At 34.7% G+C, this 115343-nt stretch carries 84 protein-coding genes and 2 tRNA genes (1 of these 86 only partly in view); 35 read left to right on the top strand and 51 right to left on the bottom strand.

From position 1 onward, the window contains the following. A protein-coding gene (locus HOO91_00635; GenBank protein NOU16050.1) for a hypothetical protein crosses the window boundary here: on the bottom strand, positions 1 to 2738 show its 5' portion. Its footprint begins 1234 nt before the window's first position; only the first 2738 of its 3972 coding nucleotides appear in the window; the start codon lies at positions 2736 to 2738; its stop codon lies beyond the left edge, outside the window. A 682-nt stretch (positions 2739 to 3420) separates the two neighbouring features. Between HOO91_00635 and HOO91_00630 the strand changes: the two genes are divergently transcribed. Then, complete coding sequence (locus HOO91_00630) at positions 3421 to 4638, top strand: methyltransferase (protein ID NOU16049.1); 1218 nt, start codon at positions 3421 to 3423, stop codon at positions 4636 to 4638. Between the two features lie 557 nt (positions 4639 to 5195). Here the strand turns inward: HOO91_00630 and HOO91_00625 are convergent. After that, complete coding sequence (locus HOO91_00625; protein NOU16048.1) at positions 5196 to 7445, bottom strand: TonB-dependent receptor; 2250 nt, start codon at positions 7443 to 7445, stop codon at positions 5196 to 5198. Positions 7446 to 7504: 59 nt separating this feature from the next. Further along, positions 7505 to 7819 (bottom strand): hypothetical protein, encoded by a 315-nt coding sequence (locus HOO91_00620; GenBank protein NOU16047.1) that lies wholly within the window; start codon positions 7817 to 7819, stop codon positions 7505 to 7507. Between the two features lie 389 nt (positions 7820 to 8208). On the opposite strand from HOO91_00620, the gene HOO91_00615 reads away from it, so the two are divergent. Further along, positions 8209 to 9147, top strand: coding sequence for a hypothetical protein (locus tag HOO91_00615; protein ID NOU16046.1), 939 nt, complete (start codon positions 8209 to 8211; stop codon positions 9145 to 9147). Positions 9148 to 9323: 176 nt separating this feature from the next. Continuing rightward, the gene (locus HOO91_00610) at positions 9324 to 10250 is read left to right on the top strand and encodes a hypothetical protein (protein NOU16045.1); all 927 of its coding nucleotides are present in this window, start codon (positions 9324 to 9326) and stop codon (positions 10248 to 10250) included. A 645-nt stretch (positions 10251 to 10895) separates the two neighbouring features. On the opposite strand, the gene HOO91_00605 is transcribed toward HOO91_00610, so the two are convergent. Then, entirely contained in the window at positions 10896 to 13040 is a 2145-nt protein-coding gene (locus HOO91_00605; GenBank protein ID NOU16044.1) for a S9 family peptidase, read from the bottom strand. Between the two features lie 629 nt (positions 13041 to 13669). Between HOO91_00605 and HOO91_00600 the strand changes: the two genes are divergently transcribed. The 3 genes from HOO91_00600 to HOO91_00590 are packed head-to-tail and all read left to right on the top strand — an operon-like array spanning position 13670 to position 18162. Beyond that, positions 13670 to 14584: a hypothetical protein gene (locus HOO91_00600; protein ID NOU16043.1), complete on the top strand. Its 915-nt coding sequence runs from the start codon at positions 13670 to 13672 to the stop codon at positions 14582 to 14584. A gap of 18 nt (positions 14585 to 14602) precedes the next feature. Next, positions 14603 to 15031 (top strand): hypothetical protein, encoded by a 429-nt coding sequence (locus tag HOO91_00595; protein ID NOU16042.1) that lies wholly within the window; start codon positions 14603 to 14605, stop codon positions 15029 to 15031. Positions 15032 to 15069: 38 nt separating this feature from the next. Then, a complete protein-coding gene (locus HOO91_00590) occupies positions 15070 to 18162 on the top strand; it encodes an ATP-binding cassette domain-containing protein (GenBank protein ID NOU16041.1) in 3093 nt (1030 codons plus the stop codon). Between the two features lie 191 nt (positions 18163 to 18353). Here HOO91_00590 and HOO91_00585 read toward each other — a convergent pair whose 3' ends face one another. The 6 genes from HOO91_00585 to guaA all read right to left on the bottom strand — a co-directional run bounded on the left by HOO91_00585 (position 18354) and on the right by guaA (position 25525). Further along, positions 18354 to 18734 (bottom strand): DUF1987 domain-containing protein, encoded by a 381-nt coding sequence (locus tag HOO91_00585; protein NOU16040.1) that lies wholly within the window; start codon positions 18732 to 18734, stop codon positions 18354 to 18356. 19 nt (positions 18735 to 18753) lie between these two features. After that, positions 18754 to 19299, bottom strand: coding sequence for a hypothetical protein (locus HOO91_00580; protein ID NOU16039.1), 546 nt, complete (start codon positions 19297 to 19299; stop codon positions 18754 to 18756). Positions 19300 to 19460: 161 nt separating this feature from the next. Continuing rightward, positions 19461 to 20627 (bottom strand): RNA methyltransferase, encoded by a 1167-nt coding sequence (locus tag HOO91_00575; protein NOU16038.1) that lies wholly within the window; start codon positions 20625 to 20627, stop codon positions 19461 to 19463. A gap of 58 nt (positions 20628 to 20685) precedes the next feature. After that, the gene (locus tag HOO91_00570) at positions 20686 to 22260 is read right to left on the bottom strand and encodes a DEAD/DEAH box helicase (protein NOU16037.1); all 1575 of its coding nucleotides are present in this window, start codon (positions 22258 to 22260) and stop codon (positions 20686 to 20688) included. A 66-nt stretch (positions 22261 to 22326) separates the two neighbouring features. Continuing rightward, the gene (locus tag HOO91_00565) at positions 22327 to 23922 is read right to left on the bottom strand and encodes a S41 family peptidase (protein NOU16036.1); all 1596 of its coding nucleotides are present in this window, start codon (positions 23920 to 23922) and stop codon (positions 22327 to 22329) included. Positions 23923 to 23995: 73 nt separating this feature from the next. After that, on the bottom strand, positions 23996 to 25525 hold the full coding sequence (gene guaA / locus HOO91_00560; protein NOU16035.1) for a glutamine-hydrolyzing GMP synthase: 1530 nt from the start codon (positions 25523 to 25525) through the stop codon (positions 23996 to 23998). 340 nt (positions 25526 to 25865) lie between these two features. Here guaA and HOO91_00555 point away from each other — a divergent pair, with 340 nt between their 5' ends. Beyond that, positions 25866 to 29009: a TonB-dependent receptor gene (locus tag HOO91_00555; protein ID NOU16034.1), complete on the top strand. Its 3144-nt coding sequence runs from the start codon at positions 25866 to 25868 to the stop codon at positions 29007 to 29009. Between the two features lie 426 nt (positions 29010 to 29435). On the opposite strand, the gene HOO91_00550 is transcribed toward HOO91_00555, so the two are convergent. Together HOO91_00550 and rpsA are read right to left on the bottom strand one after the other, a co-directional pair. Next, complete coding sequence (locus HOO91_00550) at positions 29436 to 29798, bottom strand: STAS domain-containing protein (GenBank protein NOU16033.1); 363 nt, start codon at positions 29796 to 29798, stop codon at positions 29436 to 29438. Positions 29799 to 29833: 35 nt separating this feature from the next. Continuing rightward, positions 29834 to 31699, bottom strand: coding sequence for a 30S ribosomal protein S1 (gene rpsA / locus HOO91_00545; GenBank protein ID NOU16032.1), 1866 nt, complete (start codon positions 31697 to 31699; stop codon positions 29834 to 29836). A gap of 286 nt (positions 31700 to 31985) precedes the next feature. Here rpsA and HOO91_00540 point away from each other — a divergent pair, with 286 nt between their 5' ends. The 8 genes from HOO91_00540 to HOO91_00505 all read left to right on the top strand — a co-directional run bounded on the left by HOO91_00540 (position 31986) and on the right by HOO91_00505 (position 40060). Continuing rightward, positions 31986 to 33314 (top strand): UDP-glucose/GDP-mannose dehydrogenase family protein, encoded by a 1329-nt coding sequence (locus HOO91_00540; GenBank protein ID NOU16031.1) that lies wholly within the window; start codon positions 31986 to 31988, stop codon positions 33312 to 33314. Between the two features lie 10 nt (positions 33315 to 33324). Continuing rightward, positions 33325 to 34266: an SDR family oxidoreductase gene (locus HOO91_00535; protein ID NOU16030.1), complete on the top strand. Its 942-nt coding sequence runs from the start codon at positions 33325 to 33327 to the stop codon at positions 34264 to 34266. Positions 34267 to 34270: 4 nt separating this feature from the next. Next, a complete protein-coding gene (gene rfbA, locus HOO91_00530) occupies positions 34271 to 35143 on the top strand; it encodes a glucose-1-phosphate thymidylyltransferase RfbA (protein ID NOU16029.1) in 873 nt (290 codons plus the stop codon). Continuing rightward, the gene (gene rfbC / locus HOO91_00525; GenBank protein NOU16028.1) at positions 35143 to 35706 is read left to right on the top strand and encodes a dTDP-4-dehydrorhamnose 3,5-epimerase; all 564 of its coding nucleotides are present in this window, start codon (positions 35143 to 35145) and stop codon (positions 35704 to 35706) included. The genes rfbA and rfbC overlap by 1 nt, the downstream gene beginning before the upstream one ends. Then, positions 35693 to 36580 (top strand): dTDP-4-dehydrorhamnose reductase, encoded by an 888-nt coding sequence (gene rfbD / locus HOO91_00520; protein ID NOU16027.1) that lies wholly within the window; start codon positions 35693 to 35695, stop codon positions 36578 to 36580. The genes rfbC and rfbD overlap by 14 nt, the downstream gene beginning before the upstream one ends. A 4-nt stretch (positions 36581 to 36584) precedes the next feature. Further along, positions 36585 to 38330 (top strand): phospho-sugar mutase, encoded by a 1746-nt coding sequence (locus tag HOO91_00515; GenBank protein NOU16026.1) that lies wholly within the window; start codon positions 36585 to 36587, stop codon positions 38328 to 38330. Positions 38331 to 38773: 443 nt separating this feature from the next. Further along, positions 38774 to 39283, top strand: coding sequence for a hypothetical protein (locus HOO91_00510; protein NOU16025.1), 510 nt, complete (start codon positions 38774 to 38776; stop codon positions 39281 to 39283). 360 nt (positions 39284 to 39643) lie between these two features. Beyond that, positions 39644 to 40060, top strand: a complete 417-nt coding sequence (locus HOO91_00505) for a YjbQ family protein (protein ID NOU16024.1) — start codon at positions 39644 to 39646, stop codon at positions 40058 to 40060. Positions 40061 to 40082: 22 nt separating this feature from the next. Here the strand turns inward: HOO91_00505 and HOO91_00500 are convergent, their stop codons facing one another. Together HOO91_00500 and HOO91_00495 are read right to left on the bottom strand one after the other, a co-directional pair. Next, complete coding sequence (locus HOO91_00500; GenBank protein ID NOU16023.1) at positions 40083 to 40670, bottom strand: hypothetical protein; 588 nt, start codon at positions 40668 to 40670, stop codon at positions 40083 to 40085. A 90-nt stretch (positions 40671 to 40760) separates the two neighbouring features. Then, positions 40761 to 42179 (bottom strand): AAA family ATPase, encoded by a 1419-nt coding sequence (locus HOO91_00495; GenBank protein NOU16022.1) that lies wholly within the window; start codon positions 42177 to 42179, stop codon positions 40761 to 40763. A gap of 600 nt (positions 42180 to 42779) precedes the next feature. Here HOO91_00495 and HOO91_00490 point away from each other — a divergent pair. The 3 genes from HOO91_00490 to HOO91_00480 all read left to right on the top strand — a co-directional run bounded on the left by HOO91_00490 (position 42780) and on the right by HOO91_00480 (position 44545). Next, the gene (locus HOO91_00490) at positions 42780 to 43631 is read left to right on the top strand and encodes a DUF3822 family protein (GenBank protein NOU16021.1); all 852 of its coding nucleotides are present in this window, start codon (positions 42780 to 42782) and stop codon (positions 43629 to 43631) included. Continuing rightward, a complete protein-coding gene (locus HOO91_00485; protein NOU16020.1) occupies positions 43622 to 44173 on the top strand; it encodes a methyltransferase in 552 nt (183 codons plus the stop codon). Before HOO91_00490 ends, HOO91_00485 begins: the two co-directional genes overlap by 10 nt. Positions 44174 to 44471: 298 nt before the next feature. Continuing rightward, positions 44472 to 44545, top strand: a tRNA-Asp gene (locus HOO91_00480). Positions 44546 to 45532: 987 nt separating this feature from the next. Here the strand turns inward: HOO91_00480 and HOO91_00475 are convergent. Next, the gene (locus tag HOO91_00475; GenBank protein NOU16019.1) at positions 45533 to 45910 is read right to left on the bottom strand and encodes a hypothetical protein; all 378 of its coding nucleotides are present in this window, start codon (positions 45908 to 45910) and stop codon (positions 45533 to 45535) included. 1034 nt (positions 45911 to 46944) lie between these two features. Here HOO91_00475 and HOO91_00470 point away from each other — a divergent pair. From HOO91_00470 to HOO91_00460, 3 genes are read left to right on the top strand one after another with little or no spacing between them, the layout of a single operon-like run. Then, complete coding sequence (locus tag HOO91_00470) at positions 46945 to 47538, top strand: molecular chaperone Tir (GenBank protein ID NOU16018.1); 594 nt, start codon at positions 46945 to 46947, stop codon at positions 47536 to 47538. Between the two features lie 13 nt (positions 47539 to 47551). Beyond that, the gene (locus HOO91_00465) at positions 47552 to 48067 is read left to right on the top strand and encodes a hypothetical protein (GenBank protein NOU16017.1); all 516 of its coding nucleotides are present in this window, start codon (positions 47552 to 47554) and stop codon (positions 48065 to 48067) included. Between the two features lie 3 nt (positions 48068 to 48070). Beyond that, entirely contained in the window at positions 48071 to 48520 is a 450-nt protein-coding gene (locus HOO91_00460; GenBank protein NOU16016.1) for a DUF4231 domain-containing protein, read from the top strand. A 430-nt stretch (positions 48521 to 48950) separates the two neighbouring features. On the opposite strand, the gene HOO91_00455 is transcribed toward HOO91_00460, so the two are convergent. Together HOO91_00455 and HOO91_00450 are read right to left on the bottom strand one after the other, a co-directional pair. Then, positions 48951 to 49346 carry a HEPN domain-containing protein gene (locus tag HOO91_00455; GenBank protein NOU16015.1) on the bottom strand — a complete coding sequence of 132 codons (396 nt, stop codon included), beginning with the start codon at positions 49344 to 49346 and terminating at the stop codon, positions 48951 to 48953. Continuing rightward, on the bottom strand, positions 49330 to 49650 hold the full coding sequence (locus HOO91_00450; GenBank protein NOU16014.1) for a nucleotidyltransferase domain-containing protein: 321 nt from the start codon (positions 49648 to 49650) through the stop codon (positions 49330 to 49332). The genes HOO91_00455 and HOO91_00450 overlap by 17 nt, the downstream gene beginning before the upstream one ends. A gap of 534 nt (positions 49651 to 50184) precedes the next feature. Between HOO91_00450 and HOO91_00445 the strand changes: the two genes are divergently transcribed. Beyond that, on the top strand, positions 50185 to 50892 hold the full coding sequence (locus HOO91_00445; protein NOU16013.1) for a DNA alkylation repair protein: 708 nt from the start codon (positions 50185 to 50187) through the stop codon (positions 50890 to 50892). A gap of 148 nt (positions 50893 to 51040) precedes the next feature. Here the strand turns inward: HOO91_00445 and HOO91_00440 are convergent, their stop codons facing one another. The 4 genes from HOO91_00440 to HOO91_00425 all read right to left on the bottom strand — a co-directional run bounded on the left by HOO91_00440 (position 51041) and on the right by HOO91_00425 (position 55665). Next, positions 51041 to 51556, bottom strand: coding sequence for a hypothetical protein (locus HOO91_00440; protein ID NOU16012.1), 516 nt, complete (start codon positions 51554 to 51556; stop codon positions 51041 to 51043). Positions 51557 to 51657: 101 nt separating this feature from the next. After that, positions 51658 to 53034: a dipeptidase gene (locus HOO91_00435; GenBank protein ID NOU16011.1), complete on the bottom strand. Its 1377-nt coding sequence runs from the start codon at positions 53032 to 53034 to the stop codon at positions 51658 to 51660. A gap of 507 nt (positions 53035 to 53541) precedes the next feature. Then, positions 53542 to 54123: a DUF3109 family protein gene (locus HOO91_00430; protein ID NOU16010.1), complete on the bottom strand. Its 582-nt coding sequence runs from the start codon at positions 54121 to 54123 to the stop codon at positions 53542 to 53544. Positions 54124 to 54138: 15 nt separating this feature from the next. Further along, on the bottom strand, positions 54139 to 55665 hold the full coding sequence (locus HOO91_00425; GenBank protein ID NOU16009.1) for a 2,3-bisphosphoglycerate-independent phosphoglycerate mutase: 1527 nt from the start codon (positions 55663 to 55665) through the stop codon (positions 54139 to 54141). 385 nt (positions 55666 to 56050) lie between these two features. Here HOO91_00425 and HOO91_00420 point away from each other — a divergent pair, with 385 nt between their 5' ends. From HOO91_00420 to pyrF, 6 genes are all read left to right on the top strand, one after another. Next, positions 56051 to 58246, top strand: a complete 2196-nt coding sequence (locus tag HOO91_00420) for a glutamine synthetase type III (protein ID NOU16008.1) — start codon at positions 56051 to 56053, stop codon at positions 58244 to 58246. A gap of 197 nt (positions 58247 to 58443) precedes the next feature. Then, positions 58444 to 60432 carry an OmpA family protein gene (locus tag HOO91_00415; protein ID NOU16007.1) on the top strand — a complete coding sequence of 663 codons (1989 nt, stop codon included), beginning with the start codon at positions 58444 to 58446 and terminating at the stop codon, positions 60430 to 60432. Between the two features lie 69 nt (positions 60433 to 60501). Continuing rightward, positions 60502 to 60843, top strand: a complete 342-nt coding sequence (locus HOO91_00410; GenBank protein ID NOU16006.1) for a hypothetical protein — start codon at positions 60502 to 60504, stop codon at positions 60841 to 60843. Positions 60844 to 61126: 283 nt separating this feature from the next. After that, positions 61127 to 62296, top strand: coding sequence for a phosphoribosylformylglycinamidine cyclo-ligase (locus HOO91_00405; GenBank protein ID NOU16005.1), 1170 nt, complete (start codon positions 61127 to 61129; stop codon positions 62294 to 62296). 50 nt (positions 62297 to 62346) lie between these two features. Beyond that, positions 62347 to 63435 carry a peptide chain release factor 1 gene (gene prfA / locus HOO91_00400; GenBank protein NOU16004.1) on the top strand — a complete coding sequence of 363 codons (1089 nt, stop codon included), beginning with the start codon at positions 62347 to 62349 and terminating at the stop codon, positions 63433 to 63435. A 9-nt stretch (positions 63436 to 63444) separates the two neighbouring features. Beyond that, positions 63445 to 64278: an orotidine-5'-phosphate decarboxylase gene (gene pyrF / locus HOO91_00395; protein NOU16003.1), complete on the top strand. Its 834-nt coding sequence runs from the start codon at positions 63445 to 63447 to the stop codon at positions 64276 to 64278. A gap of 68 nt (positions 64279 to 64346) precedes the next feature. Here pyrF and HOO91_00390 read toward each other — a convergent pair whose 3' ends face one another. Continuing rightward, positions 64347 to 65768 (bottom strand): MATE family efflux transporter, encoded by a 1422-nt coding sequence (locus HOO91_00390; protein NOU16002.1) that lies wholly within the window; start codon positions 65766 to 65768, stop codon positions 64347 to 64349. Between the two features lie 662 nt (positions 65769 to 66430). Here HOO91_00390 and HOO91_00385 point away from each other — a divergent pair. Together HOO91_00385 and HOO91_00380 are read left to right on the top strand one after the other, a co-directional pair. Next, entirely contained in the window at positions 66431 to 66853 is a 423-nt protein-coding gene (locus tag HOO91_00385) for a pyridoxamine 5'-phosphate oxidase (protein NOU16001.1), read from the top strand. A 64-nt stretch (positions 66854 to 66917) separates the two neighbouring features. Continuing rightward, on the top strand, positions 66918 to 67349 hold the full coding sequence (locus HOO91_00380; GenBank protein ID NOU16000.1) for a TerB family tellurite resistance protein: 432 nt from the start codon (positions 66918 to 66920) through the stop codon (positions 67347 to 67349). Between the two features lie 21 nt (positions 67350 to 67370). On the opposite strand, the gene HOO91_00375 is transcribed toward HOO91_00380, so the two are convergent. The 14 genes from HOO91_00375 to HOO91_00310 all read right to left on the bottom strand — a co-directional run bounded on the left by HOO91_00375 (position 67371) and on the right by HOO91_00310 (position 91695). Further along, complete coding sequence (locus HOO91_00375; GenBank protein NOU15999.1) at positions 67371 to 68474, bottom strand: C26 family cysteine hydrolase domain-containing family; 1104 nt, start codon at positions 68472 to 68474, stop codon at positions 67371 to 67373. Between the two features lie 352 nt (positions 68475 to 68826). Continuing rightward, positions 68827 to 71334, bottom strand: a complete 2508-nt coding sequence (locus HOO91_00370) for a PAS domain S-box protein (GenBank protein ID NOU15998.1) — start codon at positions 71332 to 71334, stop codon at positions 68827 to 68829. Between the two features lie 271 nt (positions 71335 to 71605). Continuing rightward, positions 71606 to 73162, bottom strand: coding sequence for a PAS domain S-box protein (locus tag HOO91_00365; GenBank protein NOU15997.1), 1557 nt, complete (start codon positions 73160 to 73162; stop codon positions 71606 to 71608). 29 nt (positions 73163 to 73191) lie between these two features. Next, the gene (locus HOO91_00360) at positions 73192 to 75264 is read right to left on the bottom strand and encodes a response regulator (GenBank protein NOU15996.1); all 2073 of its coding nucleotides are present in this window, start codon (positions 75262 to 75264) and stop codon (positions 73192 to 73194) included. Continuing rightward, entirely contained in the window at positions 75254 to 78226 is a 2973-nt protein-coding gene (locus tag HOO91_00355; protein NOU15995.1) for a response regulator, read from the bottom strand. The genes HOO91_00360 and HOO91_00355 overlap by 11 nt, the downstream gene beginning before the upstream one ends. Before the next feature lie 216 nt (positions 78227 to 78442). Continuing rightward, positions 78443 to 79276, bottom strand: a complete 834-nt coding sequence (locus HOO91_00350; protein NOU15994.1) for a protein-glutamate O-methyltransferase CheR — start codon at positions 79274 to 79276, stop codon at positions 78443 to 78445. A gap of 129 nt (positions 79277 to 79405) precedes the next feature. Continuing rightward, the gene (locus HOO91_00345; GenBank protein ID NOU15993.1) at positions 79406 to 79969 is read right to left on the bottom strand and encodes a response regulator; all 564 of its coding nucleotides are present in this window, start codon (positions 79967 to 79969) and stop codon (positions 79406 to 79408) included. Then, entirely contained in the window at positions 79962 to 80417 is a 456-nt protein-coding gene (locus HOO91_00340; protein ID NOU15992.1) for a response regulator, read from the bottom strand. Before HOO91_00340 ends, HOO91_00345 begins: the two co-directional genes overlap by 8 nt. A 453-nt stretch (positions 80418 to 80870) precedes the next feature. Further along, positions 80871 to 85037, bottom strand: a complete 4167-nt coding sequence (locus HOO91_00335; GenBank protein ID NOU15991.1) for a PAS domain S-box protein — start codon at positions 85035 to 85037, stop codon at positions 80871 to 80873. 57 nt (positions 85038 to 85094) lie between these two features. Then, the gene (locus HOO91_00330; protein ID NOU15990.1) at positions 85095 to 86837 is read right to left on the bottom strand and encodes a PAS domain S-box protein; all 1743 of its coding nucleotides are present in this window, start codon (positions 86835 to 86837) and stop codon (positions 85095 to 85097) included. Positions 86838 to 86849: 12 nt separating this feature from the next. Further along, complete coding sequence (locus HOO91_00325; protein NOU15989.1) at positions 86850 to 89432, bottom strand: PAS domain S-box protein; 2583 nt, start codon at positions 89430 to 89432, stop codon at positions 86850 to 86852. A 650-nt stretch (positions 89433 to 90082) separates the two neighbouring features. After that, on the bottom strand, positions 90083 to 90295 hold the full coding sequence (locus HOO91_00320) for a hypothetical protein (GenBank protein ID NOU15988.1): 213 nt from the start codon (positions 90293 to 90295) through the stop codon (positions 90083 to 90085). 17 nt (positions 90296 to 90312) lie between these two features. Further along, entirely contained in the window at positions 90313 to 90657 is a 345-nt protein-coding gene (locus tag HOO91_00315; protein ID NOU15987.1) for a hypothetical protein, read from the bottom strand. 771 nt (positions 90658 to 91428) lie between these two features. Continuing rightward, positions 91429 to 91695: a hypothetical protein gene (locus tag HOO91_00310; GenBank protein ID NOU15986.1), complete on the bottom strand. Its 267-nt coding sequence runs from the start codon at positions 91693 to 91695 to the stop codon at positions 91429 to 91431. Between the two features lie 258 nt (positions 91696 to 91953). On the opposite strand from HOO91_00310, the gene HOO91_00305 reads away from it, so the two are divergent. Next, a complete protein-coding gene (locus HOO91_00305) occupies positions 91954 to 92349 on the top strand; it encodes a helix-turn-helix transcriptional regulator (protein NOU15985.1) in 396 nt (131 codons plus the stop codon). A gap of 490 nt (positions 92350 to 92839) precedes the next feature. Here HOO91_00305 and HOO91_00300 read toward each other — a convergent pair whose 3' ends face one another. Continuing rightward, positions 92840 to 95659, bottom strand: coding sequence for a PAS domain-containing sensor histidine kinase (locus tag HOO91_00300; protein NOU15984.1), 2820 nt, complete (start codon positions 95657 to 95659; stop codon positions 92840 to 92842). 443 nt (positions 95660 to 96102) lie between these two features. Further along, positions 96103 to 96175: transfer RNA gene (locus HOO91_00295), tRNA-Phe, on the bottom strand. A 233-nt stretch (positions 96176 to 96408) separates the two neighbouring features. On the opposite strand from HOO91_00295, the gene HOO91_00290 reads away from it, so the two are divergent. The 4 genes from HOO91_00290 to HOO91_00275 all read left to right on the top strand — a co-directional run bounded on the left by HOO91_00290 (position 96409) and on the right by HOO91_00275 (position 100337). After that, positions 96409 to 97629 carry an insulinase family protein gene (locus HOO91_00290; GenBank protein ID NOU15983.1) on the top strand — a complete coding sequence of 407 codons (1221 nt, stop codon included), beginning with the start codon at positions 96409 to 96411 and terminating at the stop codon, positions 97627 to 97629. Positions 97630 to 97632: 3 nt separating this feature from the next. Next, positions 97633 to 98277, top strand: coding sequence for a methyltransferase (locus tag HOO91_00285; protein NOU15982.1), 645 nt, complete (start codon positions 97633 to 97635; stop codon positions 98275 to 98277). A gap of 149 nt (positions 98278 to 98426) precedes the next feature. Further along, complete coding sequence (locus HOO91_00280; GenBank protein ID NOU15981.1) at positions 98427 to 99317, top strand: MerR family transcriptional regulator; 891 nt, start codon at positions 98427 to 98429, stop codon at positions 99315 to 99317. Positions 99318 to 99839: 522 nt separating this feature from the next. Beyond that, complete coding sequence (locus tag HOO91_00275) at positions 99840 to 100337, top strand: RNA polymerase sigma factor (protein ID NOU15980.1); 498 nt, start codon at positions 99840 to 99842, stop codon at positions 100335 to 100337. A gap of 470 nt (positions 100338 to 100807) precedes the next feature. Here HOO91_00275 and HOO91_00270 read toward each other — a convergent pair whose 3' ends face one another. From HOO91_00270 to HOO91_00210, 13 genes are all read right to left on the bottom strand, one after another. Next, positions 100808 to 101497 carry a 4'-phosphopantetheinyl transferase superfamily protein gene (locus HOO91_00270; GenBank protein NOU15979.1) on the bottom strand — a complete coding sequence of 230 codons (690 nt, stop codon included), beginning with the start codon at positions 101495 to 101497 and terminating at the stop codon, positions 100808 to 100810. 19 nt (positions 101498 to 101516) lie between these two features. Further along, entirely contained in the window at positions 101517 to 102248 is a 732-nt protein-coding gene (locus tag HOO91_00265; protein NOU15978.1) for a thioesterase, read from the bottom strand. Between the two features lie 13 nt (positions 102249 to 102261). After that, positions 102262 to 102933, bottom strand: a complete 672-nt coding sequence (locus tag HOO91_00260) for a metal-dependent hydrolase (protein ID NOU15977.1) — start codon at positions 102931 to 102933, stop codon at positions 102262 to 102264. A 77-nt stretch (positions 102934 to 103010) separates the two neighbouring features. Further along, positions 103011 to 103457 (bottom strand): hypothetical protein, encoded by a 447-nt coding sequence (locus HOO91_00255; GenBank protein ID NOU15976.1) that lies wholly within the window; start codon positions 103455 to 103457, stop codon positions 103011 to 103013. Positions 103458 to 103486: 29 nt separating this feature from the next. Continuing rightward, positions 103487 to 103849: an MbtH domain protein gene (locus tag HOO91_00250; GenBank protein NOU15975.1), complete on the bottom strand. Its 363-nt coding sequence runs from the start codon at positions 103847 to 103849 to the stop codon at positions 103487 to 103489. Between the two features lie 24 nt (positions 103850 to 103873). Further along, a complete protein-coding gene (locus HOO91_00245) occupies positions 103874 to 104155 on the bottom strand; it encodes a hypothetical protein (GenBank protein NOU15974.1) in 282 nt (93 codons plus the stop codon). Positions 104156 to 104246: 91 nt separating this feature from the next. Continuing rightward, on the bottom strand, positions 104247 to 106217 hold the full coding sequence (gene htpG, locus HOO91_00240; protein NOU15973.1) for a molecular chaperone HtpG: 1971 nt from the start codon (positions 106215 to 106217) through the stop codon (positions 104247 to 104249). A gap of 323 nt (positions 106218 to 106540) precedes the next feature. Then, on the bottom strand, positions 106541 to 107350 hold the full coding sequence (locus HOO91_00235) for a metallophosphoesterase (GenBank protein ID NOU15972.1): 810 nt from the start codon (positions 107348 to 107350) through the stop codon (positions 106541 to 106543). A 39-nt stretch (positions 107351 to 107389) separates the two neighbouring features. Beyond that, positions 107390 to 108094 carry a type 1 glutamine amidotransferase-like domain-containing protein gene (locus HOO91_00230; protein ID NOU15971.1) on the bottom strand — a complete coding sequence of 235 codons (705 nt, stop codon included), beginning with the start codon at positions 108092 to 108094 and terminating at the stop codon, positions 107390 to 107392. A 38-nt stretch (positions 108095 to 108132) separates the two neighbouring features. Continuing rightward, entirely contained in the window at positions 108133 to 111207 is a 3075-nt protein-coding gene (locus HOO91_00225; GenBank protein NOU15970.1) for a cyclic peptide export ABC transporter, read from the bottom strand. A gap of 788 nt (positions 111208 to 111995) precedes the next feature. After that, the gene (locus HOO91_00220; protein ID NOU15969.1) at positions 111996 to 112388 is read right to left on the bottom strand and encodes a hypothetical protein; all 393 of its coding nucleotides are present in this window, start codon (positions 112386 to 112388) and stop codon (positions 111996 to 111998) included. A 656-nt stretch (positions 112389 to 113044) separates the two neighbouring features. Then, the gene (locus HOO91_00215) at positions 113045 to 114067 is read right to left on the bottom strand and encodes an LLM class flavin-dependent oxidoreductase (protein NOU15968.1); all 1023 of its coding nucleotides are present in this window, start codon (positions 114065 to 114067) and stop codon (positions 113045 to 113047) included. Between the two features lie 48 nt (positions 114068 to 114115). Beyond that, positions 114116 to 115264 carry a radical SAM protein gene (locus HOO91_00210; GenBank protein ID NOU15967.1) on the bottom strand — a complete coding sequence of 383 codons (1149 nt, stop codon included), beginning with the start codon at positions 115262 to 115264 and terminating at the stop codon, positions 114116 to 114118. Between the last annotated feature and the right edge of the window lie 79 nt (positions 115265 to 115343).

Here is a 115343-nt window from a genome sequence, read left to right as displayed (position 1 = left end):
CCGAAAATCTTTTCGGTCCAACTCACTCTCCTAACATCGTTTGCACCAATATTCATCAATAGCGATATTTCTTCGCCCATTTCAGTGGCTCCAGCAGTATCTCCAAGCCAACGAGCAGTGCTGTTGGAAATATTCATAAGACCTTCGTTCAACACTTCGGTTTCGCCCTTGAAAGCTATCTTGGAAATTGCTCCAATCCTTTGCATAGCCGTCATACCGTCGATTGTGAAAATAGAACAGATACGGACACTCCTTTTTACTATGGCGGAAACTACTTGTAGCCCCAATTGAACCGTTGCATAGACTATTTCAGACTTCTCCTCATCTGAAAGATCATCCCAATTCTTATAGGATTTAATTAGGTTGAACATCGCAAGACCGCCTAATGCGCTTATGAAAAGCCCCGAAAAAACCTTTCCTGTTTTATAAAACTTAGGATAGCTTGTTTCAAACCAAGTAAAGAATTTTTCCGATACGTATGGCAGCGACATTGTTTCTTGGATTGTAGCGGCAATTGCATCAATTGTTTCAATTGAGGCTTGAAGCATTTCTTCGAATTCCTCATCCTGCATCATCTGGTTTATTTCAGCGGCAGCTTTGGCTATGGCTTCATCAGCGTTGTCAAGGTTATTATCAACAAAAACCTTGAAATAGTCATAGATAATATCGAAGTTTTCGGCATCGCCAGTAAACCCGTACATACTCGGAAGAATATTTGTAGCAAGGAATGTATTTAACGTGCTATTATATTGTCTTGCAAAAAATCCCGAAGGATCAAGGGCTGTAAGCAAAGTAATATTAGTTTGCAAAAGCCTTGACAATGCCGTTCCATCCGTTGAACCTGTAGTAATATTGAGCTGAATAGCGATATTAGCCAGAATAGCTGGTGAGGTATTGTATACATAAAATGCAAACGCCCAATAGAGGTTGTTGTTTAGCGCATAATCGGCGGCATCGTTTACCTCATCAATCAAACCTTGCTTTAGATCCTGTGGCGAATTATTATCAGCTATAACGTTTTCATTGATATCCTCAATTGCATCGTTCCTTTTGTCGTTAATCTGAGGCCGATAGCTAGCTGCGTTTATGATTTGGTCGTTCAAGAAATCATTTGTTTCTGAGTACAGTTCGCCCCATTCATACTGGAATAGTTCCTGCCCATGCGTATGGTAAACAGGTGAATTTGCTACCTCCTGTTTCAGCCACGCAACTGCCCTTGGGCCATTGAGTTTTTGGCAGTTTTTATCAGTACCACTGGCAATTTGCTGAGTAAGAACTGCCGTTCCAAGCGATTGATACCATGCCGTTGGATCATCAACTCCGGGAACGGGTGAGTTTGCTACCTCTGAAAGTTCATTGGTTAAAACCGGCTTTGGAGTATTAGGGAAAACAAGATCCCACTGGTCATCAGGAATCAAACTACTCATGATTGTGTAAAAATCCTTCATTACACTGGCTTGTACAACATCTTCCCAATTCCCTTCCGAATCTTTCCGGTATGGAGTCATGCTTGTAAGCGTGGTTATGCTCAGGGAGTTTGTAGCCAGATATTGAGACAAAGATTCTGATTTTGTGTAGATATCCTCATGCAATTCACGGTTAGTGCTAATCGCTTCTATTGATGAGTGGGCTGATAGACGGTTTATTCTAAGTTTATTTTTACTGTCTACAGCAACGTTACCATCTCTCCTAAACACTAAGCACCCTTTTGCAGGCAATCCCGTTTTTTCCTGATGTGCAGGGTCGAGTTTATCCCAGCATAGTTTCTTACCATGCATAAATGAGTTAGCCACACGGTTCCCGTTTATTACCATCTGCCCATCAAATATTCCAAAAGGAGCAGATTGAGCGGAAGCCCTATAATAACCAGTAGCCTGAGACATAGCACGCAAACCATCTATTCCAACCAATGTACCATTGGGAGCAGGGTCATCGATTTCCATAACTCCGTTTATGGAATATGCCGCGCTATCTTCTACTGCCTGCAACCAATACGGGTAAACCGAATCAGGTCCTGTTGGCTTATGCAGTCCTTTATCGGGCATCGGAATTGCTGCGGATTTGAAAACCAGATCCCACACCATAAGATCATCCTGCTCGCCGAGGGCAAGAGAAGCATTAAAACTCCCTTCGGATGGATCCCATGCCTTTGCACCAGTTTCTTGATCATCGAATTCAAACGTAAACGAAGGAGGCAGCATTGGATCGCTTTGAGTTACAGTATAGGTAAGTAGTAGACGATCTTTTACCCATTCGGCATTTACCCATTCTGGGGAGTTTGTATCCCATGCAAGACCCGTTGCTACTCCACCCGAGTATATGTACTCTGCCCCGCAATCGAGGGCAACCGAGCATAGAAACTGAGCCCTTGATCCCCCAGTAACAGCAACTGGTTTGGTTGGAGAGCCGATGTTGCCGATTGCTCCGGGTTTACCTCGGAATATGTGTAATTGTCCTCCGCCGAACAACCCTTTCCAGCGCAAGATACGGTCGTGCTTATCATAGCTCCATGCTTCGTCTGGGATAGGCATGCGATCGATAAATAAAAGATTGTTCGAGAAATCATTCCCTGCAAAATGGACAAAAGTGATGCGTTCGGGAATCGGATCCTGAGAGTTCCCGTAAATCTTCATCCGATTTATTTTAAAATCGTAGACTTCAGGACGTGAATACTTCGCTTGTTTTTTAGGAGTTTTTTTGTGCCGTTTCTGAGTACGGTTCTGTTGACTTGATTTCATACTAATCTATTTTAGGTTTAACAATAAGAGTCGAATGCTTAATAGGCGAATGGCTAAGCTCAGGTGATGATATTTTTTGGAACGTTTGATATTTATATTTTGCTCTGAGTAATCCATGCTCAATTAATTTATGGAGCAAAAATGTCGACCCTTTACACTATTTCATAATTAAATGAGTAGGCTGCATTAAAAACCTAGTTAGCGAACTGAAAAATTGAGTGAATGGAAAATTGGATAATAGAAAGGAACTATACTGATTAATTAGCGTGAGTTCAACACAATAATCTTGTTAGAAATTTAATAAACAGATATTTGGGTTATTTATTCTTCGCTAAGCATTATTCTAGACAGTCATATAACTCTTTTATAAATCATCCTATGTATATCTCATTTTCAGCATGGTATGTATCGTAACATGCGTAAATATTTTTGTCGTTTTACATTGAAATTAAAGTTTAAAAAAGAGCATAATTAAATTAAAAATATCTTTTACTGCTTTAAAAGAAATCATATATTTGGGAAATAAATTATATTTTATATATAATGTTCATAAATTCATAGTATTTAGATAATAATCTTCATACACAACATTATATAATTATAAATTAACATATACTTTAATAATTACAAAAACTATAACCACATAAATCATAATAAGTACAATTTTTAAAGCTAAACAATTATGAGCGCATTTGTAACCATTTATCTTACAACAACCTTAATTGCTTTTATAAGTTTAATTTGGGGTGCAATAATTTACGATTGGCTTAATTGGCCTTTTGCTAAAAGAAAAAAGAATAGTGGGTATTACCTATCAGCATGTGAATATGAGGATGAAATAACATCTCAGAAAAAACAAATTGTTGATATACTCTTTCTGGAAATAAAAGGAACGCACATAAAAGGTCGTGTATTTCATTCAAATGATAAAAATAGAATATACACCATATACGGCAATGAAAAGCAAAATAATATATATACTGGAATATGGAAAAATATATCAATACCCTCCGAAGGTCATTTCATAGCAAAATATATTGCTGCTTTGGGAAAATTTGAAGGTTACTGGATGAGCACAAATAATAACTCAAATATTCATGATGAACATTGGGTTTGGGAACAAAAAAAGACTCAAAACTCTTTCCCCGTTGAAAGGCAAATAAACTTTAATAAACTACAACATAAAAAAACCATCAAAACATTTGTCAAAACGCTAAATAATCCAGAACACTATAACATAGACTATTTTGGTTACCTATCCCTAACCGTTAGCAAAGGTATTTTTAACCCAAGCCTTGGACATGTTACAAAAACATTCTTTAATAAAATAGTAAAAGATAAAATAGAAGAAGGCCCAGTACTCGATCTATTCACCGGATGTGGGGTTTACGCCCTATATCTGGCAAAAAAAGGAGTTTCAAATGTTGTAGGAATCGACATATCCCCAGCAGCCATTGAGGCCGCTCAAGCTAACGCAGTAAATAACAACATTAATAATATCGACTTTAGAACTGGTGATTTATATACCCCATTAAAGCCCAACGAAAAATTCCGATACATTATAGGCAACCCCCCATTTTCCGATCCTAAGTACTGCAAATCGGTTAAAAAATCGGACTACTACGATAGCGTTTGTTTACCAACCAACACCCTCAAAGAGTTTATCCTAAACTCTTCAAATCACCTAATGGAAAACGGGGAGCTAATATTTACCTTCGGCTCATCTGGCGACATCCAATATCTCGAATTCTTAATCCAGCTAAGCCCATACGAATCGAGCATTGCGTATAAAATGGATGAATGCCAAAACCTTGGCGAAACGTTTTACATCTATCATTTAAAACTAAAGAAAGAAACATTTGTTAACCAACCTACTAGGTGTTCCGAACTGGTATGTTAATTTTGATATATTTATTAATACTATTTCCCATACACATTTTGAGCTCTTTTAATAAGGTAATAAGGTTCAAGTTTGATGTAAACAATAATTTTCTACTAAGGTTATGTATCTGAAAATAAGGTTTTAAACCTTAGTAGGAAATGGAACAACCAAGGGAATAAACCTTATTATCTTATTTTATTAACACAAATATTGTGAAACACAGTTCTGTGAACATTACCTGAACATTCTCTTTTTGAAGACAGAATGAATGTGCAATAATCACACCTCCTAACACAGTTCATTGAATAAAGCCCGATTTGGGGTTGGGATTATTTCGATTTATTTTTTTAACATTATATAGAAAGGACGAGGCTAGAGTCTCGTCCTTTCTATATTTTACCTACCATTTGCAGGCGCAGCCTGCTATTAATAGACCGACACAGGTGCGCTCCGCTAACCTTTGCCGAACCGAGTGATTTTTGTTTTAGCTACTTATAGTCTCTGGCAAACGGGGCAAGAAAAGCAGTTTGAGATTGACATATAATATTAAATAATTTGATATTTGTTATGACTCATTAATGTTTATTATTTCTGGTTATATCAAAAGGAATTCTTAAACTTAATGAAATATTTCTGCCCTGATTATACAGGTTAACCTCTTTTAAAGTGGATAAATGGTCGATGTATTTCTTATCAAGTACATTGTTTGCACTCAGGCTTAAAGTGAAAAATTGATTTTTCACTTTAATATTACCCCCAACGCTTAAATCCAAAAGAGTATAGCCTTTTGTTGGAGTTTCATCTGGAGCTGCATTGTTCTGATTGAAGGCGGTAGTTGTATTAACAGAAATAAATGCATTATGCAGAAACAATAATTTCTCTTTTTCCGTTTGCAGCTCGAACTTCAATTTATGTGCAGGAACAAAGGGTAAATAGTCACCGTTTTCTTGTTTCCCAATTACCGATGAAAATGTGGCTTTAAAGTGCAGCCATTTAATTGGCTTTGGATGTATATGCAAACCTGCTTCGCCACCAAATAAGACCGAATTAGCCTGCTTGTATCTGAAAATATCAATTCCCGACACTGTTGTATCACCTGTTGGTGAGATAAAAATATAATTATCGACAATATTGTAAAACCCCGCAATGTCTAAGGTATAATTATCTTTATGGTAATGAATGCTTAAATCAGCTTCATAGGCATTTTCAGGAACAAGGTTTTGGTCGCCAATTTCATATCGCAGCTCATGTTGTCCGTTCGATGTCAGCTCTGCTAGATTAGGCGTACGGTAAGCCGCTGCAAAATTCACTCTAAATAAAAGTTCCTCGGAGAAGTTATACGTTGAACCCAATGAACCGCTAAAACTTCCGTATGACTTATCGATCGCTGGTCGATAAGTCAACGGGTCGACAGGTAAACCGATTGCTTGTGTTGATATAGATTTAGTATCATAGCGAACACCCGTTTGTACTTTAAGTTTCTTAAAGAATGTATATTGGAGCAAACCGAATGCGGAATAATTATTTGTAGAAGCATCAGGTAAGAGCTTCGTTTCCCTGTTATTCAGATTTGCATTAGTTTGATTGAAACCCTGAAAGCCAATGATGTACTCTGAATTTTCTTTGGATGGTAAGTGTAGTTTGGCTTCATAGGTTAGGGTTGAAAGTTTCATTTGAATTTCATATACGTTCAAATCACCAAAATGAATCAATTCGGTATTTTGATAGGCTGAATTTATATCGAGCTTAAATTTACTCAAATACAGCTTGTTTTGTGAGGAAAGTAAGTGAGTATTCAGCTTCTGATACCATATTTTGTTTTCTCTTCCTCTCTCTGTAATTGCATTAATGGCTTCATCTTCCACCAATCCAAGCTTTTCATTATTGAAGTCGTAAAACAGTTTAAAAGTTCCTATTTTATCGGTAAAGCCAATATTGGTTTTAACTGACATTTCGTTAAAACGTGAGTTTGGGACAAATGCTCCTCCGCCTTGCAGAAAATCGGCATTGGTTTTTTGCCCAACCCTAATACCACCAAAAAACCTCTTCGACGCTCCTTTTATTCCTAAATTATTGGTTAAGCCTAACGTGTTCGAAAAAAGTTGCATGTTGTAGTCTCCCACAATAGAGCCAACTGGGGCAGGTCGTTCTTTTATAAAATTAATTACTCCACCTATGGCATCAGAACCATAGAGTAAAGAAGCAGGACCTTTTATGATTTCAACATCTTCGATTCCGAATTCATCAATTCCGAGTGGATGATGGCTAGAATACTGATAGTTCTCAAACCGAACGCCATTATTTAAAACTAAGATGTCGTTCATGGAAAGTCCACGAATAACGGGCTTTGAAACACCACTTCCCTTAGAAATCATGTCAACACCTGCAACCTGTGTAAGTGTTTCGGTAAAATTTGGTGTGTTCTTAATGGTTAGAGGGCTAAGCTTTAGAACATCAATTTTCACAGCGTTTTCATGCTGCGTTGAGTTGTAACCACCCGTAATAACTATCTCTTCCGCATCGATTATGGTCTGTTTTAGGGTTACATTTAATTCTAGGCTCTCTCCATTCAGCGAAAATATTTCTATTCGGTTGGTGTATCCTACAAAGGAAAATTGGATTTTAATATTGCCATTGGGCAAATTTGATAATTCGTAGCCTCCATTAGCATTTGATACTGTACCTTTATTCAGGTCTGGGACGAATACGGTCGCTCCAATCAAAGGTAAATTGTCTTGGTCAAGTATTTTTCCTGATATTTTATTTTGTGCATTCGTGATATGATACGACAATATCATAACGCAAATGATAAATACATTTTTCATTCTATTACGTTTTACGTTTTAAACAAATTCTAAATTAACCTCGAAGATTGTGTATCAGCTTAAATATGCCTATAAGGAGGAGCGCGTAATAAGAATGTGTGAATTGAGTGGTTTGAATAATTAAACGATGAGTAATTATTGCAGTAATTATCTAAATGTTTCTCTTTTAGTAATTTAATAGTTTCAAAATCCGTAGAGAAAACTGAAAACTGAAAATCACAGATATAACAATTCTCGCGAATCTCAGGGTATTGCTTATTATCTTTTGAATTATGAATATAATGCTTGTGATGATGCTCAAGTTTTTCAATTGAAGGCAAAAGGAATACCAACAAGAGTAGTAAAGAAGCAATATATTTTAGTTTTCTTATCATTAAATGCTTGTTCTATAAAGTCTCTGCATTTTAAAAACTAATTAAAACACAAATTAAGATATGTTTTTCTACATAACAATCGTTTCTGAGATTTGTTTTTCAAACGTAATAAAATTAACTGGTCTAAACTTTCCCTCATTCACCCAAGGCAATGAGTAAAAAACAAAAGTGATTAATACAATCAATAGCTCCGCCTTATTAATTCAACCCTTATTTCCGTTGTTAATTATTGTTCATAAAATATTTTACTTTCTATAAACAATACTTATATATATTTTCCAAAAGAAATTATCTTTGAATCAAGGTATGGTTTTATCATACAATACAATCAAAAAAGGGTATTAAAGTATTATTTTACCATATATAAACAAGTTGGTACCAATTTTATTATGGATACTATTGAACAAATAAGGAAACAAGTTGGATTGATTGCTGAAGCAGAGCAATCTATTTATTTAGATGCAGTTAGATTGCATCTCGAAAGAGCAGAATACTATTATCTTCAAGGAGATAATGATTCCTATTTTTTTAATGATGTGATATACAGAACCAATCAAGCTTTTGAAGGTGCTCTAAAAGAGGCGTATAAAGTGTTGGCAAATAAAACAGAAGTTGAAGTTGACAGAGAAACTCCATTTAAGATTGAAAAGTTCTTTGAAGATAATAGTATTTTCAAGGAAAGGGTTTTAGAACTTTTTAGGAACTATAGAAGTGAATGGAGAAATAAATCAACACACGATTACAAGTTGTTCTTTGACGAAAGTGAAGCTTTCATTGCTCTGACAAGCGTTTCTTCGTTCGTATTCTTACTATTAAAACAAATAATGGAGAAACTCGCATTTAACAAAGAGCAAGAAAATATTAAGAAATCTAAATTGAGAAAAGAAAAAATAGCATTTCTTTTAAAAACTAAACCAAAATCTCTTGAATTAATTACATCATTACTTTCAGAGTTCATCACGACTCATAAACTTAATAACGGCACAGATAAATATGAAACTGAAATAATAGGAATGCTAAATGCGTATTTAAGTGCATTTGAAAATATAAAATTTCAGGTTCAACCAAATATTTCAAAAGGTTTAAGACCAGATTATATTTTAGAAGTGGAAAATGAAAAATCTATTATTGAAGTTAAGAGATATTTAACGGTAATAAATATAGAACCTGCAATCAATCAACTATTAACATATTTAAAACACTCAAACATTGAACAAGGTATTTTATTGGCCATATCAACGAAAACTGATAATAAAGGCATTAAGATAGTAGATAAAGTTTTAAAACTAGATGAAACCACTTATAGCATTAAAATAATACAAAATTAAAAAGCTGGTGCCAATATGTGGTTAAAATATTGGGGGCAGATGATGCAACAGCAAGGTTTTCAATCACCACAAAGTTCATTAATGGTGGATAAGGAAGCAGCCGCTAACTCCTCAATATTTCCAATCACAGGAACGTTGTAGCCAATACAGATAAAGCCCACTAAATATAGAGAAATATGGAATTAAAAGACCAATTACTTTTAACACTTTTAGAGAATTTAAAAGGTGAATCAGTTGATGTTTTTAAAGAAAATTTAAATAAGTATAGAATAAAAGAAACTCCTGATGTAATTGAGCTTACTCCTCTTTCTGGAAAAAAAAATAAGGTTTCTGATTTAATGGTTCAAATTTCTATAAAAAAGGATAGGGAAGATGAATATTATGCAAAGTCCACCCTTGGTTGTTGGGCAGATATCTCTGTGCTGATTATAATATTATTGATTGGTTTATTGATTGGTATACTGTTGTTAGGTGGTGCTTCTTTCTTATTCTACTTAGGTGGGATATTTATTAGTAATGAATTCAACCTTAAACTATACATATCAATTATAATAGAGTTTGGAATAATATTAGCCATATTCGTTTTTTATTTTTTTGTCAAGTACTTAATAAAATATACGTATCATAGTTTTGAGAGAAAATTAGAATCAATAATACCAGAAAAAGCAGAAACAAAGAAAGAATTTGATGATGATATATATTTTATTATTTCAAATACCTATGAAACGCTTAGTGTTTTTAGACAAGAGAGAGAAAGACAAGCAAAAAATACTTTCAATGCAGCATTAGGATTAATTATAGCAGGGATTTTAATTGTATTTATTGGTGTTTATCTACTTTTCAAAAAAAATGTAACGGAAGGTGCAGTAACTTCCAGTGTTGGTGCAATTTCTAATATTCTGGGAGGAACAATAATTAAATTCTATCGAGACACTAACAATAGAATGGACAGACTTAATAATGATTTGTTTGTTTTAAATACTGCTAAGGTACAATATGCTATGATTCTAAAGATTGGAGATTCAAAGAAAAGAGATTCTGAACTTAGCGAATTAATTAAATCAATTGGAAAAATCAAAAGTACTGGCTACAACACGCAATAATAACCATAAGGCGAAAAGTGTCCCCATTCACCCAAGTCCCTAAATAAAAAACAAAAACAATTAGATTCGGCATAGGTTAGCAAAGCATACCTGCGTCATTCTATTGCAACAGGCTACGCCTGAGATCAAAACCAGCAAGACTACTATCAATCAGTTCCAGCTCCAGATTAATCTTTAACCGCCAAGGTCGCAAAGAAAAAAACGCAAAGAGAGCAAATGGCTATTATACAACACATTGTTCCTTTGCGAACTTCGCGAATTCTTAAAATACTTTGCGGTTAATTGACTTCTTGGGTATCCTCAGTTACGAAATGGATAAAACACCACCTCATCCCAACTATCGCAAATTGCGATACTCTAATGCAACCCGATGCGAGATGTCATCGTACGAGAAGCGAAGGATCTATAAATGAGATGGTTGCTTTCAGCGAATCCTCCGGATTTCACTCCGTTCAGCATGACAAAGTAACAATCTAACACTATACTTGGGATCAATATGTTATGCTTACATCGAATTCACTAATCTTAGATGAAACAAGGCAGAATAAATATCTTCATCCCATTGCTCCAATCCTTAAATCTTCAAATTTTCAAATCTTCAAATCTTCAAATCTTCAAATTCCCTAATTTTCAAATTTTGCCACACTACAAATGCTCATCAAAATATCTAATAATTTTATCGATAAGGTGAACCCTATCTTTACCAATAACATTATGCTGATGCTGTGGATAGGTAAAGTAATCAACCTGAATACTGTTTTTTATACACTCATTCAAAAAAGTAAAGCTGTTCTGAGGAACAACGGTTTCGTCCATATCATCATGAATTATAAGCAATCTGCCCTTTAGGTTTGTTACAAAATTCTTTAAATCTGCATTCTTGTAACCCTCGGGGTTTTCATCGGGAGTATCCATATAGCGTTCGCCGTACATCACCTCATAAAACTTCCAATCGATTACTGGGCCGCCAGCAACTCCAACCTTAAACTGATCGGCTTGCTTTAGCATCATTGTAACGGTCATAAAACCACCAAAGCTCCAGCCATGAACGCCAATTCTATTCACATCAACGTAAGGAAGCGTTTTAAGATACTCCACTCCTACCATCTGATCGTCCAATTCGTTCACCCCAAGATTCCGATGAATTACGCCCTCGAATTCAAAACCACGGTTTCCAGTACCCCTATTATCGAGCGTGAACAGTATGTAACCTTTATTAGCCATGTAGTACTCCCAAAGCCTAGCACCGCCCAACCAATCATCGGTAACGAGCTGCGAATGTGGCCCACCGTAAACGTAAACTACAGTAGGATATTTTTTACTCGCATCAAAGTTGGCTGGTTTAAGCATACGGGCATTTAAGGCGAATTTACCATCGTGGGTTTTCAGGGTAACCATCTCAAGTTTAGCCATGCTGTAATCCTTGAATGGATTACCGGCCTTTAAGGTATTCTTGATGAACTTCCCGCTGGTACTATACAAATCAATTTGGTTGGGAATCTCGGTGCTTGAGAAAACATCAAGAAAATATCCTAAATCCAATGCTACAACAGGTTTATGCGTACCGTGAATGGTGGTCAACCTCTTTTCAACGCCTTTCTTAATATCCATGCAGTACAGGTGTCTCTCCAGCGGGTTTTGTTGGGTTGATATGTAGTATAGGTTTTTCTCACCCTTATCAAACCCAACCACATCGGTCACTTCCCAATTGCCTTTTGTAATCTGCTTAGCCAGAGTTCCATCAATATTATAGAGGTAAATATGATTCCACCTATCCCTCCTACTCTGCCAGATAAACTGGTTTGGGTTACTCTTCAGGAAGACCATGGGTTCAACGGGTTCAACGTACTTATCGTTTTTCTCCTCGAAAAGGGTTTTAACAAAATCGCCTGTTTGGGCATTGAACTGATTCAATTGTAAATAATTTTGCTCGCGGTTGAGCACGGCGATGTAAATTGATTTTTCATCGGGACTCCATGCAATATTGGTAAGAAACTGCTCCTTGGGTTCACCTGTTTTAAGGAAGATTGTTTGCCCAGTTTGAACATCGTAAACACCAAGCGTTACCTCATGGCTTTTCATTCCTGCCATTGGATATTTTACGTTCTTTACGGTTGCAATTCGGGTTGAGATATCAACCAAAGGGTAATCGGTAACCATTGTTTCATCCATCCTATAGAATGCTAGGTAATTCCCTTTGGGCGACCAGAATGTTCCCTTCTTAATCCCAAACTCATTCCTATGAACCGATTGCCCATTAACAATTCCCAAATTCGAATCGTTGGTAATTTGAATTGATTTATTACTCCGATTGGCTATAAAAAGATTGTTATCAATGGTGTAAGCAACCTTCTCGTTATCATCACATTTATCGATATTTTTGGCGTTGCTTAAATAGCCAATGGTTGATACTATTTTCTTTGCGATAACATCAAATACTACTAAATTAGGTTCAAGGTTAAAACGTATCGCATTTTGCGATACCCATTCGGCTTGTGTGAAGTTTTTAATCTTCGGTAAATTATTTGCAACAAGAATCCCATTAAGGTTATCCATTTTCAGGATTGTATCCTCCTTTTGGGTTTTAATATCAAACTCAATAAGGCAATTATCCTTTATGTATGAAAATGCGTTTGTCCCAGGACGCCAAGAAAGATTTTTAAGCGTTGCAGCCCCAAATTCCTTTCGTTGCCCAAGTACCGCTTGGCTAAGCGTTAATTCTTTGTTTTGCGAATGTGCAGTTAAGAACACATTAACCGAAAGTAAAAAAACAATCAGTAACCTTTGCATAATAAGTATTTTATTTTTTAGTAGATATTGTTTTAGACTTGAATGAAATCAAAAGGTTTTATCATGCAAGTAAATAAATTATGTGAATTAAGGGTTGAATAAAACAGCTAACACAATCAATCATATGCTATCTTAAAAGTCCTCTGTGGAACTTTGTGTTAATCTCTGTGGAACTCTGTGTAATTTTTTAAATATTTTTACACAAAGGAACACAAAGAATTCACAGAGATGCACAAAGAGAAAAAAAGAGTTGTTTTTAGACTTTTGAAAAAGCCTTTTATTGATTCGCATAAAAATATAAAAGATCATAAATAATTTACTTTGAATAGTATTTCCATTTTCTAATGCAATATTTCGGTAAACTTTTTGGTGTATTTTGGTGACTTGGTGATTTTGTGGCTATTATAATATTTTTGCCACAAAAACACAAAAACACAAAATATCACAAAAACAAGATGTTACAAATCAATAATAAAACTTTAACGAACTATTGTAATGAACATCATAAAGAATATACTACTACAATAAACTTGCCTTAATTTATCCATGAAATAACGATAAACACTAAATCCTTTGAATATTCATGTTTTTTTTCTTACTTGCATCAAAGTAAAGTTAAGTATACGTAGATGCATTCGAAGTTGACATTTAAGGTTTTCATAAGAGCAACATTTTTATTTGTTATAGCACTATTTCTGCTCAATGGGTGTGGTAACAAACGAAACAAGGAGCAATCTTCGGAATTAAAGGATATTGATCAACCTGATACTCTTTCGATGTTAGTGAAATTTGAAAATTCACTTTTCCCGCTACCTTCACCCTATCAGGCTGCTACTCTAATAAAAAAGAAGAATATACCATTCGATGAAAGTATTGCAAGCCCAATAGAAAACTATAAGAATTTCAGTACAGCCTTTAAAAAAGCCCTAAACCTTGGGGTTTATGGTACAGATCTTAGCTACTTAAATATTTACGATCGTACTCCAGAATCAATTAGCTACTTAAGCGTTATTAAAAACTTAAGCGATCAGCTGGGTATCTCTTCCTCTTTCGATGCTTCCTTTTTTGCCTCAATTGAGAAGAATATCAATAATAAAGATTCTATCCTTGTACTCCTATCAAAAACGTATCGTAGTACCGATTCATACCTAAGGGTAAATGATCGAAAAAATATGGGTGCGCTAATTCTTGCAGGTGGCTGGGTTGAGAGTTTATATATCCTTACTAGAATTGGAAAAATTAGTACTGACAGAGAGATTATTAATAGAATTGGAGAACAAAAGCATCCGCTCGATAATCTTATTGAAATATTAACACCATATTACTATAAATCTCCAGAATTTTCGACTTTAATAGATGGGCTAATTGATTTAGCTTACGAATTCGATGGTGTTATTTATACATACTCATACAAGGAACCAAAAATTGATATTGATAAAAAGCTAATGATCATCAATAGTGAATCAAGAGTGGTTATGTCGGAATATCATCTTGAAACGGTGAGTAAAAAAATAGAGGCAATTCGCAATCAAATAATTGGTTAAAAGCGTTTAGTAGAACCTATGAGAACAATAAAAATACTTTGTTTCACAATTCTAACCTTCGTTCTATTATTTGCAGCAAAACCTGTTTTATCGCAGGTAGAGCAATTACAGAATATCTGCTCGCTCTATTTCTCCCCAGAATATATATCTGATGGTCAGGAGTACTTTGCTACGCTAAAACCCGATCAAAAAGTTGAATTCAGAACCACCTTCTACGGTGATAATACTTATAGAGTAGTAGCCTGTACAAATCTTAAAAAAGGCGATTTGGTTTTCACAGTTTTCGACACAGAAAAAAATCTCCTTTTCTCTAATGCAAGCTACAAATACTCACAATACTGGGACTTTAAATTCTGTTCAACAATTACCTGTATAATTCAGGTAGATGTGAAAAATATAAAATTTACACCAGGGTATGTAATGCTTTTGATTGGTTACAAACCATAATAGCATTTCATTCCTTAATCTTAACTTAAATCCTCTAAATGAGTGAGTCGATACTAAAGGCTCTGATGCAATTGTTTGCAATTATAGCGCACCCCGAGAATGATGAAACTGAGGGGGAAAGCGATAGGCGTGCAGTTGTGGAAAGTTTCCTTAAAAATCAACTTAACCAGGAATTGGTTAGGGAGTATCTTAGAGTATTTGATTACTACTATAACTTACATCAAGAAAAGCAGAGCGAGAAGAGTAAAACGAAAAAGCGTACATCATCAAGTTCGGTAAGGGTTCTAAAAATATGTGCCCAAATAAATGAGGAGCTAACTCAGGAGCAAAAAATAGTTGTACTTTTCAGATTACTTGAATTCGTTAAAACGTCTGATGGTGGGGTTACTGAACAGGAAATGGCCTTTATATCAACCGTTTCCGAAACATTCCACGTGCCTGAAGATGAATTCTCATTAATATCAGATTACGTTCTATCATCATTCGATAAAATCTCTTTAAATGATAACATACTAGTAATCAACAATGAGAAAGAGTACGTAATTAAAGATATCCGCCATATCTACTCTGAATCATTTCAGGGAGAGCTAAAGGTTATCAATATTAAATCTGCTAATATATTATTCCTAAGATATTTAGGTGACCATGAATTGTACTTGAATGGACACCTATTGCAGAAAGATAAAATTTATGTTCTCAACAATGGCTCCTCTATTCGAAATACTAAAATCAAACCGATATATTACAGTAACATAGTTGGAAGGTTTGCCATTGATAGGATAAAAGAGAAGATATTTTTTGAAGCCAAAAATGTTGAATTCAAATTTAAAGGTGGCAAAATAGGTCTTCATAATATAAGTTTCACACAAGAATCAGGGCATCTTGTTGGTATTATGGGAGCATCGGGGGCAGGAAAATCAACCCTTCTAAATGTTCTCAACGGAACCGAAAAGCCCTCCAACGGGAATGTTTTAATAAATAATTGTGATATTCATTCCCAAAAAGATATAGTTGAAGGATTAATCGGTTTTGTTTCCCAGGATGATTTGCTTATTGAAGAGCTAACCGTTTTTCAGAACCTTTACTATAATGCCAAACTTTGCTTCGATAATTATACCGAAACCCAAATTATTGAAGTTGTAGATAAGATGCTGCTAAGCCTTGGTCTCTTTGAGATTAAAGGTATGAAAGTTGGTTCCCCTTTAAATAAAAAGATTAGCGGTGGTCAGCGGAAACGTTTAAATATTGCACTTGAGCTAATCCGAGAGCCTGCAATACTTTTCCTTGATGAGCCAACATCTGGTCTTAGCTCACGCGATTCAGAAAACATCCTCGATTTACTCAAAGAATTAACCCTTAAGGGTAAACTGGTATTTGTAGTAATTCATCAACCTTCATCGGACATTTTTAAAATGTTCGATAAGCTATTGATCCTTGATACTGGCGGGTATCTTATCTATGATGGCGATCCAATTGAATCGATTATCTATTTTAAATCGAGGGTTCAGCAAGCAAACTGGAATGAAAGTGAGTGTACGCTTTGCGGGAATGTTAACCCTGAACAAATCTTCAATATTGTTGAAGCTAACGTACTCGATGAGTACGGAAATCCAACTCGCTCAAGGAAAACAAGCCCTAATGAGTGGACAGATCATTACAAAAAACATTCAACAAGCAACGAGAAACCTTTATTCATCCCCTCGGAACTTCCTAAAATCCAATTCAAGATACCCAATTGGGTAAAACAACTTCGTGTCTTTGTACAAAGAGATGTACTGTCAAAATTGGCAAATAAGCAGTATATGATTATCAATATACTCGAAGCGCCAATTCTTGCAGCACTACTATCGTATATCATCAAGTTTTATAACGTTGATATAGCGAATGAAGCTGGTTATACTTTATTGGACAATGATAATCTTCCCGTTTACCTGTTCATGTCTGTAATTGTTTCAATATTCATTGGGCTTACCGTAAGTGCCGAGGAGATAATTAAAGATAGAAAAATCCTTAAGCGTGAAAGATTTTTAAACCTCAGCTGGTCCAGCTATTTAATGTCTAAAGTAGCCATACTCTTTGTCCTCTCCGCCATACAAGCATTACTTTTCGTAATAATTGGTAATTCTATTCTTGAAATTAGGGGAATGTATTTTGAATACTGGCTTGTTCTTTTTAGCGCATGGGTCTCATCAAATTTACTTGGGTTGGTTATATCCGATAGCTTTAAAACTGTTGTTACAATATATATACTCATTCCATTTCTGGTTATCCCTCAGATAATTCTTAGCGGTATTATTGTAAAATATGAAAAACTTAACCCTACAATATCATCGCCAAATAGTATTCCAATTTACGGTGAAGTAATTCTTGCCAGATGGGCTTATGAAGCTTTAGCTGTTTACCAGTTTAAGGAGAATAAATACCAAAAACAGTTCTTTAAGTATGATGAGGCGATGAGTAATTCCGATTACAAAAGGAATTACTGGCTAAAAACGTTGAATAATAAAATTGATATCTGTGAAAGGTATCTGAACAACCATGATAAGGAAGCTCAAGTAAACAAGGCTACTCAAGTTATAAGAAACGAGATAAGAAAGGAGATGTTCTCCGTTTCTGGATCAAAATTAAAGTTTGCTAATTACAAACAACTTAATAAAACTAAACTTTCCGCCCCTCTAATAAAGGATATTAAAGATTATTTTGAAACGCTTCGGAAATATTATATAAAGCTTTATAATAAAGCGAGTAACGAAAAGGATCTTTTAATATCTAACCAGCAGAAAACACCAAAAGATCGTGAGGCTTTTCTGAACCTTAAACGTAACTATTTTAACGAAAGCCTATCCGATTTGGTTAGAAACTCTGGGGAGGTTGATAGAATTATAGAATTTAAAGGTACACTTATACAAAAGGTTGATCCTATCTATTTGTATCCCGATTCAAGATTAGTAAGATCACATTTTTATGCTCCGGCAAAACAGTTTTTTGGATTCTTTGTAAATACGTTTTGGATTAATATACTAGTTATCTGGATTTCAACAGTACTGTTATACTTAACTCTTTATTATAGGCTGTTGAAAAGGGCTCTCGACTTTTTGGAAAAATTCTCAGGGAATACAGATTCAGATTAATGTAATCCATTTCATCTGTTTAAAATTTAAAATTCGTTTATTATAAATTCTTTTGAATTCCCTTTTTTCGTTGCATTTATGTACAGATGCAATGTCCATGGTTTAATCATCATTTTTAGTGTGTTTTGCTCATGGGCATTTCATAAAAAAAGGGGCATAAAGCCCCTTTCTAATTATATAGAAGTTTACGATTAATCTACAATTTGTATCATTTTAAAGGGAACCTTAATAATGGACTCATAGTCCTCACCAGCCTCAAGCATATCCTCATCATCCTCTTCATAGTACCAGTTGATTAGAACATCTTTTTGATTCTTTTTAAGATTCTCAAGCTTCTTAAAAACATCAAGGATGCATTTTGAAGAACTAGTATTAAAGTATTCAAGTTGGATATTTACAACTGTTTTTGCTGCTGATCCCTGGTTATATTCCTCAAGCCAATCAACAATTGGCTTATAGAACTCTATTGAGTTCTCAGGAATTGACCTACCCTTAATTTCGATTACGCCTGTTGTAGGGTTCATACTAACGGTTGGCGTTTTAGGAGTACCTTCAATATTTATCAATTCCATATTCTATTAGTCTTTATACTTACTCGTTAATAAATACATTCAAATTGAAAAAATCAAATTCCTTACTATAGTCGTAAAAGGTATAATCTAGTTTATTTCCGGTTTTTCGAGCTATATCAATCAATCCAAGACCTCCACCGCCCTTCTCGGAAAACGATTGATTATTCAGAACAAATTTATAAAAATCTTTTAACTCTTCTTTCGAAAGAGAATTAATCTTATCAATTTTTTCTTTTAAAAGTTTGGACTTATCAGATCTAATAAAGTTCCCTGTTGAAATTCGAAAGCCTTGTTCTTGTTTAGCAAGTACAAAAACCCCATAATTGTTTTCCGAATTATCTACACCATTTATTGCATCAACATGGTGAAACAAGTTCTGTAAACTTTCAACTAGCACATTATACAGCTTTTTCTTGACTCCAGTTTGCTCTGATGATTCCTCAAGCTTTGATTCAACTAAACTCAAAGTATTAGAAATAATATCAGCACTTATAGAGCCCTTATAAGCAACAATCACCTCACCCTGATTCATCCGGGCATAACACTCATTCAAAAAAAAACTCATTGAGGAGTCTGATTTACTCTTGTACAATTATACTGATTTTATTGATACTCAAAGCAAATATATGAAAAAATAGTTTTAAAAGCGTATATTAATAAGCTGGTTTTTATAAAATTAAAATAAAAAAATATATTTCGTGTCTATTACGCAAAAAAAATGAAAAATTAAATTTTTGCTTTTTTAATTTTCACCTTTGGAGAACTCTGAAACATTGAATAACGTTGATATTTATATTCGAGAGTCCCATTTGTTAATGTAATTGCTTTTGAGGGTCTCAATCCAAAATTTTTAAGGGCATCAAGGTTATTACTTATAAGCCAAACATCATATCCATTAAATCTTTGCTTAAAACAATCGCCAAGCTGCTTATAAAATGTCTCTATCTGATCTCTTTTTAATCGTTCTCCATAGGGTGGATTGGTTATAACAATCCCCTTATTCTGTTGAGGTGGATCAAAGTCAAAAACAGATTGGACTTTAATGTCTATTTTTCGATGTAGACCAGCATTACGAATATTTTCAGTAGATATTTCGATGGCTCTTTTTGATATATCCCCTCCTATGATTGAATGGCTAAATTCACGCTCCATACTTTCATCGTTGTACACCTGTTGAAGCAATGATTTATCAAAATCGAACCAATTTTCGAATCCAAAATTCTTCCTGAAAATACCTGGAGGTATACCATGTGCATAAAGACCTGCTTCAATTAAAAGAGTTCCTGATCCGCACATTGGATCTATGAAATCAGATTCGCCCTTCCATCCCGAAAGTAAAATCATCCCTGCGGCAAGCACTTCGTTAATTGGAGAAGCATCTTGTGTTGAGCGATAGCCTCTACGATGCAAAGACTCACCTGATGAATCTAATGAGATTGTGCATTCATCATCTACAATATGCACATGTATTCGTAAATTAGGGTTCTGAGGATCTACAAATGGTCTTTTACCTAATTTTTCGCGAAAATGATCAGCAATTGCATCCTTAAGTTTCAATGCAACATACCTTGAATGGTTAAAAATATCAGAATCAACAACACTATCTACAGCAAATTTGTGAGTAATATCCATGATACTGGGCCAGTCGAATTTTTTGGCTTGACCGTAGAATTCATCCTCAGTTCTTGCTTTAAAAGTATATATTGGTTTTAAAATCCGTAAAGCGGTACGCAGTTGAATATTCGCCTTATACATTAACTCTTTATCGCCGTTAAAGGATACTGTCTTAAGGGTTGGAATAACATTTTCAGCACCCAAAACTTTCAACTCATCAGCTAATACTCCTTCTAACCCTTGCAGGGTTTTGGCTATCATTTCGAACTTATCAGCCATTTTAAACTACTCTTAAAAATGTAAGTATTTTATGTAATTTGTTTTCTTTGTTTTGCATCTATTTAGGCTTTGCCTTTGTTACAAGTGGTTTTCCTCCAGATTTCCGGCTTGAAAATGCGCTTAGTATCAATTCAGCATCAGTAAAGGGCACTGTAATAAACGAAAAATCATCGTGAACGCTAATGTCGTCTATTTTATTATCGGGGATTTTAACCTCCTTACGAATAAAATCAGAAATCTTCCTTGGAGTCATTCCATCTTTACGACCCATTGCCACAAAAAGCCTGGAAGTACCCGTAGAATCAACTCTAATAGTTCGAACTTCAGAATAGTTCTTAATATCTAATTGTGATTTAAATGCAAGTCGAAGTAGAGCAGCTAGAGCAACCTCTGGTCCATTGGTTTCAAGCAAATCCTCAGCCATTCCAAGGTATTCGTTGTAGGATGCTTTCTTAATAATTTCTGCAATTTCGATTTTAATCCTTTCTCTCTTAACAGCAACAATATCTTCAGCCGCAGGTAATATCTCCTTACGAATTTTGGATTTGGTTATTTTCTCAACAAATATGAGTTTTCTGGCCTCTTCCCTAGTAACAAAGGTAATTGCAGTTCCCTGCTTACCAGCCCTTCCAGTACGACCAATTCGATGGATGTATGATTCTGCATCCTGAGGTAAACTCATGTTGATAACATGGGTTAAATCAACGATATCAATACCTCTGGCGGCGACATCTGTAGCAATCAGTATATTAATATGTTTATTTCTGAATTTCAGTAATGTTTTTTCGCGCTGAGCTTGAGAAATATCGCCATGTAGCCCTTCAACTGAATAGCCACGTTCAAGAAGTTTTGATGTAGTAGTATCGACAGCTACTCTGGTTCTACAAAATACAAGGCCATAAAATTCTGGTTCAATATCTATAATACGGGTTAAAGCTTCAAATTTATCGGAATCACGAACTTCAAAATAAATCTGATCGGTTAAGTTTGTGGTTGGTTGTGAACGATCAACCTCAATTTTCTTAATATTAACCATGTACTTTTTAGCCAATTTAGCAATGCGATCGGGCATTGTGGCTGAGAATAGTAAAGTACGTTTCTCTTTAGGAGTGCTTTTAAGAATCTCTTCGATATCATCGATGAAACCCATATTCAACATCTCATCGGCTTCATCAAGAACAAACCATGAAATCTGATCGATTCTTAAATCGCCACGATTAATTAGATCCTGAACTCTGCCAGGTGTACCCACAACAAGATCAACACCTTTTCTCAATCTGCGTTGTTGTTCCGATATTGATTGACCACCGTACACAGTTGAAATTGAGATCCGATTTGCTGCCAATGAGCTGATTTCATCAGAAACCTGCAATGCAAGTTCACGTGTTGGAACTAAAACAATTGCCTGAACAATTCCGCTACCACCTTTGATCTTCTCAATCATGGGTAGTCCAAAAGCCGCTGTTTTTCCAGTTCCCGTTTGCGCCTGAGCTATAATATCACAATCCTCGGTTAAAAGGATTGGGATTGTTGCCCGTTGGATGGGTGAGGGTTGCTCAAAACCCTTTTTTTCGATAGCAGCCAATGATTGATCCGAAAGACCAAGCTGCTTAAACTCTGAAAGATGCTCCATTAATAATAGGTATATATGACCCAATTCTTTGGGTCAATAATTAATTTAAAAAAACCTAATAAGTCATTATTCTTTTACTAGGTACTTATAGTTATCCCAACTATTTAGTATTTCTATTGCTTTTAGAAAAGCATTATTATCCTGATTTACAATTTCGAAATATTGGCTATTTGTAAAAATTGCTTGGGAAATAAGACCTTTAAGCTGCCTCTTTATTTCAATATTTGAGATTGCCAACCCTTTTTCATCGCATTTAATTTTTTGGGTTTCAGCCAAAGCAACCAATTCATCAACCATTTGATCGGTAACAACAAATCGTTTATTGTATTTATCAAATTTAGGGTAATCTTTTACTAACTGTACTCTGTGAGAATCAACCCACTTAAGATAATATTGATTTATTATACCCGCTCTTACAAGCTTACCATAGTAATTTGAATAAGTGCTTGTATCAAGAGGTATAAATATATCTGGCATAATTCCACCACCACCATAAACGGTTCTACCTTTGTTCAACGTTTTATACTTAAGGTTTTCAGGGAGTTTAATGCTATCAGAAGTAAACATTTCACCATTCTTATAACGGTCGTTTAAATCTGAGTAATATTTTTCAATACTCTCATTATTGTAAGGACGCTGAATTGCTCTACCTGTTGGTGTATGGTAACGAGCTATTGTTAGTCTAACCATCGAACCATCAGGTAAAGGCATTTGATTCTGAACTAACCCTTTACCAAATGACCTCCTACCTATAATTATCCCTCTATCCCAATCCTGAATTGCACCGGATAATATCTCGCTTGCTGAAGCAGAACCTTCATCAATCATTATTACCAACCGAGATTGTTCAAGATCCCCTCTTTCTGTTGAAACAAAATCGGTACGAGGGCTTGTTCTTCCTTCGGTGTAAACAACTAATTTTCCTTTGTCTAAAAATTGATCTGCTAGCTCAATAGCAGTGTTTAGCATTCCACCACCATTTCCTCTAAGATCGAGGATAAGGTCTTTCATTTTTTGCTTTTTGAGCTTTGCAATTGCATCGTTAAACTCTTGCTCTGTAGTCACTGCAAATCGACTAAGCTTGATATAACCAATTTTGTTATCTATCATGTATGATGCATCAATACTAAAGATCGGTATCTTATCGCGTGTAACTGTGAAATCGAGTAAATCATTTACATTTTTTCTTTTAACAAGAATATTAACTTTTGTCCCTTTTGTCCCACGCAATAATTTGAATACATCAGAATTTTTAAGTCCAATTCCTGCAATATTTTTACCATCAATGGTAACAAATCTATCTCCAGCAATAATTCCCACTCTTTCAGATGGTCCGCCAACTATTGGATTAACAACCATTAATGTATCATTCATTATATTGAATTCCACACCTACCCCATCGAAATTACCTTCAAGTGGTTCATTCATTGCTTGAACATCTTCTTTTGAAATGTAAACAGAATGAGGATCGAGCTTTTCAAGTGTATTAATAATTGCTTCATCGACCATCCGGTTAGGATTAACAGTATCTACATATTCATTGGATACATACTGTAAAAATCTTACAAATTTGTAGGCGCTAAAACTTGATGATTGCTGTGCTTCTGCATTCAATCCCAAAACTAAAGCAATTAGAGTTATGATAAAATGTCTACGAATCATTTTAGATTTTTTTATCTTTTAAAATATTAATAGTTATCAACGATATAAACGAATTATTAGGCTCATTGTTTACCTACTCCCATTCAATGGTTGCTGGAGGTTTTGAACTAATATCGTATACAACCCTATTTATTCCCTTAACTTTATTAATAATCTCATTTGAAATCTTGGCTAAGAAATCGTAGGGTAATGGGTACCAGTCGGCTGTCATTCCATCTGTAGAAGTTACAGCCCTCAGCGCAACAACAAATTCATATGTACGCTCATCGCCCATAACACCCACTGATTGAACGGGAAGTAAAATTGCTCCAGCTTGCCAAATTTTATCGTACAAGCCTAGTTCATGTAAACCTTGAATATAAATATGATCTGCTTCTTGAAGTAGTTTTACTTTTTCTGGATTCACCTCTCCCAAAACACGAATGCCTAATCCAGGCCCAGGGAATGGGTGTCTTCCAAGGATATTTTGGGGTAACCCCAACTCTTTACCTACTCTACGAACTTCATCCTTAAATAGTAATCGAAGTGGCTCAACAACCTTCAATTTCATCTTTTCGGGTAATCCACCTACGTTATGATGTGATTTTATTGTTGCCGATGGCCCATTGACTGAAACTGATTCTATTACATCAGGGTAAATTGTTCCTTGTCCAAGCCATTTAACATCTTTAATTTTATGAGCTTCCTGATCAAAAACCTCAATGAAATTTTTTCCAATACTTTTACGTTTCTGTTCTGGCTCGGAGATGCCTTTTAGGTCATCATAGAATTGTTGGCTTGCATCAACACCTATTACATTTAGTCCAAGATTTTTATATGAATCGAGTACTTGAGAAAATTCATTCTTTCTCAAAAGTCCATTATCCACAAAAATACAGGTAAGGTTTTTCCCAATCGCTTTGTGCAGTAGCAAGGATGCAACCGAAGAATCAACCCCACCAGATAGTCCAAGAACAACTTTATCGTTCCCAAGCTGTTGCTTAAGCTGGCTAACTGTTTCTTCTACAAATGAAGCAGGAGTCCATGTTTGGGAGCATCCGCAGATATTTACTACAAAGTTCTTAAGTATACCCATCCCTTCCGATGTATGATAAACCTCAGGATGGAACTGGATACCAAATGTTGATTCTCCTAGAATTTCAAACGCTCCCACTTTCACATCATCTGTACTTGCTGTAATTTTAAAATTTGGAGGGATAGCTGTTATGGTATCACCATGGGACATCCAAACTTGCGAAGTATCTGAAATATCTGAAAATAAATTACAAGATCTATCAATAACTTTTAGAGTTGCCCTTCCATACTCACGGGTTTTTGAAGGCTGAACATCTCCCCCATTTGTAATCGAAAGTAGTTGCGCTCCGTAGCAAATTCCTAAAAGGGGGTATTTCCCTTTGATCTCACTTAAATCAGGTTTAGGAGCACTCGTTTCGCGAACAGAAAAAGGACTCCCAGACAATATAACACCTTTAATACCAGAATCTAAAGATGGGTAATGGTTAAATGGGTATATTTCACAATAAACATTTAACTCGCGAATTCTTCGTGCTATAAGTTGGGTATACTGAGATCCAAAATCTAATATAAGAATCCTCTGATGCATTGAATAAAACATTTGTAATGGCAAAGGTAGCAAATAAATTGGTTGAATAAATTTTTGTTAATGATAGAAGTATGTTTTTCGCCTGAGTTAATGCCACCTTAATTTAGGCAAAAAACTAAGGTTTAATTTTTTGTTTAAATAGATTGAATATTTTATCTAACAACTTGTTAATGCTTTATTAGAAAAAAACTATATTTACAGGAAATTCAGAATTAATTTGCTTGTTTTTACAGTAAATTGTTATTTTTATGGCTTAAGAATTAATATATCGTTTTTATAATGTGTTTCTCTCACAAACCCTAATAATCAATCCTTTTTACTAAATTAAATCAAACTATCTATGAAAAAAAGGTCTCTTTTGTTTTTGGCAATGTTTATGCTGTTTAGTGTGACATTGTTTTCTCAAGGTGTAACAACCTCTTCCCTATCGGGTAAGGTAATTGACGACAAAGGTCAAGGGGTGCTGTTAGCCACTGTGCTTGCGGTTCACGTGCCTAGTGGAACTCAGTATGGTACATTTACCTCAGAGAATGGCCAATTCAACATCCGCAATATGAAGGTTGGTGGTCCTTATACAGTAACTGTTACATTTGTTGGGTATGAAAACGCATCAGTAGAAGATATTGATTTGCAGTTGAATAATACCACATTTGTTGAACTGGTTATGAAAAGTACAACTGTACAATTGGGCGAAGTTGTGGTTAAGGCGGGGAAAGAATTCCGTCGTGAGCAAACAGGTGCTATGACCAACTTAGTTGGTAAACAGATGACCTCATTACCAACCATAACAAGAAGTCAACAAGATTTAACAAGACTCACCCCACAAAGTGATGGGAATAGTTTTGGAGGTAGAAACGTTCTTTATAATAACTTTTCATTAGACGGTTCTATTTTCAATAATTCATTTGGACTAGATTATGCTACTCCTGGCGGACAATCAGATGCACAACCAGTTTCATTGGATGCTATTGATCAAGTTCAGGTTTCACTTGCTCCTTTTGATGTAAGAGAGGGCGGTTTTACCGGAGCTGGTATAAATGCAGTTACCAAATCGGGAACAAACCAATTTAAAGCAACCCTCTATAATTTCTACAGGAATGAAAGTATGATTGGGGATAAAGTTAGTGGCGTAGATGCACCAAACTTAAATTTCATGACCAATCAAATGGGTATAAGTGTTGGCGGACCTATCATCAAAGATAAATTATTCTTTTTCGTTAATTTCGAAGCTGAACGTGCTGATCAATTAGCTCATGGATTTGTTGCTAATACTGGTTCAAATACGGGCTCCAATGTTACAAGTGTATTGGCTACGGATATTCAGGCAGTACACGATCATCTATTAAGCGAGTGGGGTTACGAAGCAGGTGCATACCAAGGCTATAATCATCAGAAATCTAACAATAAACTATTGGTAAAATTGAATTACAACATTGTAAAAAATCACAATTTAGTAGTTCGTTACAATATGCTTGATGCTTGGAAAGATATTCTACCTCACCCAGAAGCAATTATTGGTCGTGGCCCTACAAGCTTCCGTTTACCATTCGAAAATTCATCCTATACAATTTATAATAAGATACATTCATTCGTTGGTGAGTTAAACTCTATCTTTTCTTCAAAACTATCAAATAAACTATTGATTGGTTATACTATGTTCGACGATAGTAGAACCCCAAAATCTGCTCAATTCCCTGTTATTGATATTTTCGATAGTAATGGTAATCTAGCAATAACTGCCGGTTCAGAAATGTTCTCAACACACAACTTGTTGAAACAAAATATATTCCAATTTACCGATAACGTTACCTACTTTGCTAATAAGCATACAATTACCGGTGGTGTTAACTTTGAAAAGTTTTATTTTGAGAATTCATTCAACCTTTTCTACTATCCTTGGCATACTTATAATAGCGTAGCTGACTTTTTAGCTACTACAACGGCAGATGTTGATTATAATGCCGAAGTAGCCACAGCAAATCTTAAACCTTATGCTTTGCCAATAATTGATGTTGCTCAATTAGGCGTTTATGCTCAGGATGAGTGGCAAGTTAACAGCAAATTCAAATTGACTGTAGGTTTACGTGTTGATGTTCCTATTTACTTAAAAGATCTTGCAGTAACAGCTGCTTCACAAGAAGCTGCAAATTTTAACGGCTGGGTTGATAAGGATGGTAATTCAGTGAAATTAAATCCTGCAGAATGGCCAAAATCAAAACTAATGTGGTCACCAAGAGTTGGTTTCAACTATGATGTAAAAGGTGATAATTCTCTAATGGTTCGTGGTGGTACAGGTATATTCACAGGCCGTATTCCTTTTGTTTGGTTAGGTAATCAAGCTTCAAATCCAGGTATGTTTCCAGGATATACTTTCCAGATTAACTCAACGGCTAAAGATTTCAAATTCCCACAGGTTTGGAAATCAGACCTAGCAGTTGATTGGAAATTTGGTGCTGGTTGGTTAGCATCAGTTGAAGGTATTTTTGGAAAAGATATCAACGCTATTGTACATCGCAATTACAACATGAAGGCTCCTTCATTAACGTTATCTGGTGCTGATAATCGGGCAATTTTTGCTGGATTTAATGAAGTTAATATATACTCCGCATCTGCAGGATCTGTTGGGTTCCTTGATGCAGGTTATATTGTTCTTGATAACGTAAAAGAGGGTTACCAATTCAGTTTAACTGAGAAGATTGCTAAAAGATGGAACTTTGGATTAAGAGGTGATATTGCTTATACATACCAACAATCAAAAGATTATACTTCCATCCCTGCTGAAATTGCAGCTGATGCTTTCCAACGTAACCCTGTAGTTGGCAATCCTAACACACCTGAACTATCATGGTCAAGATACGGTTTGAAACATCGTATTATCTCCAGCTGGTTATATACTGTTGATTATAAATCAATGGCTTCAACCTTTGGTCTATTCTTTGAACTTGGTCAAGGTAATCGCTATTCGTATACATACGCAGGTGATCTTAACCGTGATGCAATATCTAATAACGATTTATTGTATGTTCCAGCAAATCAATCTGAAATAAACTTTGGAACTGTTGTCGGTGGTGTAGGTGTTCCAGCTGCTGATGCTGCTGCACAATGGGCTGCTCTAAATGCATTTATTGATCAAGATCCTTATTTGAAACATCGTCGTGGTAAATATGCTGAGAGGAATGGTGCTTCTTTGCCATGGTTCTCACAAATAGATTTCAGGTTTATGCAAGATTTCAACATCAATGTAAAAGGAAGGAAAAACACCCTTCAATTATCAGTTGATATTATGAACATGGGTAACATGTTGAATTCAAATTGGGGTGTTCGCCAATTATCTCGTACAACTACTCCAATTTCAGTTAGTGGTATTGATAATGGTAACGTTCCTTACTTCCAATTTAATCCAAATCTTAAGAAATCTTTTGTCGATGATTTCTCGACCCGTTCAAAGTGGCAAATTCAATTTGGAATTCGCTATATCTTATAGTTAATAAGAAGATTTTTTCCGAAAAGGTCATTTATCGAAAGGTAAATGACCTTTTTTTGTGAGCAGTACTTTGGAAAAGAAAAATGCTGGACATATTATCTTTACAATTACTTGGAAAGTATAGTGTGGGCAAAGAATGTGATTCAACTTGATAAGAATTCTCTAAAGAATAAATGTCTAATCAAAAAGAAGTGTATTTCAATATAAGAAACTATACTTTACTGAAATTTTAGATCTTCTATCTAATCAATACCAATAAAAATTTTACAACATATTAGGTGTAGCAAGCAAACATATCACTAGATCGTCTACAAGTCTTCCCTTGCAATTCGAAAAAATCAAATAAAAAATCCGCTCACATGCATCAAGCACATGAGCGGATTGAAGTAGGCAATACGCTATTACTAAGAATTGTTACCGAAAATTTTATTTCTGACGTTCCTTTTCGGCCTTATTAATTATTTCTGTTGCTTCGGTTCTTGAATAAGCAATGTTAAGCACTGTATCAAGTTGGGAAATTGTTATCAACCGCTCAACTGCATCGGTAAGACCCGTAAGCACAAATGTTCCATTTGCATTCTTGCACAAACGGTTTGCTACAAGAATTGCGCTTAAACCTGATGAATCGCAGTAGCGGCAGCTGTTTAGATCCAGCACGATGTTACGCTCACCGTTACCCGAAATCAGTACTAACTCTGATTTAAGACTGGGAGCAATATTCGTATCGAGCTTTTCTTCTAACACTTCTACCAAAGTGCAGTATTCCAGCTTGTCAATTTTGAATTCCATCGCTATCGGGATTAAATTGGTTCAAACTTAATGTACTACTCTTTACTGTTAATCTCGTCTTTCCTTTGTGTTTCCTCAAGTTCAGTTTTCAGAGCAGCTAGTTCACTAATATCACCCAAGGTAGTCTTTTCTAAGTTAGCTTTCAACTTTTTCACAGCTTTTTGTGTAGTGGAAGGCTTAGCTTTTTTATCAACTTTCTCCTCGGTCTTCTTAACGTCCTCATAAACTCTACTATGTGAGAGAATTATGCGTTTAGCAGCTTTGTTGAATTCTATAACTTTAAAGGATAATTTTTCTTCAACTTTGGCATTTGTACCATCCTCTTTAACAAGATGTTTTGGAGTTACAAAGCCTTCAACACCATAAGGAAGGGCAACAACAGCACCTTTATCAAAAATATCGATAATTGTTCCTTCGTGAACTGAATCAACAATGAAAAGGGTTTCGAATACATCCCATGGGTTCTCTTCAAGTTGCTTGTGTCCTAAACTTAAACGACGATTTTCTTTGTCAATTTCAAGTACAACAACATCAATATCGGCACCAACGGTTGTAAATTCTGCAGGATGCTTAATTTTCTTTGTCCAACTTAAATCAGAGATGTGAATTAAACCATCAACACCCTCCTCAATCTCAACAAATACACCAAATGTTGTGAAATTACGAGCTTTAGCGTTATGACGTGAGCCAATAGGATATTTCTCTTCAATCTTTGACCATGGATCAGTTTTGAGCTGTTTCATACCCAATGACATCTTGCGCTCATCGCGATCAAGTGTTAAAATTTGAGCATCAACAATATCACCAACTTTTAGGAATTCCTGTGCGCTACGTAAGTGTTGGCTCCAAGACATTTCAGAAACGTGGATTAGACCTTCAACACCAGGTGCTATTTCAACAAATGCACCATAGTCAGCAAGTACAACTACTTTACCTTTAAGTACATCACCAACCTTTAGATTTGCATCAAGCGAATCCCATGGATGGGAAGTAAGTTGTTTTAGACCTAAAGCAATACGTTTCTTAGCATCATCAAAATCTAAGATTACGACGTTAAGCTTCTGATCTAGTTGAACAATCTCTTCTGGATGAGTAACACGACCCCATGAAAGGTCAGTAATGTGGATTAGACCATCTACGCCACCAAGATCGATGAATACTCCGTAGCTGGTAATATTTTTAACGGTTCCTTCAAGAACCTGTCCTTTTTCAAGCTTAGCAATGATATCTTTCTTCTGTTGTTCAAGTTCAGCCTCAATAAGTGCTTTATGCGAAACAACAACGTTTTTGTATTCTTGGTTGATTTTTACAACCTTGAACTCCATTGTTTTGCCAACATAGATATCATAATCGCGAATTGGTTTAACATCAATCTGTGAGCCTGGTAAAAATGCTTCAATACCAAAAACATCTACAATCATACCACCTTTAGTACGACATTTGATGTAACCTTTAATAATTTCATCTTTCTCAAGAGCAGAGTTAACGCGATCCCATGAACGCATTGCACGTGCCTGTTTGTGAGAAAGAACTAGTTGACCTTTTTTATCCTCCTGAATTTCAACGTAAACCTCTACTTTATCACCAATTTTCATATCAGGATTATAGCGGAATTCGTTAAGGCTTATTACACCTTCTGATTTATAGCCAATGTTAATTACAACTTCACGTTTGTTCATTGCAATAACGGTACCCTCCATAACTTCGCTTTCACCAATAATTGAAAGGGTTTGATCGTACATCGACTCAAATTTCTGTTTATCATCTTGGGAGTATATACTTTCATCAGCATACGATTCCCAATCAAAATCCTCTACACCAGCCTCAGTTGACTTTGAAGCCTGTTTTTTGGAAGTTAATTTTTCTTCTTTTACTTCAATACTTGCTTCATTAGAAGCCATTTCTTCGTGATTAATCATTTAATTTGTTTAAAATTAATTAGTTAGACATTATTAATAATAAAAACATGGACTGCAAAAGTACATAACTTTTTCATTTCTAGGAAAAAAAGTTTAAAATATTGTGTTATTATTCATTTAACAACAGATGATTTGTGGTAAAACTTCTTTAAAAAACATTTATCAATTAAAAACCTTTAATAATATTTCATTTTTTAAACTTATTTTTGACTTTCAAAATTTGATAAAAATAATCTTTTGTTGAACTCATTGTAAATAATGCATTAATATGAAAATTTCAGTTGTTGGTACTGGTTACGTAGGTTTAGTTACGGGTACCTGCTTTGCAGAAACTGGTGTTATTGTTACCTGTGTTGATATTGATAAAAATAAAATTGATAATCTTAAAAAAGGAATCATACCGATATTTGAACCAGGATTGGAAACCATGGTTCGTAAAAATGTTGAAAAGGAACGACTCTTTTTTACAACAAGCCTCAAAGATAGCCTTGATGGGGTTGAAACAGTTTTTATTGCAGTGGGAACTCCTCCAGATGAAGATGGCAGTGCTGATTTAAAACATGTTATTGCTGTAGCAAGGGAGGTTGGTCAACATATGACACAATATTTAGTAGTTACCACAAAAAGTACCGTACCCATTGGCACAGCAAAAAAAGTTAAGGCTGCCGTGCAAGAGGAATTAGATAAGCGTGGAGTCAAAATACCTTTCGATGTTGCATCAAATCCTGAATTCCTTAAAGAGGGTGCTGCTATTGATGATTTCTTAAAACCTGATAGAATTGTTATTGGTACCGAATCCGAGGAAGCAGTAAAATTGATGAAAAAACTTTACAAACCATTCCTGTTAAATGGACATCCAATCATTTTTATGGATATTCCATCCGCTGAACTCACCAAATATACAGCTAATGCTATGTTGGCAACAAGAATTAGCTTTATGAACGACATTGCTAATTTATGCGAAATTGTAGGTGCCGATGTAAATATGGTTCGTAAAGGAATTGGTTCAGACACGAGAATTGGAAACAAATTCATTTACCCTGGGGCAGGTTATGGGGGCAGCTGCTTCCCTAAAGATGTTAAAGCTTTAATTAAAACTGCTGATGAGCATAAGTATAGATTAGAGGTTCTAAAGGCAGTTGAATCGGTAAATGATAGGCAGAAAGAGATTATTTTCGATAAAATAAATTCTCATTTTAAAGGACAGCTAAAGGGGAAACGGATTGCTATTTGGGGTCTTTCGTTCAAACCCAATACTGATGATATGCGCGAAGCGCCATCCTTGGTGGTAATCTCTAAATTACTCGAAGCTGGTGCTACAGTTAAGGCATACGATCCAGTTGCTATGGAAGAGACAAAGCATAAAATTGGAAATTCAATAGTTTATGCAATTGATCCGCATGATGCTGCACTTGATGCTGATGCACTTGTACTAATGACCGAGTGGCAAGAATTCAGGACTCTTGATTATAAGATGCTCGCAAAAATTTTAAAATCTAAAGTAATTTTTGATGGTAGGAATATCTACGAACCAAACGAGATGCTGGAAGAAGGTTTTGTTTACTATAGCATAGGTCGTAGAACAATTAATATATAGGACTTAAAAAATGAAAAGAATTCTAGTAACTGGCGGCGCAGGTTTCTTAGGTTCACATTTATGTGAACGTTTAATAAATGAAGGTAACGAGGTAATTTGCGTTGATAATTTTTTTACAGGAAACAAGCAAAATGTAATACATCTAATTGGCAATCCTTACTTTGAGCTAGTTCGACACGATATTACTTCACCTTTTTTTGCCGAAGTAGATGAAATATATAATCTAGCATGTCCTGCTTCTCCCATCCACTATCAGTATAATGCAATTAAGACGGTAAAAACCTCTGTGATGGGTGCAATAAACATGCTTGGTTTAGCAAAAAGGGTTCACGCAAAAATTCTTCAAGCATCAACTAGTGAAGTTTATGGTGATCCTACAGTACATCCTCAACCAGAATCATATTGGGGAAATGTGAATCCAATTGGACCACGCTCTTGCTATGATGAGGGAAAACGATGTGCAGAAACCCTTTTTGTTAATTACCATGAGCAGAATAAAGTTAAAATCAAGATTGTTCGAATTTTCAACACATATGGCCCTAGAATGAGCGTTAATGATGGTCGGGTTGTTTCAAATTTTGTCATTCAGGCCTTACAAAATCAGGATATTACAATTTTTGGGAATGGTAAACAAACCCGAAGTTTTATGTACGTTGATGATTTGATTGAAGGCTTTATTAGGATGATGAATACTCCTGATACTGTAACTGGCCCTATAAACCTTGGAAACCCTGTGGAATTCACCATGATTGAACTTGCTGAGAAAATCATTGCACTTACAAAAAGTAAATCAAAACTGATTCACAAGCCATTACCACAAGATGATCCAACTCAAAGAAAGCCAGATATTACTCAAGCCAAAAATACACTTAACGGGTGGTACCCAAAAGTTAAGCTAGAGGATGGTCTTGTACCAACCATTGAGTATTTTAGTAAAATTATTAAATCGTAATATTATGAAAGGAATAATACTTGCTGGTGGAGCTGGAACACGGTTGTATCCTATCACTAAAAGCATATCTAAACAGATAATACCCATATACGATAAACCGATGATTTACTACCCATTATCGGTACTTATGCTTGGGGGTATTCGGGAAATATTAATTATATCAACACCCAAAGATATTGGTTTATATAAGGATCTGTTTGGTGACGGATCTCATATAGGTTTAAAAATAGAATATGCTGAGCAACCGTCACCTGACGGGTTAGCTCAAGCATTCATTATTGGCGATAAATTCATTGGCAACGATAGCGTGTGCCTAGTTCTTGGTGATAATATCTTTTATGGTCATGGTTTTGGCGGAACTCTTAAGGAATGCGCAAATCTAAAGGATGGTGCTATAGTTTTTGGTTACTATGTTAACGATCCTCAACGATATGGTGTTGCTGAATTTGATAAGCAAGGAAAAGTTTTAAGCCTTGAGGAGAAGCCCAAAAATCCTAAATCAAACTATGCAGTTACGGGCTTGTATTTCTATAGTAACGATGTTATTGCAAAGGCAAAGGGGTTAAAACCTTCTACTCGGGGTGAACTGGAAATTACGGATTTAAACCGACTTTATCTTAATGAGAACAGACTAAACGTTAAACTTCTTACTCGTGGAATGGCCTGGTTAGATACAGGAACACACGAGAGTATGCTTCAAGCCTCAAATTTTATTCAAACAATTGAGGATAGGCAGGGGCTAAAGATTGCCTGTTTAGAGGAAATTGCATACAAAAGTGGATTTATTACAAAAGAGATGCTGTTAAAACTTGCAGAACCTTTAAAGAACAATCAATACGGAAGTTACCTTTTACGAATTGCAAACGAGGATATATAATGAAGATTATTGAAACCACTTTCCCAGATTTATTCATTCTTGAACCCACAATCTTTGGCGATTCTCGTGGTTATTTCCTTGAGAGTTATAATAAAAAAATCCTTGAAGGAAAAGGAATCAATTATACTTTCATTCAGGATAATGAATCTAAGTCTGTAAAAGGAGTAATACGAGGATTGCATTACCAATTGGCTCCCTACGCACAAACAAAGCTAATTCGTGTTATCGATGGGAGTATCTTGGATGTTGTTGTTGATATCAGAAAAGGCTCTCCTACGTATGGGAAACACTTTTCCATTGAACTCTCCGGAGATAACAAAAAACAACTCTTAATACCAAAAGGGTTTGCTCATGGATTTTCAGTTTTAAGTGAATCTGTGATTGTAAACTATAAGTGTGATGTTTTTTATCAACCTGATGCTGAAAGAGGAATTCTTTATAATGATCCTGAATTAGGGATTGATTGGAAAACAAATCTTAATAATGCGCTGATATCTGCAAAGGATAATGTAAATCCTATTTTTTCAAAAGCAGAAATGAATTTTCTCTATGGAAAAAAGTAGCATAGTGTTGGTTACAGGTTCTAATGGACAGCTTGGGTCTGAGATTAAAGCAATATCTAACCTCTACCCTACTCTAAGTTTTATTTTTACCGATGTTAATGAACTAAATATCACCGATTCCAAGGCTGTTGAAGAGTATATTAAAAATACCAACCCTAGCTTTGTTATAAATTGTGCAGCATACACTGCCGTTGATAAATCGGAAACGGAAATGGCAGCTGCTACTTTGCTGAATTCTGTTGCTCCCAGAATTATCGCCAATGCATGTAAAGCCAATGGGTGCAAGATGATTCATATCTCTACCGATTATGTTTTTGATGGAGATGCATATCAACCTTACAATGAATTATCACCTGTAAATCCTACGTCTCATTATGGTAAAAGTAAACTCAAAGGTGAAGAGAATGTAATAGAATCGGGTGTTGGAATGGTTATAAGGACATCTTGGTTATACTCATCCTTTGGTCATAATTTTGTTAAAACAATTATACGAAACGCAAAGGTCAAACCTGAACTTAGAGTTGTTTTCGATCAGGTTGGATGCCCAACATACGCCAAGGATTTGGCAGATGTAATTCTAAAGATTATATCAAGTAAAAAAGAATCATTTGTACCCTCTGTATTCCATTACTCGAACGAAGGGGTTTGCAGCTGGTACGATTTTGCATTTGAAATAGTGAACCTAACAAAACTCGAATGTAAAATTATCCCCATAGAAACTAAAGATTATCCATTACCAGCAAAACGTCCACACTATAGCGTTTTCAATAAAGAAAAAATACGCAATCAGTATGGTTTAGAGATACCTCACTGGAGCAAAAGTTTATCCAATTGTATTAACATAATTATGAAAGATGGTTTACTAAATCTTTAAGGCTATGAGTGAAAAAGAAATTGAAATGATGGTTCTTGAGAAAGCCAAGAGTTGGACTAAACCGCCATTTGACAAGGAAACCCGTGAAAAGGTAAACTACCTTATTGAGAATGACAGAAAAGAACTTATTGAATCGTTTTATCGGGAATTAGAATTCGGGACAGGCGGTCTACGCGGAATTATGGGTGTTGGTTCTAACCGAATGAACATCTATACTGTTGGCATGGCAACACAGGGTCTTTGCAACTATCTTATAAAGCAATTTCATAGTTTACCAGAAATAAGGATCGCCATAGCCTACGATTCCCGCAACAATAGTAAACTATTTGCCGAAACTGTTTCAAATATCTTCTCCGCTAATAAAATAAAGGTATACCTTTTTGAATCGCTCAGACCTACCCCTGAGTTAAGCTTCACCATTAGAACCTTTAAATGTCAATGCGGGATTGTAATTACAGCATCCCATAACCCAAAGGAATACAATGGATATAAGGTTTACTGGGAGGATGGCGGGCAAATTGTTCCCCCGCACGATAAAAATATAATAGCAGAAGTTCAGAGCATTAAAAACATCTCTGAGGTAAAATCTAAAGGGAATAGCAATCTCATTCAGACTATCGGTAGCGAGATGGACGAGATATACCTGAACACCCTAGCATCACTATCACTTTCACCAGAAATAATCAGGAAGCATAAAAGCCTAAAACTGGTTTATACACCTATTCATGGGTCAGGTGTGGACTTGGTACCAAGAGCGCTAAGAAAATTCGGTTTCGAAAATATAATTAGTATCCCAAAGCAAAATGTAATTGACGGTAATTTTCCAACTGTTGTCTCCCCCAACCCGGAGGAATCTGCAGCATTAAAACTTGCTTTAGAAAAAGCAGCGGAAAAGGATGCCGATCTGATTATGGCAACCGATCCTGATGCCGATAGGGTTGGAATTGGGGTAAAAAACGATGAAGGGAAATTTATCTTACTAAACGGCAATCAAGCTGCTTCTATCCTAATATACTACATCCTAAGAATGTGGAAGGAAAAGGGTAAATTAAGAGGGAAAGAGTTTATTGTTAAAACCATTGTAACAACCGATTTATTGGCTGATATTGCTAATAAATTTGGTGTTGAAAATTTTGAAGTTCTTACTGGTTTTAAATACATAGCTGAGAAGATAAAGAGCCTAGAGGGTGAAAAGTCATTTATTGCAGGAGGCGAAGAAAGCTACGGCTATCTTGTTGGCGATTCAATCCGCGATAAGGATGCAGTTATAAGCTGTGCCATGTTTGCCGAAATTACCGCTTGGGCTAAGGAGAATGGAAAATCGCTATACCAACTTTTACTCGAAATATACAATGAGTTTGGCCTATACAAGGAGCACCTTGTTTCCTTAACCCTTAAAGGGAAAGAGGGTGTAGAAGAGATTAAAGCGATGATGGTAAAATACAGAACCAATCCACCAAAAACCATCGATGGGTCAACAGTTTTGCTATTCCACGACTATTTGAAACAGGAAACAGTAAACCTCCAATCAGGAACAAAAACAAAGCTTAACCTTCCAAAATCTGATGTTGTTCAATTTATATCAGCGGATGGCACCAAAGTATCTGTTCGTCCTTCCGGCACTGAACCTAAAATCAAATTCTACTTTGGCGTTAAGGGAGCAATGAAATCAACAAAAGATTATCCTAATGCCGTAAAGGAACTAGACGATAAAATAAATCGAATTATAAAGGAATTATATATAGGCTAGTCCCAAAGTCATTTTAATTCAACACACAAAAGGCACAATGCGATAAACTTGCATTGTGCCTTTTGGTAATGATGCCAACTATATTTGGAATCATTACCTTTAAGGTTGACTTAATCACAAGATCGAAATGCAACCACCCCTCTCATAAGGAAAAACATAGAAGCATTCTATTTAAAATTCACCACATTATCCGCTATACCATAATTCAAAGGATTCTAAACACATCAAAAAAATTGATCTTAAAAATCCTTTGCATAATTAAACGGTATAGCTATTTTCATACAACAAATTATATCATCGTAATACACAAAAAAGTTATTATAGTTTAGTTTAATATTATATTTAAGTTTACCCATAAAGTGGTATAATATTGATATTAAAAATACCACGGTCGATAAATGTTGGTGAATAAGAAGTGAAAATTAACAATAATAACCTGCCCTATGGAATACTATGAAAATCCAGTTGAAGAATTAATTGTTTTAGACAAACGAATTAATTGCTTAAACGAAAAATGTGTACAAATCGATCAACGTACAAATAGCATTGAAAAAAGAAAACTTAGCTTGTATGATCAATTTGTTAAACTAGAGGATAGCCGCATTAAAATTCCAATTAACTTCGAGTTATTGTTTACTCAACTAATTGAAATTGTAGAAAAACATGATGAGCTCAGTACAAATTGGGATAAACTTGTTCAACAAAGAAATGCCATAAACAATAATGAAGAGTTTATGGAAAAACTTATACTTGAACGCAACAACTCAATCACCACTAATAATCAAAGAGTTAAGATTGAAGTAATGCTTATACAATGTGAACAAATATTAGCAAGACAAAAGAGAACAATATCACAAATAGAAGAAGCTCTTACCGAAGAGGAACGAATATTAGCAGAAATTGAAAAGAAATTCGAAGAGTTGAATATTAAGCCTAACGTGAGTTCGATATAAGAAATGTAATAATATATTCATTTGCTGATATTTATAATTATTTAGTGCGATGATGGAAGGTTGGAATGATGGAATAATGGAGAACAAGGGGTTAGATTTTTGCTTGTACCCTCCATTTTTCCAATTTTCCACTATTCCATTGATTCAAATAAAACAAATTGATTGATATATAGATCAATACATTGTTTCTTACGTCGAGCTGACGTTAAGCCTAACTAAGCACTAATTATATCTACGTTTGCCTATACTGCAATCTCGTACCGCTATTTAAAAATATTGAAGTCAAAAAACTTCAGTTAGTATGAGTTTTTAAAATTTCCGTATTTTTCATAGCTTGCAATTTGAAAAAATAATTCAACTATGAAATCATTCCGCAAAGAACTTTGGTTCGAAACCAGAAATAGAAGAGAACTTATAAATATTACCCGTGATGTTCAAATATGCATTGCCGAAAGCGGCATCAAAGAGGGTTTGGTACTCGTGAATGCAATGCATATAACCTCAAGTATTTTTATTAATGATGATGAGAGTGGATTACACCACGACTTTGAGGTATGGCTTGAGAAGTTAGCCCCAGAGAAACCCCACTCCCAATACAAGCACAATGGTTTTGAGGATAATGCGGATGCTCATCTAAAACGTACTATCATGGGCAGAGAGGTTGTTGTAGCTCTAACCAAAGGAGAATTGGACTTTGGCCCATGGGAACAGATATTCTATGGAGAATTTGATGGTAAACGAAGGAAAAGAGTTTTAGTTAAGATAATTGGGGAGTAGGATAAGTGTTTAGTATAAATATTTAGTGTTTAGTGTTTGAGATAATCTCTATTCTTATCATCAACATTAATAGTATAGAAATACAAATTATTGCCCGAACAGAGTAAACAGTTGCCAATATCCCTTTGCTGGAAATTAATGAGATACACGGAGCAATAAGCATGGCAATCCAAACCGAAAAGGGTTCAGTATTCTCCTTCGATTCAAAGAGCCTTTTTATAACCGGAAAGTAAGCTATAACCAGAATTCCCTGAATGCAGATATTCGTGACTAAATGATTCTGGGTAATAATCCAAAATAGGACTATTATTAGAACCCCAATCAGACATCCTTTATCGAATCGGGTAAACTTGGAACTTTTATCGCCATAAATTGCAATTGCAATGGATACCGTAACGGCAAGAACAATATCAGTAGTATTAAGAATATTATCTAAAAATCCATAATTATCTTTAGCCATATAGGTTATTAAACTCATGGCAACTGCAATGGTGAAGAAAATCCACATTGCCAATGCTGGCTTAATCCTTTTCTTATATAGCAACCAGCAATAAGTTACGGTTATTAGTAAGTTTAAAATGCTAACTGTGTAAATTGAAAAATCTCTCATTCGGGTTGGGTTATTTGGTTATTGAGTTACTTGGTTATTGGTTATTGAGTTGCTGTCTTCGGTCTTCTGTCTTCCCTCTTCCCTCTCCCCTCACTCTCCAAAAAACTTTTTATCAAAATTTACCAGATATACCTTATCGGTCGCACGGGTTAAAGCAGTGTAAAGCCATCGCAGGTATTCGCGGGATATCATATCCTCCTTAAAAAATCCTTGATCGATAAACACGTTGCGCCACTGCCCACCCTGTGCTTTGTGACAGGTAACTGCGTAAGCAAATTTTACTTGAATTGCATTAAAGTATGGATCTTCCTTAATCTTTTTAAGTCTTGCTGGTTTTGTTTTAATGTGATTATAATCCTCCGCTATTTTGGTATACAACTCCTTATTCTGAGCGGACGTTAATGAGGGTCCTTCAATTGTTAGCGTGTCGAGAAGGATTTTAACATCAATCTCCTGATTCTGGTAATCAATAAGCTTTATGGTAACATCAGCATACTTAAAGCCGTAAAGGTCGGAGCGTTTTCCAATGCGGGTAACCTCAACAATATCACCATTTGCTATAAAACCAATATCGGGTTTATCCTCAACCCAGAAGTAGCTATTCCTTACCACCATTAGGAAATCACCAACCGATAGCTCCTCTTCCTTATATAAAATCCTACTCCGAATGCCCTCATTATACTTATTTGCTCGTTTATTGGAGTATGATAGTACAACGTTTCCCTCACGTCCATGCTTATCGTACTCGGAGCTGAGGGTTTCAATTAAATCACCGCCCGATAATCGAAGAATATCGTTAAAACCACGAAGCTTAAAGTTTGGAATATCAATAATATCGGAATCCAACATCTCCCTAATGATTGTAGCGTTATGAAGGATTCCAGAATCTGCCTCCTGGCGAACCACCTCGGTTAAATCGGCTTGAATTACATTTAAATCAAAAGTTTCCAAAACCGATGAATCAAGGGCTGGGCTGATATCCATTCCAACTGGTGGAAGCTGGGCAACATCGCCAACAATTATCAACCTACAAGCGGTTCCACGACCAACAAAATCGATAAGATCGTTTAAAAGTTTACCAGTTCCAAAGATGCTATCCTCATACGATGAGTTCGATAGCATCGAGGCCTCATCAACTATAAAGATGGCATTCTTTAGCATGTTGATATTCAAATCGAACTTCCCTTCCCCATCCTTCATCCCCTTTTGGCGGTATATCCACTTGTGAATGGTGTATGCAGGAAATCCACAGTAGGATGATAAAACCTTTGCCGCACGACCCGTTGGGGCAAGGAGTACGTAAGGAATTTTAAAGCCCGATAATGTTTTAACAAAGCTGGCTATTAATGATGTTTTCCCCGTTCCTGCATATCCTTTAAGCAGGAAGCATTGTTTTGAGTTGGGATTAGTTACAAATTGCGATAACAGCTCAATAGCTTCCTCCTGCCCTTTTGTTGGTTTAAAGCCTATGTTCGAGGTTATTATATTATTTAAACGGTCTTTTAACATTCTGGAATTCTATCGCAATTAAGAGTTAGCAAACTTAATCTAATTCATGTATAGTTATTCATTTTGGGGTTTGATTTCATTAGCCCCAGATAAAAATAATATCAATCCTATCAAAACAATAAAGAACAATGCTTTGAGGTATATTACGCTCCTACGGAGCTTATTTTTTCGATTGCTATCTTTTTCTACAAATATTATCGCGGAGCTACCGCTTGAAAAGCTGCAGAGCAGTGTAATATTTGTAGTAATCAATTTACATATAGAAGTCAGAGCTGCAGAGCAGCGCAATATTAATCTGAATGATTAAAGGCTATTGATTAAAACGGTTTATTAGAGGTGGTTTTGAATATCTAAATCAAGGTCATTGGCTTGACGATTTTAGTACTGACGCTTCCAGTTCTTACGAATCTGGAAGGTCAATCAAACCGCTTAACCTAGCAGAGTCCGAAGGTTCTGCTAGCGTTTAAATAACCTTAGAACAACAACATTGATATCTATACTCTAATTTAAATCTGAATTTAATCATATAATTTTGAACTTTGATTTTATCACTATCTTTGTTAAACTCATTTAATCTATTTAGCATCAAAAAAGTAAATAATGGAAAAGATTGCAATAATTGACGAAACCTTCGATCCCTTTAGATGTGAATCGTATAACCTATCCGTTCAAATTTCGATGATGGGCTATAAGATTTGCGTAATAGATACGGTACGTGATTCTGTAATACTGCTTATTACTTCGCCCTTTGATGTTGCATTATCGGCTGGTGATGATTGGGGTAAAGTTGTTAATAATCTTTTCGTACAAGATGAAGTGCTAACGCACAAGTATAAAAATGTATTCTTCACATTCGAATCGCCTATATTTACAATAGTTCCAACAGAACTATTTGTACCCGAAAAATCAAAAATGTTGCTCGATTTGGTTCATCCTCTCCCAAATCTTTTTGAGATAAGATATAACCATGTGAAAGAGCTGAATGCAACAATAATATATGCGCTACCAACCTCTTTAGCATCTGGTTGGCTTAAAAAACAACCAAAGACAAAATTTATAGGATATTCAACTCCTCTGGTTACCCTTAGCGCATTGGCTAAACTAAGTAAGGACGAGCCTATTAATTACACCTACTTTAGCGAACAATGCTTTATTAATGTTATTGCCAAGAACAAGGAACTTTTATACTGCAACTCCTTTACCCTTTACGATATCAACGATACAGCCTACCATTTAATAAACTCCTGCAAGCTACTTGGCTTTGATCCCAACAAAATGGATATTGCCATAAACGGATCGTATAGCCAATTGGAAGCGTTGGAATCATTCCTAGCACAGTACTTTAGAAAAGTTAGTAGCAATAGCGTACTCGATGCGCATAACTTTGCTTACGCAATTGCTAAGTACAAAAATATCCATTGGAACCTATTTAACCTTACGCTATGCGAATAGTAAGCGGCAGGTTCAAAGGCAAAGTATTTAATCCACCTAAAAACTTTAACGCTAGGCCAACTACCGATTTTGCCAAGGAGGGTTTATTCAATATTATTTTAAATAATTTTGATTTTGAAGATATTGAAGTACTCGATCTCTTTGCGGGTACAGGTAGTATAAGCTTTGAATTTGCATCGAGGGGAACAAATAGGATTGATTTGGTTGAGCTAAACTTTAACCACCTAAAATTTATATCCGGTGTTATCCGGGATCTTGGGCTAAAGCAGATTCATACCATTAAAGGGAATGCTTTTCAGTACATAAAGGCATGCAGCTATAAGTATGATATCATTTTTGCCGATCCACCCTACGAAATGGATGGTATAGATTTAATCCCCGATATGATTTTTGAGAAGAGCCTTTTAAAGGACTATGGCTGGTTAATCCTTGAGCACTCCGCCAAGTATAACTTCGATATGCACCCCCATTTTTATAAGATGAGGAACTACGGAAGCGTACATTTCTCTATTTTTAAGGTAGATGTTAGTGCTGGGGATTAATTATCGCATTGACGCTTCCAGTTCTTACGAATCTGGAAGGTCTTTCAAACTGACAAACCTAGTAGAGTTCAAAGAACCTGCTAGCGTTTAAGAAATCATAAACAAATAATAAAACCAATTTTGATTTTACGCACCCTTCTTCTTTCAACTTTTCTATGCTCAAGTAAAAACATAAAAACCCATTGAATCAAACACTTCGCAAACATTACTATTTTTTTACAATAAAAGTTAAATTTTTTAGGCTTGAGGTGTTGTAATTTCAAAAGGAACGATTACATTTGCATCGCTTTAAAAAATTGGTTCGGTAGTTCAGTTGGTTAGAATGCCGCCCTGTCACGGCGGAGGTCGCGGGTTCGAGTCCCGTCCGGACCGCAAAAAGCCTCAGAAGATTCTGGGGCTTTTTCGTTTTTATCTCCCCATAAACCAATACATTAATATCTCATAAAATCTCTATCGCAATTTGCGATTATGATGATTAATGAACCGTTTGTAGGTAGGATTTCCTCTCTTTTAAGGGAGCACAAGGAAGTAATTTTGGAATAATTCCGTTTTACCTCCCCTACCCCTCCTTAAAAAAAGGAGGGGATTAGCTTCGCTTAAACAGTTCCTTTGCGTTTTTTCTTCTGCATTCTTGGCGGTTAAATAATATCTCTATCGCATTTTGCGATTATGATGATTAATTATGGGTAAGTGCTCGCCGTAGGGATAATCATATTCCAATGCTGTTTGGCTAAATAACAAGTCCGATAGGACTTGAATTTGAATAGCCCCAATGAAATTGGGGTGTTGATTAAAGGGTAACATTCCAACCCAGAATGGGTTGAACGTGGATATATGGCTAAATATTCAACCCATTCGAATACGGTGTTAAAAATTCAAACCTTTTCATTTTTATTATCGTCCATAAAAAAGTTCCGTAGGAACGAAATATTGGTAGAGAATAAATAATGTCAATTTTTAAGCTCCGTAGGAGCGACATATAATACGTTGATTCATATTTCGCTCCTACGGAGCTTAAATACATAATGAGGTTCTTTTCTACAAATATTACGCAACTACGTTGTTAGAAAAGAGCAAATGTTTTTTTAAATATGTTATCATTTTTAACACCCCACATTTCAAGGTTGGTAATCAATGGATTTAAAACCTCTGGTTTTACCGGAGGCTATTCGTATTCAAGCCCTTCTGGCTTAGCTAATCGTTATCGAGTTTTAGTTAACGGTAAGAGTTCCGAACTTTTAAAAAGTTGGGAACTCTAGGATTAGTAATCCCATTCACTACGAAAATGGAAATAAAAAAAGGGATTTCCCCTCATCCCTATTTAATAATATCTTAATTTTTATATGGATTATTGTATGGCTAGGTGTGCTGGTTGTTTGTGCTGGTAGTTGCAACCTTTTTAGATGAGCGTCTATAATCGCTCATGCGGAGACCTCCAACCTTTTCGAACTCCACGCTATCGAAACCATATTTGGCACCAACAACGTTGATAAATCGTTTGGATAGTTCCGCCAGCTCCCTTTCGGCAATATCGAGCTGGGTTGCAACGGCATCGGCTTGGGTAAGCAGAGTGTTGTAGGATTGGGTGAGGGTGTTTACCTCATCTATTTTGGTGGTGTAATCGGCTTCCGTTAGGCCGCGACCAAAGTTAATGGTGGTTTCGAATAGTTTCATCCCGGCTAGGCGGTTCTGCGCCTTTTCCAGTTCAACGGATGTTGCTCTTTTTCTATATGCCATAATTTTAATTTTTAAAGTGAAACATTAAAAAGTTTTTTAAAAAGTTGACGTGGGGAAAATCTCTCTTTTTTAGATGATACTTTTCGTTTTTAGCGTATCACTGCACATATAACTCCAAAATATGTGCAGCTATTGTATGATTAATGTTAAATACTCTAAAAATGTGTTAAAACAATTTATATAAACTAAAAAACAAGAAGGAAAAGTCGTTCGGGAAGGAAGGAAAGTGACTTTTCCTTTTTGTAAAGTCATTCGAGAAGGAAGGTTTTCGACTTTTCTTCCTTGTAAAGTCATTCGGGAAGGAAGGTTTGGGGCTTTCCTTTCTTAAAAAGTCATTCGGGAAGGAAGGTTAATGAATTTTCTTCCTTAAAAAGTGGTTCGGGAATGTAGGAAAGTGACTTTTCCATCCTGTTTTATCGTTCGGGAAGGAAGGTTTGGGGGTTTTCTATCTTGAAAAGTGATTTGGGGAAGGAAATTTATAAGGTCTGTTCAATAACTGTGACTGACAAATGGTGATACTAGGTTGTACCATATAACCCTGACCTCGGAGAGGTTGGATGTTTATAGAAATAGGATGTTAATTACATGTTCGACTCCTATGGAGTCGTATTCCTTCATAGTAAAGCATTACCTATAAACATTTAATCCCTATGGGATTTTGGGATAGGGCAATAGAATTTCCAACAAACTAAATTAGGCTAACTAATTGTTTAACTTTTTGAAACCAAAAGTTGTTTAATTTCCGTATACGTTGATTGAACGACTTTTTTTGATGGTAGATGTATGCTATGATTTGATAAAAGGTTTTGATAATCTGAGGATTTTTGTAAATTTGGTATAGTAAATTGAACTTGAATACTTTAATAAGACTAAAACGAGATCCTCTGATTGGCTGAAGTTATAAATCTATTGGGTTATAAAAGAGAGAATAGATGTGTTAAATTTTTGATGAAGAATAAGTAGGATGATGAATGTCAGAAGACTTTTCCCTATTAGGAGTCTTAAAAATATGATGAATTATAAAATACAATAAAATGGCACATAGAGTTTTTATATCATTTAAAACAGAGGATGAATCATTCAAAAACTATATTCAAAACAATTTAGGAATAGAAATGATTGATAAATCTTTGAATGAACCAATAGATTCAGAGGATGAAGAATATATTATGAGTAAAATCCGCAAGGACAATCTTTCAGATTCAACCGTAACAATCTTATTGATTGGAGAACATAGCGCAGAAACCAGAGGTGCGGACGAACAGTTTTATATAAAAAGAGAATTGCAAGCTTCATTATTTGATGGAAAAGCGAATTCAAAGAATGGAATACTTGGAATAGTTCTACCTAATATGACTGAGAAAATTTATAAGGGAAGTTATTCTTGCGATAGATGTAAAGGAGAACATAATGGTGTAGCAATTAATGATGAAACTGTTATTAAAGAATTTTCATGTAACTATTATATAAAATCTTTAGCAGATGGTAAATGTGGTTGGTCCGAAGAAGATAGATATTGCGTCCTAGTAAAATGGGAGGATTTTAAAGAAGATCCTGAAAAATATATTGACCAAGCATTTGATAAAAGGAGTAGCGAGATTGCAAAAAAAACAAAGGTTAGACCATAATAAAAGATAATGTATGCATAAAATACCTGTATTTGTTTCTTGTCCAACAACATTGAGTAAGGAGCAAGAAGAAAAACGAGATTTAATAATAAAGTTTCTAAAAGAGCTTCAATTGGAGGATAGAGCCTTAGGTAGAAGTGATTATCCAGCTGATTACCCTCTTAAAGAAGTTTATTTCATTGCAAAACATTGTGCAGGAGGCATAATACTTGGTTTTGAGCAAATTTGTGTACAAAAAGGCATAAGAAAGAGAAATACAGAAGAAGAAAAGGAGATACTAGAAGCATCTAATGTGCTGCTACCTACGCCTTGGAATCAATTGGAGGCTGGAATCCTATACGGATTAAAATTGCCTTTGCTTATTTTTAAAGAGAAAGGTATTGAAGGCGGAATATTTGATATTGGGATTTCAGATGTATTTATTCATGAAATGCCATCATCTAATCCAACCGAAGAAAAAACGAATGAACTAAAACATGTTTTCTTAAAATGGTATGGAAAAGTATCACAATTATATAATAACTATTAATTTATGGAAGTTGAAAAATATATTAATGATCGTCTTGATGGTCAAATAAATTGGTATAGCGATAAAAGTAGTATAAATAAAAATTACTACTACTTCTTTAAAACCACAGAGATTGTGTTTGCCGCTATAGTTCCTTTCCTAATAGCTTCATCGGAGGGATTATATATTGTAAAGTTTATTGCTGGAGTATTATCTATAGCAATTGGTATTATTTCTGGTGTTCTTATTGCTTTTAAGTTTCAGGAAAAGTGGATACAGTATAGGGCAACAAGCGAAAGTTTGAAACACGAGAAATATTTGTACGAAACAAAATCGGGAATGTACTTGAAAAATCCTGATTTCAGCGTATTTGTTGAAAGGGTAGAGTTTATAATATCAAAGGAGAATTCGGATTGGACTCAGATAGTAATATCAAAAGAGGTTAAGCCAGAAACTCCAAATTTGAATAGCTAACATAACGTTAGTTCTATATTAAATCCTTTGTTACCCCTTTCGGCTTAAGCTCTGTCTAAATCAAACTTATCAAAACAGGCTTTGCCTGTGAGAAGAGTAACTTACACCCCTCTTGCGCAGCATTGCAACCCTTGCAATAAACTAAAATCGGATAAACTATCGCATTTTGCGATAGGATGTGTAGTGGTAAATATAATGGAATAAGAGGGTGTCTGAAAAATCTAAAAATAACTCTCTTTTCTCTCTGTGCATCTCTGTGGCTTCTTCGTGATCTCTGTGTAACAATATTTAAAAAATTACACAGAGTTCCACAGATGACTTTTAAGACAGCCTTTTTACCAGATACGGTTAAGGTTCTACTTTAATCGAATATCGTAATAGGACAATGGTTTAATATGAAAGGGTTTGATTAGAGTGGCGGTCGAAATTTTTATTTTAATCCTATTAAATCAACTGAAAATGCTCGAAATTCCTCTGCAATTTGGATTGCGGTTTCGAGCTCTTCCTTTGTAAGTTTAATGATTTTATTAGGGTATCTTATTTGAACGCCATAATTATTTAAGGTAAAGGCTTTTCGGAACTTCGCTTCATCAATCTCAATGTTTCGGGAGAGTAATTCCAATAGGTAGACTAGGTCATGTGACCTTAGAAATTCAATTTTATTTAAAACTAAAATCGCTTTAATATATTTTTCTACCGCTTGTTGGCAGTGGAATGCAATGGTGTCGAAATAATCGGGTAGGTGAAGATAAATTATTTTGGCTGAACCTAAATCATGGTCTGCTTTTTCAATCCACTCCTTAATTTCCTCAATCTGCTCGCTCATAGAGTACTTTAGAATTTTTAATTGCGGTGCTTAAAAAAGAAAATCTTCTATTCTTCTCTTGCTCAAATTCAGATTTTGTATAAATCAGTATGTCAAAAGGTATCTCTGCCCCAATTAGTGACATACGAATATCAAATCCTCTTTTTTGTGGGGGCAAATCTGAATCTTGAATTATTAATAAATCTAAATCGCTATCCTCTTTCTGTGTTCCATTTGCATACGATCCAAATAAAATAATCTTATCGGGATTGAATCTTGCGGCAATCCGAATAGCAATCTCATTTATTTTGTTTGAATCGATCATAACATCTAAATTTGATGCAAGTTACTACATAATATTAAATGTATGTACAGGGTGTGTTCGTTTTTTTACCGAATGCTAGCTAGTATCTATATTTAGGCTTTGATAAACAATACCCCGTTCCACTTAGTTTAAATTATCAAAACAGACTTTGCCAGTGAAAACAGTAACTTATACTCTGCTTGCGCAGCATGGCAACCCTTGCAATAAACTAGAATGGGATAAACTATCGCATTTTGCGATAGGATGTGTAGTGCTAACCAATTTTGGTAATATAATGGAATAAGAGGGTGTTAGAAAAGTCTAAAAGCAACTCTCTTTTCTCTTTGTGCATCTCTGTGGCTTCTTCGTGATACTCTGTGTAACAATATTTTAAAAATTACACAGAGTTCCACAGAGATTAACACAAAGTTCCATAGAGGATTTTGGAGACACCCGCTAGCCAAAGTATAAATTTCAGAATCCTGAATGGGTTTAGTTTAGGTGCAATTAAAAAGTTTATTAATATTGTAAGCAAATAATGTAATTCGGAGAGATATGACAGCAAACGAAATTCTCATAGAACTTGAAAAGTACGGTGATAAGCAGACTAAAAGCACGCTAATGAAACATGGTGCAAGAGAGCCGTTCTTTGGTGTTAAGGTAGCCGATCTGAAAAAGATACTTAAGAAGACAAAAAAGAATCACGAGTTGTCTTTAGAACTTTATAAAACAGGGAATTCGGATGCTATGTATCTTGCCTGTTTAATGGCTGATGAGAAAAAAATATCCGAAGCACAATTAAACGATTGGATTGATAAAGCCTATTGGTTCTATTTAAATGAGTTTGCAGTTCCTTGGGTTGCCGCAGAAACAAGTTTTGGTTTTGAACTTGGGCTGAAGTGGATTCAATCGGATCAGGAAAGGATTGCTGCGGCGGGTTGGGTTGTTTTATCCTATTATGCTGGCGTAAATCAGGATGAGGATTTGGATATCAAAACGTATAGCCAGCTGCTCGACAGAGTTGCTAAAGAAATTCACAGCTCACCGAATAGAGTACGCATGACAATGAATGGATTTGTTATTGCCATTGCGACATTCATTAAGGAATTAACCGATAAGTCGAATGCTGTAGCCAGTAAAATTGGAAAAGTAGCAGTTGATATGAACGGAACTGCCTGTAAAGTTCCTTTAGCAACGGAATATATTAATAATAATATTGAAAAGAGGCAAGTTGGTAAAAAGCGTAAAACTGCTAGATGCTAAGACTAAGGGGTTCACGCAAAGAACGCCAAGTTTTCGCAAAGTTCGCAAAGAATATTATTCATTATTATTTCAACACTTTGCGAACTTCGCGTTTTTCTTTTATATGCTTTGCGAGAACTAATTTTGACTTTTCAGATAGATTTTTTAATTATTTTTTCTCCAGAGAATCGGGTCTGAATATTATTTTCTGATCGAGAATCATATCGTAAGCATCGGGCTCAAGAATGGTTGCAATTCTGAATATAGTATCTAAAAAAACAAGATCTTTATGATTAACCACCTCCCCTGCAAAAGTTTTAGTATGATATTTATGAATGATTGTGTATCCCATTAGAAGTCCCTTGTTTTTTTCAAGCAAATTCTTTAGGCTATCGAGTACATGTTTATTTACTGTAGGCTTAGCCTGCTGCTCCTCAATCTTATCGGATAAATAGTGAGTTAGTTCAGTTTTTTCGTACCTAATAGTAAAATCTTCAAATGAAATAGGTTTGTACTTCTTATACTCCTCTGGGTGTTTTCTAACCCAATTATTGATACTCACTTTTGCCTTTTCCTGTAAAGTAGATTTATCAACTTTCTTCTCAACAGGAGCTGAGCAGGATAACAAAATTAATATCATTGATACACCTAACGCTAGGAGGTGAATTTGATTGAGTATCTTCATAACTATAGTTTTAGAAGAAAATACGAATATAATAAAAAGGTGAATTAAATGCTAGTTCAAATAAACAAAAAAGGAGTAAAAAATTACTCCTTTTTATTGATTTACTTCTTGTTAGAATATTCTGCAAAATATTTGAAAAATCGAGGTACAACCTCTATCCCTTTAAGGAATATTTCGACCGAGAAATTTTCATTCGGTGAATGGATTGCATCCGATTCAAGACCAAATCCTAATAGTATTGATTTAATACCCAAGGTGTCTTCAAATGTGCTTATGATTGGAATACTACCTCCGCTTCGGAATGGAATAGGTCGTTTCCCAAATATTTCGAACATAGCTTGGCTTGCAGCCTGATAACCTACTGTGTTGGTTGGGGCAACATAACCTTGACCTCCGTGATGAGCGTTTACCTTTACCTTTACGCTTTTGGGGGCAATAGCATTGAAATGGTCCTGGAATTGCTTAGCAATCTTCTTATGATCCTGATTAGGGACTAAACGCATTGAGATTTTAGCATAAGCCTTTGAAGGGAGAACTGTTTTTGAACCCTCTGCTGTATAACCACCCCAAATTCCATTCACATCGAGTGTAGGTCTAATTCCAGTTCGTTCAATTGTTGAAAAACCTTTCTCGCCATGAATATTATCTATACCAAGGGCTTTCTTATATTGTTCTAAGTCAAATGGTGCTTTAGCCATTTCTGCACGTTCTGCAGGATCTACTTCTTGAACATCATCATAAAAGCCAGGAATGGTGATATGGTTATTTTCATCGTGAAGCGATGCAATTAGCTTAGAGAGAATATTAATAGGATTGGCAACTGCTCCACCAAACAATCCAGAATGTAAATCCTGATTTGGCCCAGTTACCTCAACTTCCATATAGGCTAAACCTCTAAGACCAACTGTAATAGATGGGGTTTCCTTCCCTAACAAAGAGGTATCAGATACTAGTATTACATCCGCTTTAAGCAGATCTTTATGAGTAGCACACCACTTTGTAATGCTTGGTGAACCAATCTCCTCCTCCCCTTCAATCATAAATTTTATATTACAGGGAAGAGTGTTGGTTTTAACCATCAATTCAAAGGCTTTGGCGTGAATAAATGATTGACCTTTATCATCGTTAGCTCCACGAGCCCATATCCTACCATCACGAATTTCTGGTTCAAAAGGTTTTGAATTCCACAATTCTAAAGGATCAACAGGCATTACATCGTAATGAGCGTAAACAAGCACGGTGGGTAATTTAGGATCGATTATTTTTTCCCCATAAACTATTGGATTTCCGTCTGTTGGCATTACCTCGGCTTTGTCGGCTCCAGCATTAAGTATGGTTTTAGCCCAATACTCAGCCGCCTTTACCATATCAGGGTGATTTTCGCTTAATGAGCTGATTGAAGGAATACGTATCAATCCAAAAAGCTCTTCAAGAAATCTATCCTTGTTTTCGTCAACATATTTCTTTATGTAATCCATGGTTTTGATTTTTTAATATTTACGGGTATAATATTATGCAATTTTTATTAAAATAACATAAGTTCGACATATGTTTTAACACAGAGATTTTAAGTTTTGGATTTAACAAAATGGTCGGTTTAATAAGATACAAGCTTACCATAATAATGTTTGTTGATACTGAGAAACACAAAGAACACAGAGGTTTTTTGATTTTGCATAAATGCAAAATCTACAATGTGTAACACCTTAAATTCTCAACTCTTCAATATAATTCCTTATTTCGAACTGACGTTAGAATATTACCTTTTTAAAACCAAGAGTTCCGAACTTTTTAAAAAGTTCGGAACTCTTATCAAACTCAAAACGGTTTAATCTCTAGTTTGATGTAAGATGTCATCCTGAGCGAAGCGAAGGATCTAATTATCTATAAAGCAGATGCTTCACTCCGTTCAGCATGACAAAGCAACAATCTATCTCTATAAGAAAATCAAAGTATTATGTTTAGATCGAACTCATGTTAAAATATCAACCTTTGATATTCTCCTTTTCAATTAGCTTTGCTGCCTCTTCAACCTGTTGATAGAACTCTTTACCAAAAGCACGTGTAATGGCATCCTCTAAACATTTATAAACAGGTAGGTTTTTATTTAAGCCAAGTTTACGTGCAGGTTCGCATATATCCCACTGATCGTAACTAAGTCCAATAAATGATGTGAACCTTTTCACTCTAATTGGGTAAAGATGACACGAAATAGGTTTACGAAAATCAACCTTTTTATCAAGCCAAGCCTGCTCAATTGCGCAAAGGCAAACTCCATTTTTGTTGATACTATAAGCGCACTCCTTCCCATCAATAAGGGGAGTAACTAAATCACCATCGGTATCTATTATTGCAACACCTTGTTTCTGAATGGCCTTTAGCCCTTCGGGTTTAAGGTATGGCTTAATGGTATCAAGAATATCTTCAAGGATTACAATCTCATCCTTATCCAATGGAGCACCGGATTGTCCATAAACGCAGCATGCTCCAAGGCATTTTGCCAAATCACAGCAGAAATGCTTTTGGAGAATATCAATACTTAGTACTTTATCGTCAATTTGAATCATTAGAAGTTCTATGATTTATTTGCACAATACTTTCCCAGTCATTTCTTTGGGTATTGTTAATCCCATTATTGAAAGAATTGTGGGTGCAACATCCGCAAGGATTCCACTATCAACCTTTTTATACTTTTCGGAAACCAGAATAATTGGAACGGGATTTAAAGAGTGAGCGGTATTAGGCGAACCATCAGGGTTAATTGCATAATCTGCATTTCCATGATCGGCAATAATGATAACGGTATAACCATTTGCTTTTGCTGTTTCAACAACATCGTGAACACAACTATCAACAGCTTTAATGGCTTTTGAAATAGCTTCATAAATACCAGTATGGCCTACCATATCGCCATTTGCAAAATTGAGACATATAAAATGGTGTGTCTGATTTTTTAGCTCATCTACTAATGCATCCTTTACTTCATAAGCGCTCATCTCTGGCTTAAGATCGTAGGTAGCAACTTTTGGCGAGGGAATCATAATTCTTTGCTCATTTGTAAAAATCTTTTCGCGACCGCCTGAGAAGAAGAAGGTAACATGCGCATACTTTTCGGTTTCGGCAATTCGAAGCTGGTTTAAACCTGCCTTTGAAACAACCTCTCCAAGTGTATTGGAAAGATTATCCTTCTCATATACCATATTAACTCCTTTGAAAGACTCATCGTAGCTGGTGAGGGTAACGTAATGTAGCGGTAATGTTTTCATCCCAAACTCAGGCATATCCTTTTGGGTTAAAACAACGGTCATCTCCCGTAATCTATCTGTTCTAAAGTTGAAACAGATAACAACATCGCCCTCTTTTATAGTACCAATGGGATTACCTTTATCGTCAACTCTAACAATAGGTTTAATAAACTCATCGGTAATCCCCTCTTTATATGATTTTTCAATGGATTGTATGATGCTTGTGGTATGTTTTCCAATTCCTGATAATAGCATATCATAAGCGATTTTAATCCTTTCCCAACGCTTATCCCTATCCATTGCATAGTATCTTCCAACAAGAGTTGCAATAACGCCATTACTGGATTTGAGGTGATTCTCTAAACTCTTAATAAATCCTAATCCACTTTCCGGATCGGTGTCTCTACCATCGGTAAATGCGTGAATGTATACCTTATCAAGATTATACTCTTTGGTAATATCGCAAAGTTTATAAAGATGCTTATCGAGCGAATGAACTCCACCATCGGAAACTAAACCGAGGAAATGCACAGCAACTCCCTTTTCCTGAGCGTACTTGAATGCTTGAACTAGAACAGGATTACTGCTGATTTTATTTTCCTTAATCTCTTTGTTAATCATAACCAAATCCTGATAAACCACCCTGCCTGCTCCGATATTTAGATGCCCTACCTCGGAGTTCCCCATCTGACCATCAGGTAAACCAACATTTTCGCCACTTGTAAGAAGTTGAGCATTCGGATACGTTGCAGAAAGTTTGTTCATATACTCAGGATGATTACTGAATATCGCATCCGATTTTTGCTTATCTCCAATCCCCCACCCATCGAGAATCATTAAAAGAACCTTAGAATTATTTTCCATAAATTGTTGATAAAAAGTGTATTATGTAAACAATAAAAATTAGGATTAGTTTGATCATTTAAAAATTAAATCTTCAAAGATATCTTTTTTGGAATGTATGAGAACTTTAAAAAATAAATATTTGGTGTGAACTATTTAATCTATATAAAAACAAAATGTTGAAAAAGGTTTTTAACTCATTTTGTAAGTTAATAAAGAAGATATCTTTTGGATATTTATTATTTGAGAATAAATTCAAGCATCAAAATCAATAAAATACTATTTTATATATTCGATGTATACTTTTTTAGGGGGTTAATAAAATATTTTTATTAAAAATAAACAATACACCCCTAATATTTGTATATATTATAAATAAAAAATATTTTTACAAAAAATTTAAATTATGGCACATCTAAGGTTTAAAGCAATCGACGAAGCAGTAAATCGCAATCCACTTCAAATTGATTTTGAGTCCAATAGGATTTCAGATGTATTTGGAATAAATGTTTTTGACAGGAATAAGATGAAACGTTACCTATCACGAGAGGCTTATGATAGCGTAGTAAGTGCAATAGATGAGGGTAGACGGATTGATAGAAAGATAGCCGGACAGGTTGCATCAGGTATGAAATTGTGGGCAATTGAAAGAGGTGCAACGCATTATACACACTGGTTTCACCCGTTGAATGGGGCAACTGCCGAAAAGCATGATGCCTTTTTCACACTTGATAGAAATGGCGAGGCCATTGAAAGTTTCCATGGAGATTTGCTAGTTCAGCAAGAACCTGATGCATCCAGCTTTCCTAGCGGCGGTATCCGAAACACCTTCGAGGCACGTGGTTATTCAGCATGGGATCCAACTTCACCTGCATTTATTTTTGAGCAATCCCTTTGTATACCAACAATTTTTGTATCATATACTGGCGAGGCACTAGATTTTAAAACCCCTCACCTAAAATCATTGAATGCCCTTGATAAAGCAGCGGTCTCTGTCCTATCCTATTTCGATAAAGAGGTAAATAAAGTTTTTGCAACATTGGGTTGGGAGCAAGAATATTTCTTGGTTGATGAATCGCTTTTTAACGCTCGCCCGGATCTTGCGCTTTGTGGGAGAACATTGATGGGACATGCTGCTGCAAAAGATCAACAATTGGAAGATCATTACTTTGGGTCAATACCCGAAAGGGTTTCAGCATTCATGAAACATTTTGAAATGGAGTGCTATAAATTAGGAATACCTGTTAAAACAAGGCATAACGAGGTAGCGCCAAATCAATTCGAATGTGCACCCATTTTCGAAGAGGCAAACCTTGCCGTTGATCATAACCAGCTTTTAATGTCGCTGATGGAGAAAATAGCACGAAGACATAAGTTCAGGATCCTCTTTCACGAAAAACCATTCAGCGGGATTAATGGCTCAGGAAAGCATTGCAATTGGTCGTTGATGACCGATTCTAGAATAAATTTGCTTTCTCCTGGAGGCACACCCAAGAATAATTTAATGTTCCTCACATTCCTAATTAATACTATAAAAGCAGTACACGATTACCCTGCTCTATTACTAGGTAGCATTGCCAGCGAATCCAACACTCATCGTTTAGGGGCAAACGAAGCACCTCCTGCAATAATGTCGGTATTTATAGGCAAAACACTTAACGGAGTTCTTGATGATTTGGAACAAAGAATTTCGGAAAGGAAAATGACTCCTGATGAGAAAACAGAATTGAAACTAGATATCATTGGAAAAATTCCTGAAATTTTGCTAGATAATACTGATCGTAATCGCACTTCGCCCTTTGCCTTTACTGGAAATAGATTTGAATTCAGGGCAGTTGGTTCTTCAGCAAATTGTGCTTCACCTTTAATAGTTGTGAATACTGCGGTTGCCGATCAACTAAACAAATTTAAGGTCGAGGTTGATAAACTAATTGAAAAAGGTGTAAAGAAAGATGAAGCAATTTTCCAATGTCTTCGGAAATTAATTATCGATTCAAAGAAAATTCGGTTCGAGGGAAATGGTTATAGCCAAGAGTGGATTGATGAGGCACAAAAACGCGGGTTGCCAAATTTACCAGATGCAACCGAGGCGTATAAGACATTCCTTTACCCAGCATCAATTAAGCTGTTGGGTGATAACAATGTTCTTTCGGAACGGGAACTAGAGGCAAGATACGATATTCACAATGAGATTTTTGTTAAGAAAGTTCAAATTGAAGCTCGAATTCTTGGCGATTTGGCTATTAACCATATCATTCCTACTGCAATTGCGTATCAGAATGTAATTTTAACAAACATCAAAGGATTAAAAGAATTATTTACCGATGAGAAAGAGTTTTTATCATTAGCCGAGCATCAGCTACAGACATTAAAAATGATGGCTGTGCATATTAAAACCATTCGTGAGCAGGTTAAACTAATGGATGAAACTCGCAGAGATCTCAACCTGATAAATGAATTCCCTGAGCGTGCACAGAAATATTCCAAACAGGTTAAGCCGTATCTTGATGAGATTAGATTCCATATCGATAAACTTGAATTAATTGTTGATGATGAGATTTGGCCGTTGCCAAAATATCGTGAGTTGCTATTTATTCGCTAATAAGGAATGGGAGGTTAACTCCCATTTTTCATTCGTAGTTTATTCAATACAGAATTAATTGGTTATGAAAGCTCCATTCACAAAGTATTTCTTATATTAGAAATATTACTTACTTTTACGCTCTAAGAGCGAATAATAATAAATTATTTGCATCGTTTACAAAACAACTTATAAATAGACATTCTAAAGTTTGGGGAATGAAAAATTTTATCTTAAGTATTCTCATTGTTTTGACCGGGCTAAGCATCGCTCAGGGACAAACTACCAAATTACAACGAGCCGACGCACTGTTCAAAGCGGGGGCTTATTTCGATGCTATTGATATTTATAAACCTGAACTTGAAAAAATTCAACAGGATAAAGTTGAATTGGCAAAATATCTTTACAAAATAGCAACCTGTTACCGATTAATAGGTAACGCCCGTCAGGCAGAACTTTGGTATCAAAAGGCAATTATGAAAAATTGTACAGATCCAAAGGCTTTCTTCTACTATGCTGAAATGCTTAAGATGGGAGAAAAATACGATCAAGCGTTGGAGAATTATCAAAAATACAAACAGCTTGCACCAAATGATAAACTCACAGATGTTGGTATTCGTTCCTGTGAATTGGCTAAACAGTGGATTGCAACACCATCTGGTTATGAAATAACAAATGTAAGAAGCATTAATTCAAAGCAAAGCGACTATAGTCCTGCTTACGGAACTGCTGAATATAACTCTTTGTTCTTTACCTCATCACGCACTGGAGCAACAGGTGGAAAAATCTCATCAGCAACTGGCGAATTATTCTCGGATATTTTTTATACAGAACGTGATAAAAAAGGTGTTTGGAGCGAACCAAAGAAATTGGATGAAACCATAAATACTGCTGCTGATGAGGGTACATGCTCTTTGTCCGCTGATTTCAATACCATGTTTTTTACCCGATGTAGGGTAAGTAAACGCGAAAAACTCGGATGCGAAATTCTATTTTCTAAAAAAAGTGAGGGTGGCTGGTTAACTCCAGAAGCCATTCAAATTGCACCTGATAGTATGATTGTTGCCCATCCTTCGCTCTCAAACGATGGGCTTACACTATATTTTGCAAGTAATATAAAAGGAGGCTTTGGTGGTATTGATATTTGGAAAATGACCCGTGCAAGTACCAGCGATAATTGGGGCGAACCTATTAACATGGGAGGAGAAATTAATACATTTGGTAATGAGATGTTCCCTTTCATTCATTCTGATGGAACTGTATACTTTTCATCCGATGGACAGCCTGGTATTGGTGGTTTAGATATATTCCGTGCAAAATTTAACGACAAGAAAGAGTGGACCGTTGAAAATATGAGGTTTCCTATTAATTCCCCTTCCGATGATTTTGGGATTACCTTTGAACAAGAACGTGAGGCTGGCTACTTTTCTTCTCGAAGATCCGGTGGCAGAGGCGCAGATGATATCTATCTCTTCTATCTACCTCCAATTGTACTAAATATGATGGGACAGGTTAGCGATGAAAAAACGAGTAAACCTATCGCTCAATCAACAGTTAAACTTGTTGGAAGCAACGGGTTAATTACTACCGTGGAGACAGCAGAAGATGGTTCATTTAAGTTTATGTTGAATCCTAATACCGATTACGTAGTTGTTGCCTCGAAGAAAGGTTATTTGAATAATAAGAGCAAAGAGACAACAAGAGGAATCAACCAAAGCAAGGACTTTGAGGCAAAAATTAAGCTAACATCAACTGAAAAACCTATCGAGATTCCAAATATTTTCTACGATTACGATCGTTGGGAACTTAGACCAGAATCAATGGCCGCACTCGATAAATTAGTTGAAATACTTAACGATAACCCCAATGTTACCATTGAGCTAGGATCGCATACAGATAGTCGCGGTTCGCTTGAATATAACTATGAACTGTCGCAAAAACGAGCCCAATCGGTTGTAAACTACTTGATTGAAAAAGGTATTGCTACAGATAGGCTAAAAGCCAAAGGTTATGCACAATCACAGCCTAAGATTGCTGATGCTGATCTTGTTGCACAGTACCCATATATGACGTTAGGTGTTGCGCTTGATCAAAAGTTTGCCGATACTCTTGATTCAAACGAAAAGAAAGAAACTGTTTACCAAATTTGTCGTAGAACCGAATTCAAGGTGCTTCGTACAGATTATAAGGTTTCAGGAAAGGAATAACCTTAAACTATGATATTTCCTAAGGAGCCTTCGAGCTCCTTTTTTTAGTGTTAAATAGCGAGTTAATAGATGTACCGATTTTCATTTTTTCTCTTTTGTATTATCTTCCTGACGAATAATGCTCAGGCTCAGAAATACTTTGAGGTAAGTACTATTGACTCAGCCCAAGTAAGAGTATTCGCAGTTGATAAACCTGAACAGGCAGATCTTCTTGTATTCTTTGTTTATGAAGCAAAGGATGTAACAAAAATAGGCTATTGGATGCAGGTGTCGACTAAAAAAGAAGCGAATATGCTTCTAATCTTTGTTGATGCCGAAAAGGATTCAAACATTAAAATTTGCTTAGTAGATTCCCCAGATCAAGCTGGTTTAAAAAATGAATCCAAGAAAGAACTTTTTAAACTGGAATGATAAGTCAATTTGAAAATTTGACAATGAGACAATATGCCAATTAATCAATTTGACAATGAGGCAATTTAGCAATAAATCGATATGAGTATCCATTTAGATTACTATTTCAACAAACAAACTTAACTGTCATTCCTGCGAATGCAGGAATCCCATCACAAAGTTTTGATTTTGTTATTTAAGCGGATACACATTTAAATCAAATTAATGAATTGAGTAACAAGCAACCACCAACAAGATAAATACTAGGATTTTTACTAATTTGCCTTGATTTTAAAGAGTAAAGATGACAAATACATCCCGTTATAACCAGCGTGGCGTTTCAGCCTCAAAGGAAGATGTACACAAAGCAATAAGTAATCTGGATAAAGGATTATTCCCAAAAGCATTCTGTAAAGTTGTGCCAGACATTCTTACTGGAGATAAAAACTATTGTACAGTGATGCATGCTGACGGTGCTGGTACAAAATCATCATTGGCCTATTTGTACTGGAGGGAGACTGGCGATATGTCTGTTTGGAAAGGCATTGCTCAAGATGCAATTGTTATGAATCTTGATGATCTTCTGTGCGTTGGAATAACCAATAATATCCTTTTATCTTCAACAATTGGGCGTAATAAAAACCTTATACCAGGAGATGTTATCTCAGCAATTATTGAGGGAACTGAAGAGTTTTGTCAACAAATGAGTGATTTAGGGGTAAATATTACTCTTACTGGCGGAGAAACTGCCGATGTTGGCGATTTGGTTAGGACAATTATTGTTGATTCAACTGTAACTGCACGTATAAAGCGATCGCAGATAATCTCCAATGATAATATTCAGGATGGTGATGTTATTATCGGATTAAGTTCGTACGGTAGAGCAAAGTATGAGAATGAGTATAATAGCGGTATGGGTAGTAATGGACTAACCTCTGCTCGACATGATGTTTTTGCAAATTATTTGTCAGAAAAATACCCCGAAGGTTTTGATCCTAACGTTCCAAAAGAACTTGTTTATTCAGGCAAATACAAATTAACCGATCAGATTGATGAGATTGGCTTAACTGCTGGAAAGATGGTTCTTTCTCCAACTAGAACCTATGCTCCTATTATTCGTGATGTTCTCGAAAATTATCATCCAGTAATACATGGTTTAGTCCATTGTTCTGGAGGAGCCCAAACAAAAGTGATGAACTTTGCTCATAATTTACATATCACTAAGGATAATCTTTTCCCAATACCTCCTCTATTTAAAATTATTCAGGAGACATCTGGAACCGATTGGCAGGAGATGTATAAAGTTTTTAATATGGGTCATCGATTCGAGATATATGTTTACCCTGAATTTGCAGAAGATATCATTTCGCTATCAAAGGAATATGGTGTAGATGCTCAGATTGTTGGCTTTTGTACAGGTCATCATGGAAAAAAACTTACCCTCCGCACTGAAATGGGGGAGTTCCAATACTAAACTCTTTTACAAAAATATAGCTACCTTTGCGCACAATTTTATAAAGTGTCATGGAAGAAAATACAATACTCAGGAAACTAGAGGGGTTAAGACATAAATTCGAAGAAATAGGTCAGCAAATTACAGACCCTGCTGTAATTGGTGATATGAAGCGATATATCAGTTTAAATAAGGAGTATCGTGAGTTAGAGCCTTTAGTTGAAGCTTATGAAAAGTTTAAAAATATCTTAAGCAATATTGATGGTTCAAGAGAAATTCTTGCTACCGAAAAGGATGAAGAGATGCGTGAGATGGCAAAGATTGAACTTGAAACCCTTACTCAGCAGCAAATGACCCTTGAGGAGGAGATAAAAATACTTCTTCTCCCTGCAGATCCTCAGGATAGCAAGAATGCAGTTCTTGAAATACGGGCTGGAACTGGTGGTGATGAGGCAAGCATATTTGCTGGCGATTTATATAGGATGTACACAAAGTATATTGAGACTAAGGGTTGGAAATATGAAGTATCAAGTATTTCCGAAGGCTCTGTTGGTGGATACAAGGAGATTGTGCTAAATGTTAAAGGTAATGGTGTTTATGGTATCCTAAAATATGAATCGGGTGTTCACCGGGTTCAACGCGTACCCCAAACCGAAACGCAGGGTCGTGTTCACACATCTGCTGCAACTGTAGCCGTTCTCCCTGAGGCCGAGGAATTTGATATCGATTTAAGAGTTGAAGATATCCGTAAGGACACCTTCTGTGCATCAGGGCCTGGTGGACAGAGCGTAAATACTACATATTCTGCTATCCGTCTTACTCACATTCCTTCGGGTATTGTTGTTCAATGCCAGGATCAAAAATCGCAGCTTAAAAACTACGATAAGGCGCTTGCTGAACTAAGAACTAGGCTTTATAACCTTGAATACCAAAAATACATCGATGAGATTGCGCTAAAACGCAAAACAATGGTTTCAACAGGCGACCGCTCAGCAAAGATTCGTACTTATAACTATCAGCAAGGAAGGGTAACCGATCATCGAATCAACTTTACCCTCTATAATCTATCAGCAATTATCGATGGTGATATTCAAGAGATTATAGATAAGTTACAACTCGCTGAGAATGCAGAAAGGTTAAAAGCAGCAAGCGAAGAATAACCTAATAACATGAACTACGAGCAGCTTTTTGAACAGATACAAATCAAGAAAAGTTTTCTTTGTATAGGACTTGATACAGATTTATCAAAGATTCCACAGCATATTCTGACAAGTGAAGATCCAATCTTCGAGTTCAATAAAGCAATTGTAGATTCAACAGCAGACTTGGTAATTGCTTACAAACCAAACCTTGCATTCTATGAAGTTCATGGGGCTGCTGGTTGGAATAGTCTCACTAAAACAGTTAAATATATTCGCAATAAGTATCCTGATTTATTCATAATTGCAGATGCCAAAAGAGGCGACATTACAAGCACTGCAAAGATGTATGCTCGTACCTTTTTTCAAAGTCTCGATTGCGATGCAATTACAATATCTCCATACATGGGAAAGGATTCCGTTGAACCTTTCCTCGATTTCAAGAATAAATGGGTAATACTTCTTTCTTTAACATCCAATGAAAGCTACTCCGATTTTCAGATGATTGAAAATAAAGCAACTGGAAAAAGAATTTTCGAAGAGGTTATTGAGAAGTCCTTAACTTGGGGAAACACCAACAATACTATGTATGTGGTTGGTGCTACTCGGGCAGAGCGTTTTAAAGATATTCGCAAAATTGCGCCTGAACACTTTCTGCTGGTTCCAGGTGTTGGTGAGCAGGGAGGGAGCCTTAAAGATGTTGCCAATTTTGGGATGAATAGTAAATGTGGTCTTATTGTAAACTCATCCCGAGGCATTATTTACGCTGATAGTACCGAGCATTTCGCTGAATTGGCTCGACAAAAAGCACTACAACTACAGCAGGAGATGCAGCAAATACTTACTTCTGCTAAGCTACTTTAAAAGAGATTAATATATAACTCTGTCAGGGTTCAGAACCCTGACAGAGTTTTCATAAAACATAATGTTCATTACACTTTCTTCAATTTCCATTTCCCTCTTATAAAAAAAAGTAATGCTGTGAGAGTCATTGCTACTTCTGCCATAACAATTGCATAGTAAACACCCCTTTCCTGCATTCCAAACTTAATTGCTAGGATATATGCTAGTGGTATCTCAAATAGCCAGAAACAGAATATATTTATAAACATCGGCGTTAACGTATCCCCTGCCCCATTAAGCGAGTTAACCAGTACCATCCCAAAACCATAAAAAATAAAACCTAAACTAATAATTCTGAGACATTCAACACTTTTGTTAACAACATCATCCTGTTGCACCAATAATCTGATTACCGGTTCAGGCCATGTAACAAGAATCAGCCCAATAATACCAAGAAAAATAGTATTAGCAATTCCTGTAGACCAAACAGATTTCGCTGCCTGCGAGGGTCTACCTGCTCCTAGGTTTTGACCTACAAGAGTTGCAGCAGCATTGCTCAGTCCTGATGAAGGTAAAATGGCAAAGATTATCACCCTAATACCTATTGTATAACCAGCAACGGCTAAACTCCCAAACTCTGAAATTATTCTAACCATTGCAACCCAGCTGCTTGTTCCAATCAGAAGTTGAAGGATTCCTGCTGATGATAATTTAATGTAGGAAATAATCTGCTTTAAATCGGGCTTTAAATCATGTAAATAGAGTCGAATCCTGTTGCTTCCGTTAAACAGGGTATAAAGTTGAATCAACACTCCCGTTCCACGACCAATATTAGTTGCTACAGCGGCTCCTGTAACCCCAAGTTCAGGAAAAGGACCAATGCCAAATATCAGAAGAGGATCAAGTACAATGTTTATCATATTTGAAATACATAAAACTCTCAGGGCAATTGCAGCATCTCCTGCTCCACGATAAATTCCATTAAGGATAAACAGGAACATAATAGTGATATTTCCGCCAAGCATAAGTTTAGTATATCCCCCATGGGCAGATATCGCCTCATGGCTTGCACCCATTATACTGAGCAACTTATCGCTAAAAAAGATTCCAATTAGCGAAATAAGTAACGAAACAGATCCTGCAACAAGCATTGCTTGAAATGCAGCATTGGCTGCTTTTCGTGGCTGCTTTTCGCCAATACGGCGAGAAACAACTGCTGTAGCAGATATAGCAAACCCAATACCGAAAGCATAAACCAATGATAGTAGTGACTCTGTTAGCCCTACAATAGAAGTTGCATCGGAACCTAATTTAGAGACAAAGAAAATATCAACAATTGTAAATATCGACTCCATCGACATTTCGAGTACCATTGGAATAGAAAGCAGTATTAATGCTCTCCGAAGGTTTATTGAGGTGTAGTCAGCCTCGGTACCCTTAATTGCATCGGAAATATCTTTAAAAAATGATTTTATTCTTATTAAATAGTATTTATAGTAATCACGTTTCATATCGTCTTCGTTTTCGGTGTTTAACATAAGAATTGAGAATTAAGGAATCGGTTTGTGTCCAAGCGGCGAATACCATTGACACAATGGTTGGAATAAACACAGTAGGTTTCATAGAAAATCCTCCAAAAATTAAATTGTTAGTAATAAAACTTAGTTGTGAAAAAAGAAAATAAATGAGAAAATAGAAATAAAGAAAAGTCCCTTAGCAGACGACTAAGGTTCGTGGGGTAAATCGATCAATTTGAATAAATTTCATCGTGGTAAAGTGTATAACTTTACAAATGTATGAAGATTTTTAAAATAAGAAATATTTTTAAGTAAGATTTTTTGTAACTATTCAGTAATAAAAAATATCTCACGCAAAGTAGCAAAGCCGCAAAGAATTAAGATAGGTGAGGAACAAAGTTAAACCCAATTGAAATATTATGAATAGATCATACCAAATTGAACCTACAACTTGTGCGCAAAGGGAAAAAACTGTTAGTTTTTTCTTCTTCGCGAACTTGGCGACTTTGCGAAAATTATTAGTGCAAGAATAGCATGTATAATTGACATCTATATTTTATTTTCAAAAAAATATCTACTAAATTATGTGCCTAGGTAGTTACAATTTCTTTAATGATTTAGCTAACTTTGAAAATGTTTTAACAAATCATAATAATATGACAATACAAGATTGTATCAAATTTACAAATGAGAATCCCATTTGTTATCTAGCAACAGTTGAGGGCGATCAGCCACATGTACGTGCTCTTGGTTTCTGGTTTGCCGATGAAACAGGGTTTTACTTTCAAACAGGCGCATCAAAGGAGTTCTATCATCATTTGAAAAATAATCCTAAAACTGAAGTTTGCTTCCACAAGAATGAAAAAATGACTGGTAGTATGTTAAGGATTGCAGGTAAAGTTGAATTTTTGAATGATATTAAGCTAAAGGAGAAGGTTCTTGAAGATAGACCTTTTATTAAAAACTTTGGATTTACTGCCCAAAGCCCCGAACTAATAATTTTCAGAATACCTCATGGGCAAGCACATTTCTGGGTGATGGAAAATAATTTCAAACCTAAACAGATTATTGAATTTTAGTGTTAGTGCTAAACATTTAGATTTTCATTATTGTTAATATAATGCAGGCATAAAATATCTAATTATGAGTAGTATCCTAAACTATTTTGATCACCATGACAAGCAGGCTAGTAAAGAGCATTTCCTCCAACTAATTCAAGTCGCTAGTGCTGATGGTGTTGTTGATAAATCTGAGTTAGAGTTTCTCCACCGAATGGGGAAAAATCTTGGTTTTACAGAACCTGAGATTGATAATTTATTACAATCAAAAGATTCAAAAATCTATACCCCACCTTACGAATTGGAGAAGAGGTTTCATCAACTCTACGATGTTGTAGCAATGGCTCTAGCGGATGGTGTGCTTTTTAAAAATGAAATGCAGATGATCAAAAAACTAGCAGCTGCTTCTGGTTTTAATGATCATGATTCGGAGCATATTATTAATCTTTTGATTAATGGTATTAAGTACAAGAAGTCAGAAGAGGAACTATTCCTTTCCTTTAAACAAAAAAAATAGGAAAGACTTAATTGTAAAATACTAGTTAAATTTCCTTGCAAATTCCCTCCAAATTGCCCTTTGGAAGTTCTCTCCCTTATCGCCATTATAAAGATCAAGGTATGATTTTTCGGCAGGTTTAAGGGGGAATACTTTTATCTTTTCATCTCTTTTATAAAGGTCATTCACCTCAGGGTGAAACTGCACACCCAGTATATTCTTATAACTTACATGAGTAATAGACTCTACTACCTTTCCATCTATTGACCACGCTGAAACTTTAATCCCTCTCCCCAATTTCTTAACGCATTGGTGGTGGCTGCTCAATACATACGGATGTATTGTATCATTTGACGTATAAGAAATCAATGGCGAACCCTTTTCAATAGCTATTTGATGGTAATTGTCCGATGTTACCTCATCATCAGTTCCATAATTTGTTTGGTAATTTCGGTGCTGCTGATTTTGTTTCAGGTTTAATATATCCTCCAAAGTTTTTAGGCTATAAAGCTCTGTTGGTATATCTTGATACATAGTTCCGCCAGTTGCTACATTGATACTCTGCATTCCAAGACAGATTCCAAGAATAGGATAATCAGGTCGGTTCTTTAGAAGGGGAATAAAAGTAGTATCCTGATTTCCACCCAGTATATGGAAAAGGAAAGATAGTTCCATATAGTGTCTGTAAGGATCCGTAATTATGGTTAAAAGATTTGTTTGTTCACCATAGCAGGCAGGCGGAATATCGGGACCACCAAAAAAGATTGCGCCATTAGAATTCTCAAATAGTTTAGTGAAAACTTCGGTACATGAGTTTTTCTTAAAGACATTATCGGGTGATAGTTCAGAGGTAATTTTCACTAATGATATATTATTTATGCCCTCTTTCTTTATGTACTCTTCTGTATTCGAGTAATCAAATTTTTCCTGAGCATGATAAACACCTATTGCTTTATAACCATTGGGTAATGGGAAAATATTGTTCTTTACTAAATACTCAAATGTTTTAACATTATTAACAGTTGGGTGCATTAGTATAATATGCTTCTCGTCAGGGTTTATTGAAAACTCAGAACTTTGAGATGAATTTTTATTTGTGCACCCAGAAAGTAAAAGGACTGCAACAATAATAATATTTAGTCTCATACCTATTGTCGTTTTTTGATTCTCATTAGAGTTGTAATAATAGCGAAAAAACACATAGGTTGATATAAAAGACCTTTATCCTATTCCAAATTAAAAGTTAGGATTCGGAATACTAAGAAACTATATATACTAACATCAGCTTGAGGTAAGGTGTCATTGGTTCCGCCGAACTAGCAAACTCGGTTCTGAGCGAAGCGAAGGATCTAATTATCTAAATTCCAGATGGTTACTTTCAGCGAATCCTTCGGATTTCACTTCGTTCAGCATGACAAAGCAACAATCTAACACTATATTAAGGATCAATATGTTATGCTCACATCCAGTTCACGTTATACTAACAATCAGCAATTATTTAGGGCAGAGGTATTGTGAAAAAGAATTTTGTCCCATTCCCTTTAACGCTTTCAACCCAAATTTCACCTCCCATTAGCTCAACTAATGATTTTGAAATTGCCAAGCCTAACCCAGTTCCAGATGATGAATTATTATTCCCTTCAATCTTGCGAAATCGTTCAAAAATCAGTGTGTAGTTTTCTTTATCAATACCTATCCCATCATCCTTTACGAATATCTCAACAAAACAATCATTTACAATATAACCCATTTCAACATTACCCTTTTCGGTAAACTTTATGGCATTAATTACAAGATTACATATAACTTGTTTAATCTTTGTTTCATCAGATTGGATTATAAGTGGTTTTGAGTTTCTTGGTATTGATAAAATTAGGTTGATCTTTTTTTGATTCGCTATTTCGCTATATAGATTAAAAACATCGGTAATTACTTGCTTCAGAACAATATCAGTTTTATTTAGTGTGGTCTGGCCTGCTTCAATTTTTGAAATATCAATTATATCATTAATTATTGATAGCAACTGGTTACTAGACTTAATGATGATATCAACATATTTTTTTTGTTCATCGTTGGCTCCACAAGTGCGTTGAAGGAGTCCGCTAAAACCGACTATTCCGTTCATCGGAGTTCTAATTTCATGCGACATATTCGCTAAAAATGCTGATTTAAGTTTATCGCTCTCCTGTGCTTTTTCAGTAGCTTTTATAAGTTTTTCATTTATCTCCCTAATTCTTTGATTGGTTTCATTAAGCTCTTTATTTAGGGTTTGATACTCGGCATTTTGTTTTCTCAATAGATTCTCACTTTCGAGAATTCGTTTTTCAGCATTTCTGCGTTCCGTTATATCAGTTGCAACGCTCATCATACCTTTAATCTCTTTATCTTTTCCGAATAATGGTGAAAAAAGAGTATCGAAAATTACTCCTCTAATCGTAATATCTTTGCGAAGGGTTTTCCCATTCTCAAGAACTAATCTTAAGATTCTTAATATTTCGGGGAATTCTTTGCACACTTCGAAAATGGATTGCCCCACCAGCTGCCCAGGTTTTAAATCAATTTTCGATAAGCCAATACCCTCAGAAAGGGTAAAAATTCCCGATAAGTTGGTTGTAAACGTAATAATAGGTGTGCTAGTAACAACAGCACGAAAACGCTCCTCATTTTCCTTAATAACTTCGTTTGCTAACTCCTTCTCTGTAATATCCCTAATCATAGAAATGTAGGTGTCATTTGGCATCCTTTTAGAACTAATTTCGACAATAACCTCACCACCATCTTTTCTACAAATAGTTCTTTTATTGATTATTACTTTCTCTTCGAGTAAAAGGTCATAACGGATAGGATTTAGGTCTAAAGAATTTTGTGAAAACAACGTGGTAATACTCCTTCCTATTAACTCGTCAGTAGAATATCCCGTTAACTCTCCGGCCTTAAGATTTGCTCCAATAATTTCACCATTATTATTTTCAATAAGTATTGTGTCCGCTGCTAATTCAATTATTGTTCTATATTTTTCCTCAGATTTTAAAAGTTCATTCTCTACCTTTTTCTTTTCCGTAATATCTATACCAATACATAGTAACTCTAGTATATTGGAATTATTTTCTTGAATGGCTTTACAAGTCCATGATACCCATTTTTTCTCCCCTTCTTTACATATAACTTCAATTTCTAATGATTTGTAGGTTTTCTGATTTTGAAATAGTTCATCGATAATATCTGAGAATTCTCTTGCATTTTTTTTATTGTATTCTACTAATGAACCAACAACTGATTTTCCTATAAGTTCTTCCTTATTGTAACCAAAACTGCTTTGAGCAAAAGCGTTAACAAATATAATTCTACCAAAACGGTTTAATTTAATAATTGTGCTAGATGCTCTTTCAACAAGTAAACGATATTTTTCCTCGCTGTTTTTTAGCGATGTAATTACTTTTCTTCTTGATTCTTGAAAAGTAAAGAGTAGACAAATTAATAGAGATCCTATAGGATATACTATTAATACAGGTACGGCAATTATCCTGAAAACTTCATTTATAAGATTTGATGGTAGGGTTAATGTTAAAACTAGCATGTTAATATGAACAATTAGCCCAAAAAGGAATAGATAACCAATTTGGTTTGATTTAGGGTATTTTTTTCGAATGTAATGGTAAATAACACCAAGCATTGAACTGGATGCAATAACGCTAATACCCATTAATGTACCTGCGCCACCAAGATAAAATCTATATATTGAACTTATTATTGTAGAAATAATTGCAGCTATTGGTCCTCCGAATAAAGCACCAATACTCAGAATAATGCTTCTACCATCAAAAATAATTCCAGGTTGCAATTTAAGTGGATTCAACATTCCAGCAATTGCTACAAAGCCAAATAGTATACCTGCAATCAGCTGATGCCAAAGCGATGAGTAATCCCATTTTCGAGAGACTAAACTGTATAGAATACTAAGTGATAGAAGTAAAGTAATATTATTGATAAGCGTTTGAATGATCATAATTATTGAAAGATTTCTATATGGCAAAAATAACCTTATAGTACAGAAATGGCAAGGTAAATAAGGTGTTTAATGAATGATATAACTCATCTTAAATCTTGATTGTGGATAGTTAGTTTTAGGTAAAATAGGGTTAACAACAATTTAATAACTTCAGGGAAGGTATTTTGTTACTTATAATCTAATAAGAATCTCCGATAGTATAAGGATATTCACATTATGTAATTAGAATAGTGGTTGAAAAAAAATAATCATTAATGAATTATGATTCCTATAAAACATCCTTATTAGCAATTTTGAATGGAATATTAAAATAGAAGGAGGAGCCTTTTCCAACTTCGCTTTCTACCCAAATTTTACCATCATGCTTTTCTACAAAGTCTTTGCAAATCAGCAAACCCAATCCTGTTCCTTTTTCGTTTGCGGTACCCTCCGTTGTGTGTACTTGCGAAATATCAAATAGATTGGGTAATATTTTGGGGTTAATCCCTATTCCGTTATCTGATACAGAGATTATTATGTTGTCAATACTTTCATAAGTGGATATAATAATCTCACCTCCAATATTTGTGAATTTTATTGCGTTTGAAATAAGGTTTCGTAAGGTTGTTTTTAACATTTCAGGGTCTGCGAATAAATAGATATCATTTAACGATGAGTGGGTAATTGTAATATTTTTTGCATCAGCATTTAACCTCAAAGTATTCAGAATATCATTGCAAATACTATTAAAATTCAATTTTTTTGGTTGAAATGGAATTTTTCCCGATTGTGTTCTAGCCCATAGTAATATGTCTTCCAATAACTTATAAGTATTTTGAGCTGAATTAAAGATTATATTAATCTGATCTTCAATTGTATTTATATCATATTCTCTTACTTTTTCAGTAAGTAAATCTAAGTAGCCAAGTATCAAATTAAAAGGACTTTTTAAATCGTGGGCAAGTATTGAAATAAATCGATCTTTGTCAGCATTTAATTCTTTTAGAAGGATTTCGTCTGCTTTTAGCTTTTCTTCAGCAAGTTTTCGCTCAGTAATATTTCGCACGGTTGTTATAACACCAACTATTTCCCCTGAAGTACTTATTAATGGTGCGGTTGTTTCGGTAATCCATCCAGATTTTCCTGTAGACGGGATGCTCAAGAATATATCCCTCTCTTGAATATTCGTTCCCTGAAGGGCTTTCTCAAGAATAGGACTGACACCAGTATCCCCTAAAGATGGAAATACTTCTAACAGTTGTTTTCCTACTACTTCATAAAAAGGAATTCCCGTTAATTTCTCCATGAATGGATTCCAAACCTGATAGTTCAATTTAAGATCATATACAATTATTCCTTCCTGTGCACTGCGTATTATTTGTTTGTTGAACTGATTAGATTCTACTAATGCTTGTTCAGCAAGTTTAAGTTTACTCTCGTTCTCAATTTCTCTAGCAACCTTCCTGATAACAAGAATTATCAAATCAAGTAGGTTACTATCCTTAATAATGTAGTCTTTGGCACCTAGCTTCATCATTTCAACGGCCACACTCTCATCACCCTGTCCGGTTGAAACTATGAAATGAGGTATGTGTAGTTTTCTTTTTTTTAACTCAATTATAAATTCTTCGGCATTCAAATCAGGTAAATTGTAATCCAAAGTCATTAAAAATGGTGTGTTCTTAGTAAGCCAATCAACTGCATCACGCGCTGAGAACATACGCATAGTTTTATAACCAATACCTTCGATTCTTTCTGAAAGTAATTCATTTAACACAGAATCACCTTCAATAATAAGGATTGTTTTAGAGTTATCGTCCATCAAAGTATTTGTTAATGTTGACATTTAAATGATAGATACTTTTAATGTAACTATCAATAAATTAAGGTTTTATTCAACTGATCTTTTATCTTGGAGATTAAAAGATTTTTTTTAATAGGTTTGCTAATAAAATCGGAACAACCGCTGGCTAGAGCCTTATTTCTATCAACCTCTGTTGAATATGCTGTTTGGGCTATAATTGGTAGATTAGGTTTAATTTTTTTTATTTGTTTTGTAGCCTCATAGCCATCCATTATTGGCATTTTAATGTCCATAAGAATTATATCTATATGGTTGTTTAATTTGCATGAATTAACAGCTTCTATTCCATTTATTGCCCTAATAATATTGATATTTAAACATGAAAGCATCTCTTCAAGTAGCATGAAATTAGAATCTTCATCCTCAGCAATTAAAATAGTTTTGGTTATATCGCTTTCATTTTTCATCTCTTTTAAGAGTTGTTTCTCAATAATGGGAGTTTTTTGAATTTTTTTGTACGGGATTGTAAAGTAAAATGTTGATCCTTTATCGAGCTCAGATTTAAGCCATATTTTACCTCCAAGAAGTTCTACGTATGCTCTTGAGATAGATAAGCCTAGCCCCGATCCACCAAATTGACGTGCGGTGGAGTTTTCGACCTGACGAAATCGTTTAAATATTTCATCGTGCATTTCAGGGGGAATGCCAATACCAGTATCTTCAACAAAGAATTTCAACTCATTATCTTTTAGGTGATATCCAAAGTTAACATATCCTTGTTTGGTGAATTTTATTGCATTGCCTATGAGGTTGGTAAGAATTTGTTTGAGTTTAGTTTCATCTGTTAATATGGTTACTTCGTTATCGGGTAAGAGGTGTTTTAGGATAAGACAGAAGTTTTCCTTTTGACTTTTTAGCTGGAATTGCTCGTTTAACATTCTTAGGGTTGAGTTCAAATTCAACTCAGTCTCATTAATTTTTTCCTGACCTGCTTCAATGGTAGCAATACTTACAATATCAGATATTATGGATAGTAGCTGATAGCTGCTTTGCGTAATTATTTCGGTAAAGTGTTTAAGTTTTTCGGGTTTTAGGTTGGGATCGTTTAGGAACTCAGAAAAGCCTACAATTGAGTTTATTGGGGTGCGAATTTCGTGAGAGATGTTGTGAAGGAATGCTGTTTTTAGCCGATCACTCTCTTCGGCTTTGTCTTTTGCTTGGATAACCAGCTGCTCAGCCAGTTTGCTTTCAGTAATATCACGGATGGTGCTGTGTATTCCTATTAGATTCTGTTCTACCTTAACTTGTATCGCAGAATGCGATACCCAATGTAACTCTTCTTTGCTATCAAAAAGGCGGTATTCATAGTTGTATATCTCTTCCCCGTTTGTTTTTAACTGATTCCATTTTTGAAGACAGGCTTCTTTATCATCGGGGTGAAAATTGAATGGAATATGTTGTCCAATTAGCCCATCACAAGAAAATCCAAATAATTTTTCGCATTGAGGGCTAATAAATAATACATTATCATTTAAATCGGTTAAAGCTGTAAGGTCGGCGCTATTAAGTACAAAAGATTTGAATAGCTCTTCGCTTTTTCTCAGCTCATTCTCGCTTTTTTTTCTGGCTTCATTCTCGGTTTTTAAATCCTCTAGTAAATTAAGAGTAGCAGTATGAGCTATGTTTATCTCATAAACTTTCTTTTCAACCTGCCTAGCGAGTATTTCTTTTTCATCCCTTTTTTTGATATTAGCTATTTTGATTTTTAGCATGGCCCGTATTTGAGCAGTAAGCTCAACCTCGTCAATAGGCTTGGCAAGAAAGGCCTCCGCTCCGCACTCAAGCGCTCTAATACGGCTCTCCTTATCACTTTTTAGGGCGGTAACAAATACAATAGGTATATCGCATAGCTTTTTATCATATTTAAGCTTTATACATACATCAAATCCATCCATGTTGGGCATTACTATATCAAGAAGGATTACATCAGGATCTTCTGCTGTGGCAATTTTTATCCCTTTTTCACCATTAAGAGCATTGAATACTATGGCATTGGGAAAAGCCTCTTTTATCAACGCATTTAAGATGATATGGTTATCCTGATTATCATCAATGACCAATATTTTTATTTTATCACCCTCCATATAGCTTTTGATTGATAGTTTCTAAGAATATATGTTCATCAATTGGTTTTACAATGTACCCATCAAAACCATGGGCTAAAATAGTTTCGCGGTCAGTAGTCATTGCACTTGCTGTAAGCGCAATAACAGGAATCTCTTGTAAATATGGGTCTTTGCGAAGGATATTAAGCACCTCAATGCCATCCATATCAGGAAGTGCAATATCCATTAGAATGAGATTTGGCCTGTGCTTTTTAGCCAATTGCAAACCTTGGTTGCCATCAAATGCTTCTATTACAGTATATTTAGAGGAGAGAAGTGCCTTAACGGTAAGCATATTATCTGGATTATCCTCAACTGCGAGAACTATTGGCTTGCCTTTGATGGGTTGTATTTTTCTTTGAGTTTTTTCAACTTCCACCGATTTAGGGAATACCATGGTTGCAATAGCATTAAGCAGCTCCGAGCGGTTCACATCGCCTTTCTGGATAAGCTGATGGATGTTGTTTCGTTTCAAAAATTGGAGTTCCTCCTTTGATATATGCTTTGCAGTAAGAATCAAAACAGGGACATGGGCCGTAATATCTACCTCACGAATAGCTTTAAGTACTTCAAACCCATCGATACCCGGTAGCATGAGGTCCAAAATCATGGCATTGGGTATGGTTTGATTGATAATTCTAAGAGCCTCCGAACCATCATGTGCAATTATCAGTTTATACCCACTTCCCTCCAAAATATCCTTCATTTGGATGATTGCCGGCTCGCTATCCTCAACTAGCAAAACGGTTTTTCCTTCAGAATCAGAAGGTGTTTTGAGAGGTGCTTGTTTTATGGTATATTTTGATTCAGATGATTTTTCTATATCAACTATTCTGCTTCCTGAAGCATAGTTTGAAGGTAAGGTTAGTGCAAATTCTGAGCCTTGCCCCAGGGAACTTTTAACCGTGATTGAACCTCCCATAAGGTTAGCATATTTTTTAGCAATTGCTAAACCTAAGCCTGTTCCACCATACTTTCGAGATGTACTGCCATCAGCTTGCCGGAATTCATCGAAAATATGGGGGAGATATTTTTCGGAGATACCAATACCGGTATCTATAACTTTAATTGTAATGTTACTATCGGTTTTACTGGCTACAACCTCAACCTTACCCTTCTCGGTAAACTTTACAGCATTACCAATAAGGTTTTGCAGGATATGGCGGCATTTCCTAATGTCGTTAGAAAGTAACAGGTCTGAATCTTTTTCTGAATGTATCAGCTCAATATTTTTCTGTTTTACCTGAGGATTAATCATTGTAACTACTTCGGAAATTAGGCTATTTATGTTGAACGATTCTATTTCGATTTCTTCGCGTCCAGCTTCAATACGCGAAATATCAAGGATATCGTTAATAAGTGAAAGTAGATGCTTCCCATTTCGTTCAATCACCTCGATGTAGCTATACTCCTCGTCTGGAATCTGCTTGGCAAGGCGGCGGTTGAGTACTCCTGAAAGGGCAATTACAGAATTAAGAGGGGTTCGCAGTTCATGGCTCATATTAGATAAAAAACTTGTTTTGAGACGATTGGCTTCACCCAACTGCTTTTTCTGCATTTCCAATTCTGTATTCTGTTCAATTAGCTCAGCCGATTGGGACGCTAGTTCCACTTTCTGAGCCTCCAGTTCACTATTTTGGTATTCAAGCTTATTTGTAAATTCTTTAATTTTGCGATATGCTAATATCCCTTCAACTCTTGCGCTGAAAGCAACAAGAATATTTTCTATCAGCAAAATTGATTGTATACTATACCTATTCACACTCGCCAACGAAATAATAGCAATAACTTGGTTGTTTGCAACTATTGGAATGGTGATTATTTCACGAGGGATAAAATTTCCGCTAATGGTGTGAAAAATAAAACGGGTATCATCGATAACATATTTTATATGCTGAATTTTTCGGGAGGATAGAGCGGCACCAAATTCTCCTTCAAAATTTTCTGCCGAGAATGATTGTTTAATATTTTCACCCCCGCCAATTGATTCAAAGTGATTGTAGTTTTTTTTATCATCGCTTAGCAAATATGCAGCGGCAATTTGAGATTCAGTATGTTCGGAAAGACCTTTAAGTGTTTCGTGGAAAAAATTTTTGGCATCGTCCTCGCTAAGCATTAAGCCTGCTAAATCTGCTGCTCTTTTATTCAGATCCATATTCACCTGAATGCTCTCAGCAAGAGTGTTGAATGAAGTGGACAGTTGACCAAACTCATTTTTCGATTCATAGGAACTCCTGGCATTCATATCCCCAGCATGAAAAAGTTGGGCTGCATTGGTTAAACTTACTATAGGTTTACGGATATTTCTTATTAAAACATAGTTAATAAGTAACGATAATAATAAAATGGTTGCTACTAGTAAAAATAATCGCCTACTTAGTGAATCATTCAATTCATTAGATGTGGCAAGTAATTCATCAGCCTTTTTTATAGCAAAATCACTTATTACCTGCAATGTATTCAAAACTTTTGAGGCCTGCGATGGAACTACTCCTCCAGGATAATGGCGAAGTCTTGCCTCCTCAAAATGACCTGCATTTAATAACCGTATGGATTCCTCGCGGATTGATACCCATTTGGTAAATTCATCTAAAAAATTATCAATATTTTTGGGTGGCCCAAGGTAGGATTGCCTAAGCTTTTCAACACTCATCATTACATTAGCTTGGCAAACAGCTATGTCATTCAAAGCTTCTTGGCGTATTTTTGAATCATTAACCAGCAAATAATCTCGCATTTTAATGCGCATATTCAAAACATTAATTGTTATCTCGCTAAGATTTCTGCGAGTTTTAAGCGGATGATCGTATAGAATTTCTGCTTGAGATTGAATTCTATCAGTTTGTAGGTAAGATACTACCCCAAGTAGAATTACAAAGAATAGTAGGATGGCAAATCCTATTCTTAGTTGAGTACCAATTTTGAGATTTTTTAGGTTCATAGTATCTGTTATTATTAATCATTTAATCTTACTTTGATAGATTCGAAAAACACACGAAAAATCAACCTAATTTACCCCAGTCCCTAAAGGGTGCAGGTTGATTTTTCTGCTTTTTTCCTTTAGGGCAAGGGTTAAAAAAGCAGGAAAATCGAGTATAAACCTTATCTATCAATGTAGCATTAATGAAAAACCTTTTTGAATTATCGTTCATTTATTTTACCCGTGTTCTATTCTTTTAAATATTCCCGATTGGGGGAATACCTCATGCCAATTTTCATTCATTAAGATATCCCTCTCGGCTTCGCCCACTATAATGTATCCTTCTTTTGCAAGAGAATTACCTATCTTTTTAAGAATTTGTTTACGATATTCGGGTTTGTAGTAGAATAAAAGATTAGCACAAACTACTATATCAAAGTCGCCAAAAATACTTGCAGCGGGACTGCTCAATTGCTCACTAAATAAATCAAAAACTGAAAAGTTGATATTTTCTTTAAGTGTAGGTTTTACACTATACATGTTATCATTCCTAATAAACCATTCTTTTACTCGTTTTAGATTCAGGTTATTTAATGCTTCCTCAGAGTATTCACCCTTCTGTGCTTGGTTTACTTGCTTTTCACTATGATCCGTAGCAAAAATGCGATAGTTAAACTTTTGGCAATCGCCATTTTTAAGTTCTTCCAAAAGTATTGTTAGGCTATATACTTCCTGTCCGGCAGCACATGCAGCAGACCATATTCTAATCTCCTTCCGTTTTGAATGTTTCATTTGTAAAATGATTGAAGGAAATAATACACGCTCTAAAACGGAAAATGTTAATGAGTTACGAAAAAATTCGCTATGGCTGATTTGAAGTGATTCGATAAAAACATTTGCTTCTTCATTGTTCTTTTCTAAATTAGAACAATACTCATCATAGGAATTGTAGCGAGTTTCAGTAATTCTTTTCTGAAGAGTTTTACTCAGAAATAAATCATCGTATTTTGAAACATCCATGCCATGCGATTGCAAGAGAAGTTGGGTAATATGCTTGTTTGTTTCTTTCATACTTGAGTTCTAATTTAACCTCATCCTAATTCTACTTTGACATATTCGAAAAAACACACGAAAAATCAAGTATAACCCTTATCTGTCAAAGTGGAACTAATTATTCCTTTTTCATTTTGGTTTCATTCCCTATTCCACAATTTTGTATTTTTCCTCTTTTCCCATTTGTTTTAAAAACTCGTTAATTTCTTTTTTGAGTTCAATCATTTTTAACTCACGTCCTACGGTTAAGTCATAAAATCGCTGTAGTTCTTCCATCTTTTTTTGAAGTGCCTCCTCGGCTTCCCGTCTTGTTTCTTTTTCTTTTGATTCATCGAGCGCACGTTTTATTGCCGATGGGAGTCTTGCTAGCCTATCCTTTAAAATGTAATCAACAGCCCCCTGCTTCATCAGCTCAATGGCTATTTCTTCGCCAATAGATCCTGAAATGCAGATAAAAGGGGTATTTGGACATATCTCATTGCACAATTTTAGCGCAGCAAAGCCATCAAAGCTATGCAAGTTAAAATCGGCTAAAATGATATCATACTTATTATTACGAAGGGATGATATAAATTCATCCTCCTTGGCAACATGAGTTATGTTTATGCTAATTCCAGCTCTGGTAAGATGTTCATGAATTATCTCGAAATCGAGTATTGAGTCTTCAAGAGACAAAATATTCAATGCTGATTTGGTTTCTGCTCTATCCATTTTGTTCACCTCCCTCAGGGGGCAACTCATTTATCATTGCCCAAAAAATTCCTAATTGTTTAACTGCTTCAAAAAAATCTTTAAAATCTACAGGTTTTACTACATAAGCATTAGCACCTAATTCATAGCATCGTTTCAAATCAAACTCTTCGCGAGAGGATGAAAGCATAACGATTGGAAGCATTTTAAAGGCAGGGTGACTCCTGATGGTTCTAAGTACTTCGATACCATCCATGCGAGGCATTTTAATATCCAGTAGGATTACGGCAGGATTACCCTTTTTTCGTAACTTAAATTTCCCCTCGCAGCTGAGATAATCTATAACTTCAACGCCATCGCTTACAGCTACAACACGATTTGCAAGATTATGTTCACCAAGAGCTTGAAGAGTTAATTCTACATCATTAGGATTGTCTTCAGCAAGTAGGATTGTTCTTAGATCTATCATAGGTTTATTATTAGTTATTAAAGAAATAAGTATTAACAATTAACTTAAACTTGTAATTAACAGACGGGTTAACCCGTCTGTTATCCGTCAGTAATCCGTCTATTACCCGTCAATTATACCCCCATATATTATTGCGTCATAGTATGATTAACATATCACTTAATCTAGCAACCTGAATTAATTAGAATAATTTATTCTAATTTAAGCATTCCCATAACACAAGTCAATACCGAGAATATTTATAATCAACTATCTAACTCAAGTTGCTAGTTGCTGAAATATTGTTATTTATCTTATGCTCATATTAATACAAATTCTCACCCCTTAAAATTAAGCTAAAAGCAAAATGAATTAAATACTGTAAATCAGCAACTAGCGATTTGCAACCGGTAGCTAGCAACTTAGGTTATCTAATCAATAAGTCCATTTTGTCAAATCCAATAAATCAGATCTCTAGTCTTTATTCTCAATATCCTCTTTTGGCAGCGTAAAGTAGAAACTTGCTCCTTTATCAAGCTCTGCTTCTGCCCATATGCGTCCGCCATGTCTAAGAATAATACGACGTACATTTGCAAGTCCAATTCCTGTCCCTTCAAATTCAACTGAAGTATGAAGGCGTTGGAATACTCCAAATAGCTTTTGCGCATAGTTCATATCTAATCCTACACCATTATCGCAAATACGGAATATAAACTCCTCCTTTTCTTCTGTGCAATTAATACTAATAATGGCCTTTTCTCTGGTTTTGGTGTATTTTACTGCATTATCAATTAAATTAACCCATACCAAACGCATTAAATTATAGTCGCCAGAAACTTCGGCAAGTGGAGATATTTCCCATTTTATTTTGCGTCCAGCAGTTGCCGGTTTGATTTGAGATTTAGCCTCATCAACTAGCTGGTTCATGTTTATTTTTGATTTTCTTATTTCTGCACGACCGGTTCTTGAGAAGCTCAGTAGATCATCAATTAAAGTTCCCATCATTCTTGCAGAGTTGTTTATTACATCCAAATAATGTAAATCTTTTTCAGGCAACCGATCTTTAACATTTTTTGCAAGGATATCCACAAACCCGCTAATGTGGCGTAAGGGTGCACGTAAATCATGTGAAACTGAGTAGCTAAATGCTTCCAACTCTTTATTTGCGGTTTCAAGCTGTTCAGTCCGCTGAATTACCCTCTGCTCTAATGTTTCATTGAGTTTTATAATTTCATCTTCGAAATGTTTACGCTCAGTTATATCAATTACGGCGGATTGGTATCCAATTTGGTTCCCATAATCATTCTTAACGGTTGTTGCTAGCCCATGAGCAAAAAAGGTTGATCCATCTTTTTTTCTTGCAGTAAAATCACCCTCCCACTGACCAATTTTATTCAATGATGAAATTATTTCTGATGCATTATTTTGATCATTAAAGAAACTTTGAATTGGTAAACCTAAAACTTCCTCTCTTTTTGAATAGCCCCATATACGAAGAAAAGTATCATTAATTTCCGTATAATTACCATTAATGTCAGCAATGCTATTGGCTACCAATGATGCATCAAAAACTAGGTTTTTAAACCGAAGAGCTTCTGTTTGTTTCTTACGTACCAAAGCCACACCAATAAAAGAACTTATACCCTCAAGAAATTGAACCAAATCTAAAGAGAGTTTATCCTTTCTTTTGTCGTTAAGTTGTAAGATTCCAAGGATTTCATTATTTGCACGAATTGGAATAAGTGCTACTGATTGGTACCCTGCATGAATACAACGATCACGTGGATGTAGCCTTGTATCTTTTGGTACTGGAATTTTTAAGGATGAAACGGTGTTATTTGTCCATGCGCTTCCACCTTGAGTAAAGTATGGGTTTTGGGGATCAGTTTTACCCAATACTACTAGCCCGCATGTACATTCTAAATTAATTTTACCATTTTCATCTCTACAAATACTTCCTTTAGCATCATGAGCAACTAGTGAGTTCTCACGAACTATAAAATCGTTGGGAAAACCTTCCTGAACAAAATAAGGGAAATCATCTCCGTTTTTCAGGCGAAAACCAATGGCCTCGAAATCTAGGCTTTGCTTTATTTCGACCAGAATACGTGGAATTATTTCCAATAAATCTTTAGGTTCATTAAGGATGGCAAGTATTTTGGAGGAGAGATTTAGCTGATTTTCAGATTGCCTTTTTTTTGTAATATCCTGAACAATAGCCAGAAAATATTGAGGACGCTCTTCCCGATCTCTGATAAGTGAAATAGCCACCTCTCCCCAAACAATTTGTCCATCTTTCCGAACATAACGCTTCTGAGCATGAAAAATTTCTATTTCATTTTTTATTAAAGATTCTATCCCGCTTATCGCAATTTGCGAATCTTCGTGGTGTGCTACATCAGTTATAGGTTTTCCAACTAATTCATCGGTTTGATATCCAAGAGAATGCGCATACGCATTATTGCAATGGATGAATCGTTTATCGAGCCCTACCATAATAATCCCTACAGGTGAGAGTTCAAAGGTTTGTCGGAATTTTGCCTCGGTTTCATGCAGAGTAAATTCGGCAAGCTTGCGCTGCGTGTTATCCATGATAGTCCCAATAAAACGATTTGGTTGGTGGGATTCATCATAAATAATCTTTCCTTTTACTTGACAGTACTTTAACTGTCCATTACCTGCAATTAGTTTGAATTCGTAAAATAGTGGTTCGCCGGTTTGAATTGAGAGTTCGAAAGACTTACGATATTGTTCAAAATCATCAGTATGAATAAATTTACCATTCGTTTCGAAATTAGGAGTATAATTCTGTTTGGTTACCCCAAAAATTTCATAGGTCTCATCGGACCACCAGAACAAATTGTTTTTTAAATGCCAGTCCCAACTTCCAATCATGGCCAAATGTTGGGCATCATTTAATCTATCTAAGAGTTCCGATTTTACACGTTCGGATTCTCTTAGCGTTTCCTCAGCCTTAATCCGTTCTGTAATTTCAATGAAACTAACTAGAATTTCCGATAATTCGCCATTGTTGTTAAAAACAGGAAAGCCATTGACTGCTAGCCATACAATATCATCGGTTTTGGATCGAACAACACCAAGAATGAGATTTCCAACAGGTTTTTTGGTTATAATAATTCGGTTTACAGGGTACTCCTCAAGCGGGACTGGGGTATCATTATCGTAAATAAATCTCCAATGAGGATCAATAGCCAGTTTACCTCTCATCTGATCATCGCTTAACCCCAATAATTCTGAGGCTCTATGATTATTCATTATAATTGAGGTATCAGGAGCATGAACAACAATACCTGCTTCGAGATTTGTTAGTAGGCTGCGATATCTTTCCTCGCTCTCCCGCAAGGCTTCTTCTGCCCGTTTACGTTCGGTGATATCATAACCAAGCACAACAATTGAAGTAACATACCCATTGATATCAACAACTGGGGTGTAGTTTATTTGAACCCAATGCTTTCCTTCAGCAAAATTAAAAGTGTTTTCATAGGAAACCGATTTGCCTTGTTTAACCTCATTAATAGATTTTAAAGCAAATTGATAATTTGTTTCGCTAATAATATCTTTCACATGACTGCCTATAATTTTTTCTCGGGGAACCCCAAAGGATTGTGCATAGGTCTCATTTACGAATTCGTACTTTAGGGTATCCGCATTAACATAAGCCATAAAGCCAGGGATATTATCGGAAAGGCTCAAGAATCTATCATTGCTCTTTTTAAGAGCCTCGGAAACCTGTTTACGTTCGGTAATATCTTGAATTGTGGTAATAAAATATTGAGGGATATCATTATCATCTCGCTGTAAAACAGTACTTATATCAACCCAAACAACGTGCCCATTCTTATGGATATACCTCTTCTCCCATCGTATGGATGAGTATTTTCCTGATACTAGAGAATCAAGATATCCCTGATCTCTTTGTACATCATCGGCATGGGTTATCTCCTGCCATTTAAGTATAGATAGTTCAGTCTCAGAATAGCCTAGTATTTGGCGAAATGACTTATTTGTTTTAACGTTACCTCCTAATTCGGTAATTGACTTGCCTACGGTTGAATGATCGAAAATATTTCGAAAGTACTCCTCGCTGGTTCGCAAAGCCTCTTCTGCCTTTTTGCGTTCACTTATTTCGTTTAGTAATGCTTTATTTGCAACAATTAACTCTTGGGTTCTATCATTTACACGTTCTTCTATCTCGGTGTATGCCTTTTGTAATTCATGTTGAGTAAAAATCAGTTTATCCCTCTCCTTTTGTAACTCACTATTAACCAACCTTAACTGATTAGGACTAGGAATTAATAAGAGTTTGGGTAAAATTGGCCATACTGCAACTGCGGTAGCCAAAGAAATAATGGCACAAATAGAATCAACAGCAGCTTGCCACCAGTTTACAGACCGCCAAAGACCTACTACATGAACGATATGTGTTGTGCCACATGCTAGGATAAACAACCCGAACAGGAAAATCACCCAGGTGAATGGCATGTCCTTACGTTTTCTGACAAAAACAATAAGGAAAAATGGGATAGAAGCATAAGATATTGCAATTAAAGCATTTGCAAGTGCCATTACCATCATTAAAAAGGGTGTCATATTACCCGTAATAATTTCTCCAATCTCCATATTTATTTAATTATTAGCAATATGAATTAACTATTTGCTTTATATATTCAACATTTCTCAACTGTGAATTACATATTTCTCCATTCCACCAAGTTTCTTTAGTAGTTCGTTTATCTCCTTTTTAAGTTCAATCATCTTAAGTTCGCGACCCAAAAAATGACCATTTAAGAGTTCAAGTTCATTCGTTTTCTTCCTTAACGCCTCTTCTGCTTGTCTATTTTGGGTGATATCAAAGCAATATCCAATATAACCAATGAATTCCCCATTACTATTATAGTTAGGTGTACCCAAATCTCTTATCCACCTATATTCTCCACTTACATGGTGCAAGCGATGTTCCAAATCAAATGCTTCACGTTTATCGAACGATATAATATAGATTTTAAAATAGTGGTCGAAATCATCAGGATGAAGGTTTTCTGCCCAACCATTTCCTATTTCTTGCTCAATTGTACGACCTGTAAATTTTAGCCAGGGTTCATTAAAATAATTGCACAATTTATCAGTGCCCGATGTCCAAATCAGAGCCATTCCAGCATTAGCAAGGTTTTTATATTGTACCTCTTTTTCGTGAAGTATAGCATTGGAAAGTTTTCGTTCAGTAATATCCCTTGCAACTACCTGTATTACCTGCTTCCCCTTTAAATTTACGGGTATCGCAGTTACCTCTGCATAAAATGGTACTCCTTTAAGTGTTACTAATTTTTCTTCGATTGTTGGAGCCTCTATATTTTCATTTACTATTTTTGCAATTCTCTGCTCTACAATGTTTACATAATCGGGATGAACCAGATCAATTATTTTTCTCCCAATAAACTCATCTTTGCTAGAAGCTTCGAATAATTTTAAAGAAGCATTGTTTACGAATTGAATTATACCACCTACGTGAATTAGGATAGCATCATGAGAAAGTTCAATAAGTTTACGGTATTTTTCTTCGCTTTCTACCAATGCACACAGAACCCGATCGCGATCCGTGATTTGATGCATAATTTTAAAGAAAGAAAATACGAATAGCAGAATGAAGATAATTATTATCCCCTCAATAAATTTCACCAAACTCATGCTTCTTTTTTCAAACTTAGCCACATCCCTATCTGTTCGTTCGGAAATCATAGCAAAGACCTCATCTATAGGCTTCATAATTTGGACTTTCTTCTTGTGGTAAGCATCATCGTATAATATTCTTATTGCAAAGTCATGATTAGGTTCTTTCCTTACAGTAAAGTTTCCTGTGCCATCGTCATACAACCCTTTATTGGCGTTCATGGCAATTTCTTCAGTTTTCACCAATGAGTCGGAATATTTTTGAGCCTTAGTTAGCATCTCAAGCTCGGTATTTGTAAATCCCGTTTTAATCATCAATTCCCTTAGCGATATGGCTTCCCCGTCGGGACGAGGTTTCTGATCCATTTTTGTAACAAAATCCCAGTATATTCGGTTGTAATCTACTGGCCGAGGTTTTTTGCCATTACGAATATCCAGAACAGCATGATACTGACGTTCAAATTCTTCATTATCAGAGGCCACATAAGATCTCGCAAGACGTGTTAGATCATCGGAACTCTGACGTAACTCGTCTGCCAGCAAATAGGATTGAAAATGAATACGTTGACTTTTAATAAACTCTGACTGATTTATGTACATTAATGTAGTTAGTACTACTAATCCAATACACAAAAAGAATTGGATTCCCAAAAGGGTACGGAATAGTCTCTTTAGAGAACCTTTGAAAATTAATGGGAACTGACTTTCGCTTGCATTTCCGACCTTAAAAAGATTTTTTCCCTTGTTTATCATAAGGTTAGTATTTTAGCTATTGCTTTTTGCTAATGTGAAATAAAACGTGCTCCCCTTACCAAATTCACTCTCCACCCAAATTTCACCCCCATGCCTTTCAACAAATTCTTTGCACAGAGACAATCCCAATCCTGTTCCCATTTCATTTGTGGTTCCTTTGGTGGAATATGTCTGCATAATATTAAATAGTTTGTCCTTTATTTCTGATACTATTCCTATCCCGTTGTCAGCAACTGAAATAATTTGAGAACTATTGTATTTACCATCTTTACATTCAATTTCTAGATTACTTTGGTTAAACTCGCTAGTTTGTTTAATTGGTCGATTAACTGCTACATTAACAGTTCCTCCCCTATTGGTGAATTTAATGGCATTGGATATTAGGTTTCTAAGAATGGTTTTCAACATATCTACATCCGCAAAAGCAACAGCCTCATCGTACTCATCATAATTGATGGATATGTTTTTTGTACTGGCATTTGGCATAAGGATTTCGATAATATCTTTACAAATAGTGTTTAAATTCAATTCCTTAGGTTCAAAAGGAATTTTGCCCGATTTAGATCTAGCCCAAAGAAGAATATCCTCCATTAAAAAATAGGTATTTTGTGCCGAATTGTTAATAATTGCTATCTGTTTTTCAATTTTATCAATATCATATTCGTGAATATTTTCAGTTAAAAGATTTAAGTAGCCAAGTATTGTATTAAAGGGACTTTTTAAATCGTGCGCAAGTATTGACATAAAACGATCCTTATCGATATTTACCTTGATAAGCTCTTCGTTCTTGTTCTGTAACTCAGCCTCAAATAGTTTTTGATCGGATATATCGTGAAAAATAGTAGCAAATTTTCCTGACTCAGGTGAGTAAGCATTAACATGATAGTATTTGTTAAATTCGATGCTATAATTCTCAAAAGTGATAGGATTGCCAGTCAATGCAACTTTCCCATAAGTTTCAATCCAGTATGGTTCAGTATTTGGTAAAACCTCTAAGGTTGTTTTGCCTATTAAATCGGTTGCTTTAAGCCCTGTAAGTATTTCGAAAGCAGGGTTAATTTCAAGAAACCTGTAGTCACAAGGTTTTCCATTGGAATTCAAAATAATTTCGTGGAGGGCGAAACCAGAGGAAAGATTCTGAAAAAGTAATCGGTATCTTTTTTCACTCTCTTGCAATGCCATCTCTGCTTGCTTCCGTTCTGTAATATCAGTATGTGTGCCACTCATCCTTATAATTCGATGATTAGAATCCCACTCAACAACTTGTCCTTGATCAAGTATCCATTTATATTGTCCATCACTGGTTCGCATCCGATATTCGATCCTGTGCATTGGAGTTATACCTTTAATGTGTTCTTGTATTGATTCCAATGCCATAGCCCGATCATCAGGATGTACAAGATCAATCCACTGCATAACCGTAAATTCAACCTCATCAATTTTGTAACCAAGCATTTCAGCCCATTGCTCATTTCTCTTAATCTCATTAGTTATTAGATTCCAGTCCCAGAAACCAAGACGACTACCCTTTAAAACATATTGCAAGCGCTGTTCGCTCTCCTTAAGAACTTCTTCCACCTGCTTTCGGTCGCTGATATCTCGGGTAACGCTTATAATATGAGGGATTCCTTTGAGAGTTATAGCTTTTGCCGACATTAATCCGGTAATTATTATTCCATCCTTTCGCTGAAATAATAATTCATAGTTTTCATAAACCCCACTTTTCATAATCATTCTGACAAGCTCTTGCCTATCTGCAGGGTTTTTCCAAAAATTGATATCAAGTGTCGTTTTTCCTGAAATATCATCTTTCGAATAACCAAAAATTTTAGTAAAATTTTCGTTACAATCAACGAACATCCCATCGTTCAAGCGGGTAATTAATGCAGCATCAGGGCTTGTACTAAAAATTTGTTCAAAATGGGTTTTCGCTTCAGAAATATCTAAATTTAATCTATGGTTTATCATAATAATAAAACCGAATGTCCAGAGAAGGCCTAGAAATAAAGCATCAAAATATTGGGTTAGGTTAAAAAAAGTTGGCGCAAACATATTACTCTCGAATGGATCCAGAACCAGAATAATAGTTCGATAGCTAAAAATACTCCCATGTATAGAGAAAAGTATTATACTGAAATTGGCAGTTGAAGCAATATAGGAGGTCTTATTATTGAAAATAGTTATTGCAGTTAAAAATGCTATTGCCGATAGAAAAACATTCAAAAGCAAGGTACGTAGGTATATATCATCTTTAATGAATAAAAAAGAAAGATGAAGCACTACAAAAGAGCTAAAGAATGAAAGAATGAATTTTAGATTTATCTTCTTTTCAAAAAATTGTAAAACCCCAATATATATAAAAACCGTTCCTAATAGGATTATTATATTTTGAAAAGCGATTGCTAATTGAAGTAGTGAAGGAATACCTCTTAGTAGGATTATCCCAAAACCTATAAATTCAGCAACACTCCACATAAGCCACCAACCTGGACCCTTTATAAACTTATTAGTTATAAACTGGTAATAAAAAACTAACACCTGCATCAAATGAGAAATTCCTGTTATCAGAATAAGTGTTCGAATATCAATATTCATAATTTGTACTAATTAAAAACCTCAATAACTGTTCTAGCCTTTATCAGTATTGTTACTTGCCAATAAACTACGTGATATTTTTAATTAACCAATGAGACATCATAAATACAAAGATTTAGTATGCCTGTTAACGAATCCTAACGGGCTCAGCAAAGCCAAATAGACCATGTATAATCATTTTCGATTGCTATAATATTTACTCCGCAGGCTTTTCCCTGTAATCAAAATAGAACCTAATAAAAAATGTAAATTACTTAAAAGACAAACGAAACAGGCATGCTTAGCAATGATTTACATCATCATTGCAGCGGATATTGAACACTCTATTATATAATTAGAATGGGGTAAGGGAAATGCATAATTGGCATAAACAAATAGTTTTTATGAAGAAAAAGAGTGAAGTTTGATAAGATTTACTTTAATGATTTAGAGGAATAATACAGGCATAATCTCTCTAATGTACTTGCATTATTTAGAACAAATATTAATGATCTATATAATGTTATTGTTAATCATTAACGCTTCCTGTTCTGATGAATCTTGAAGAGTTATAAAATTAGTTAAACTAGTAGAACTCATAAGTTCTACTAGTAATTTAAAAATCCTAAGTCAAAAACTTTAAACTGTTTATCCAATTAAAGAGTTCTAAATTATTTTTCGGGGTTTAGCGTTTTTCTAGTTTGAATTAAAGCGTACTCCTGAAATGCTCTTTGGATCAGTATTGTTGTTAAGAGATTTGCATAAGCAATCGCTTTTGATCTCTTACCAGCGTTTTCATTAACATCTTTTACTTCATCAAGGGCAAGTATAAGGTCATCGAATTGCTGTGAGTTAAACTCTAGTCTAATTTCATCTATTGGCATATATGCTTAAATTAAGGTTAATCGGTATAAGTGAACTGTAATATTTTCTCCCAAGTACGATAGTACCCCGCTAGTGAATTCCTATCAGGTTGACCAGTAGTAATCGTTTTATATGATTCGATTATACGCCAAACTGTTTCATGGGTCTCAAAGTCAAAACCTCTTGCAATCTCTATATAAAGATACCTTCTGCTGATTGGGAAGTGGTTGATAGAGTTCCATGCATCAAGTACTGCCCGGTAACGATCTTCTTTACTTGGATTTCCACCTCGTTCCTTAAGGTGGTCAGAGATCACCGAAATTATATCATGCACTTTGTGCTTGATTTCAATAACCTCGCTTCTTGATAATCTTTTGTTCATAGCACACTTTTTTTGCTCTGTTGCTAAAAAAGACCAAAAAAACTTGACTTTTTTTCCCGAAAAAAAGTATTTTCGTGTTGCGAATCTGTGATTTATTTTTGCTTTTAGCTGAAAATCAATGGTTATCCTATTTTTTCAGGCAATGCTTTTTAATTATCATATACTTTATTATAGATTATTTTTGTAATGCATTGTTTTTCAATGTAAATCTGAAATTATATGCTTCATAGGCAAGTTCCATTATTAAGAAATTGAATCATAACCTATGAAAGCGTAAGCGATCTTTGACAATACGACAACGTTTGACACCGCAAATGGAATGCTAAGCAAGTACCCTGAAACGAGAAATATTTTGGTTTTACAGCTCCTGTTTTGATGTCAAAATTTTTCTTTTGGGTTTTTTTCGGCATCCAGATTCTTACTCCGTTCGGGCTGAACTCCTTAAATCCATCATCCTGCCAATGTTTTTTCCTTTTGGTAGGTTTAATGGCAACTCACAACATATCCATTTGAAATGTATGTTACCATTTAAAATTGCTTTTAAAACATAATTCTATGGTTGAGTAACGAGAGTAAAGTATTTTTAAAACGCTAAGCGTTTTTATACCCTTTTAGCAGGCATGCTGTTGTTTATCATCTTTAGGTTATTGAATGCTTCTCTCCACCCCGTCAAACAGTATATTCGGATAACTCTTAACAAAGACTCCTGTCTAAATTATTGCTTCCCAAATAGTTCACCGAGTCTTTTAAGCGTTTCTTGTAGAATAATACTTAGCCCATGTATCCAAAATAAGTTTGCGATTGCATTATCAAATAGGTAATTGCATGAAATCCCCACATAGGATAGGTATTCAAGTGTATTAGAATAAGTTGCAACTCGTACTGAACCTCTGGCAGCACATTTGTTTTGCGTGGCAAGATTATTCGTTGTCTGGGTTTGTCCTCTATAGTAAAATGGCTAGTAATTCTTTTCCATTCTACACGAAACTCTATGGACAACTCACCAAACTTTTTGGGGGTAAGACCAATATGACTCAAAATTGAGTCGTATTTTTCTGGTTCTGTTGTACTTTAACTCCATAGGCATCATGTCTATGGGGTACAAAGAGATGTAAAAGAACGCATTAATATTTTATTCAAATAATGTCTGTTGTGTTTAAGAAGTTTCTCCCTACTCATCAAATGCTGTTTTTTAGTTCTCAGCATAAAATTGTAATGCGAATATAAATAATTTGGTCATTAAGACCAAATAAATATGGTAATAATTTTGTTAATATTAATATTGTATTGATTATCATGATATCAGATAAAATAAAAGCGTTACAAAAGCAAAATAAAGTTAGCCAAAATGACTTAGCTAATTTTATTGGAATAACTAAGAATGGCTTGCAAATAGCACTTAAGAAGAATGAGTTTAAGGTTTCTACACTTAAAAAAATTGCCGATGTATTTAAAGTTTCTATAGGTTATTTCTTTGAAGACGAAATTTCTTCAGATGTTAAAATTGAGGAAAAGGAATATAGAAATTTCTCAGCTTTTAGTACACTAAACGAACCTAATTTACCTTTTAGTTACAAATTAGTTTCGTTAGAAGAAAAAAACAAGATGCTTGTGGAGATGCTAAAGGAGAAAGAAAAAATGATTGAGGAGAAGGAGAGATTGATTAAAATATTGATAGAGAGAATGCCCTAGCAAAAAGGATAAAGGTTAAAAAGCTGTTAGCGTTTTGTAACACTAAAACATTATACATGGAGTAAAATGAGTAAAGTACTCTGCGGGACACAAGATGGAAACAGACTTAAAATTCCTTTCTTGATCCAGTAAAAAAATAAGTAGCGTTTTACTCTGGGTTTTTCATTTTCCTTTCTAAGTATCTTATCATCAACGTTTAAATAAAATTTATTTAGTCAGCTAAATATTTATTTGTTGGGTTTATATATATTTTTCAAATCGTAATTTGTATGCCAACTAAACTAGATGCGGCAGCAAAATTATAGACCTAAACTTTATTATTTTTGACTACTTAATTTAACGTCAGTTCGATGTAAGGTGTCATCCCGAGCGAAACGAAGGATCTAATTATCTAAAGACTAGATGCTTCACTTCGTTCAGCATGACAAAGCAACAATCTAACACTATACTTAGGATCAATATGTTATGCTTACATCGAGCTCGCATTAATTTATAATGGAATACTAAAATTGAATTTTGAATATTTACCCATTTCGCTTTCCACCCAAATTATTCCACCATGTTTTTCTATAAATTCTTTGCAAAGTAATAGGCCTAATCCTGTTCCATACTCATTTGAGGTTCCTTTTGTTGATTGTACTTTTGAAATGTCAAATAGGGTATCTAATCTTTCTGGTGCTATACCAATCCCATTGTCGAAAACTGAAACTATTAGCTTTGAATTTGCTTGTTCTGCAAAAATATCAATTTTTCCACCGGGGTATGAGAATTTAATTGCGTTAGAAATTAAGTTTCGCAGAACAGTTTTTAGCATATCAATATCCGCCAAAACAATTAATTCATCTTTAGCTAAAGAATTGACTGTAAGATTTTTTACATCAACCGAAACCTTTAAATCCGATAAAACCTCATTACAAATAGCAGTAAAACATACATTTTGAGGGTGGTAGGGTATTTTGCCCGATTGCGATCTAGCCCACATTAGAATCGATTCTAGTAAATTAAATATTCGTTTTGCGGATGAGTTAATAATATCTAACTGGGTTTCGATTTTTTCAGCATCATAATCGCGATAATTTTCGATTAATAGATCTAAAAACCCTAGCATTGAATTGAATGGATTTTTTAAATCGTGAGCAAGGATAGATATAAAAAGGTCTTTATCAGCATTATTTTTTTTAAGAATAGATTCGTTTACTTTCAATTTCTCTTCGGCAAGCCTCCTCATTGTAAAATCAGCAAGTACACCGTAGGTGGAAATCAATTTTCCATTTTCAAAAATTGGAATCCATTGATCGCGTAAACATTTGTATGAGCCATCTTTACACAACCACCATTCTTCCTGAATATAATCACCTTCTAATTGATCCTCCTTTAATTTTATCTTGTAATTATCCCATTCAAAAATCTTTGTTTTTGTAATAACTTTTCGTAAGAAAGATGTTCTTCCTCCCATTTTCTGGATATCCTCCATTGAATAGCCTGTAATCTTTTCGAAGGCAGGGCTTAAATAGTTAAACTCTTTTGTTACAACATCTATGCTGTAAATCACATCCCTGATATTGGTAACTAAAAGTCTGTATTTTTCTTCGCTTTCCCTTAAATACTCTTCAATTTGTTTTTGTTTGGTAATATCGTAAGCTGAACCTCGTACACCAATTATTTTATTATTTGAATCAGTCACATACTTTGCATTAAAAACAATGTGAATCTCGTTACCTGTCTTGCCTATGTGAATAGTTTCAAAGCCTTTCACCATATTCCCTTGCAACAATCTCGAAAACTCATTTGAATCGATAGCGGCTCTTTCCGGGGTTTGAAAATCGGTAAACTTTTTACCAAGCATTTCTTCTACCTTATACCCAAATGTTTGCTCCCAAGCTGGATTAAGGTAGGTGTATCGACCCTCTTTATCGCATTGCCATATCAGATCTTGTGATGTTTCAACCAGATCGTGATAGAGACTCTGACTTTCACGTATTGCCTCCTGTCCTAGCTTACGCTGAGTAATGTCGCGTATTGTTCCAAACATAGCAATTGGTCGATTATTATCGTCATATTTAAGACCTCCTACTCCATGAACCCAGCATTCTGCCTTATCATTCTGCCGAATAATTTTGTACTCCTTATCAAAGTTGGATTTTTTGCCTACCACCTCATAAAGCAAGTAATTCCTCACAATTTCTTGCCACTCAGGATGTATAATTGATGTCCACCCCTCAACAGATCTGTCAAAATTGGAATCAATCCCAAAAATAGTATCAAGAATCTCTGAACTCTCCCATCTACCCGTGATTATATCCAAAGAGTATGTTCCAAGTTTTGCAATAATCTGTGTTTCCCTTAAAAATCTTTCACTCTCCTGTAGTTTATCTTCAGTAACCTTACGTTGGGTGATATCATGTACTGAGCCAACCAAATTAATGCAACGACCATTTTCATTGAAAACAGGGGTAACGCTTACTATACCAATTTTTTGTCCTTCCGGGTAATAGAATATCTCCTCCCAAATCACAATTCTCTTTTCCACATAAGCCTTGTCGAATAATTCTAGTATTCCCTTCAATGCAGATTCAGGAATTACCTCGTTTACTAATTTTCCAATAACCTGCTCCTGATTCAACATTGTAAATTTGCAGAACGATTGATTTATCGAAGTAAATCGGTACACACCTTTATCCTCTACCACCAAATGAAAAATTGCATCGCTAATGGTATCATAAATAGTGGAGAGGGTTTGTTTACTCTCAATCAGCTCTATCTCTACCTGCTTACGTTCGGTAATATCAACGGCGGTTAAAAGGCAATGCTCACCCTTTTTAGTAGTAACACCAGTAAGCAAAACATAGGTTGATATATCGCAATTTGCGATAATTTTTACCTCACAGTTCTCTTTTACTTTACTACTGAATACTCTATTCAGGAAAAGGTTGAAGTTTGCTTTTGTATCAGTTGAAACAAATAAGCCAAACTGGTTATTAATTAGCTGCGAGCGTACCTTTTTCAGCATGTCAGCGCCGCTAAGGTTTAGGTCAATGATTTTCCCATCTTTGGAAAGGGTGAAATAACCTGTTGGGGCAAAATCATACAATTCTAAATATTTACTTGTAGCAATTTCAGCCACATTTTTTGCAAGAGCCAGCTCGTCGTTCTGTATCTCCAGCTCAATCTGATGCACCTCAAACTCATGAATAAGTTTTAGCACATCGGCTTCTGAGGATGGTAGTATTATTTTGGAAGATTTGCCTTTTAGCTGCTCCACTGCTCTTTTGCGAAGTTGCTTTGAACCTGAATTGTTAATCTTTTTCATGCTATACAGGTTATTTAACCCTTACCGGGATGAGTTTTTACTCTTTTCGTCCATAAATTGTGCTTATAGCGATTAAGAATTTAGGCTCTTTGTGATAATAAGGTATAATAACCTTGCTTAACCGTTTAGTATTTCTATCAATATTATTTACCGAGCAAAAAATTAATCAAAGACAAAAGGCTTAATATGCGTGAAAGTAGGGATAATCAAAGAAAGGCGCTTCAAAAAATTGTTAAACAAATACGTTGTAATTTAATACAAATACTTATTGCAATCAAATATATTCTCAAGAATGTGAAAAAAGAATTTATTAACCTGCTGAATTTATGGAATATCTAATATACTAAATACCTATCTATATGATAGACCTTAATAACAACCATAGGAGATTGTAGCTAAATCATAAAAAAAACAAAACCCACCTGTTTAGGTGGGTTTTGGGGTGGTGCCACCAGGAATCGAACCGGGGACACAAGGATTTTCAGTCCTTTGCTCTACCAACTGAGCTATGGCACCATTGATAAATGCGGTGCAAATATATACGTTTTTTGTTTACCACAAAAAAAAATACAGCTTACTGAGTCATTTTTTTGCAACTTATTTATTTCGTTTCTAGTTATCAGGATATTATAAAACAAAAATAATGCAACCCACCCTCGTAACTTAATATCAAACCTGCTTCTATTTGACCAAAACCCTTGTACTTTCCCTTCTTTTCAATTAGGTTTGCGCTCTCAAATTGAATATTAATGGAGTTTGACGTTTATACCCTTCAGAATGGAATTCGGGTAATTCATAAATACAGCAACTCTCCAGTTGCCCATTGCTCCATTATGGTTAACGCAGGTACTCGTGATGAACTGAAAAATGAGTTTGGTATAGCTCATTTTATTGAACATGTAATTTTTAAGGGAACAAAGAAGCGAAAAGCTTACCATATTATGAGCCGACTTGAGGATGTTGGCGGTGAACTTAACGCTTACACAACCAAGGAGGAAACCGTAATTCATGCAACATTCCTGAATGATGATTTCGACCGAGCGGTTGAGCTAATTGCCGATATTACATTTCGCTCCACCTTCCCCGAAAAAGAGATAAAGAAGGAGAAAGAAATTGTACTTGATGAGATTAATTCATATAAAGACAACCCATCTGAGCTAATTTTCGATGACTTTGAGGAGCTCATTTACGATGGACACCCTTTCGGGTTAAACATTCTCGGTTTAAAAAAGGATATTAAGCGATTCTCTAGAGCTGATATTCAAAAATTTATTGATAGGAATTACAATACCGACCAAATTGTATTCTGTTCTATCGGAAATATATCATTTAATCGAGTGCAAAAATTAGCCGAAAGGCATTTAGGCTGGGTTGCTCCAAATAAACGTAAAATTCAACGAGTAAGGTTCGAAAATTATATTCCTCAAACAAAAACTGTCAAAAAATCCACATTCCAATCCCACTGCATTATTGGCAATGTTGCATACGACCTTCAAAATCCGAAACGAATTGGCATGCACCTGCTAAATAATATTCTCGGTGGTCCTGGATTGAATTCTCGATTAAATCTTGCTCTACGCGAAAAACATGGCTATGCTTACAATGTTGAATCGATGTATAACCCATACTCCGATACCGGTTTATTCTGTATTTACTTTGGAACGGATAAGGATAATCTCGAAAAATCGATATCATTGGTCAACAAAGAATTGGATAAAATTATGACGCAACGACTAGGTGTTTTACAACTTTATAAAGCAAAGCGTCAACTAATGGGACAACTTGCTATTGCATCGGATAGTAATGAAAATTTAATGCTATCCGTTGCTAAAAGCTACATGGTTTATAACACTGCCGATAATTTGGAAATAATATATTCGCAGATTGAAGCTCTTTCATCATCAGATTTAATGGAAATTGCCAATGAGGTACTTCACCCTAGTAAATTATCAACCCTAATATATAGGTAGATTATGTGTAAGATTGATAATGATTTTGAACTTTACCTTTCGCAGCATTCAACCCCCGAGGACGATGTTTTAGCGGAATTGGTTCGCTTTACAAATCTTACAACCTATAATCCTAGGATGTTAAGCGGTCATCAGCAAGGTTTATTCTTACAGATGATTTGCCAGATGTTAAAACCTCAGAACATACTTGAAATTGGCACATTTACTGGATATTCAGCAATTTGTATGGCACGAGGTGTAATGCCTAATGGTCAAATTGACACTATTGAAGCAAACGATGAGCTTGAAGAGGTCATAAATAAATTCACTAATCTTGCCGGCGTAAATCAGTATATTAATCTTCATCTGGGTAATGCCCTTACTATCATTCCTAAACTAAATAAAAAATATGAACTAGTTTTTATTGATGGGGATAAGCGAGAATACCCTGAATATTATAAAACAGTTTTTCCAAAGGTAGCTATTGGAGGCTATATCATAGCCGATAATGTTTTATGGAACGGTAAAGTTATTAACCCCGATTCAAATGATATTCATACAGATTCTATCCTGAAATTCAATCAATTAATTCAGGCGGACAATCGTGTAAAGAATGTTTTACTTCCTATGCGCGATGGTTTAATGTTAATTCAAAAAATAAAAGAATGAAAAATATTTTTTTTATTAAATATCCTGCATTATTATTGCAGGAAATAAACCTCTGTTAAAAAAAGTAGTCAAAAGAGGATATTTATATGATGTTGTTATAGTATTGAACAATTGTTGGTTAATTCTTGTTAATAATAAAAAACAGAAAGATGGGAAGTTACTCAATCAAACAACTCGAGTTAGTCTCTGGGATTAAAGCACATACAATACGTATGTGGGAAAAGAGATTTGGACTTTTTTCGCCCAAAAGAACTAATACTAACATTAGGAGATATAATGACTTGGATGTACAACTCATCCTTAATATCACCCTACTGAATAGAAACGGATACAAAATTAGTAAAATAGCGCGCAGATCTTCAGAAGAACTCTCGGAGCTAATACTTCAACTATCAACACAAACCGAATCTTCTGAAAAGAATAATATAGAACCGTTAATCCTATCCATGCTATCATTCAATCAATCTAATTTTAAAGATTATTTGGATAAGCATATAGATGAGCGTGGCTTAGAAAAAACATTTGAAGAAATAGCTATCCCATTTTTATACAGAATTGGAATACTTTGGCAAACCAGAACAATAAATTCTGCCCAGGAACACTTTGTTACAAATATTATTAAAAATACTATTATTGTACATTCAGAGTTGCTTAAAGAATCCAAAAGTAAAGCACCTCTTTTTCTTTATTTCCTTCCCGAAAGCGAATTCCATGAAATTGGACTTCTTTTCTATGCATATGTTGGAAAAAAATTGGGATTTAAAACTATGTATTTAGGCCAATCAACGCCTGTTGACTCGGTTATTCAAACTGCAAAAAAAATTAAACCCAAAGCAGTTTTCACATCAATGAGTACAAATCTGTCAAATATTAATCTTCAAGATTTTTATAAAAATCTTCAAAAGGAATCACCAAATTGCCAATTATTTGTTACAGGAAGTAAAGCAAACCAGGACAGAACCAACATTCCAAAGGAAGTCCATATTATCTCCGATTTTGAAACATTCAGTGAAATAACTAAAACGCTCAAGTTAAAATAACGTGAGTTCAATGCAAGAACATCTGATTGTTTCTTATTAAATATTTGATTCTCAAATAACCTTAATAGGGTTAAACAATCAAAATTTCATTTATTACGGTTTTCTACTAAAAATTAGGTTAACTAAAGAAAAAAATCTTACTCAATAGTTTAACCTTGATTGGAATTGATAGTTCGACAAAATCGACCTTACAATAATGTAATTGTATTTAGATCAATTATTTGCATACATTAATCAACCTTCATAATCCTTTTTATTATATCAAATTCAAGTTAAAATAAGTATCCTGTTGATTATCTTAACATTAAAAACAAAAACTTATTTAGAATTTATTTAGATTTAATTTATACAAAACCTCCAAACGTTCTGTATTATCTGGCTATATGGTAAATTATTATTTAGAATGATTTTAAGAAATGATGCAAATCACCGATGCTTATTTGGATTGCGTTCAAATGCATTTTAAATTTGCTTAAACATTTTATATTGATTTAGTCTAAATAATAATTAAAACATATAATCATGTCACAAGCAGAATTTAATACCGCACTAATCGTTCTCGAATCTAATCTTGAGCGATTCGCTTATAGTCTAACTTCAAATATTGAAGATGCTAGGGATCTATTACAGGAAACTTACCTAAAAGCTCTCACCTATCGCGATAAGTTTGAGGACGATACTAACATGAAAGCATGGACTTTCACTATAATGAAGAATACTTTCATTAATAATTATAGAAAAACCATTAAGCAAAATACAACTTTTGATTCAAGCGACAATCAATTTCTGATGAATAGCAGATCGGAAAATAATGGCCCTGAATCACAGTATTCGCATAATGAGATAAACAGAAAAATTGAGGATTTGGATGATGATTTTCGGATACCATTCCAAATGCATACTTCGGGGTATAAATACAAGGAGATTGCAGAAAATCTTAATCTAAAAATTGGAACGGTAAAAAGTAGGATATTTTTTTCGAGACAAAAACTTATGAATGCACTTAATGGGTATGAATAGATAACTGTTAAGTTTTGGTTTTGGTTTAGGTTTTGGGTTGAGAGGCCGTCCTTTTATGGATGGTTTCTTTTTTTATGGGGTATATATACCTATTTAAAATAACGTCAGTTCGATGTAAGATGTCATCCTGAGCGAAGCGAAGGATCTAATTATTTATAAAACAGATGGTTGCATTCAGCGAATCCTTCGGATTTCACTTCGTTCAGCATGACAAAGCAATAATCTATTTCTATGTTGAGAATCAATATGCTATGCTTATATCGAATTCACGTTAAAATAAATTAGTTCTACTTTGACAGATTAGAAAAACACAATCCATTGTCATTCCGGGCAAAGTCCCGGAATCTCTTAAAAAAGATAGATTTCTGCATTATTCGCTTCGCTCATGAGCTAACGGTTCTCAGGAATGACAATTTGGATTATTTATTCTTCATTAGGTATCATTACGGACAATCATATAATAAAAATTCTCACTTAAGAATAAAAAAGTCAGTCAAATCATTAATGCTATAAATTACTGGTTGTTCTGGCAAATCTTGATGTGAACTACAAACAGCCATTTTATAGCCTTTATCAACATTATATTGTTTAAAATAGGTGTTTTCAAGTATTCTACTATCAACTTCTATATTAATCTTTGAATTATTTGAAAATACCATCGAAAAACTATCAAGAGGGTGTGATAGACCTTTCCCAATAAATTTGATATAACTTTCTTTTAATGACCAAAGGGTAAAGAAATACTCAATGGGATTATTACTCCTTAATAAGCCTTCATGCTCTTTTTTGGAAAAGTAATTTTTTGAGATATCAAGGTCTATTTGTGAAATTTTCTCGACATCAATACCAATAGGATTGCTATCTACGGCACATACAACCCAACTCCCGGAGTGGGATACGTTAAAATGAAAATCGTCAAGAAAACTACAATAAGGCTTTCCATATTCATTCACTGAAAAATAAATTTCGTTATTATTCAGGTTTATTTTTTCAATAAGTGCCTTTCTAATTAATAAATCACCGAGTAACCCTCTTTGTAAATCTTCCCAATTATAAAACCTTAAAAGTCTTTCTCTTTTAGTGTTACTAACCTGAGATAAAAGAGACTTACATGTAAAATCATCTAACCGATCAAAAAAACTTATTGCAAATATTTTCATTTTTCTGATACCTGAGAATTTAGCAATTGGTTTGCAATTTAACTGGTTTTGAAGTCTGTTGAAGAGTACTATTTATTCTTTTAATAACTTCTTCGGCCTTTTCATTAATGAAAAAGTGCCCACCATTAAAATAATGAATTGTACAGATACCTGATGTATTATTTTTCCAGCCATCTACCTGCTCAGGAGTCAAATCTTCATCTTTACCCATAAAAACGGTAATATCACAAGGAAATGGGTTTATTTCTTTGATAGGTGTTTCTTCATGTGCCAATCTAAAATCGTTTTTTAGCAAGGGTAGAAAAACATCCACCAATTCAGGGTGTTCAAAAAATTCTTTGGGTGTTCCTCCAAGTTTAAGTATCTCTTTTTTAAATTCTTCATCTGGGAGTTTGTGATACGCTTTCTCATCAAACCTCGATATATTAGGGGCTCCTCTGCCAGAAAAGAAAATATGCTTAGGTCCAGGCAACCTTTTTTCCATAATTCTCTGCGTTAGTTCATAAACAATTTTAGCACCCATGCTATGTCCAAAAAAAGCATATGAATCACCCCCTCTTATTTCACTAATAATTAGAGAAAACACGTCATTTACAGCATCGTTTAAATCGGTGTAATGGGCTTCCATTATCCGTTTACCTCTACCGGCAAGTTCAATGGCTCTTAGTTCAATATCATATCTTAAATACGACTTCCAATTGTTAAATACTACTGACGATCCACCAGCGTAAGGGAAGCAAAATAACTTCATATAATATTTCTATTTAAAATTCAAATGATTTTTCTTCGCCATACCTTAAAATTTCAACTTGAGAAAAAAGAGTTGCTTTTTCTTTAAACCGTTCTGGATTAGCATTTAGTATAGGGATCGTATTGAAATGGCATGGTATAACAAACTTAGGTTTAATTTTTTCGATTGCCCAAGTGGCTTCTGTTATTCCCATCATGTAGTTTGAGCATATTGGCACCATCATTATATCAATTTCATATAATTTAGATAAGTACTCCATATCACTATAGAAAGCTGTATCACCTGTATGGTAGAATGTTACTTCGGGGGTATTAACAATAAACCCGCACGGTGCCGCTATTCCCGAAGAATGAATTGCTTGGGTAAAATATATTTTTACATCATCTTTTTGAATCTCACCCCCAATATTTCCTCCTAAGAAACGACATCCCTTTTCACCCGAAAACTCAGCCAATTCAAATACTCCAATAAAAATAGCATTCGTATTTTTACAAATCCTTATTGCATCATCTAAACCATGATCAGCATGATCATGTGTAACCAAAACAAAATCTGCTTTCTTGATCTCTTTGTAACTTTTATAAGGACTAACAGGATTTCCATCTATCCATGGATCAATTAGAAAAGTGTATCGCTTTGTTTCTATTTGAAAAGCGGAATGTCCAAGCCATGTTACCTTTATCATTTCATTCTTATTAAAATATTTTCAGTACCAAAGGTAAATTAACCTCTAGTAAAGGAAAATATTTATTTAGTATTTAATTAAACCCGTGCTTGAGGAGGATTGGCATACTCCGGTTTTATTTTTCCATCGTCATCATATGGCCATTCGTAGTTATACTCGGGGTATTCACCATCATCATTGATTCCAGGTTTATATTCATTTGTCCAAGCATCTTCCTTCGCTTTGCGTTCCTCAATCGTTAGCCCAGGAAGTAATTCATAACATAACATTTGAATCCATGGACCTTGCACAAATTTTTTCATTCCTTCGCCCTGTGGATTTTCAAATACATCACGAACAGCATTTCTCAAATTATCAGTAGAACCTATATATCTTGGATGAATAGGAGTTTCATGGATAATACCAAAGATTCCAAAAACAGCTGGTTCTTCTGGTAGTTCATCTAAATTATCCTTTTTATCCAAATTATAATCCATGTGATATACTTCGCGTTTAACTACTCTTTCATTAAAAATTGGATTCATAGCAAGAAAATTATTTGTTATTATAAATACTATTTATTGCTTTGAGACATCATTATTGTATAATCCTCATCACTTACAGGTTCCAACCATCCTATTCCTTCGCAGGTTTTTAGGTCGATATCAGCAGTACACTTAACCTTATCATAGTTTAGGATTAGTCCACCAACTAAATGAACCGTACCTTTAGCATTTTGAAAATCCGCATTTTCAAATTTGCAAAACCTACGGTCTAATTGAATTCCAAGTTCAGTTCCTGTTTTTTTAAACATCACATGTACATAGTCTCTATCAATACATTCTTTTAATGCTTCTGCCGTCTTTTCAGGCCTAGCGCATTCAACCTCTTGCTCTTTGGTCAATCTTACTACCAATTCATTAAGTTCTTTTTTCATTTTTTTTATATTTATTTTCAATATTTACAGCTCAAACCCTTTGTTAAATTCCACTCTCCAAACTAGTTGAGAAAGTTTCTTTTCTTCATTTAACCTATAAGTCAGCATTTTATGAACCTCCAATTCATTCCAAATTTCTTCGAGTTTTGAATCATCCGTTGGGGTTAGAAAAAATATAGCTGCTGTAAGTCTTGTTAGTAGATTTTCATAGGGTAACTCCCATGCTGAGATAAGATTTCTCTCTTTCATTTCTTCTAAATGCTTTTTTACAGCTTTAATTTCCGGAACATTTCCAATTTGTGCCATAGTGGTAATTCTTTTAGGGTTATTAGTCAATTATTTAATTGATTTATATACTATAAAATCGTATCTTCTTATTAAAAAAAACTATAGTGAACTAACTATAAACTTTTGACATTAAATTACATAATGAATTCGAAAATTCAACAGGATTTTCCAACTCATAACCTTCAATTAACAATGCTTGGTTAAAAAGTATTTCGCTGATATTTTTTAAATCTTCAGAAGAGTTCTCAGTTTTGTATACTTTTTCTATAATAGGAAAAATTGGGTGATGAGGGTTAATTTCTAAAATTTTTGATGCCTTGGGTGCAATCTGATTAACTCCCTTAAGCAGCTGTTCCATGTTAAATGTTGTTCCTGAGTTAGTGTTTACAAAACATACTGGACTAGAAATTAACCTTTTACTAATTTTAACCTCTTTAACCTTACCATTAAGATGCTCTTTAATAGCGTTTAGCATGTCTTTATACGCTTCATTTTCATATCCCTTATCCTGATTATCTTTAGCATCATCACTCGGATTTTGCTTAGAAAGTTCTTCGAATTTAAAATCCTCTCTAGTAACCGATTGAAGTTTAATATCCTTATACTTATCCAGATTTTGTGTTAAAAATTCATCTATCTTATCAACGAAATAAAGTACTTCTACTTTCTTCTCCTTAAATACCTCAAGCTGAGGCATTCTTTTAATTGTTTCGATATCCTTGGCAGCGGCATAATAAATCTCCTTTTGTCCCTCAGGCATTCGTTCAACATATTCATTTAATGTTGTCATCTTCGATTCATTAAACGAAGAATGGAATACAAGTAAATCCTCAAGTTTCTCCTTGTTCTTATACTCCATATATATCCCTCCCTTGAGTGCTTTCCCTAATTCAAGCCATACCTCTTCGTATTTCTCTCTTTTTTCCTTTAACAGTTTCTTTAATGCTTCAATTACCTTGCTTTCAAGGGATTTCCCAATAACCTTGAGCTGGGAATCGTGTTGAAGAATTTCCCTGGAAATATTTAGCGAGAAGTCTGGAGAATCTACTAGACCACGAACGAATCTTAGATGGTCTGGCAGCAAATCCTTACAGTCATTCATTACAAAAACATTCTTTGAGTAGAGTTGAATTCCTTTAGAGTATTCCCTATCATATAGGTTTGAAGGGGCTTTGGATGGAATAAAAAGCAGTGCGGTAAATTCAACTTTTCCTTCAAGGTTTAGGTGAATTACTTCTGCAAATTCGTTCCAATCATGAAAATGATGCTTATAAAACTGGAAATATTCATCGCTGGTAATATCCTTTTTATTCTTTTTCCAAATAGGGGTAATAGAATTTAATATTTTATGGTCAATTACTATTTCATCCTTAGTACCTTCTATTACTTTACCATCTTTATCACGAGGTTTTTCTTCGCGATAAAAATCCATATTGATCGAGTAACTAATATAATTCGAGTACTTTTTTACCAAATTAGAAATCGTATACTGATTAGAAAAATCTTCCTCTGGGTTTGAAGTTTCAACAGCACTTTCTTTTAGATGTAATGTAATCTGTGTTCCTCTTTTTTCGGTTTCAATCTCTTCAATTGAATATTCACCAAATCCTTCGGACTCCCACCTAACACCTTTTTCAGATCTTGCTGAGCGAGTAATAATTTCGACCCTATCAGCTACCATAAATGAAGAGTAGAATCCAACTCCAAATTTGCCTATTAAATCTAAATTTTTTTCTTCTTTGAGTTTTTCAACAAATGTTTTTGTACCTGATTTTGCTATTGTGCCAATATTTTCAATCACTTCATCAATTGTCATACCTATTCCATTGTCAGTAATTGTCAATGTTTTATTGTTTTTATCAACATCAATAACAATTTTAAGTTCATGATCGCTTCCAAGAAGTTCAGGCTCTGTTAGAGATTGAAAATGAACCTTATCCAAGGCATCTGATGCATTTGAAATAAGTTCCCGCAAAAAAATCTCTCGATGTGTATACAACGAGTTAATCATTAAACTGAGTAACTCTTTTGTTTCTGCCTGAAATGTGAGAACCTTCTTTTTATTATTTTTTTTAGCCATATCACTAAAATAAATTGTTAATTAATTATTGCAAACCATTTTAACCTCCACAGGTCAAAATTTATGCCTTTCTCAAAATATTAATTCAAAGTAATTTTGTCATGTCTCATTGGCATTGTCGTTTTAGTATTTTAACGTCAGTTCGATGTAAGATGTCATCCTGAGCGAAGCGAAAGATCTAATTATCTAAAATCCAGATGCTTCACTCCGTTCAGCATGACAAAGCAACAATCTAATGGTGAACTGAGAATCAATATATTATACTTACATCGAACTCGCATTATTTTACAATCCAATTCCGTTCCGTACCCCAAAATTTTTGTTTACACTATTTTTCTCAAATAGTACTGCAAACCCTTACTATGATCCCAATCATTAGGATAGCCAAAGGATACTTCTTCATGCTTTACCCCACTGACGATTTTTGATGATCGCATATGTAAATGCCCATATACCACTATTTTAATATTAAATAGATCAAGCCATTTCTCGGTTAGAGTAGTCCCACACCAAATAGAAAACCTTGGATATGTGTATATTCTGCCAAGTTCTTTTAGTAGAGGGTAATGGCTAATCACTATTTTAGGGATGTTATAGTCAATAGATGCCAACCGTTGTTCAGTAAATGTACATCTGGCTCGACACCAATCTTTAATTGAACTATACGGCTCAGGTATTAACAACTCCTCATCAGCACATATAACTCCTGATTCAGAGGCCCATTCAACCTCATTCCCCTCCTTGACGAAGTCAGGCCTAAAGCTGTAATCGTAAAGGGTAAGAATTGGGATTACTTTATAAACTATTTCTTTATCAGAATATACTGGATACTCATCTTCTGGAGTAAGCACACCATACTTATGGCAAATTGAGACTAATTTTAGATATTTATTCTCACCTTTTAGTGTATATTTATTTAATGGGTATGTCCAAAGGTCATGGTTTCCGGGGGTCCATATTATTTTTTTAAATTTTGGCGTTAAAACTGATAAAGCAAAACGCAAATGTTCTTCTGTTTCTCCAATATCGCCTGCAAGTATAAGCCAATCATTATCAAAATGAGGTAATTCTATTAATGCTTTACAATTAATACTATTTACTAAATGCAAATCACTTATTGCGTATATACTCATTATTAAGCTAGAATATTTTGATATAATGTTGGAAACATTTTATGATGGTTGAATAAATGACTGTTGAATTCGATTATTTAAGTTATGAAATTCGATACACTCAAATCTAATAGCCTTAAGTGACTCATCGGAATAATAAGCCAAACCTGCACCTTTGGGAATACCAATTCCTTGTGCACCATTCCCTTCTGAAAGTAAGTGCTCTTTTAACCCTTGCCATAAATCATCAGTATGAACATCAATTATAAAAGGAACTAATCGCAATGAATCTAAATCTTTACCCCTTTTTGTATCAACATGTTCTTCGAATTCCCGTAAACCTAATTGAATTGCCCCTGCCGATATGCCTATTAGAATTGCACCACTAGTATACCTTTCAGTAATTATCCTATTCCAACCATTTCGTCGTATCGTTTCCCAACCTTTCTCGACATCGCCCCCTGCTAGTAAAATAATGTCTGAATTTTTCAAAAATATTGTATCAGCCGCATCCGGATCTGATTTAATCATTCGACAATTATGAATATCAATCTGTTGCAAAGCCATTTGAAAAATTTCATAGTATTGCGGGTTATCATTGTTTGATGCTCCGATATAAGCTGCTTTTATTTCAATATCTTTAATATCCCCATTGAAAAGTTTTTTTATTCTATCTAAGAACAATCCATCTCGATTCGAATAAAAGAGCAATTGACTATCAGCCAGTAAATAAATAGGTTTTATTATTTTCTCCAAATTACACATCTCAAGTAGTAACAATTTAAACCTAATCTCCTCCTTGCTTATACAATTGCTCCGCTAATAGATTCTTTTTCCTTATACTCAACCATTTTTCCCATGTCCATCTTTATTATTCTATCAGCTACATCAAAATAATTATCATCATGGGTAATAGCAATTACTATTTTCCCACTTTTTCTCATTTCTGGTAATAATTTGCGATAAAAAATCTTCTTAAACTCAGGATCCTGATCAGCAGCCCATTCATCAAATAGGTAAATTTGTGAATTTTCCAGAAAACACTTCATTAATGATAATCTTTTACGTTGACCGTTTGAGAGATCTATTGTAGAAAAAGTGCCATTAACAACACTAACTTTTTCTTCTAATCGTAATAGTTTAAGTAAATCAGCCAACTCATCTTTTCTGCTATCGGTGTCAATCCCATAAAGTGTTTTGAATATATGATCGTTACTAAAAATAGTTGAATAATATTCTCCTAGTTCCCTATTATTAATCTTATTCCCATTAATCTCTATATATCCTTCATTAGCAATATACAAGCCAGTTAAGAGATTTGCCAATGTGGATTTTCCACTTCCATTTCCACCAATAATGAATAAAATTTCACCGCCATTAATATTTAGGTTAATTGGACCCACTTTAAAACTGTCATCCTCTTGTCCTTTTTCATACTCAAACATTAGCCCCTGAACCGATAGACTTTTGACATGTATGCCATGGTTTTTGCTCTTTAATATATCGGTAAGTTTTAAATCAGGCTTAATCTCTTCAATAAAATCCTTTATTCTATTCCACGACACATTAATTTGGACAATACTAGGTATTGTATTTAAAATAGCATTTATTGGACCAATTAAATATAATATAATCATTATAATACCAAATAGTTTATAATTAGGTATTTCGGGAAATAGAAAAGGGATTACAAAACTCACGGTACATAAAACCATTATTAGTAGTGTTTCGCCAACTAAGAATACATTTACAAATTTTATTAAAGCAAAACTAGATTTGTCTCGTAACTCAGAACAACAGCCCTCTACTTCAAAGGTGTATTCTTTCTTCTTCAGACCCGATAAACTTAATTCTTTAAAACCATATAATAATCCATTTATTAGTCTTGAAAAAACATTTGCAGAGTCTCTGGCTTGTTCAAACAAAATATTTGTTCGCTTACTAATTATAAAATATAAAGTTGCAACACAGAGTATTACTGAAAGGATTGAAAACATTGCCGTTAATGATATAGTGCCTAGATAAATAAAAACTCCAATTATGGTTATCGCATTTGATAATAAACTAATTATTATATTAACTGAGTTAGAAATCGTTGCTGTATCTTGAGTCAATGTAGCATATATGCGCCCATTATCTATTTTTTCAAATTTCTGGAAAGAAGATAAGAATATCTTATTTATTAACTTCATGCGCAATTCGTAAACAATAGATAATGAAATATTTATTAATTTTGTTTGCACGATTTTTCTACTTGAAATATAAAATACTAATGCCAAAGCAAAATAGTATAAAAGAAAACCAATATTGGTTTCGTTTCCAATAGCATTTAGTAATATTAAAATTATGCACATATTCGCTAATCCAGACATTATACTAAGTATCAAAATCATAGGTAACGAACTATAATATTGATTTTTTGTAGGAATTAACGTTGATAATGCACTCAAAAGCCATGCTCCGACCACCGTGCAAACAAATAAAATACAACCAAATAAAAATGATTTTGGTGCCCATACAATTGCAATCTCCCAAGAGAAGTTAGTCATTGCCTTAGGCAATAAATAAACACCATAAAGAAATGGTAATGTTAAAAGAAGTCCTCCTAATAAAATCAGGATTTCTCTACTATTTAACATTTTAATTCTTCTTTCTCCTTTTATTATACCTTTAATAATCCACACTAAAAGGATAAATATGCCAACTATTAAGACTATAAGAATGATAGAAACCAAAGAGCACATCTTATCAACGCTATTTTCCGGCTCTGATATTTCTGAGATATCTTCATTATTGAAAATCTTCATAATTATTTCCCCTAAATAGGGGGTATAATCACTATTAGAATTTGCCAATATAACGATACCTATTTTTTTATGAGGAAGAAATCCTATAAATGAGGAAAAATTCGGATTTAAACCTTCGTGATATATTTTTGGTTCCCCATATGGGTTTACATGCCAACCAAAAGCATATGAAGATAATCCCCTTGGCTTAACTGTAAAATCTGGTAGGTGTGATTTTTTTATTATTTCTTCATAACAATTTGTATCAAGAAAGAGTTGGTGTTTTAGCCATTTAGCCATATCCTCTCCATTTGATATTATATATCCAGCAGGATTGTTCCCATCAAATCTTGGGGCTCGATATTCTAATGGTGAAAAGAAACTTATTTTATATCCTTTTGAAAAATTACTATTAACAGGTTTTCCAACCGAAGTAGAATTTAAATCCAAGGGTTGAAATATATTTATTTGTAAATACTCTTCGAATGTTAGGTCACTAATCTTTTCTATAATTAATCCAAGAATATCATAATTAATTGTGGCATATTCATACTCTACTCCAGGATAATTATTTAATTCACAATTGTTTATTAATTCAACTGTTTTTTGGAGCATCTTAGCTCCAACTCCTTTTGGAATCTTCGAGATTGACTCAGTTGGAATTCCTGACGTATGATGTAACAGCTGATCTATTGTTATTTTAACTTCTTTTCCTTTGAAATACGTTTTAAACCAGGGTATGTATTTAGACACATAATCATCTAATCCCAACAAGCCTTCTTCTTTCAAATGGAGAATCGCCAGTGCAGTAAAAGCTTTAGATGTTGAACCTAACTCAAATAGAGTTTTGGAAGTAACAGAAATTTTATTTTCAATATCTGCATATCCAAAGTTTTGAATGTATGTTTTTTTTTCATCTACAATAATAACCGACAATCCATGGATATCTGCTTTATTAAATACAGTCTTAATTTCGCTCCACACAATTCCATAAGGATTTTGAGCAGTATCAGATTGAGCAAATAGCGAAATAGATGATATTTGAGTATAGATTATAATCATTAACCCAAATAAGAAAAACTTTGCTTTCATATAATTTCTTTTGATATACGTTTATTTTTAATGCGGGTAAATTCGAATGTATTAATATTATAGGTAAATCACTGGTATCCCTTTAGAAAATATAAAATTGAAATGTTTCTTCTTCTCTTCAAAATTGAACTTATTCAACTGTCATAGTATACAAAATACATAACATGCATTATTTCAGTATTTTAGACTAAATATTATTTGAATTTAAGTAATAAATACTTTCTTGTCTTGACAACAACGTATTATGAAATATCTAAGAATATAATAAATGAAGAAATCTGGATATAAGAATTGAATAAGGAGCTAATAATGCAGTAATCAAAAAAATATCGCTGTGTTTCTAAGCAATTACAATTAATTATATGGCTTCGCCACTGAAAATCACATTATTCTATTTTACATTATTTTTGCTTTCAAAGATATTTTTTTTTAACTTCATTCCAAAACGATACTTAGTTTAAAAAAAGGCAATGATAATTACCCGATTTTAAAAAAAAATGATAAAATTCTTGATACCGCAATATTCTAGAATATTTCCATAAACCTATTTTTGCTGAGCAATTTGCTATCCTTCATAGAAAAGAAAAACTTTAACTAAATATGGGATTGTTTTTCACTATGGGAAATTTTTATCTTTTCATAGAAATAATGCCTTGAAATTATTTTGTCCAATTCTTGAACTAATAATTTCAAGGCATTATTTTAAAATTAAAGGTATTAAGAAAAACTTCCTGAATAAATAACTCCGAGAAGTTTTTCTTAATATCCTAGGCTTATTCTAAATAAAGTTAGTTTTTAGAAATTAACCAGTTTTTTGCATTATCTAAATTGTTGAAGTATTGAATTTCAACACCAAATGCGTTGGATGCATTTTTATTAGCACCTTCCATACTTAGTTTCCCAAAAATATCATCAGGAACAACAAAGGCAAAATATCTTAATCCTGCTTTTTGAGCTTTCGGAAACCAAACAGTATTTAACCATTCCTGCACTTCTGGTTTTAGTACTTTCATTTTTTTGACATCATTCAATTGCTTTTTCAGGTTTTTAGTTTCAAGAATATTAAGTAGTTGGTTTGCAACTGTCTTAAATTCATCAGAAGATAAAAAACCAACAAAGGTTCCAATTGCTGCATTAGTTTCAATATCGTACAACGCAGTTGATGTTTCATTTACTTTCATAGGATAATAATTATTGTTTAACAAATAAAAACATTAATATTATAAAAATGCGAACTAAAACGTTTTACGAAAATAAACAAAATTTGTTTTAATAAAATTATATAAATACAATAATATTTTTATTCTACAATTTTATGTTCATAAATATACCTTATTAGAGCAAGAAAATCAGTATTCATCGCACTAATCAATAAAATATAAATGCTATATAAACAAAGAAACCATCTATTTTATGGATGGTTATGAAATAATTCGTTTTACTCAAAAACTTGTATAAACATATAAAATTAAGAAATCTCAATCGATTTTTAAAATATTTTTCCAATATTTTGGACATCAAAATTCATTATTGAGTTTTTATAAACTCCGCTATGGAATATGGAAGAAATTCCATTCTTAATCTTTATGACAAGGAAACTTACAAATAGTAGCATCAAGATATTAGTAAAAATATTAAGCATTTATCTGGGATTGAAAACAGTACCTCGTTAAGAAATTCTTCTTGGTAAAGAAGTTATTTCTCAGAAGCAGAAATTTAGTTTAAGGCGAAATGTCAAATATCACGAGGGGTGGAACTTCAAGAAGAATTTCAAGGATTGCTTGATTCTTTTATCCTGAGGATACCTTCACTCAAATTCACTTTACAGAAATGGGTATTACAAATTTTCTAGTTTTGGTATTAACTTTTTTGAAATGTAAGTAAAGTTTTCCTCAAGGGAATCAAATATGCCATAAGGTGGTGAAAACATTACACCTTTAACTGGTTTCCCTTTAATCAGCAATTTAATACGATTTGCAACATCCGTAGGTGTACCTGATAAAGTAAGCATTGATACAAATTCGTCGGGTATAAGAGTGCTTGCTTCTAAATAGTTTCCATGTTTCGATTCATAATCAATTCTTTTTATTAGAGCAGAATTCACATCGACCTTATGCTGTTTAAGTATTGTTTTTAAATATGGTATATAAATTGCCAATGTTTTTTTTGCTGCCTCCACCGCTTTAGCGGGATTGTCGGCAACACAAATCATACCGCCAAGCGATATATGCTTGGAATAAATATCTGTTGATTCTTTACAACCTTTAATAAATGCTTTTGATATCTTATTTAAGTAAGTTTCTGTGAAAACCTCAGCAAGCTGAACCTCATTAGAATATTTTCCTCCAAGATAAGCCATCTTACAATTCCAGGTTCCGGTTACTATGTACGGATTATTTGGAGGAGGAATTCTTAAAATAGCATTTTTCGAAGTGCTAAAAACTTTTCCATGAAAACCATTTTTTTTTTGTTTGAAAAGATGGCGAATTAATAGTAATGATTCCTTGAAGGCTTCTCGGGTATATTTTTCTTTAACCTCCATCTTTAAGAAATCAAAAAAGGCTCCTCTACCTAAACCTAGCACAGAACGCCCATGACTAACGGCATCAAGAAATGCCGCATTTGATGCTATAAGTGCAGGGTGTCTGTAAAATCCATTTACCAAACAAGGACCAATTTCAATTTTGGAGGTATGCTCAGCAATTAGATTAAGAATTGGGAAAGAGGGATAAAACATTAGATCATCATAAACATAAATCCGATTAAAACCTAATGACTCTATGACCTTGCCAATACGAATATACTCTTCAGGGTTATAACAACCCTGAAGAGCAACATAAAAACCTAACCCTTTATTCATGTTTATAAATATCTCTATTTTTGCTGATTATTCGGTATCGGCTAAAATTTAATCTTCCCCGTCTATGTAATATCCTTCTATTAAACCATCCTTAGTTTCAGAATGCATAGGAGGTAAATTCTTTTTTGCAATTGAACGGAAATCATCTGCCTTATAAAGTAATTTAGTTTTTATCATTTTGACCCCATTAACTTCAGTATAATCAAAAGACGAATCTGGACCAACATGCACCTTTCCACCCGAAGGAGCATATACATAATGAGGTATGGAACAAGAGGATTCCGTGCATAACTGCTTATAGATATCCAACCCTTTTTGAACAGAAATTCTTAAATGGTCACTACCCTCAACAGGCATGCAATGATTCATATAATAAACAATGATATTATTTCTAAGTAATAGATGAAATAGGCGTTTTATTGTATCCGCATCATCATTTATTCCTTTAAGTAGAACAGTCTGATTCCTTAGTGTAATTCCATTTGATGTAAGTTTATAACATGCTTGTAACACTTCTGGTTGTAATTCATCTGGGTGATTGAAATGTACATTGATGGCTAAGTATTTGCTTTTTGAGGGGTTATGGAAATTTGGCTTAATATAACTTGCAAGATGATTGCAAATATCACTAGTAAATTTTTCTGGACTATTCAAAAGCATACGTGTACCGATTCTTATTTCAGAAATATTCTTTAAGGCAGAAAGTTGATCAAGTAAATAAAACAACTTTGTTGTATCCATAAAAGGATCACCACCCGTAATTAGAGCTCCTCTTACTTCAGGCATCTTTCCTATCTCTTCAACAGCTAAATCAATTTCATCAAAAGTCATGCTTCTCCTATTTCGCATAACTCTGCTTTTTTTATAGCAGAAACGACAGTATGCCGGGCAGTCAAAATGAGGTGTTAAAAGAACTCTATCCTTATATAATCTTTCTAAACCATATACATGTGATGTCTTCTTTCCTTCTTCAAAAGGCGTTGAAGTTCCATTAGTCTGTGCTTCCAGTGGAGAAGGCAAAAACTGTTTTCTAATACTTTCGTATTTCGACATCAGTTTTTTGATGTATGGAGTAACCCTAACAGGACTATTTTCAATAACTTGGTTGATAATAATCCTTTCTGATTCATTTTTTGCATAGTAATGAACCATCTCGTTGAAAGTTTCATTACGTAATTCCTTGATAAGTTGATTCATAAAAAATGAGTTTAAAAGGTTAATTACTGATTAGCTTATAATTTTTTAAAAGCTATAGTTTTGAATATTTTATGCTTAT

It is taken from the genome of Bacteroidales bacterium (assembly GCA_013141385.1).
GTDB lineage: Bacteria > Bacteroidota > Bacteroidia > Bacteroidales > Tenuifilaceae > UBA8529.
Note: the sequence above shows the minus strand (reverse complement) of the source record. Positions and strands in the feature narration are given on the sequence as shown.

Coding starts and splice junctions, on each gene's coding strand:
- HOO91_00270 (NOU15979.1), bottom strand. CDS start 101,497: ATGAAAATATTTGCAATAAGTTTTTTTGATCGGTTAGATGATTTTACA.
- HOO91_00585 (NOU16040.1), bottom strand. CDS start 18,734: ATGGAATTGATAAATATTGAAGGTACTCCTAAAACGCCAACCGTTAGT.
- HOO91_00575 (NOU16038.1), bottom strand. CDS start 20,627: ATGGCTGATAAGTTCGAAATGATAGCCAAAACCCTGCAAGGGTTAGAA.
- HOO91_00515 (NOU16026.1), top strand. CDS start 36,585: ATGAGTGAAAAAGAAATTGAAATGATGGTTCTTGAGAAAGCCAAGAGT.
- HOO91_00435 (NOU16011.1), bottom strand. CDS start 53,034: ATGGATTACATAAAGAAATATGTTGACGAAAACAAGGATAGATTTCTT.
- HOO91_00320 (NOU15988.1), bottom strand. CDS start 90,295: ATGCCAATAGATGAAATTAGACTAGAGTTTAACTCACAGCAATTCGAT.
- HOO91_00260 (NOU15977.1), bottom strand. CDS start 102,933: ATGATAAAGGTAACATGGCTTGGACATTCCGCTTTTCAAATAGAAACA.
- HOO91_00615 (NOU16046.1), top strand. CDS start 8,209: ATGGATACTATTGAACAAATAAGGAAACAAGTTGGATTGATTGCTGAA.
- HOO91_00405 (NOU16005.1), top strand. CDS start 61,127: ATGACAAATACATCCCGTTATAACCAGCGTGGCGTTTCAGCCTCAAAG.
- rpsA (NOU16032.1), bottom strand. CDS start 31,699: ATGGCTTCTAATGAAGCAAGTATTGAAGTAAAAGAAGAAAAATTAACT.
- HOO91_00595 (NOU16042.1), top strand. CDS start 14,603: ATGAGAACAATAAAAATACTTTGTTTCACAATTCTAACCTTCGTTCTA.
- HOO91_00220 (NOU15969.1), bottom strand. CDS start 112,388: ATGAAAGTAAATGAAACATCAACTGCGTTGTACGATATTGAAACTAAT.
- HOO91_00420 (NOU16008.1), top strand. CDS start 56,051: ATGGCACATCTAAGGTTTAAAGCAATCGACGAAGCAGTAAATCGCAAT.
- HOO91_00415 (NOU16007.1), top strand. CDS start 58,444: ATGAAAAATTTTATCTTAAGTATTCTCATTGTTTTGACCGGGCTAAGC.
- HOO91_00275 (NOU15980.1), top strand. CDS start 99,840: ATGTCACAAGCAGAATTTAATACCGCACTAATCGTTCTCGAATCTAAT.
- HOO91_00565 (NOU16036.1), bottom strand. CDS start 23,922: ATGATTCGTAGACATTTTATCATAACTCTAATTGCTTTAGTTTTGGGA.
- HOO91_00485 (NOU16020.1), top strand. CDS start 43,622: ATGCGAATAGTAAGCGGCAGGTTCAAAGGCAAAGTATTTAATCCACCT.
- HOO91_00605 (NOU16044.1), bottom strand. CDS start 13,040: ATGCAAAGGTTACTGATTGTTTTTTTACTTTCGGTTAATGTGTTCTTA.
- htpG (NOU15973.1), bottom strand. CDS start 106,217: ATGGCTAAAAAAAATAATAAAAAGAAGGTTCTCACATTTCAGGCAGAA.
- HOO91_00255 (NOU15976.1), bottom strand. CDS start 103,457: ATGAATCCAATTTTTAATGAAAGAGTAGTTAAACGCGAAGTATATCAC.
- HOO91_00350 (NOU15994.1), bottom strand. CDS start 79,276: ATGAAAGAAACAAACAAGCATATTACCCAACTTCTCTTGCAATCGCAT.
- HOO91_00555 (NOU16034.1), top strand. CDS start 25,866: ATGAAAAAAAGGTCTCTTTTGTTTTTGGCAATGTTTATGCTGTTTAGT.
- HOO91_00370 (NOU15998.1), bottom strand. CDS start 71,334: ATGATCATTCAAACGCTTATCAATAATATTACTTTACTTCTATCACTT.
- HOO91_00620 (NOU16047.1), bottom strand. CDS start 7,819: ATGATAAGAAAACTAAAATATATTGCTTCTTTACTACTCTTGTTGGTA.
- HOO91_00505 (NOU16024.1), top strand. CDS start 39,644: ATGAAATCATTCCGCAAAGAACTTTGGTTCGAAACCAGAAATAGAAGA.
- HOO91_00210 (NOU15967.1), bottom strand. CDS start 115,264: ATGAATCAACTTATCAAGGAATTACGTAATGAAACTTTCAACGAGATG.
- rfbA (NOU16029.1), top strand. CDS start 34,271: ATGAAAGGAATAATACTTGCTGGTGGAGCTGGAACACGGTTGTATCCT.
- HOO91_00495 (NOU16022.1), bottom strand. CDS start 42,179: ATGTTAAAAGACCGTTTAAATAATATAATAACCTCGAACATAGGCTTT.
- HOO91_00590 (NOU16041.1), top strand. CDS start 15,070: ATGAGTGAGTCGATACTAAAGGCTCTGATGCAATTGTTTGCAATTATA.
- HOO91_00465 (NOU16017.1), top strand. CDS start 47,552: ATGCATAAAATACCTGTATTTGTTTCTTGTCCAACAACATTGAGTAAG.
- HOO91_00425 (NOU16009.1), bottom strand. CDS start 55,665: ATGGAAAATAATTCTAAGGTTCTTTTAATGATTCTCGATGGGTGGGGG.
- HOO91_00360 (NOU15996.1), bottom strand. CDS start 75,264: ATGGAGGGTGATAAAATAAAAATATTGGTCATTGATGATAATCAGGAT.
- HOO91_00535 (NOU16030.1), top strand. CDS start 33,325: ATGAAAAGAATTCTAGTAACTGGCGGCGCAGGTTTCTTAGGTTCACAT.
- HOO91_00430 (NOU16010.1), bottom strand. CDS start 54,123: ATGATTCAAATTGACGATAAAGTACTAAGTATTGATATTCTCCAAAAG.
- HOO91_00305 (NOU15985.1), top strand. CDS start 91,954: ATGATATCAGATAAAATAAAAGCGTTACAAAAGCAAAATAAAGTTAGC.
- HOO91_00475 (NOU16019.1), bottom strand. CDS start 45,910: ATGGCATATAGAAAAAGAGCAACATCCGTTGAACTGGAAAAGGCGCAG.
- HOO91_00250 (NOU15975.1), bottom strand. CDS start 103,849: ATGAAAAAAGAACTTAATGAATTGGTAGTAAGATTGACCAAAGAGCAA.
- HOO91_00365 (NOU15997.1), bottom strand. CDS start 73,162: ATGTCAACATTAACAAATACTTTGATGGACGATAACTCTAAAACAATC.
- HOO91_00235 (NOU15972.1), bottom strand. CDS start 107,350: ATGAGTATATACGCAATAAGTGATTTGCATTTAGTAAATAGTATTAAT.
- HOO91_00450 (NOU16014.1), bottom strand. CDS start 49,650: ATGATCGATTCAAACAAAATAAATGAGATTGCTATTCGGATTGCCGCA.
- HOO91_00330 (NOU15990.1), bottom strand. CDS start 86,837: ATGATAAACAAGGGAAAAAATCTTTTTAAGGTCGGAAATGCAAGCGAA.
- HOO91_00460 (NOU16016.1), top strand. CDS start 48,071: ATGGAAGTTGAAAAATATATTAATGATCGTCTTGATGGTCAAATAAAT.
- HOO91_00490 (NOU16021.1), top strand. CDS start 42,780: ATGGAAAAGATTGCAATAATTGACGAAACCTTCGATCCCTTTAGATGT.
- HOO91_00600 (NOU16043.1), top strand. CDS start 13,670: ATGCATTCGAAGTTGACATTTAAGGTTTTCATAAGAGCAACATTTTTA.
- HOO91_00570 (NOU16037.1), bottom strand. CDS start 22,260: ATGGAGCATCTTTCAGAGTTTAAGCAGCTTGGTCTTTCGGATCAATCA.
- HOO91_00540 (NOU16031.1), top strand. CDS start 31,986: ATGAAAATTTCAGTTGTTGGTACTGGTTACGTAGGTTTAGTTACGGGT.
- HOO91_00225 (NOU15970.1), bottom strand. CDS start 111,207: ATGAAAGCAAAGTTTTTCTTATTTGGGTTAATGATTATAATCTATACT.
- HOO91_00380 (NOU16000.1), top strand. CDS start 66,918: ATGAGTAGTATCCTAAACTATTTTGATCACCATGACAAGCAGGCTAGT.
- HOO91_00630 (NOU16049.1), top strand. CDS start 3,421: ATGAGCGCATTTGTAACCATTTATCTTACAACAACCTTAATTGCTTTT.
- HOO91_00285 (NOU15982.1), top strand. CDS start 97,633: ATGTGTAAGATTGATAATGATTTTGAACTTTACCTTTCGCAGCATTCA.
- HOO91_00410 (NOU16006.1), top strand. CDS start 60,502: ATGTACCGATTTTCATTTTTTCTCTTTTGTATTATCTTCCTGACGAAT.
- HOO91_00385 (NOU16001.1), top strand. CDS start 66,431: ATGACAATACAAGATTGTATCAAATTTACAAATGAGAATCCCATTTGT.
- HOO91_00280 (NOU15981.1), top strand. CDS start 98,427: ATGGGAAGTTACTCAATCAAACAACTCGAGTTAGTCTCTGGGATTAAA.
- HOO91_00315 (NOU15987.1), bottom strand. CDS start 90,657: ATGAACAAAAGATTATCAAGAAGCGAGGTTATTGAAATCAAGCACAAA.
- HOO91_00355 (NOU15995.1), bottom strand. CDS start 78,226: ATGAACCTAAAAAATCTCAAAATTGGTACTCAACTAAGAATAGGATTT.
- HOO91_00265 (NOU15978.1), bottom strand. CDS start 102,248: ATGAAGTTATTTTGCTTCCCTTACGCTGGTGGATCGTCAGTAGTATTT.
- HOO91_00335 (NOU15991.1), bottom strand. CDS start 85,037: ATGGAGATTGGAGAAATTATTACGGGTAATATGACACCCTTTTTAATG.
- HOO91_00245 (NOU15974.1), bottom strand. CDS start 104,155: ATGGCACAAATTGGAAATGTTCCGGAAATTAAAGCTGTAAAAAAGCAT.
- HOO91_00345 (NOU15993.1), bottom strand. CDS start 79,969: ATGGATAGAGCAGAAACCAAATCAGCATTGAATATTTTGTCTCTTGAA.
- HOO91_00375 (NOU15999.1), bottom strand. CDS start 68,474: ATGAGACTAAATATTATTATTGTTGCAGTCCTTTTACTTTCTGGGTGC.
- HOO91_00445 (NOU16013.1), top strand. CDS start 50,185: ATGACAGCAAACGAAATTCTCATAGAACTTGAAAAGTACGGTGATAAG.
- HOO91_00215 (NOU15968.1), bottom strand. CDS start 114,067: ATGAATAAAGGGTTAGGTTTTTATGTTGCTCTTCAGGGTTGTTATAAC.
- HOO91_00440 (NOU16012.1), bottom strand. CDS start 51,556: ATGAAGATACTCAATCAAATTCACCTCCTAGCGTTAGGTGTATCAATG.
- HOO91_00455 (NOU16015.1), bottom strand. CDS start 49,346: ATGAGCGAGCAGATTGAGGAAATTAAGGAGTGGATTGAAAAAGCAGAC.
- pyrF (NOU16003.1), top strand. CDS start 63,445: ATGAACTACGAGCAGCTTTTTGAACAGATACAAATCAAGAAAAGTTTT.
- HOO91_00500 (NOU16023.1), bottom strand. CDS start 40,670: ATGAGAGATTTTTCAATTTACACAGTTAGCATTTTAAACTTACTAATA.
- HOO91_00230 (NOU15971.1), bottom strand. CDS start 108,094: ATGTGTAATTTGGAGAAAATAATAAAACCTATTTATTTACTGGCTGAT.
- HOO91_00510 (NOU16025.1), top strand. CDS start 38,774: ATGGAATACTATGAAAATCCAGTTGAAGAATTAATTGTTTTAGACAAA.
- HOO91_00470 (NOU16018.1), top strand. CDS start 46,945: ATGGCACATAGAGTTTTTATATCATTTAAAACAGAGGATGAATCATTC.
- HOO91_00325 (NOU15989.1), bottom strand. CDS start 89,432: ATGAATATTGATATTCGAACACTTATTCTGATAACAGGAATTTCTCAT.
- rfbC (NOU16028.1), top strand. CDS start 35,143: ATGAAGATTATTGAAACCACTTTCCCAGATTTATTCATTCTTGAACCC.
- HOO91_00300 (NOU15984.1), bottom strand. CDS start 95,659: ATGAAAAAGATTAACAATTCAGGTTCAAAGCAACTTCGCAAAAGAGCA.
- HOO91_00610 (NOU16045.1), top strand. CDS start 9,324: ATGGAATTAAAAGACCAATTACTTTTAACACTTTTAGAGAATTTAAAA.
- HOO91_00290 (NOU15983.1), top strand. CDS start 96,409: ATGGAGTTTGACGTTTATACCCTTCAGAATGGAATTCGGGTAATTCAT.
- HOO91_00550 (NOU16033.1), bottom strand. CDS start 29,798: ATGGAATTCAAAATTGACAAGCTGGAATACTGCACTTTGGTAGAAGTG.
- HOO91_00390 (NOU16002.1), bottom strand. CDS start 65,768: ATGAAACGTGATTACTATAAATACTATTTAATAAGAATAAAATCATTT.
- guaA (NOU16035.1), bottom strand. CDS start 25,525: ATGCATCAGAGGATTCTTATATTAGATTTTGGATCTCAGTATACCCAA.
- HOO91_00580 (NOU16039.1), bottom strand. CDS start 19,299: ATGAGTTTTTTTTTGAATGAGTGTTATGCCCGGATGAATCAGGGTGAG.
- HOO91_00340 (NOU15992.1), bottom strand. CDS start 80,417: ATGATAGATCTAAGAACAATCCTACTTGCTGAAGACAATCCTAATGAT.
- rfbD (NOU16027.1), top strand. CDS start 35,693: ATGGAAAAAAGTAGCATAGTGTTGGTTACAGGTTCTAATGGACAGCTT.
- prfA (NOU16004.1), top strand. CDS start 62,347: ATGGAAGAAAATACAATACTCAGGAAACTAGAGGGGTTAAGACATAAA.
- HOO91_00625 (NOU16048.1), bottom strand. CDS start 7,445: ATGAAAAATGTATTTATCATTTGCGTTATGATATTGTCGTATCATATC.